Raw genomic sequence first — 115,343 nt, 5'->3', positions numbered from 1 at the left:
GGAAAGTGAGCGACTAATGAAGACACTGCGGAAATTTACTCTAGTCTTAGCATTATACGTTGCTTTGGCTATCAGTGGTAGCTTATCTTTTTACCTGCATCAGTTTTTTTCAATTGGTAATGCTGCGAATTTATTAGTACCTGTTAGTATGATGCTAATTGCATTATTTGATGATACCAATAACAAAGAAGTTTGGCTGGCTTTAGGTGCAGGTATAGTTAGTGATATTTATTTTTTTGGCATTATAGGCATCTATGCAATTAGCCTGCCGACAATTTCTTGGTTATTGCAAAAATCTGCACGGTTTTTACCAGAAGTATTTTGGGCCAAAGTTTTGGCAGTTTTAATTGCTTCTGTTCTAATTGAGGTCTACACATGGCTAATTTTAAATATGACAGGCTTATCAAGTATAGGAATCTTGAAGCTAGTGCAAAGTATTTTGCCAACTTTGTGCTGGGTGTTTATCTTTGTTTGTGCTACCTATAAATTATGGTGGAACTTGGTTCTTAACTACCCTTTTATGGTTAACCTAGACAATTATCGCTAATAAATAAAAAACGTGAGATTTGTATCTCACGTTTTTTACTCAAAAAAGCCAAAGCTTGATAATGCACCAACAACCTGCATCACAATTGCCACTAAAGTAATAATTGCCATTAGCCAAGCCATGGCAATTGTTAATTTTTGAAATTTAGATCTCTTTTTCTTATGTCTACGCGTCATTGATTGACCTCCTACTTGAACAATATTTTATGCTACTTAATAGTTTTTTTCAATCGCAGAGTAAGATAAAATAGATATTAAATGATAGAGGGATGTAAGTAATGTTTTTAATTATATTGATACCTGTTCTAGGTCTTGCTTTAGCATATATTATTAATAAAATGTTTCCTAAGGCTCAATTTAGGGGATATGATTTATTACCCTTCTTTTTTATATATGCTTGCCATTTAATTACCGTTCACCAAAAAAGGCCTGAGTTTCTGCCTTATGGCTTTTTTGTCTTTTTCTTCCTGGTTATAGTTATAGCAATTTCTGACGCGGTTAAAAATAAAAATATCTCTTTAAGTAAGACTCTGCGAAAAATCTGGGATTACTTAACTGTAAATACTATTTTTTGGTATCTGGGTCTCTTGTTTCTAATGATATAATCAATTTTTGTAATAAAAAAATTTAAAAAAATGGTCGCAAATCTGAATTGGTTTGCGATTTTTTCTTTTTTGTGTCATTAAAAAATAAATATTTAACTTTTTTGACTAAAAAGTGGTAGGAAGTGGTGAATTGTGGTAAATTATTTAGTGGAAGGGGGCTAAGCCATGTTCATGGGTGAATATCATCACAATCTCGACAGCAAAGGGCGGTTAATTATACCTGCCCGTTTGCGTGGTCAGATAGGTGACAAAATGATATTTACTCGCGGAATGGAAGGCTGCATTTTTGGCTATACTACAGAGGCATGGCAAAAAATTGAAGCTAAACTAGCACAACTTCCATTAACTAAGAGAAATGCGCGCAGTTTTACGCGTTTGTTTTACTCTGGTGCGATGGAATGCGAATTTGACAAACAAGGTCGTGTGAATCTGACCACAACGTTGAAGAAACACGCTTCCCTTGTCAAAGAATGTGTCATTGTAGGAGTTTCTGATCGAATTGAAATTTGGTCAAAGGAGCGTTGGGAAAGCTTTAGTGATGAAGCCAATGAAAACTATGATGATATTGCAGAAAATTTGGATGATATTGAACTATAATTATGGAATTCAAACACACCAGTGTACTCTTACACCAAACAATCGATAATTTAAAACTAAAAAATGGTGGTCTTTATGTAGACGCGACTTTTGGCGGTGGCGGTCATGCAAAATATTTATTGAGCAAACTTGCTAGTGGTACTTTAATTGGTTTTGATCAAGATGAATATGCAATAAATTCGGCTAAGTTAAACTTTGCTGATTTACTTGTTCAAAATGCTGATCCTAAATTACAATTGGTACACGATAATTTTAGCCATTTAAAAGCGAATCTGGTTGAGCTGGGTTATCAAAATGGTATAGATGGAATTTACTATGATTTGGGAGTTTCCTCGCCACAATTTGATCAAGCACAAAGGGGTTTTTCTTACCGCTTTGATGCAAGGTTAGACATGAGAATGGATCAAGAGCAAAGTCTTGATGCCTATCAACTAGTAAATAACTCAAGCCAAAAAGAATTGGCAAATATTTTATACAAATTTGGTGGTGAAAAATATTCGCGCCAGATTGCCCATAAAATTGTCCTTAAAAGACAAAAAAAGCCGATTGAAACAACATTTGAACTGGTTGATATAATCAAGGAAGCAATTCCTGCGTTTGCAAGAAGGACTGGTGGGCACCCAGCAAAAAAGACCTTTCAGGCTTTGCGTGTAGCTGTAAATAACGAACTTGATGTTTTAAGTGAGTCACTTGAAGAAGCGATTCATTTGCTAAAACCTGGTGGTCGAATTAGCGTAATTACCTTTCAGTCTGATGAAGACAAAATTGTAAAAAACATTTTTAAAAAATACTCTGAAGTTGATGTTCCCAGGGGAATGCCTGTTATTCCTGACAACTTGAAGCCAATGCTTCGTTTAGTTAACCGCAAACCCATTGTTGCCTCAGCTGAAGAGCTTAAGAATAATAATCGCTCACACAGTGCAAAGTTGCGAGTCGCAGAAAAATTGTAAAGAGGAAAAAGCAATGGCTGATAATTTAGCAAGAAAAGTAGAGTTTAATCCTAATGAGCAAAGAGATCCAAAGAAGAGACAACGTCAAGTTCTCAATCATCACAACGTTGCTTGGACCGGCTTTGAAAAGTCCTTGCTTGTATTGGGAACGATGATAACCATTGGCTTAATGACAATGCTAGTTTCTTCCAGTATTTCTGCTACATCAGCTCAACATGAACTTACCAATGTGCAACGCGCAGTTGCAAAAGGGCAAAGTCAAGTTGGAGATTTGCATCAAGAATTAGGTGAGTTAACCTCAAGCTCTCGCATGAATAAAATTGCACGTAGCAAGGGGTTAGCCTTGAATGAGAAAAATATTAGGACTATACGCTGATGAAAAAGCATATTAGTAAGATAAGTAACTCTAATTCCAAAGCTCACGGATACCGTTTTACAGTCGGGAGATTTCTCGAGGTAGCTGTTGCTTTGGTTTTTCTCGTATTTATAGGAAGATTTTTATACATTGGCATTTCCAAAACCATTAATGGCCAAAATTTAACTGCTAAAACTGAGCAATTATACATGCGTAATCAGGTATTAAAAGCTAGTCGCGGTACAATTTATGATCGCAATGGTTTGGCGGTTGCTCAGGATTCTCATTTATATACTATTTATGCTATTTTAGATAAGTCTTCAATCAACTATAAAAATCAACCTGAATACGTTGTTAATAAAAATAAAACTGCTAATAAACTAGCCCAAGTCTTACCTCTTAAAGCGGGGGAAATTTTAAAATATCTTAATCCTGCTCGTCCTGTTTTTCAGGTACAATTTGGTACTGCAGGTTCTAATTTGTCTAAACAGCAAAAAGATAAAATTGAAAAGATGAATTTGCCTGGGATTAAATTCTTTGAAACTCAGTCTCGGCTTTATCCTAATGGTAATTTTGCCTCACATGTGATAGGAATGGCGTCACCAGTATATGACAAAAAAACCAAGCAGCAGAATCTCGAGGGCACCATGGGACTTGAAGCTTGGTATGATGACGTGCTTATTGGGAAAAATGGTTATCAGCTTTCAGCAGTAGATGCTTCTAACTTTCAGACACCAAATAGTACGCATACCTATAAGGCACCAGTCGATGGTAACAATATTTATCTCACCATTGATTCACAGCTGCAGGATTATCTTGAAAGCAGGCTCTCCTATGTCCAAAATGCGTTTAATCCTGTTTCCATGACAGCTGTCGTTGAAGATATCAAATCGGGAAAAGTTTTAGCTGCCTCTCAAAGGCCAACTTTTAATCCACAAACTAAAAAGGGTCTAAAAAACTCATATCGCGACATTTTGGTACAAGATACTTATGAACCGGGTTCTGTTTTTAAGGTTCTAACGCTTTCCTCATCTGTAAATAGTGGAAATTACCATCCTAACCAATACTATAATTCAGGATCTGTTTCTGTTAATGGATCCGTGATTCACGATTGGCAGCCTCACGGTTGGGGGAGTATACCGTTTTCACAGGCTTTTCCTCGTTCAAGCAATACTGGCTTTGTTCATATTGAGCAGCAAATGGGTGCCAAGACGTGGAAAAAGTATCTCAAAAAATTTCATATTGGAGAAAAAACGGGAGTAACCTTACCCGGTGAACAACCAGGAACGATTGCATTTAATTCTCCTATTGATCAAGCAGTTACCAGTTTTGGTCAAGGTGTTGATGTCAATGTGATGCAAATGATGCAGGCATTTAGCAGTCTAGCCAATAATGGTCAAATGGTAAAACCGCAATTTGTCGAAAAAATTACGGATGCCAATAATCATACTATCACTGGTTATCAAATTAAAAATGTCGGTCAACCCGTTTATACCAAAGAAACTGCAGCTACTGTGCTTGAAAATATGCGTCGAGTTTTAAATAAACGCATTGGCACAGGTGCGGCATACCAAATGAAAGGTCAAAGCATTGCAGTTAAAACAGGGACAGCTCAGATTGCTAATCTTAAAGGTGGAGGTTATCTTAAGGGTAACAATAATTATATCTTTTCAGTGGTTGGAGTCACTCCTGCTAAGCATCCACGGTACTGCATTTATATCACTGTCAAACAGCCTCGTAAAATGAGTAAACCGGCTGAAGTAATACTCTCATCAATTTTCAAACCAATGATGAATAGAGTAATTCTCATGTCTAAAAATGGTCTAAGCAGTTCGACGGTTGTTAAAACGCCCAACCTAAAAGGATTAAATTACAAAGAGGCTGAAAAGATGGCACAGCGCGTTGGGGTACGACTTGCTAAGATTGGTACGGGTGATAAAATAACTGAGCAGTCATATTCAGCAGGTCAAAAACAACGATCAGGTAATTTGATGCTCGTTCGTACTAGCGGAAGTATTAAATGTCCTGATATGAAAGGCTGGTCTATTGATGAGTTACATCAGTTTGCTGATTTAACAGGAGTTAAATTACGGATCAAAGGAACAGGAGTAGTTTTTAAGCAAAGTCTGGCTACAGGAAAATCCCTTAAATCAGGGACAAAAATAAAAATACAATTAAAGGAGTAGCATTTGTATGCTGATTATTAGCATTATTGCATTAGTAAGTTCATTAGCATTGACTGGGATTATTCTGCCCTGGATGATTATTTTCATGAGGTCACATCACGAAGGACAAGAAATTCGTGATGAAGGTCCTAAATGGCATGAAAAGAAATCTGGAACGCCCACTATGGGTGGAGTAGTCTTTGTTCTAGCAGCTACGGTATCAACAATTTGGGTAAGTATCTGGCAACATGAAAGCTCTAAATTAATTTGGATTTTACTAATTAGTTTGCTTGGCTACGGAATAATCGGCTTTTTAGATGACGGTATAAAATTGTTCTATAAGCGCAACCTAGGCCTGCATGCTTGGCAAAAATTTTCCTTACAAATACTAGTTGCTATTTTAATCATCATTATTGCTGCTACGGATAATTTTCAGTTTAAACTTTTTATACCATTTTTTGGTATTGTGAACAGTGCTATTATATTTACCGTTTTTGTAGTTTTTTGGTTAGTTGGTTTTTCGAACGCTGTCAATTTGTCAGATGGATTAGATGGATTAGCAACAGGACTTTCAATTATTGCTTATGCTACTTATTCTTATATTGCACTTAAACAAAAGAACTTCGCTGTTTTAATCTTTTGTATGAGTGTTATAGGTGGTCTGATTTCATTTTTTATTTTTAATCATAAACCTGCTAAAATTTTTATGGGTGATGCCGGATCTTTGGCATTAGGCGGTGGATTGGCTGCTGTCAGTATCTTTTTAAACAGACCTTGGTCTCTTTTATTAATTGGAATTGTGTTTGTTTGTGAAACTGCAAGTGTAATTCTGCAAGTAATCTCTTTTCAGACCACAGGCAAAAGAATTTTCAAAATGACCCCAATTCATCATCATTTTGAAATGCTGGGGTATTCTGAATGGAAAGTTGATATTATTTTTTGGATAGTTGGATTGATTGGTAGTTTTTTATATTTAATAATATGGGGATAAAATTAGGCAAATGAGGCAGATTAAGACTTATCAGAACAAAAATATTTTAGTTTTAGGTCTAGGCAAGAGCGGTTTTGCAGTTAGTAAATTGCTGCTTAAACTTGGTGCAAAGCTGACTTTAAATGATCAGGCTGATTTAAGTAAAAATCGAAATGCACAGGAATTGAAAAAACTGGGCGTGCGAGTGATTGACGGCAGGCGTCCAATTGAATTATTAAGTCAAGAAAGTTTTGATTATTTAGTAAAGAATCCCGGCATCCCTTATGAAAATCCGATGGTACAAGAGGCTCAAAAACTAAACCTGCCTATTATTACTGAACCAGAAATTGCATTGACTGTTAGTGAAGCCCCTTATATTTGCGTTACAGGGTCGAATGGAAAAACCACTACGGTAATGTTGACTCAGAAAATTCTTGATCATCATTTAGCTAAAAGTGGACATCATGCATACGCTGTGGGAAACATCGGTGTGCCTATATCTGAAGTGGTTGAAAAAGCGACTAAGGATGATATTTTAGTCTGCGAAACTTCCAGCTTTCAATTGCTCGGTGTCACAGATATTAATCCTAAGGTGGCAGCAATCATCGATATTTACCACAATGTTCACTTGGATTATCACAAAACTTTTGCTAATTATGTTAATGCTAAACTGAATGTTACTAGAACGCAGAGCCCAGAACAGTATTTTTTAGCTAATTTCGATCAAAAAGATATTTTGACAAAGGAAAGGAAAGTTACAAGAGCAAAAATCGTAACTTTTTCTGAAAATGATCAAGCTGCTGATTATTTTATTGCTGATGGTTATTTGCAAAATCAGCATGGAAAAATAATGAAGACTTCTGACATGAAATTACCTGGAATCCATAACCAGCAGAACGCTTTGGTCGCCAGTGCAATAGCACAAATAATGGGTGCAGATACCAATGATATTAAAGCTGTTTTAACAACTTTTGCTGGTGCAAAGCACCGCTTGCAATACGTGATGACACTTGAAGGTCGCAAAATATATAACGATTCTAAATCTACAAATATTGAAGCAGCTTCTGTTGCAATTCCTGCTTTTGCAGATCCCGAGGTCTGGATCGCTGGCGGTTTAGATCGAGGATTTACTTTTGATTCTTTAATTCCTCTTTTAAAAAAGCACGTTAAAGCAGTCGTATTGTACGGGCAAACACGCTATCTCCTGGCTGATGCAGCACGCAAAGCTGGAATTAAACATATTTTAATTGAAAATACGTTGCAAGAGGCGGTGCCGAAAGCTTATGAATTAACCAAACCTGGTGATGTAATGTTGTTTTCGCCAGCTTGTGCGTCATGGGATCAATTTAGGACCTTTGAAGAACGTGGGGACTATTTTGTTAACTTTATAAAGGAATTGAAGACGAAATAAAATGAGAATAATATTTACTGGTGGAGGAACCGGTGGTCATATTTACCCTATTATGGCTATCATTGAACGGTTAAAAGAGCGCAATTTAGCTACAACTGATGAAATTCTGTTTGTCGGTACTAAAAATGGCCTGGAGGCAAAAATTGTTCCGGCGGCTGGAGTGAATTTCAAAACAATCGAAATGCGTGGGTTTTCTCGTAAACATATAATGAGTAATTTTGCTACAATTAAATTGTTTCTTAAAGCTACTAAAAAGGCACAAAAAATTATTAGTGATTTTAAGCCAGATATTGTCATGGGCACTGGAGGCTACGTGAGTGGTGCCGTAGTTTATGAAGCAGCTAAAATGAAAATACCAACTTTGATTCATGAATCGAATTCAGTAGTTGGGGTTGCTAATAAGTTTTTGGGCCACTATGTAAATAAGATTTGTTATACGTTTGATGATGCCGCTAAACAGTTTTCTGAGAAGAAAAAATTAATAAAAACCGGAAACCCACGTTCTCAGCAGGTATTGAATTTATCATCAGCAAAAGTTGACATGCAAAGTAAATGGGATTTAAATCCAACTATACCTACAGTATTAGTTTTCGGGGGATCTCGTGGAGCTTTAGCCATTAACCGAATTATGCTTAAGTCGTTGACACGTTTGCAAAAAAAACCGTATCAGATAATTTGGGTAACTGGAACATATTATTTTAAAGAAATTCACGAAAAACTGGCTAATATAGATTACGGTAAGACTATTAAGATTTTGCCATATGTTAAGGATATGCCTGCACTTCTGCCTAAAATGATCTGTGTGGTTTCGCGATCCGGAGCAACCAGTATTGCGGAATTTACGGCTTTAGGTGTTCCCGCCATATTAATTCCCAGTCCTAATGTTACTCATAATCATCAAATGAAAAATGCTCTTGACTTGGAAAAAGCAGGCGCTGCAACGGTAATTGCAGAAAGCGACCTTAATATCAATAATTTTATTTCCTCGATTGATCATATCGTTTTAGACCGTAAATATTATACAGAAATGAGCAAAGCTTCAAAGAAATTAGGCGTTCCTGATGCTTCTGATGAAGTAATTAAAGTAATGCAAGATTTATCTAAGTAAGAAGAAGGTGAGGCAGTTGACTAAGAAGCGAGTAACAAAAATTGATCCCAAAGAAAAGCTATCGCCTTATTTAGACCACGAAACTAATCAGAAGAAAAAGTCTAAAGCTAAAGCAAAAGTCTCTGCCTCGTTATCAAAATTACATAGTGAGCGTAAGTCTGCGCTCTTTAAACGTCTAGGACTTGTTGTTGGCATCTCCGTTTTAGCTATCTTGGGACTAGGATATTATATTTCTCCTTTGGCAAATGTGAAAAGCATTCAAATAAAAGGAGAAAATGACTTGCCAATAAGGGAAGTAGTGAAAACAGCTGATATTAAAGCAAGTGATAAAGTAATTGACCATCTGTTCAATAAGAACAGCATAGACCATAAATTGTCTTCAAGATACTCTGAGATAAAAAACATAAATGTCCATGTTAAGAATTTTAACAATTTAGTTCTTAATATTGACGAATACCATACAATTGGTTACGTTAAAAATGCCAAGGGATACCGGAAGATACTTTCACAAGGCAAACTAGGCACGCAAGTAATTCCGTGGTCAAAAGTAAGCCCTGATAAGCCGGTTTTTGTGGGATACAACCATGAATTGTCGTTGCAAGAAACTCTTCACTTGTTTAATAGTTTGCCCGCAAATTTTCAAAGCCAGATAAAATTATTAAGTGGCAACACAAGGAGAAAGTCTCAAGTTATTTTTCTAATGAAAAACGGAAATGTAGTTATTGGCAACGTTTCTACCCTCAAAAGTAAATTAAAGTACTATAATAAAATAAAAACTAAAGTGGGGAAAAATACTTTAATTGATTTGGAAGTAGGTGCGTTTAGCAGACCGCTTACACCAAGTGAAAAAAGAGCTTATGGCTTAACTTAGGCTGAATTTAAGCTACTTTTATGGTAAAATTTTTGTAAAGAGCACCGACAGGGGGTAAATTTTGGACAATACAAATTTATTAGTGGGCTTAGATATTGGTACCACAAGCGTGAAAGCGGTTGTAGCAGATTCTGGTAAGGTTATTGGAGCTGTAGCAGTTCCCAATAGAGGAATGCGCCATGGCAATATAGTTGATATCGATGAAACAGCAGCTGCTATTAGTAGAGCCTTAAAGGAAATAGCCAAAAAAACAAACGCAAAGATTTATCGGGTTGTAACAGGCATACCGGTAGGTATGCTTCAACTGGAAACTGCAAGCGATTTGGTTAATGTAAGCGATAATGGTCAGGAAGTTGGCAACCATGATGTCAGACGCGTAGTGAGCGCTGCAATCAGGTCTGCAGTAAAAAACGAACGTGAACCTATTGCTTTTTTGCCAAGCCGCTTTTTAATTGATGGTGAAACTGAGGTTGATGATCCCCGTAAAATGATTGCCCATTCCCTGTCGGTACAAGGCATCATGCTAACAGCTCCGGCCAGTCCTTTGCATAATATTAAAAAAGCAATAGAGCGTGCCGGTTATTCTAATAACTTTTTTGTTCCCACACCACTTGCCATTGCCAGCGTAGCTTTAAATGAAAGTGAGCGGCAATTTGGCTCAATTATTCTTGATTTAGGCGGTGGTGTGACTACTGCTACTGTTATTCACAATAATCAGATTAAATATGCTAATATTGATTTTGAAGGTGGCAGTGACATTAGCAATGACATTTCTGTTGTTCTTAGTACGTCCAAAAAAGATGCAGAACAAATTAAACTTGACTATGGCTATGCGGATCCGAATTTAGCTTCTGCTAAAAATAAATTTGCTGTTAATAGTGTGGGTTCAAATGGTCAACAGATGGTTGACGAGAGCTATTTAAGTGAAATTATTAACGCTAGAGTTATGCAGACTATTGATAGAATTGAAAAGGGACTAGATAAGCATGATGCTTTAAAGCTGCCTGGCGGCGTCATTATTACTGGTGGAAGCAGTCTTTTGCAAGGTTTTGATAGCATAATAGCCAATACTTTAAATGTCAAAGCCAGAATTTATCAACCTGATCAGATTGGAATGCGCAATCCAATTTACTCAGCTGCATATGGTGTCGTTAACTATGCATATAAAATGTCTGATATTGATTTTTTAGTAATTAGCGCCATATATGGCAAGGATTCATTTGGTCAAGAAGAAAGAACCGTTCAAGAAAAAACAAAAACTTCGAAAAGAACAGCTGCTGTTAATGAAACTAAAAGAAAAGAAGAATATAATAGACATGAGTTACTAAAGCGGGAAAGATCTACGCATAGTAAACCAAAAAATAATACGCAAAATAAAGATAAAGGCTTTAAGAACTTCTTCAAAAAGTTCTTTGATTAAAGGTGGTTAATTAGATGGATTTTACATTCGATTCTGACGACAATAAAAATGCTGTCATCAAAGTTATTGGTGTCGGCGGTGCTGGTGGTAATGCTGTTAATCGAATGATCGATGATGGCGTGCAGGGAGTCTCCTTTGTAGCTGCTAACACGGATGTACAGGCATTAAATAGTAATAAAGCTGAAAATAAAATTCAGTTAGGGCCAAAATTGACGAGAGGACTTGGAGCTGGTTCTCATCCCGAAGTAGGACAAAAAGCGGCTGAAGAAAGTGAGCAAACCATTGAAGATGCGCTAAAGGGTGCAGATATGATTTTCATTACTGCCGGTATGGGTGGCGGTACTGGAACTGGTGCCGCACCAATTGTAGCCAAAATTGCCCGCGAAACCGGTGCTTTGACTGTTGGCGTTGTTACTCGTCCTTTTACCTTCGAAGGTCCAAAAAGGTCCAAAAATGCTGCCGAAGGCATTGCCCAACTAAAGCAGTATGTTGATACGCTTGTTATCATTGCCAATAATCGTTTACTAGAAATGGTTGATAAAAAGACACCTATGATGGATGCCTTTAAAGAAGCTGATAATGTTTTGAAACAAGGTGTTCAAGGCATTTCTGACTTAATCACTTCAACTGACTATGTTAACCTTGATTTTGCTGATGTTAAAACTGTTATGGCAAATCAGGGTGCAGCCTTAATGGGTATCGGTCGTGCAAGTGGAGAAAACCGGACTGTTGAAGCAACTAAGCTGGCCATTTCTTCACCATTGCTTGAAGTTTCAATTGATGGTGCCAAGCAGGTTCTCCTGAACATCACTGGTGGACCAGATTTGACTTTATTTGAAGCGCAGGATGCTTCTGAAATTGTTTCAAAAGCTGCAGGCGATGACGTTAACATTATTTTTGGTACATCCATCAATCCTAATTTAGGGGATGAGGTTGTTGTAACTGTTATTGCTACAGGAATCAATTCACAAGCAGAAGAGGAAGCCTCAAAGCAGCTCCCTGGTCATAGTCACCAGATAAAGTCACAACCTAGTCAAACTAATTCATCTATGCAGAGAACAAATTCAGCTGAAAGACCAGTTGAACCCAAGCCTGCAGTTGATGATGGTGCCCAAACTGTTCAAACCGCTCCAAAGCATAGGCCTATGGTTGATCCCACAAGTGTTTGGGGGTTGGATAATGATAACGAAGGGAATCGTCGCTCGACTCCTTCTGTTTCAAATCAAGAGCAAAGATCAAGTTCATTTGATGACGACGATCAAAGTAGTATTTCACAAATTGAAACCAACGCTTTTGATGACGATGATACTGATGATATACCATTTTTCAGGCATCGTAGTGAAAACTAATGGGAGGCAAGAGAGATGGCTTTTAGTAAAATAGGTAAGTTTTTCGGTGTTGCAAACGATGACGATGAAATGCTGGATGACGAATATGCAGAAGAGCAACAATTAAATAATGAGGACAATTATTCTGCTGGTGCTGTTGATCGTGACAATGTAGTTTCAATAAAATCCGGCATGAATGCGGCTAAAAGCAAAATTGTTCTTTATGAGCCACGTGTTTATTCTGATGCTAAAGATGTAGCACAAAACTTGTTGAATAACAAAGCAGTGATTATTAATTTTAGCAGGATGGAAGATGCTTCTGCTCGAAGAGTTGTTGATTTTATTACAGGTACAGTTTATGCCCTAAATGGTGAAATACAGCGTATTGGCGATAAAATATTTTTAGCAACACCTCCTAAATTCGTTACTAATGGCAAAATTAGTGACCTAGTTGATAAGAAAGATACTTTAAGTTAATGGCAGCAAATATCATATACTACGGCTTTTATATTCTAGATTATATAATATGGATTTATAGCATCATTATGGTAATCGATGCAATTTTAAGTTGGGTTCCTTCTTTACGCGATTCGACTGTTGGTCGTATTATTGACTTATTAGTTGATCCATATTTAAACCTTTTTCGTAAAGGACCGATTGCAAGACTATCTAATGCTACTGGATTAGATATTTCATTTTTAATTGGCTTATTGTTTCTCTATTTTGTGCAATATTATGTTTTAAAATGGGTCGCAAACATTTTATTTAGGTTGTTTGTTTGATTTAATTTTTATAAAGAGCTGATAAATTTCCTTAGATCGCTAAATTGATTTATCAGCTCTTTATTTATTGTTAAATAATACAAATTGCTTGTCATTTTAAGATGAATGACTTTTAGACTTAATGCTATAATGATGTAAGAAAAGACCAATCTGTCTTTCACCTTCAATAGCAGGGGGAATTGTGTGAAGACAAAAAATATAGCAAAGCGAAGTTTTTACGCCAAGAATGTTTTATTTAAAGATGATTTGTCTGACCAAAAAACAGTGGATAAGATGAATGGACTTATAAACAATGTTCTGGGCAAACATGAAGAAGTTTTAACAGATTTTTTGGATCCCGGTGAAAGAGATATTCTTAAAAAGATAGCTGGTACTGAAGTTTGTTTGCAGAGCTTTGGTGGATACTTAAATGCTGAAAAAAAGAGAGTATATATAACTGAAGATTGGGACACCATTGCACCTTCTTCTTATCAGGTTACTGTTTTTAATGTTGAATATCCTCAAAAATTCGCCTGTTTATCACATAGTGCTATTTTAGGAAGTCTAGCTAATGCAGGTATAGAAACTTCAACCTTTGGCGATATTATCACAGATGGCAATGGCAAGTGGCAATTTTTTGCAAAAAGTGAGCTGAAAGATTTCTTTCAAAATGAAATAAACCATATTGGCAAAACAAAAGTTAGGATAAGACCAAGTTTAAATCAAAAAGTAATATTGGCTGATGATGAAAGTGAAATGTTAACTGCTATCGTTTCCTCACTGAGACTGGATGCAGTCTTAGCCTCAATCACACATGAAAGCAGACAGCAAATAAAAACATATATATCAAATAATTTAGTTAAATTAAATTGGCATAGTGTCAAAGATTTTAATATAATGGTTGATGAAGATGATATCCTTAGTTTAAGACATTTTGGTAGATGTAAAATTACGGATATTTCAACTACAAGAAAAGGCAAACATAAGGTGGTGTATAAGATATGGCAGACGAAAAGAAGGAATCACAGAAATTGACTCCGCTTGAAATTCATAACAAAGAGTTCAAAAAGAGAGGACTAAGTGGCTATGACAGGCATGAAGTAGACAGCTTTCTAGATCAAATAATCAACGATTATGGGGATGCACTAGATCAAACAGTTGATTTAAAAAATGAAATTGTGCATTTACAAGAACAAGTTTCAGACTTACAAAAGCAAGTTAAACAATTCCAGCAGAATGAAAATGCTACAAAAGAAGCTGTGGGTAACGCTAAAATTAAGGCTGAAAGAATTATCAATGATGCTACAGTCCAAGCTAATAATGTTACTGAACAAGCAAAAATCGATACTGATTATCAACGCCAACAGCTTGAAACTATTAAGTCTGATTATGAACGTGTAAAAAAAGAAACTTCTGGTTATCGCTCTTATATTCAAGATCTTTTACAAAAAGCAATTGAAAATCTCAATGATGAAAACTGGCAAAAGGCACTTGATCAATACTTTGATACTGAGCGATTTTATCCTCCAGATGGGGCTGAACCAATAATGCTAACTGATGAAGATGAAGATGTTGATGATGATATCGATGAAGACGAAGATGTTGACGATGAACTTGACAATGACATTGATGATGAAGTAAACTTTGAGGAAGACATTGATGAAAATAATGATAGTCCTCAACCGATGTCGGGTGACAGTCCGCATACTGAAACTGTTAACACAGAAAATGTTAACGATTCTAACAACGGTTCCGGACCTACTGTTATTTTCCCCAGTGACTATAAAAATCATAAATAACAAACTGACAGTAAAACTTGCGAGCAATTCAGCGAATTAGCGATGGTGTAAGGCTAATATAAGAGCTCAAAGGTTGATCGGCTGTTTAAGATGGTTTGTTACGTTAGTTGCACGATACGTAACTCATTAAGTGGAGTTTAAAACTCAATTTAGGTGGTACCACGATATTAACCTCGCCCTAATCTTAGGACGAGGATTTTTTTATAGGGAGGATTAAAAAATGAGAGTGAAAAATACACTTAATATGGGTAAAACCAAATTTAAGATGCGGGGTAATTTGCCAGTACGCGAAGCGCAGTGGCAAAAAGAGTGGGAAGAAAACAAATTATATGAACAAAGATTAAAACTGAATAAAGGAAAGCCAAGATTTGATTTACATGATGGTCCTCCTTTTGCCAACGGTAATATTCACATTGGCCATGCTATGAATAAGGTTTCAAAAGACATAATTGTTCGTTTTAAAAATATGAACGGCTATTATGCTCCCTATGTTCCAGGTTGGGATACTCATGGTTTACCCATTGAACAACAATTGACCAAACAGGGAGTTGACCGTAAGAAAATGAATCTTGCGGATTACCGTCAGCTTTGTCAAGATTTTGCCAGCCAAGAAATTAAAAAGCAGATGACTGACTTTAAGCGTTTGGGGGTAATGGGAGACTGGGATCACCCATATATTACTTATCAACCTGAATACGAAGCAGAAGAAATTCGTGTCTTTGGTAAAATGTATGAAAAAGGTTATATCTATAAAGGCAAAAAACCTGTTTATTGGTCCCCTTCAAGTGAGTCAACGTTAGCTGAAGCTGAAGTTGAATATCATGATATTAAATCACCTTCAATTTATGTTTCATTTCCTGTAAAAGATGGTAAAGGCATTCTAGATCCAGAAAATACATATTTCTTAATTTGGACAACTACACCGTGGACTATTCCTACTAACCAGGGTATCACAGTTAATCCGGGTTTTGATTATTCAGTAGCTCAAGTGGGTCCAAAGCGTTATGTTGTTGGCACTGACCGCCTAGAAGCAGTTGCTCAAGAATTAGGTTGGGAAGATTATCAAGTCGTTCAACATCTTAAGGGTACTGAAATGGATCATATGGTTGCCAAGCATCCTTTATATGACCGTGACTCTCTGCTTATGAATGCCATGCATGTTACTGCTAGTGATGGTACCGGCTTAGTTCATACTGCTTCCGGCTTTGGTGAAGATGACTATAATGTCGCTCAAAAATATGGTCTACCAGTATACAGTCCCATGGACGATAAAGGTTGCTTTACTGCGGATATTAACGATCCCGATTTAGTAGGATTGTTTTATGATGATGCCAATAAAGTTGTCAGTGAAAAATTGAAGAAATCCGGCAATTTGCTTAAGCTTAGCTTCTTCACGCACTCTTATCCTCATGACTGGCGTACAAAGAAACCTGTAATTTATCGGGCTACTACACAATGGTTTGCTTCAGTTGAAAAGTTCCGCCAACAGATTCTTGATCAAATTGATCAGGTTAAATTCACGCCATCTTGGGGTCAATTACGCCTGCACAATATGATTAAGGATCGTGGTGACTGGGTAATTTCTAGACAGCGGGCTTGGGGTGTTCCACTGCCAATCTTTTACGCAGAAGATGGTACTGCGATTGTCACACCAGAAACTATTGAGCATATTGCTCAGATTTTTGCCAAAGAAGGATCAAATGCTTGGTATAGAAGAACTGCTAAGGAATTGTTACCAGAAGGCTTTACCTCTGAGCATTCACCAAATGGCAAATTTACTAAAGAAAACGATATTTTAGACGTTTGGTTCGACTCCGGGTCTTCTCATCAAGCTGTCATGGCCAAAAGACCAGACTTGAATTTCCCATGTGATCTCTACCTTGAAGGTAGTGACCAGTACCGTGGCTGGTTCAATTCAAGTCTGATTACAGCAGTAGCTGCTACGGGTAAGGCACCTTATCGCGGTATTTTGTCACAAGGCTTTGTTTTGGATGAAAAAGGACATAAAATGTCTAAATCATTAGGTAACGTAATTTCACCAAATGATGTCATCAAACAAATGGGAGCAGAAATAATTCGTTTATGGGTCGCTTCTGTAGACACTACTTCTGATGTTGCTGTTTCGCAAAATATTTTGCGCCAAACCTCAGAAAGTTACCGCAAAATAAGAAATACTTTCCGTTATATGCTAGCTAATACTTCTGATTTTGACCCGCAAACAAATAGAGTCGCTTATGAAGATCTAAACTCCATTGACCAATATTTGGAAGTTAAACTCAACGATTTGGTTAAAATTTGTCTTGACAGTTATGAGCGTTACGATTTTAATAATGTTTATAAAAAGTTATTTGCCTTCATTTCTAATGATCTATCAGCGTTTTATCTTGACTTTGCCAAAGATGTTCTTTACATTGAGAGCAAAAATAGTCATGCCAGAAGATCAATGCAAACAGTGATTTATGATGCAACAGTTAAGTTAGCTAAAGTTTTGACACCAATCTTGCCACATACTATGGAAGAAGTTTGGTCTTTCTTAAAGGAAAAGGAAGATTATGTCCAACTTGCTGAAATGCCTGAAATTGAGCATTATGCAAATCATGATGAACTCCTTGACAACTGGAAGAAATTTATGAATTTCCGCGATGATGTTTTGAAAGTCTTGGAAGAAGCGCGCGATCAAAAGTTAATCGGTAAATCTTTTGAAGCAGCAGTTACAGTTTACCCAACTGATGAGATGAGAGCAGTTTTAACCAACCTTGATGCAAACTTTAGACAAATTTTAATAGTTTCTAAATTAACTATTGCTGACGGTAAAGCACCGGCAAATGCTGAAAAATTACCAAATGGTGCATTTGTGGTTGAACATGCGGAAGGTGAAGTTTGTCCTCGGTGCCGTATGATCAGAACTGATATTGGAGCTGACAGCGAAGTTCCAATGCTTTGCGGTAGATGTGCTAAAATTGTTAAAGAAGATTATCCAGAAGCAGTACAAGAAGGTTTAGAAGAATAATGCGTTACGGTAAGGTAAAGCAGTTTGATCAAAACAGTAGTTTTGGTTTTATCACAGACGATGAGAATCAAAAATCTTACTTTGTCTTTTATACAGCTATCAAAGAAGAAGGTTATCGTCGCTTACGTGTCGGACAAAAAGTCAAATATCAGCTCGCTCAAGGTAAGAATGGCTTACAATGTGTCAACGTATATTTAGCTGATTAACAGGAAAGTGAATAATGGATTTAACAGAAACTGAAATCTCTTCAAAACAAATTTTTACGGGTCGTATTGTTGATCTTTCAGTGAGAACGATCAAATTGCCTAATGGTGAAACTGCCTTGCGGGAAATAGTTAAGCATCAGCCTGCTTCAGCTGCCATTGCAGTAAATGATAAACAGGAAATGTTGCTAGTCGAACAATGGCGTGAACCGATCAAAGAATTAACTTTAGAAATTCCAGCAGGTTTAATTGATGATACTGACGCTAGTCCACTGGATGCGATGAAAAGAGAGTTAAATGAAGAGGGCGGCTATCGTGCTGAATACTGGGAAAAAATAACTGAGTTTTATTCATCTCCCGGTTTTACTAATGAAAAACTCTACTTATTCTATTGCGATACTTTAACTAAACTGACTGATAAAAGGGAGCTTGATCCCGATGAATTTTTAACAAGTCATTGGTATAGTTTGGAAGAGTTGAAAAGACTTTCGGCACAAGGTAAAATCGTTGATGCCAAGACATTATATGCAATGAGTGTCTGGGAGAACATGCTAATTACGGGTGCTGACGCAAAGGATTAAAATGACTGAAAAACGATCTGATTACCGAAAAAAATTAAAACATAAAAAAAGTAAAAACTTTTTAAATACAATTAAATCTGCTTTTGACGATAGTGATGAAGAGGTTGATGTTAACCCTGATTTTACCCGTGATGATGATGAAGTTGTACAAGCAAATGATTTTAAAAACGCAAGGGTAAAAAAACGGGAACAGGTTTCGAGAAGAGAAGAGGAAAAATCTCAATCTCAATTAACCACCAGTCAAGAAAAAGCATTAAAGCTGAAAGGTAAACTTAATCGTGCCATTATCATTGTTTCGATTTTAATTATTTTGGTATTATTGGCGTTATTTCACTTATAAAATAAAAACGAGGGTAAAAATGAAGATAGCAATTATTGTCCCAATGGAAATTGAGGCTAAATATTATCATAAGTATTTTCACTCTGGTCGCAAAGAAATGTTCGGATCTACTACATTCGAGCATTTTTGCGTTAACCACAATGATTTATATATTGGTTTAAGCGGAATTGGCAAAGTACAGGCTGCTATGAACTTAGCTAGTCTATTAAGCAATGTCGATGTTGATTTAGTTTTCATGACAGGTACAGCGGGATCTTTGCAAGAAGAAGTTCATAAGGAAGATTTGATTTTAGCTGATTCATTTGCATATCATGATGCTCACAATACGTTAGCAGGTGACTACGTTGAAGGGCAAATACCTGGCGAACCAGCTAAATTTGATTTAGATTCTACTGCAAGAAAGCAATTTGCACATTTTTTGCAAGAAAACAACATTAAATTTAAAGAGGGCTTAATTGTTACCGGTGATTCCTTTATTGGCTCTCAGAAGCAAAAAGATGAAATTAAACAAAACTTTGCTCACGCATTGGGTGTCGAAATGGAGGGAGCCGCTTTTGCTCAGGTAGCTTATCATTTTAAAAAACCTTTGATAGCTTTACGGGCTATTTCTGACAATGGTAATCAAGACGCAAACGAGGATTTTGATCATTTTGCTCAAAAAGTGGGAGCTAAGGCTGCTAAAATTATTTGTACTTACATAGAGAAGATGAATTAACAAATGACAGAAATTTATCTGGACAATGCCGCTACGACACCAATGTCACCCAATGTAATCGACGTGATAACTGAGCAAATGAAAAACAATTTTGGTAATGCCTCAAGTACCTATGAACTGGGACGCAAAGCCCGCCATGTGATTGATCAAGCAAGGCAAAAAGCCGCCAAGGCAATTAACGCCAAAGAAAATGAAATAATTTTTACCTCTGGTGGTTCAGAAAGTAATAATACTGCTATTTTCGGGACTGCTCATAGTCGGCAAAATATCGGCAAACGTATTATCACAACTAAGATTGAACATCCATCTGTTTTAAAGCCAATGCAACGCTTAGAAAATGAGGGTTATGAAGTCATATACCTTAATGTTGATGATAATGGTCGTATTTCACTAGCAGATTTAAAAGATGCACTAACTCCGCAAACTACTTTGGTTTCCATTATGGCTGTTAATAATGAATTGGGCACAATTAATCCACTTATTGAAATTGGTAATATAGTAAAGAAAAGTAATGCATATTTTCATGTTGATGCTGTACAAGGATTAGGCAACATCGATCTTGATGTTGTTAAAATGAATATCGACTTATTATCCACCTCCGCTCATAAAATCAATGGACCCAAATTCCTTGGATTTTTATATGAAAAAAACTCACTCAATCTGCCACCTCTTGTTTATGGTGGAGAACAGGAAACTAAGCGTAGAGCGGGAACAGAAAATGTACCAGGAATTGCTGGTTTTGGAGAAGCTATCAGTGAAATCACAGCAATAGACAAAGAAAATTTGCAAACTAAATATCTGGAATTGCAAAATATTATTTTGAATGAACTTAACCAAACTAAAGTTAACTATCAGGTTAACGGAGGAACTGCAAAATTTGATTCTCATCACGTGTTGAACTTGCATTTTAATGGCGTTTCAACGACTGTTTTGCAGACAAATTTGGATTTAGCTGGTTTTGCAGTTTCTGGGGGTTCTGCTTGTACTGCAGGTTCAATTGAACCATCCCATGTTTTAGTGGCTTGTTTTGGTAAAAACTCTCCGAGAATCAATGAGTCAATACGCATTTCATTTGGCCGTTACACTACTGAAGAGGAAGTGCAAGCCTTCGCAAAGGAACTTGCCAAAATAGTGAGTAAAATTCAAAATAAATAAAATAATTGCTTTTTTAGTTAAATATGCTTATTATTAGTAAGTGAGGTAGAATTATGGCAAATACAGTTATTATTAATGGTGATAAACGCAAGTTTACCCTTAGTCCAGACCTTAAGTTATATGCATTAATTGATGCTGGTTTTGTTAAAACCGTTAAGGGTAATTTTAATTATGAGCATCCACTTTATAATGATTCGCCGTATAATGCTCCAACTAAATTGAAGATGACTATAAATAAAGAGATGACCCATCTGACCATGGTGGTCACAGACAAAAATGGTTTGCAAAAGGTCAATATTTTTAAGAATGAGAAATTAGCTCCCACAGTTGAACTTTTAGATTATATATTAAAGGATTTAGAGGAGCGTAATATTATTGTTGCTGTGAAGGATTGATTAATTTGGTAAAGAAAAAAACCAGAGTTGTTGTTGGTATGAGTGGTGGAGTAGACTCTTCCGTTTCAGCACTTCTTTTAAAAGAGCAAGGATACGATGTAATTGGTGTCTTTATGAAAAATTGGGATGACACTGATGATTCCGGGGTCTGCACCGCTACTGATGATTACGAAGATGTAAAAAGAGTCGCTGATCAAATCGGAATTCCTTATTATTCAATCAATTTTGAAAAGGAATATTGGCATCGCGTTTTTGAATATTTTTTAAACGAATATAAAAAAGGTCGCACGCCCAACCCAGATGTAATGTGCAACAGTCAGATAAAGTTCAAGTCATTTTTAGAGTTCGCTCTTAATCTTGATGCAGATTATATTGCGATGGGCCATTATGCAAAAACCATAACTGATAAAAATGGTATCACTCATATGATGCGCCCTAAAGATGGCAATAAGGATCAAACATATTTCTTAAGTCAGCTAAATCAAAATCAGATAAGTCGCGTTATTTTTCCGTTGGCCAACTTAACCAAGCCACAAGTGCGTGAAATTGCGCTAAAAAATGACCTGGCTACTGCCAAAAAGAAGGATTCTACCGGTATTTGTTTTATTGGGGAAAGAAATTTTCGTAAATTTTTGAGTGAATTTTTGCCTGCCCAGTCTGGAGACATGGTCACACCGACTGGAAAAGTAGTCGGTCATCATGCAGGTTTAATGTACTATACAATTGGTCAAAGATCGGGATTAGGACTGGGTTCAACAAAAGAATCAACCGCTCCTTGGTTTGTAGTCGGTAAGGATTTGCAAAAAAATCAGCTGATCGTCGAGCAAGGATATGATAGTAAATTGCTTTACGCAACTGAATTGGAAGCAAGTGATATGTCATTCTTTACCGGACAGCCTGATCACGATTTCAAAATTCATTGCAGCGCCAAGTTTCGTTATCGTCAGCCTGATGTTGGCGTGACAGTGTTCTATGATGCAGAAAAAAACAAGGCAAAAGTATATTTTGATGAACCTGCTCGTGCTGTCACTCCTGGACAAGCTCTTGTTCTTTATCAGGGTGAGGAATGTTTAGGTGGCGGCAACATTGATTGTGCCTACCAAAATGATCGTCAGCTTCAACTAGTTTAATAGAAATTTGAAAGGAAAATGTTTAGGTGCATTTTCTTTTTTTATTTGTCTTCGTTTTTTCTTTTAAACTATTAAATGATAAACTAGAAAATAACAGTTACAGAAAAGAGTAATTAATGAATGCAGATTTATTTCGTCAGACATGGTAAAACAGAATGGAACTTACAGAAGCGCTTTCAAGGAGCTCACGGTGATTCGCCACTTTTAAAGCAAAGCTTAACTGATATTCAAAAATTAAGCAGTTTTTTAGGTGAAATTAAATTTGCTGGCATTTATTCAAGTCCACTAAAAAGGGCTAGGACGACGGCAGAAAGACTTGCTAAAGAAATGGGTTATCCATTTTCCATCGAGATAGACGAACGTTTGCGAGAATTTGATTTGGGAAAAATGGAAGGTCTTACTTTTACCGAAGCCAAAGCCAGGTATCCTGAGCAAGTAAGTGACATTTGGGATAAACCTGATAAATATGATGGCCACAGCATCGGAGGAGAAAATTACCCTGAGGTAATTGCACGTGGCAAAAGCTTTGGTAAAGATGTTGGGTTACAATTTAAGATAGACGATAAAGTATTAGCGGTGAGCCATGGGGCAGCTCTGGGAGCGATTATGGGTGGATTATTGGGGTATTCGCTGCCAGATATCCGCCACAATGGTGGTTTAAGCAATACCAGCCTTACTATTTTGGAAACAAAAGATAGGGGCAAAACTTTTAAAGCTCTGGTATGGAATGAGACAAAGTTTTTGGACAGAAAAATGGAAGACTCGGATTCATTATGACACAAAAAAGAGAAAAGGCTGCTAACGCCAGCGCAGTAAGCAAAAAGGTACACGAATTAATAACAAAAATTGATGAACAACCAAATAATAGTGAAAACTATTTAAAATTAGCGACTTATTTAATAGAACAGGGAAGTAGTGAACAAGCTACTGAACTATTAGAAAAAGCAAAAAAGTTAGTTGCTCATCCTCAAGATTTAGATTATGATTTGGCAGTTTGTTATTATTTACAGGGTAAATTTGATACAGCATTAAATATACTTAATCAAATTCCTAATGATGACTTAGTTTTATACCAAAAAGCACTTGTTTTTTACAAAGTTGGTCAAAGTCAAAAAGCATTGGCGTACGCTTTAACAATTAAAAAAGTTGATGCAAAAGTCTTGGAATTAATAGGTGACATTTGGCTAAGCCTTGGCAAAATTAAGGAAGCAGAGTCAACTTATAAAGAAATAGCTACTGAAAAAAGGTCAGCCAAAATCAATTTCATGCTGGGTATCACAATTTTAACTAGAGATCGCCAAGAAGCTGAAAAATATCTGGCAAAGTCAAAAAAACAAGATCCTAAAATTTTTGCACAAGAACAAAAAAAATATTCTTCGTTACTAAAATTAGTGAATGATGCGAGAAAGAAAAATGACTGAATTTACTGGGAAAATCAACCGAATAGTTTTTGAAAACGATCAAGACCTTTATAAAATACTTGATGTTGCTATAATTGGAAAATTAGAAAAATATGATCGTGAAGATATTAAAGTGACCGGCAGTTTTGGTGACGTTCAAGTTGGTGCAACTTATACTTTTTCTGGAAGGTTGATTGTACATAATAAATTTGGCCTGCAGTTTCGTTGTGATAATTATAAATTGGCCTTGCCTCATGAAAAGGGGAGTTTAATTAATTTTTTAAGTTCCACTAAGTTTCCCGGGATTGGCAAAAAAGCAGCTGATACCATAATTTCAGATTTGGGAATGGATGCGCTAACAATATTAAAGCAAAACCCTGAAAAAGTTGGAACTTTGTCTATTTCGAAAAAGCAAAAACAAAGTTTGTTAAACGGTGTCAGCTCAATGGATTCGTATTCTGAAACTGTCTTAAAGCTGGCTCAATTTGGCTTGAATAAAAAAGTAGCGAGTAGACTGTATCAACTTTATCATGGCGAAACTTTAGCTAAACTTGAAGAGGATCCTTATGCCTCAATTGCTGAAGTTACAGGCTATGCTTTTAAGAGTGCCGATCGAATCGGCAGTAAATTAGGAATGGCTCTCGATGACTCCAAAAGAGTTAACGGCGCTATTTTTCAAATTTTACTTGATGAAGTAGCTAAAGAAGGCAATACCTTCGTCAAACTTGAGCAACTACTTGAAGAAACAGGCAAGTTACTGCAAATTAATGAGTATGATACGATAGCAACTTGCGTTAATAATCTCCAGCATCAAGGTAAAGTCGTGGTAATGGGTGAAAACGCAGCGCTACAGGAAATTTATGAAACTGAAACTGATATTGCCAACGCAATGAAAAATCTAGTGGAAAAAAAGCAAAAGAGTTCAAATTACAATGAAAAAGAACTAAACCTTGCTATTACTCACGCTGAAACCAAGTTGAAAATTCACTATGATAATACTCAGAAAGCAGCGATAAAAAACGCACTGACTAATCCAATTTCAATTTTAACTGGTGGTCCCGGAACTGGGAAAACCACTATCATAAACGGTATTTTATTAGCATTGAAAGAGCTGGCAGAAATACCATCATCTTCTCTTTATAGTACAGACCCGCCATTTTTACTTGCTGCACCTACTGGTCGTGCAGCCAAGAGAATGGAAGAGATTACTGGGATTACAGCTAAAACTATCCATCGTTTGCTGGGATTAGGAATTGGTGAAAATGATGCAACTGACCTAAACGAATTAAATGGTGAAATTTTAATTATTGATGAAATGTCAATGGTAGATATGTTTTTGTTTAGGCAACTGGTATCTAGCATCAATGAAACTAAGCACATAGTTTTTGTAGGTGATAAAGACCAACTGCCTTCAGTTGGTGCAGGAAACGTATTTGCTGATTTAATCAAATCACAGGCCTTTCCTACTACCGTTCTTAAGCAAATTCACCGTCAAGGAGACGATTCCAGCATTATTACGTTGGCGCATGACATTAATGAAGGAAAAAATCCCCAGGAATTATTTAAAAAGACCAAAAACTACTCATTTATTTCATGTCCACCGCATGAAGTCTCGCATGTTGTCAGTCAAATTGTCCAGCGAGCTTTAGCAAAGGGCTTTAATCCGGATGATATTCAGGTACTAGGAGCAATGTACCAGGGCGATGGTGGCGTCACCAATTTGAATAATGTTATTCAAGAAATTATTAATCCGCCTAAGGAAAATAGCAAAACACTGGAAGTACATGATGAGACTTTTCGTATTGGGGACCGCATTTTGCAATTGCAAAATAATCCTGAAAAAGATATCTATAATGGTCAAATTGGTAAAATCCTAGCAATTGATAATGATAATTCCCAAAAATGCATGGTAGCTGATTTTGATGACAGAGAAATAACCTTCAGTAAAAAAGATCTGTTTGATTTAACCAGAGCATACGCAATTACCATTCACAAAGCTCAAGGTTCTGAATTTCCGTTAGTTATTTTGAGCCTGACTATGCAAAACTATGTCATGCTTAAACGTAACTTATTGTACACTGCCGTTACTCGCGCAGAGAAAAATTTGGTTTTAATTGGCGATCCCCGCGCTTATGAATTGGCTTTTAATACTTCTGGTAATGACCGTCAGACAGGATTAACTATTAAACTGCAAAAAATATTAAATGTGCAAGATAAATCTGTTCAAGAAAAAGATTCAGGTAAAAATAAAAATGAACAAGGAGAAGCAAATTCTGATGTGTTTGAAAATCCAACTCAGGATTTTATATTAACACCGCAGTTGATTTATTCGGGTCGAATTGATCCTATGATTGGGATGAAAGACATTAAATTAGAAACACGAACAAGATAAGGGACTTTTTAAGAAAATGGCAAAGATAAAAAAAGAAGGTTTTATAAACTTACGAAAAGAACTTGCGGAATGGGTTGCCACTAACACTCATATTTTAAATTTTGGTCCGGATACTCTTGAAATTGAAACTATTTTTAAGGATTCATTTGGCGAAACAGTGTATTGTTTTGTCGAAAAAACTGGGGTTGATAAATATAACGTTACTGATGATGGTCGGGCACTTTTTAAATTAGATCCCAGCGCAAGTGACGAAGATTTGATTGCTGCATGCGCGGATTTAATCACAGCCAGTGGCTTTTCTTTTAATGTTGAAAATGGAGTGATCAGCTGTGAATGTAATGAACAAACTTTGGCTGAAAACATTATGCAATTAGGACAATTAGAAGTAAACGTTTCATATCTTAATTAAAAAGCTATCACTAAATACTATTTTTTATTGCTAATTTTAAAAAATAATGATTAAATTATTGGTATCATTTTAAGCAAAAGGAAGAAAAACCTATGGCAATTATTTTTGATAAGGTAAAGAAAAACTACGGTAAGAAGCCTGTATTTTATTACCTAAATTTTAAAATTCCTTTAGAACCAACAGTAATTGGTTTGGTCGGACCTAACGGTGTGGGCAAATCAACCATGTTAAGACTCCTTGCGGGGGTATTGGAACCAACCGAAGGATTGATCAAAAATGACCAGGCTAACGAACCATATGTTAAGTGGTCCAGTTTGCATACCACTTTTGTCGCTTCAGGTGAAAGGGGTCTCATGTACAGGTTAAATACCCTTGAAAATGGGATGTATTTTTCTTCACTTAAAGGAATTAGTATTAAAAAAACAGAAAACAATATTCGAAAAATGGCGCGGGATTTCAATTTTTCAAATGAACTTAACACTTATTTTCAAAATTTGTCTACTGGTTTGAAGAAAAAGGCTGCTATCCTTGTGGGAGCAGCAATGGAAACAGAAGTTTTACTTTTGGACGAGCCTTCAAATGGACTTGACATAGCGGCCCAAGAAGATTTAGCATCCTTTATTCTGGATTTAAAAAATAAATACGGGAATACTATTTTTATTTCATCGCATGACACTCAAATGCTTTCTGGAGTTGTTGATCATTATCTTTTTTTAAGGGATGGCCAAATAGAGAAAAATGTTGAACATAAAATGGCTGAAAATGACCTAATTTCTGAATACCATGAAATTTATAAGTAAAGGTAGGAAGCAAAATGAAAAAAGTTAAAAAATTATTTAATATTTTTTGGGTACAATTATATTTACAGCTAAAACTGCAAGCTCGCTATGTTAATTCAACTGTTAGTTCACTAGTTTTATATGCTGGAGCTTTCTTGATTGTTGTCTTTTTCACTGATCCTGCACAACTGGGTCAGGCATATGGTACAAAACATGGGGTCTTATTTACTATTATCGGTTTCTTGCTTTGGAGTATTGGTATCTCTTCATTAGGTGAATGTAGTAATGGGGTAGAGACTGATGAGCAAACTGGTCTGCTTGAAAGTGAAACTCAGTCCATCTTTCCCTTATGGGTTCTATACTTTATTCAAACGTTGGCAGAAAATTTGTTTGTCTGGATCTATCTTTTAATCATAGGCTTTGTAGCCTCATTTTTTTCAATATTCACAGTAGTTGAACTATTAAAGGCTTTATTGTTAACCTTTGTCTTTTCCTTAATTTCCAATCTAGGAATGTTTGGTATCGGAATGATTTTTGCTTCTGGTTCTATTAGATTTAAAAGAATGGGCCAGTGGGCTACTATATTGCAGGCTTTATTGCTCATGTTGTCTAATGTTTATTTACCAGTATATAATGCTTTTCAGGAGGTCATTCCCTATGTCGGTGGCATCGAAATAGTGCGGCAAATATTTCTTGGCCATGGAGTTTCATTGTCAAAGCTGATAATATTGATAGTAGTAAATGTAGTGTGGTTCTTAGTTGGTATTTTGATATTCGATTATTGTATAAAGAAAGAGCGCAAAGACGGCTCATTTGATGCTTTTTAAGTTAAAGAAAGGTGATATTTATTTTAACGTTCAAAAATGTTAAATGGGGGACAAAAAATTATTTTAAAGTAAGAAAATTATATTTAGGTGCATTTCCTAAAAATGAACGATTTCCATTTGTCGGGTTGCTGGCGATGGCTTTGCAAAAAAGAGTTAATTTGCAAGCAGTCTATGAAAATGATAATTTTATAGGCTTAATTTTTTGGACATATGCCGAAAAGATTATTTATATTGGTTATTTAGCAGTTGACCCAGTTTGGCGTGGCAAGGGCTATGGCAGTCAGACTTTAAACCTGATGAAACAGCACCATCCAAATCAGGAAATTGTTTTAGACATTGAACCAGTTATTAAAACAGCAAAAAACTACTCTCAAAGGATTAATAGATTATTATTTTATAAACATAATGGCTTCAAATTAACTCAAGACAATTTAGTCGATGAAGGCGGCCACTATTCGATTTTAAGCTCTGATAAACACTTTAAAAAGCGTAATTTAAGTCAACTACTTAAGCGAATGAGTTTTAATTGCTATAAATTTAAAATTGTTTCCAGATAATTAAATTAACAAAATACTTTGACAAGCAAATGATGCTTTAAAGTTTACTTTCTATAGCAGCTAGTTCATAAAAAAGGATAATAAATAACTTCACCCTGAAGTTATTTATTATCCTTTTTATAATTATTTAACGAATCCTACTTTGTACCAGAGAACATGTCCATTGTTGTTTTCAGATGGTTTAAGAGAATAACCTGAAATACGGTTATTGATTGCTCTGATCTTATAAGAGTTGACTGTTGGAATCATGTAAGCTTGATCAAAGATATACTTTTGCCAATCATGAAAGACCTTCACACGGTATTTATGATCAAAAGCTTTTTGCGAATCCATTTCTTTAACTAATTTAGTATTTTCCGGTGTCACGAAACGATCATAATTTGCTGCGGTGCTATCACCATACATTCCATCTTGTGATGGTTCTGTGGACATATACCATCCTGTTTCAAACATATCGACTTGCGGATCATCCTTGTTAAGCTTGTCGTAGAATGAATTTGTTTCGGTCAATCGACCATTCAATAAATTAACATTTAGTCCTATCTTATGCCACTGTTGAATATAGTTCTGTATAATTGGCCCTTGTGTTGAATCACCAGCTTTAGCCATAAATGTGATCTTTAAAGGCTTGCCGTTGGGTTGAACACGCCATTTACCGTTCTTTTTATATCCGGCTTTATCAAGAATATCGTTAGCCTTTTTTAAATTATAGTCATAACCCTTAATATTTTTATTGAAGTAGTCGCCAAATTGAGGTGGAATTAATGTGGTTATATGAAAAGTTAGCCCGTGAGTATAATGTTTAGTGACCTCAGCAACATTCATCGCATAACCAATTGCTTTACGTAAAGCTGTATTGTTCATTTTGCTATTATGATTCATAATACTTTTATTATGTTTGGCATCCCATTTACCTAATTTAAAACCGATGAACCAATATGAAAGAGGAATTTCTGCAATAAACTTAACTTTTTTGGTATGTTTTACTTCATCCCATTGAGAGTTAACTACATTAATAATATCGAACTTATTGCTTTTGATTGCTTGTGATGAAGAGTTGGGCGAAACCACTTGATAAATAATTTTATCCAGCTTTGGCTTACCACGCCAATAATATTTATTTGGTACCCAAATAGCTGATTGACCACGAACTAGTTTTTCTAACTTATAGGCGCCAAAATACAATGGCTTTTTCCTGATTTTATCAGATGATTGTAATTTGCTAAAAGGGACGTCTTTTAGGTAATGATAAGGAGCGGTATATTCTGAAAAATAGCCATTTCCACTATTGTACATCCCTGGTTTTAATTGCTTAAAATGTAAAATAACTCTTCTGCCATTTGCGCCATCAGGCATTTCAATTCCTGAAATAGACTTAGCTTTTCCTTCATGATATTCTTTTAAGCCTTTAATAAGTTCAAACTGGCTGGAATACCTTTGTGAATCAGTACCTTTATTGGATAATATTTCATACGGGTATTCCACATCCTTGGCCGTGACCTGTCGACCATCTGACCATCTAACTCCTTTTTTAACTACAATTGTAATTGTCTTATTTTTATTATTAATCTTTAGGGTTGCAGGTCCCTTATTGGTGAAACGATAGTTGTCATCTGTATCAAATAAGGATTCAGATCCAGGGGAGGAAAGATCAGCATCAGTTGCAGTTACTTGTAATTGATCAGAAAAGATACCTGTAAAAGGTGTATCGGTCTGCAGTGCTACTCTAACCGTCCCACCCTGTCGGGTTGGCTTATCAGGCATTTTTGCAGGGAATTTGCTTGCTTCTTTTGCATTATTTTCCTGATTACTGTTACTTTTACCACATGCCGTAAGAGTTAGGGCTGTAGCCACTAAAATACCAATAGAGCTTAAAACATTGCTTTTTTTCATGATTCTTCATCCCTTATGAGTACTAATTTATAATGATGTAACAATTCCCATAATATCACGTTAAGGTTATATTTTAAATGTAATAAATTAAAATTAACTTTTTGCTAATTATTTTAATATAATTTATCTGCTTTAACTAACAAAAGTAAATTAATTATGTGATTCAGATATGAAAAAAACCAAGCCATCTTCTGCTTGGTTGGTTAAATTATTATAATAAAATTTTAAATATTTTTATTAGCGTAAAAGCTTAAAGCTTGAGACAGAAAACTCAATATTAAAAAGGTTTGGTTTAATTTCTTCTCCGTCTACTTGGGCGTATTCTTTTTTCATGGTAGTAACCCTAATTTTGTCAGCTTCAAAATAGTGAAATTGTGGATCATTAACGTGTGAGCCATCTTTTAGTAGGTTAATAAATAACTTTACTAGTTTACCCAAACTAAATTTTTCTACTATAACAGTGTCAATTTTGTGACTATCAATTTTGGCACTGGGCAAGAGGGGAAGTCCACCACCTAAAAACGGATGATTAGTTGTAGTAACCATAAAAGCATCATCAAAGTATATTTTTTGACCATTTCGTTCAATTTCGACTCCGAAAGTATTCTGTCTAGTCACACTGGCAACAACGTTAAGGCCGTAAATAAATTTTCCCTCGCTAAGATGATTTAATAGCTTTTTAAGCTTTGAAATATTGCTATTATGATTAACAAAAGCATCAAAACCAATCCCAAAACTATTAGCAAAATAATATTTTTGTTCTGCTGTTATTTTGGGAAGGGTAAATGAGCCACAGTCGATCTCGTCTGGTTCAAAATTTTTCTTAAAGTGATCTAGTAACACTTTAGGATCAGCGGTCAGATCAGCGGCACGGGCAAAATCATTGCCAGTTCCTGCTGGCAAGTATGCAATAGGAGTACTAGGATTATCTGAACGTTTAATCCCATTTAAAACTTCATTTAGTGAGCCATCGCCACCAATCACTAATAAAATTTCGTTTGGCAAATGGTGTTGATTGCCATAATGTTGGGCGAGACGAATAGCTTCACCAGCGTAATTACTTATTTGCAGGTCAAAGTTAACGTTTTGGTTGATTAACAAAGAAGTTGTCTGCTCAAGCACTTTTTTAGCACGACCGTTACCAGCTACTTCATTGACTAAAAGATGTATTTTTAATTTATTATCCATATAATTTCATTCATTACATAAAAAACCCTTCTAAACGGGTTTTTGCTATTTTTTCTCAACTAACATTGGTAAGATCATTGGCCGTCTTTTGGTTTTTGAATATAAAAAGTCTGAAAGATTATCAACTATTGCATGACGGATTACACTATCTTTAGGATGCTCTACCTTGTCCATCTCAGATTTGATAACGTGATAAATGTGTTTTTGGGCCTGATTAATTAATTCGGTTGATTCCCGCATATAGACAAATCCGCGACTTAAAACATCTGGGCCAGCCAAAACTCGTTTGTGTTTGTAATCAACCGTTGCCACTACAACAACTAAACCATCTTCAGACAAGACTTGACGGTCATGAACTACTACGTTACCAACATCAGCAGTACCTGAAGTGTCAACATAGACATCACCAGCTGGAATGTGACCAGCTATTCTTGAACCTTCAGGACCAAAACAAACTACTTCACCATTTTCAAGGACAAAAGTATTTTCAGCAGGAACACCGGCTGCTTGTGCTAATTCAGTATGAATTACTTGCATCCGGTATTCGCCGTGAACAGGGATCATGTACTTGGGTTTGGTCAAACGAACCATCATTTTAAGTTCTTCCTGACCACCATGTCCAGATGTATGGACGTTATTTATTCTGCCATGAACGACATTGGCGCCGCCTTCCATTAACTTGTTGATTAAGTGGTTAACGCTTAAAGTATTTCCAGGAATTGGGTTCGAGGAAAAGATTACTGTATCGCCTGGCTGTAAACTAATTTGTCGGTGCGTTCCGTTGGCAATGCGAGAAAGGGCGGCTAAAGGTTCACCTTGAGAACCGGTACATAAAATCATTACTTGTTCTGCTGGCGTATGATTAATTTCGTTAGCATCCACAATCAAACCATCAGGAACATTGAGATAACCTAAATCAATCCCGTTTTGCACACCATTTTCCATACTACGACCAAAAATGGCAACTTTTCTTCCAGTGTCAATAGCTGCTTCAATAGCAGTTGAAACACGGTATAAGTTAGATGCAAAAGTAGCAAAAATTATTCTTCCGTGTATTCCAGTAATAATGTCGTGTAAAGATTTAGCAACGAACCGTTCAGACTTAGTAAACTGGCTGACTTCAGCATTGGTTGAATCAGATAGTAAAGCTAAAACACCATCGTTGCCCAATTTTGCTATTCTCTGGAAATTAGGGGCTGGTTGATTCATAACTGGAGTTAAATCAAATTTAAAATCACCAGTGAACACGACTGCACCTAGTGGTGTATGAACAGCAATACCTAATGTATCAGGAATAGAGTGAGTAGTTCTGAAAAAGGTTACCGTCAATTTCTTGAATTTTAGTACAGTATCTTCATGTTCTTCATGAAGCTCAGTAGTTCTTAAAATACCATGTTCTTCAAGCTTACCCTTAATTAAAGCTAAAGCAAATGGGGTGGCGTAAACTGGAATTTCCGGGATCTTTTCTAGTAAGAAGGGGATCCCGCCAATGTGGTCTTCGTGCCCGTGACTAACAACTAGAGCTTTAATTTTTTTGCGATTTTTTATCAAATAAGAATAATCAGAAATCACATAATTAATACCAAGAAGATCATCTTCCGGAAACTTAATGCCACAATCCATAATGATGATTTCATCTTGGTATTGTACACAGTACATATTTTTGCCAATTTCGTGCAACCCCCCGATTGCAACTACAGCAACTTCATTATTTTTAATACGCACAGAGACTACTTCTTACTCTCAAAAGTGGCTAATTTAAAATCGGCATGCTCTTTTTCGTAAGTTAACGAATTGCCAGCCAATTCTTGGATGAGTTCAATATTATAGGGGGTATTTTCCTCAACCATTGTTCTTGCGGCCACCATGTTGTCGGCCTCAAGATAAAGAGTTTGGGTTGTTTCCCGTCTAGGATTGACAACCTTGTCTTTTTGATACAAAACTTTGTAGATCATATTTGTATTCTCCTTATTCAGTTAATAAACGTTCTAATTTTGGATAACATAAAGCATCCAATAGCTAGTAAAATTCTACCATACATGCAAAAACAAGTATAGAATCAAGTTTTGCCAGCTATATTTAAAAAAACCGTCAACACAATAAATGACGGCTAAAAATCTTTTTAATTAAATTAATAAATGACTATAGTATCTTCATCTAATTTAAATGGGTTCTGCTTATTAATACGATCATAGAAAAGATGTCCTCGTAAATGTTCAATTTCATGGGATGCAACAATAGCGGGGTAGTCTTTTAAACGAATGGTCTTTTCTTCACCAGAGACAGTATAGTAATGAATTTTTAATTTGTCAGGTCGTGGCACGTAGCCATCAATTACTTTATCAACGCTCAAGCATCCTTCGCCTTCACTGAGGCAAGCTTGTTTGACTGATTCAGATAAAATTTCAGGATTAACAAAAGTTTCCTTAAAGACAATGTCGCCTTTGTCATTTGGAACCAGTAATGAGGCCATTTGAACGCTTTCGCCAACCTGTGGTGCAGCTAACCCCACACCGGCCCGCAATTGGTGCTTTTCTGCAATTTTAGGATCTTGCGAGTTAACTAGATATTCCATCATTTCTTTAGCCAAATTTTGATAATGTTCGCTTAAAGGAAAAGTTAATGGTTTAGCTACTTTGCGCAATACTGGGTTACCGTCACGGGTAATATCTTTCATTAAAATCAATTACATTCACTCTTTCATAAAAGTTTATATTTATATTTGTAACATAAAATAAACTAATTTGTCTGCTTTTTATTCTATACTAAATTTTTAATTTGAAAAAGAGGGATAAACGTTGACCCTTAAACTGTTAGGTGGTAAAATCAATGAGCGTAAATATACAGATATGAAACACTTCGATCAGCATGTTTTTGACGTGCCGCCGAAACTGTGACCACGTCACAGTTTTTTTATTGAGGAGTGGAGGAGGAATACTTTTGTCAGAAAAAAGAAGAGACGATATTAGGAATATAGCTATCATAGCGCACGTTGACCATGGTAAAACTACTCTGGTTAACCAATTGTTGAAACAATCCGACACTCTCCCTGAACATATGGCTTTGGAAGATCGTGCGATGGATTCAAATGATATTGAGCGTGAACGTGGTATAACTATTTTATCTAAAAACACTGCGGTTAAATATGGTGATACAACCATTAATATTTTGGATACTCCGGGACACGCCGATTTCGGTGGCGAAGTCGAAAGAATCATGCATATGGTCGACGGTGCTTTATTATTGGTTGATGCTTATGAAGGCACTATGCCGCAAACTCGTTTCGTACTTAAAAAGGCATTAGAAGCAGGAGTTAAGCCAATTGTCGTTATCAACAAGATTGACCGTCCTGGTGCTCGTCCTAAAGAAGTTCTTGACGAAGTGCTGGAATTATTTATTGAATTAGGAGCAAACGATGAGCAGCTTGACTTCCCAGTAGTTTATGCATCTGCTTTAAATGGTACCTCCTCTTATGATCCTGATCCGTCAAAACAAGAAGAAACTATGAATCCTATTTTTGACACGATTATTAAATCAATTCCTGCACCAATTGATAATACAGATGAACCTTTGCAATTCCAAATTACAATGCTTGACTGGGATGATTACGTTGGTCGTATAGGTGTTGGCCGTATTTATCGCGGGCGAGTTAAAGTTGGCGATAATATTACTGTGATGAAGCGTGACGGTTCTACCCAAAACTTTAGAGTTACCAAACTTTTCGGTTTCTTTGGCTTAAAGCGTAACGAGATTACTGAAGCTAAAGCAGGTGATATTATTGCCATTAGTGGTATTAACGATATTTTTGTTGGTGAAACTATTGCTTCAGCCGAAAATCCTGAAGCTTTGCCTCTTCTAAAGATTGATCCACCCACACTGCAAATGGATTTTGTAGCTAATGACTCACCTTTTGCTGGTCGCGAAGGTGACAAAGTTACTCCAAAAAAGTTGGAAGATCGTTTAATTAAGCAAACCAGAACCGATGTTTCTTTGAAAGTAGATCCAACCGACCAATTAAACGCGTGGACTGTTTCAGGTCGTGGTGAATTGCACCTTTCAATTTTGGTTGAAGAAATGCGTCGTGAAGGTTTTGAATTGCAATTATCAAGACCAAAGGTTATCTACCGTGAAATTGATGGTAAAATGTGTGAGCCATTTGAAGCTGTTCAAGTGGATACCCCTGACGAATACGTTGGTTCAGTCATTGACTCACTTTCTCAGAGAAAAGGAGAAATGAAGAATATGGCATCCACAGGTAACAATCAAACTCGGCTTGACTTCCTAGTTCCTTCTCGGGGATTAATTGGCTATAATAATGAATTTATGTCTCAAACTGGTGGCTACGGCATTATGAACCATAGTTTTGATTCATATAAACCTGTTGTTAAGAACTGGGAACCTGGTCGTCAAAATGGTGCTTTAGTTTCCATTAGCCAGGGTAAATCAACCACATATTCTTTGCAAACTGTTGAGCAACGTGGCGAATTGTTTATTGGAGCCGGAGTTGAAGTTTATGAAGGAATGATTGTCGGTCAATCCTCTCGTGATCGTGATATCGCAGTTAATGTTATCAAAGGTAAAAACTTGACTAACACTCGTGCTGCGGGGAAGGATCATGCTGCAGCTATTAGAACTCCTAAAACTTTAACGCTTGAAGAAGCCATTGAGTTCTTAAATGATGATGAATATTGTGAGGTAACACCAGATTCAATCAGGTTAAGAAAGAAAATTCTGAACACTTCTGAGAGACAAAAAGCCGATAAGAGACGTAATAAGAAGTAAATAATTTTTTTAAGAAGGGCACTCACTGATGAAGTGGTGCTCTTTTTGTTTTATAATGCTTATAATAAAGGTTAATTTATTACAGAAGGAGAGGTCGGCTTGTGCGGCAAAAACTTCACCATTTAAATTACAATATTTTCTTGCCCTATATCTTGTTAGTGGTCTTTGGAATAGTGATGGTCTATTCCGCTAGCTCGGATATTTTGCTTGTGAATGGGTTTAATCCGGCATTTTACGGTATACGCCAAGCCATGTATGCTTTTTTTGCGGTTTTTGTTTTTTGTGCTCTCTGCTTTTTTTTAAAACTTAATATTTTCAAGAGTCGGAAGTTTGTCATTTGGTTTCTCGGAATCAGCATTTTATTACTTTTTTATTTGATTTGCTTGAAAATTTTTAAAGGGTCTGCTGCTGCAGTCAATGGTTCTGTCGGTTGGATTGATTTAAAAATAATTAAGATTCAACCTCTGGAAATTGCCAAATTATCCTTGATAATTTATTTAGCTTATTTTTTAGATCGTCATGATGGTTCTTTTAACAAAGGGCAAATTATTCAAAACTTATCAAGACCTGCAATTTTAGCTGCTTTTATGATGTTTTTGGTTATCCTTGAGCCTGATTTTGGCGGTACCGCTATTTTGGCAATGATTGTCATCGTCATGTTCTCAGTTTCTGGTGTTCCCGCTAAGAATGCAGTTTTATGTCTTATTGGCATTGCGGTCGGAGTTTACCTGCTTGTTTTCCTGATTATCAAATGGAATCCTGAATTTCTACAAAATAAGTACCAGTATCGTCGTTTTCTTTCTTTTCTGCACCCGTTTGAACTGGAGCAAAAAGGAGGAGCACAACTGGTTAATTCATACTATGCTATCCATAATGGTGGTTTATTTGGTGTAGGTCTGGGTAATAGCATGCAAAAAAGAGGCTATCTGCCCGAGCCTTATACAGACTTCATTTTAGCAGTGATTGCAGAAGAAATTGGTGTCATCGGTGCACTCTTAGTAATTGGACTAATTTTTTATTTAATTTGGAGTATTATGGAAGTTGGTATTCATGCGAGTTCACAATTCAATGCTTTAGTATGCTTTGGAGTAACAACAATTATTTTTACCCAGACTGTTTTTAATGTGGGTGCTGTACTCGGTTTATTACCCATTACTGGGGTCACGTTGCCGTTCATTTCTTATGGAGGATCGTCTTTAATAATTTTGTCAGCTGCTATCGGAATTGTGTTAAATATTTCAGCAAACGAGCGAATTAAAAATGAGGAAAGGTTTGCAAATGGGCGTTGAAGAAGATTTAGCTAATAAAAATATTATTCAAAGACAAAGTCTTATTGTTTATTTGAATTCAATTAGTGATCAATATAAATTGAGACGATATGGTGATATTGTTTATTTTTCTAAAAAATTTGCTTATTGTATTTTGTATGTCAATAAAAAAGAGATTGAACAAGTTTGCCGTGACCTGAATTCACTTGATTTTGTTGAAAAAGTAGAAAAATCAAATTGGAATCAAATTGATCTCTCAAGCGATCATATTGAAAAGCAAATTGCAGAATTAGCAAAAGAAGCCGAAAAAACTTTACAAGAACGTCAGGAAGATACAGAACAACTATTATGAGAATTATTTCCGGAAAGTATGCCAAACGCAATTTATTTACGTTGAAAAGCCAGAAAACAAGACCAACTAGTGATAAGGTTAAAGAATCTCTGTTTAATTCATTAGGTCAATTTTTTAATGGTGGAGCAGTTTTGGATTTATACGGGGGGAGTGGCGCTTTGGCAATTGAGGCTGTTTCTCGGGGATGTTCTCATGCAGTTATAGTTGACATTAATTATCAGGCCGTTAACGTTATTCGTAAAAACGTTGCTTTAACAAAGGAGCCTGAACGTTTTTCAGTATATAAAATGTCTAGTAACGCGGCTTTGGCTAAATTTGCCAAAGACAAGCAGAAATTTGATCTTGTCTTCTTAGATCCACCTTATGCTAAACAAAAAATTACGGCAGATATGGCAAAAATGGTTGACCTAGAACTGTTAAACAGTGGTGCAGTGGTGGTGGCTGAAACCAATGATCAAACAAATTTAAAAACAAGTAGTAGCTTTCAGCTAATTAAAGAAAAGCATCTGGGTAAAACCATCGTTCGTTTTTATCGAAAGGAACACTAATGAGTGTAGCAATATTTCCAGGGAGTTTTGATCCCATCACTAACGGTCACGTTGATATAATTAATCAGGCTGCTGCGATATTTGATAAAGTATACGTAGTGGTAATGGTCAATACTGCTAAAAAATATCTTTTTACAAATAAAGAAAGAAAAGATTTAATTAATGATGCCGTTAAAGGTCTGAAAAATGTTCAAGTGCTGCTAAAGCCTGACCAGCTTACTGTTAATGTTGCACGCGATTTAGGAGCAAATACAATTATACGTGGCGTAAGAAATACCACAGACTTTTTATTTGAACAGCAGATTGCGGAAATGAATAAAAAAATGGCAAGTGACATAAGTACCGTTTTGCTTTTTACTGAGCCGGAAAATAGCTTTGTTGCGTCCAGTATTATAAAAGAAATTGCGCAGTTTAATGGTGATTTTGCTAGCTTCTTGCCGACTAAAGCGGCACAGGCATTGAAAGAAAAAATTGGTTATAGCAAACATGAATAAAGAAAAGAAAGTGAACAAGAAGTTTTCAAAAACCCGAAAATGGTTACTTATAATTCTGACTTTTTTTCTCGTTTTTATTGGCTTAAACTGGCCAACAAATTATTATATTGAAATGCCTGGCAGTGCTGTTTCAGTTGGCCAATTTGTAAAAAGTAAGGCTAAGCCGCCAAGTAATTTTTATTTAGTGACTGTTAGTGAAACAAGTCAACCGGCAACAGTATGGGAATATCTTTTTAGTTTTACCCAAAAACATGCTAGTCGTATACCAAAAACTGAGTTATTAGGTGATTCAAGCAGTAGTCAATACCAAGAATTACAAAATTGGTATATGCAAACTAGTCAACAAAATGCAATTTATTATGCGGCCAAAAAGGCTGGACTAAAACCAAAACTCCACTATCAAGGTGTTTACGTTATGCAGGTGCAAAAAGGCTCAAGTTTTAAAGGCAAATTGCAAGTCGGAGATACTGTCTTAGGTGCTGATGGCCATCAATTTCACTCGACAGAAGAAATGATCCGTTATTTTCAAAAGAAAAAGATAGGCTCTAAAACGGAAATTAATGTCTTGCGGGAACAGAAAAAAATCAATTTTAAAGGAAAAATTGTTAAGGTCGAAGGAACAGGTAAACCTGGAATAGGAATACAGTTAGTAGAACATATACAGGTTGAGACTAAGCCAAAAGTTACAATTAATGCCGGTGCAATAGGGGGACCATCAGCCGGATTAATGTTCACTTTGACCAGTTATGAAGTATTTTCAGGCAAGCACTTAGCAAAAGGCCATAAGATTGCTGGAACTGGGACAATTAGTCCATCAGGAAAAGTGGGTATGATTGGTGGCGTTGATAAAAAAGTTGTGGCTGCTGATCGTGCTGGAGCTGAAGTCTTTTTTGCACCTGTTGATACAGCGGGGATGAAAAAAAGTTCAAGTAATTATTTGCTTGCTAAAAAGACAGCCAAGCAAATTGGAACCAAGATGAAAATTGTTCCTGTGCGTACCTTTGAAGATGCACTTCGTTATTTACAAGAAAATTATTGATAAATATCAAAAAAGTCCAAATGTTTTTTGGGCTTTTTTGCGTACTTAAAAATAGGAGTTGAAAAAATGGATTGGGAAAGAATAAAAACTTTTATTGATGAGCATAAAACGTATTTTTTTATTGGATTAGCATGTTTAATGGTTGTTTTTTGGTTTGAAGTCAAAAAATCGGATTCTAATGAAAATATTAATGATTTTAACGATGAAAATACTGAGCTTTTGCAGAGTAAAAAAGACAATACTGACAATTTGCCAGACAAAACGAATTCAGGGGAAACAAAAACAGAAAGAATTGCTGCAGCTAAGCCTAAAAGTGTCACCTGTGATATATCAGGTGCCGTTAATCATCAAGGAGTATACACACTTAAAAATGGCGCAAGATTAAATGAGCTGATTGCTGCAGCAGGAGGTATTAAAAGCAATGCTCAATTGAAAAGGGTTAATCGAGCTTTGATATTAAAAGACCAGGATAAAATTCATATTCCTTATAAAGGCGAAAAAATTAAAGCAGAACAAGTGGTGGAATCAGTTTCATCTAATACCACTGGCACGGTTTCCGCTGAAATTAGTGATAACAAAGGTGACCAAACGACTGCCAGCAATAAAGTAAATATTAATACTGCAAATGTAGCACAATTACAGCAGCTTAATGGTATTGGAGAGAAAAAAGCACAGCAAATTATTGCTTATCGTCAAAAAAACGGTCAATTTAAATCCATAGAAGAACTAAAACAAGTATCTGGAATTGGAGAAAAAACTTTTGTCGCCCTTAAAGACCAATTGGAAGTTTGATGTCCTAAGACCCGGTTTTTTTCTTGTATTAGCTTTATTACTGGTTGATTTAAGCTTCTTGTATTATCAGTGCAATACCTTAATTGAAAAGCTAGTCTGTTTATTAATAGCTTTTTATCTTTCATATTTACTTTTTTACAAGTTTAATTCTTTAAAATGGTTTTCTTTGGTTGTTTTTTTCATAACTCTTTTTGTGACTTACATTGATAAAAAGCAAACTAACTTTACAATCAGTCCCAGATCAATAATAGCTTTTTATCCTGATCAAGTTGAAATTTTTGACGATTGGTTCACAGTTGATGGCCAAGCAGCAGACGGCAAAATAAAAGTTTCTGGAAAAATAAATTCTAGCCAGATAAAACAATTGAAATTAGGGTACAAAGTTGTACTTTATAATTTAGCTGGTGATGTAAATCTAATTGAACCAGCTTCTAACTATGGACAATTTGATTTGCAAAGGTTCTACCTCTCTAAAAATATTACTCAAGAAGTCAAATTAACCAGTTATAAAGTTAAAATTGAAAAGCGAGGCATCTGGAATTATTTACATCATTTGCGGTTCAAATTAAAAGTTTTTTTGCAAAAAATGCCACCAATCTTATCTTTTTTTAGTAACGAACTGATATTAGGTGAGAATCCCAGTCAAAGATTTCAATCAATACTAAATAATTATCGCGATCTTGGTGTAATTCATATTCTGAGTATTTCTGGTCTACATGTTGGTATCTATACTCTGCTAATCAGTACATGTTGCTATTTTTTAAAATTAACGCAAGAAGAGACATTTCTTTTTTGCCTAATTATTTTACTTATAGGAATTTTTCTCAGTAATGGTCAAGTGGGCTTTATCCGAGCAAGTTTGACCTATATTTTGGGTCAGCTACTTAGTATAAACAAATTACAAATTAACAAGAGTGATTTACTTGGACTTACTGCTGTTTTGCACTTAATTTTTGATCCTCGTTTGATGATGAACACTGGTGCAATTTTAAGCTATATTTTAGCCTTGGGCTTGGAAATGACTAACCATATGACTAAATTTAAGCAGTCATTTTCTTTAAATAGCCTTTTATTGCCCTTGCTTCTATTTTATTTTTTTCAATTTAATCTATTAACCGTTTTCTTTAATATATTAATTGTGCCATATTTCAATTGGGTCGTGATGCCTTTAACTTTTTTTAATTTGTTATTCTTCGGTATTAATCCAAAATGCAGTCTTTTATTTGAAAGAATACTTGAACAAGGAGAAAAAATAATTGCACAAATTTCTAACAGCAAAATTGGTCTTTTGACATTTGGCAAAATAAACTGGTGGCAATGCCTGCTCTTATTAATGTTGACATCTGTCATATTGATTTTGATAAATGAAAAGCCAGACTATCAAAAAACAAAAAAGAATATCATAGGCTGCCTTTTATTTACATACGGACTAATTTTTTTAACAATTCATTTTCCACTTCAAGGTCAGGTGACTTTTATTGATGTTGGTCAGGGTGACAGTATTTTTATTTCTACTCCATTTTTTAGAAAGGTTTATTTAATAGACGTCGGCGGAAAACTTAATTTTAACGGCAAAAAAATAAACCCCCAAGTTAATAAAATTACACTGCCATTTTTGAAGGCTCAAGGTATAAGCAAAATTAATGGGATATTTATTACGCATCAAGATGCAGACCATGTAGGTGATTTGAGACCACTTTTGAGTCAAATCAAAGTAAAAAAATTATATATAGCCCAAGGATTGATTCAAAATCCTTCTTTTCAAAAAAGGATCATTGGCAAAATCAAGAAAAGCCAAATTAGACAATTGTTAGCCGGGAATAAAGTTAATGACTCTCAAATATCTTTTCAGACTGTTTATCCTTTTAAGCCAGGCATAGGTAAAAATGAAGATTCTCTTTCTCTAACATTTAAACTGGCAGGTAAACGGTGGCTTTTTACTGGAGATTTAGGTCAAGAAGGAGAGTTGGAAATTATAAATCAATATCATTTGCATGCAGATTACTTTAAACTAGGTCATCACGGTAGTCGTACTGCTTCAAATAAAGAATTCTTAAAAGCTCTACATCCAGAGAGAGTTTTTGTTTCTGCTGGTCGCAAGAATCGTTTTGGTCATCCTCACATAGAGACAATTGAAACTTTGCAGGCTCAACATATTCCGTGGGCATCAACTCAAGACTGTGGTATGATTACTTGGACTTATGGTGCTTTTACGAGGCCCAAATTTAAGAGATTTTTACCGGTGACAAAAAAATGACATTACTTTCTTTATTTAAAGGTTCTAATACGAAAATTGCTCATACCCTGATTAATGGCAACGACGCTTTCCTAAATGAATATCTTGCTGATTCATATATTCATGAAACAAAATTCTCAGAATATGAAAAAGTCACTGTTGATTGCGATTCAGAAGGATTAGATGAATTAATTGCTGATCTCACTGAGTCGAGCCTTTTTAGTCAAAAAAAAATAATAACGATCAAAAATCCCTTTTTTTTAACTGCCAAAGTACCTAAAAAATTCCAAAAGCAAATTGCAAAATTGCAGAATGTTTTGGCAAATATTGCGGAGCTAGATGATGTTTTAGTAATCGTTGCTTCATATGAAAAAATTGATCGACGAAAGAAAATAACTAAGCTTATTACCAAAAATTTTAATGTGGTGGAAACTAAAATTAGACCATTTGAATTGAGTAAAACTGTCAGAAATATGATTTCTATGGAAGGGTATCAAATTACAAGTTCTGCTTTAAAGCTTTTATTAGAACGTAGCGATCAAGTACTAGATACTGTTTTAAGTAATTACAATAAACTGAAAATGGTAGTAAGCAATAGAAAAATTACGACTGAATTAGTTGAAAAAAATGTTGATTTATCTTTGGCGCAAAATATTTTTGCTATTCTGGATTCGGCGTTAAGTAACAATTATCAGGAAGCTCTGATAAGATTAAGTAATCAGTTGCATAATGGCAACAATCCAATACAGATTCTTGCAGTATTTGAAAATCAGCTGGAAATGATTTTGATTGTTAAGGTGCTTAATGAGAGAGGCCGCAGTGAAGCTGAAATCGTGCAAACTTTGGGGGTTCATCCTTATCGCGTTAAGTTAGCTCTTAAAAATAGATTATCACTAGACAAGGTAGCAAAATTATTAAAACAAGCAATTAAGTTGGATTTTAATTATAAGAGCGGACAATACCATGAAAACAATTTTTTAAAGCTGTTTATTCTCAGTGTATAAATTTTGGTAAATAAAAAGACAGAAATGAGTTCATTTCTGTCTTTTTGATTATTAATTAAGCAAGATCATTATTTTGCAAGTTTTGCTAAACGGCTCTTATCACGGTTAGCTTTATTCTTATGAATAAGACCTTTAGAAGCAGCTTTATCTAATGCACGAGCAGCAGCTACGTGTAATTCGGAGGCGTTTTCAGCACCAGCAGCTTGAGCAGTCTTGAACTTTTTAACTGCAGTTCTCAACTGATTCATTTGAGCAGCATTGCGCTTTCTTGTAGCATCTTGAGTCTTAACACGCTTAATAGCTGATTTGATTTGTGGCATAAATTTCACCTCCATTGATCGTAATTCTACTTTATAGATTATACTGAAAGATAATTGTAGATGCAAGATAAATAATACTTGCTTTTTAAAAAAATTGTCTGTATTATACTATTGTTGTGAACCGTTAACGCTGTTTGCGCGCTCACACCTGACGGTTAACGTTGTTAGCGGCAATTATTCTAGTGAAAGGTGAAAATAATATGGCAATTTCAAAAGCAGAAAAAGATGAAATAATTCAAAAATTTGCGACTCACGAAGGTGATACAGGTTCAACTGAGGTTCAAGTAGCCATCTTGACTACAGATATTAATAACCTGACTGAACATATGAGGAATCATTCACATGATCATCATTCTTATGTTGGTTTATTGAAGAAAATAGGTCACCGTCGTAACTTACTTCGTTATTTACAAAATAAGGATATTAATCGTTACCGTGAATTAATCAAGAAGCTAGGTTTGCGTCGTTAATTAATTGAAATGTCAAAAAAGCTGGTTCAAATTAGGAATCGGCTTTTTTATTTTTGTCAAAATACCTTTTTATGCTAGAATAAAAAAAGATACTTTTTACGTTGTGATCACATGATCCATAAATAACAACTGAATAGCAAATTAAAGAAAAGGAAATATAATGACTGATCAAGTTAAAATTATGATTTTGAGCGGCGTTCGTGAACAAGGAAAAGACATGTTCGCTGTTAAAGTTAATGATGAAATTTTTGTTCTTGATGCTGGTCTTAAATATCCTGACAGCACATTGTTTGGAATTGATCTGGTTATTCCGGATCTAGACTTTTTTGAGCAATATGGTGATCAGGTGGTCGGCATTTTTTTGACACACGGACATGCAGATTCGATAGGAGCTTTGCCGTATATTTTAAGAAAGTATGACATACCAGTTTTTGGGTCACAGCTCACAATCGAACTGGCAAAAATAACAGTTAAACGGGAAAATAAGCGCTGTAAAAACACTCTTTTTCATGTGATTGATGCAGAAACAGAGATTGATTTTAAAAATGCTAATATATCATTTTTCCCGACTACTCATTCTATTCCAGATTCGCTGGGAATAGATGTGCATACTCCTGCAGGAGAAGTTGTTTATACTGGAGATTTTAAGTTTGATCCTTCTGCAGCCCCTAAGTACCGTACGGATTTAGACCGTTTAGCAGAAATTGGACAAAAGAAAGTTTTAGCACTTTTAAGTGACTCTTCAAATGCTGAGGCATCTTTGCCCAATGTTGCCGAGCAGGAGATTGGGGACTATGTAACAAATGTTTTTCGGAATGCCAAGGGAAGAGTAATCGTCGCTGCCAAAGCATCTAATCTGATTAGAATTCAGGAAGTCTTAAATGCCGCTCATAAAACTGGCAGACGCGTTTTGCTGACGGGCAGAGATTTGGCTAAAATAGTCCGCACCGCCATGAATCTTGGTTATTTGAATGTTCCTAAAGGCTTGTTGATGCGCGTTAAAGATTTAAAAGAAACTCCTGATGAAAAAACGGTTATTCTTGAAACCGGTCAAATGGGTGAGCCTTTAAATTCTTTACAAAAGATGGCCAAAAAACGTCACAGTATGATTACGATTCACAAGGGAGACCTAGTTTTTATTGCGACGACGCCTTCTCATTCTGTGGAAACGGTTGTGGCTCAAACTAGCGATATGGTTTATCGTGCTGGTGGTACTGTAATTCAACTAGGTAAAGCAAAACATACCAGTGGACATGCAACGGGCCGTGATTTACAACTGCTTATTGACATTATAAAGCCACAATTTTTAATTCCAGTTATAGGTGAATATCGATTACTGGAAATTCACAAAGATTTGGCAATCAGGGCAGGACTCAAAAAAGAAGATATTTTTATTACTAAAAATGGTGATTGCTTAAGCTATGACTTTAATCAAAAACGACTCTATTTGACAGATCCTGTTCCCGGAGAGGACACAATGATTGATGGCTCTGGCATCGGGGATGTTGGTAATATTGTTTTACGCGATCGCGAGGTCCTATCTGATGATGGCATCTTTATTGCAGTAGTGACAATTGATCGCCGTAAGAAAAAAATTATTGCTCAACCACAGGTTACAAGTAGAGGATTTGTATACATTAAGGCAAATCAGCAGTTAATGCGTGACAGCATTGAGCTGATTAAAAAGACAATTAATAATAATTTTGAGCACAAAAAATTTGACTGGACAGAGATTAAGCAAGATGTGCGCAATGATTTGGAAAAGTTTCTTTATCGCAAAACAAATAGGCGGCCAGTAGTTTTGCCAGTAGTAATGGAGGTAAACCAAAACCGACATCGAGCAATGCAAAAAAGAAATAGCAAAAATGATATGCCAAAAAAGGAAACTCATCACCCAGTTGATGTTAATAAGACTGGTCAAAGAATTATCAAGAAAGATCAATGATGACATCACTGAGTCAAAAAAATTTAATTAATCTGGCAAAAAGAAATGAAGCAAGTGGCGATATGGTCCAGGCTATTCAAAATCTTGAAGAAGCTTTAAGGGATGGTCACAGCGACGAGGTTGTTCTTAATTTATGTGAGCTATATATTAAGAACAAGCAGAGTTATTCTGCTTATGAATTAATTAAAGAAGAAAAGGATCTTTTCACTAATTCTAAAATTTTTGCTGAATATAGCAAAATTCTTAGAAAAAATAATTTTTTTATTGAAGCTTTAGAAGTTAAAAATATTACTGACTATGAATTGCCATGTTCGGTAGAACCAGTTAATTCAACAGCTCAACAGAAAATAATGGTTACTTTTAAACAAAAAGCTAAACCAACAAAATCTGATTACGAACAATTATTTAAGTTAAATTTACCAAATTTTAAAAATTTTGCTCAGAGTTTGTTGCTGGATCCCAGTTTAAACTTTGCAATTCGGCTGGTTTTAATTGAAGATTTGTTTCGACTGGGACTTCAGGAAACATTTAGGGTTCTGGTATTAGGGCAGGAAGAGCAATTTATTCCTCAAAAAATAAATTTACTTGAAAAGGACCCCGTGTATCGAGAAGTTGTATCAGGTATTGGTTCACGTTACTACCACAAGCCTAATCAACTTCCGGCTGTTTTAGGCGAAGTTAATTTGATTTTAGGGAATCTTTATCCTAAACTAAATAAGTATGTTGATGATCCTGACAGTTTTGCCAGTGACATTGCTTCTTATATTGATAACCATGATGGTAGAAGTAATCAGAAGCTGTTTGAGAAAATCGATAATAATATATCCGAATAAAATTGGATAAAATGCCTTTACTTTTTCAAAGTATTTAGTATAATAGCAAAGGACGTTTTCATTAGGCATGGCTCTATGCATTAAAATACTAGGCATTTGCCAATGAAAGTAGTACAATATTCAACAGAGAACTATCCGTTACTTACTCAACGGACTTCTTGCAAATTTACAGGAGGGTCATTTTAATGGCAGAAAAAGAACATTACGTTAGAACAAAGCCACACGTAAACATTGGTACTATCGGTCACGTTGACCATGGTAAGACCACTTTAACAGCGGCTATTACTAAAGTTTTATCAGAAAAGGGCTTGGCTAAAGCAGAAGATTATTCAGAAATCGATGCAGCCCCAGAGGAAAAGGAACGTGGTATTACTATCAATACCGCTCACGTAGAGTACGAAACTGAAAATCGTCACTACGCCCACATGGATGCCCCAGGTCACGCCGACTACATTAAGAACATGATTACCGGTGCTGCCCAAATGGATGGAGCTATCTTAGTTGTTGCCGCAACTGATGGTCCTATGCCACAAACTCGTGAACACATTTTACTTGCTCGTCAAGTTGGTGTTAACTACATCGTTGTTTTCTTGAACAAAACTGATTTAGTTGACGACCCAGAACTGATTGACTTAGTTGAAATGGAAGTTCGTGACTTGTTGACTGAATACGATTATCCTGGTGATGACATTCCAGTTATCCGTGGTTCAGCATTGAAAGCTTTACAAGGTGACAAGGAACAAGAAGAAGTTATCATGAAGTTGATGGACACAGTTGATGAATATATTCCAACTCCTGAACGTCAAACTGATAAGCCATTCTTGATGCCAGTTGAAGATGTCTTCACTATTACTGGTCGTGGTACTGTTGCTTCAGGTCGTATCGACCGTGGTACAGTTAAGATCGGTGATGAAGTTGAGATTGTCGGCTTGGTAGATAAAGTTCTTAAATCAGTTGTAACTGGTTTGGAAATGTTCCACAAGACTTTGGACTTAGGTGAAGCCGGAGACAACGTTGGTGTATTGCTTCGTGGTATTGACCGTGACCAAGTTGTTCGTGGACAAGTTTTGGCTGCGCCTGGCTCAATTCAAACTCACCACGAGTTTAAAGGCCAAGTTTACGTTTTGAAGAAAGAGGAAGGCGGACGTCACACCCCATTCTTCTCAGATTACCGTCCACAATTCTATTTCCACACTACAGATATTACTGGAGAAATTGAATTACCAGAAGGTACTGAAATGGTTATGCCTGGCGATAACACAGAATTTACTGTTAAATTGATTAAACCAGCAGCCATTGAAAAGGGTACTAAGTTCACTATCCGTGAAGGTGGTCGTACTGTTGGTGCTGGTCAAGTTACTGAAATTCTTGACTAGTTCGTTAAAAACAGTTTAAAAAGATGTACTTCTTCATAGAAGTACATCTTTTTTTGCCTAAGTTTGTTTTTTGCGAGTGTTTAATGTAAGATAATTTAGTATGTAACGATGCAATTTAACTTGACATTGGAGGTATTTAATTAATGTCTGTAAAATGGAATAAAACCGATAATACTACCGGTGAACTTACTTTTGATATTCCCCAAGCTGATGTAAAGCGTGGGCTAGATCAAGCATTTAGGAGAGTAAAGAACAGTTTGCGTGTTCCTGGCTTTAGAAAGGGACATGTTTCGCGCGTGATTTTTGATCAATATTATGGTGAAGAATCATTGTATGAAAATGCATTGAATATTGTATTACCTGATGCCTATGAGTCAGCACTTAAAGAAGCTGATATTGCGGCTGTAGGTCAACCACAAATTTTACCTGTTTCAATGGAAAAAGGTAAAGATTGGCAAATGAAAGCCACTGTTACTGTTGAACCTGAGGTAAAACTGGGCGAATACAAAGGAATCGAAGTGCCTAAACAAAATACCCGAGTATATGCTAAAGATATTGATGCTAAACTAAAAGACGAGCGTGAAAAGAATGCAGAGTTAGTATTGAAGAAGAGTGCAGCAGCTAAGGGTGATACAGTTACCATTGACTATAAAGGAACAGTTGCTGGTAAAGCTTTTGATGGCGGTTCTGCAGAGGACTACTCTCTTGAATTAGGATCTAATACATTTATTCCAGGTTTTGAAGATCAATTAATTGGTCATAAAGCTGGTGATGATGTAGATGTAGTTGTAACATTTCCAGAAGATTATGGTGCAAAAGATTTAGCTGGTAAGGAAGCTCATTTTGCTACCAAGGTTCACGAAGTTAAATCAAAACAGTTGCCAAAATTAGATGATGAATTTGCTAAAGATGTAGATGACTCAGTTGAAACTCTTGATGATTTAAAAGAAAAGATCAAGAAGGACTTAAAGGCACAAAAGGAAGAAGCGGCACAAGACGAAATTGAACAAGCGGCAATTGAAGGTGCTGTTGCCAATGCTACTATTGATAAAATTCCAGATGCTATGATTCAAGAAGATATCAATACGCAAATGAATCAATATTTAGGAAATATGCAGCGCCAAGGTATTAGCCCTGAGACATATTACAAGATAACTAATACTACAGAAGATCAATTACGTTCACAATTCGGTAAAGATGCTGAAGAAAGAGTTAAAACTAACCTGGTACTTGAGGCAATTGTCAAAAAAGAGGACATTAAAGCCACTAAGGAAGAAATTGACAAGGAAATAAAAAACCTAGCTAGTGAATATAACATGGATGAAAAAACTGTCCGTAGCACTCTGACTGATGATATGCTTTCACATGACATTAATGTACGTAAGGCTATTAATATTGTCGCTGACAACGCAAAACAAGTTTCTAAATCTAAGACTAAAAAAGACGAAAACAAGTCTGATAAAAAGTAGAGTCTTAAAATTTGAGTAAAAAGGTGGTGTCGTACTGCCTTTTTATTTTATAAGCATATAATTCATATACAACCCGTATTTTATGCTAACCTTAGACTTGTAGATACAAGGAGGAATAGAATGGCATCACAATTTACTGATCAAGAGGTTATTAAATGTTCCTTTTGTGACAAAACACAAGATCAAGTTAAAAAAATGATTGCTGGCAACGGGGTTTATATTTGTAATGAATGTGTAGACTTATCAAAAAGAATTATTGACGATGAACTGAAATCTGATTCTTTAAAAAAAGCACAGGATTTACCTAAACCAATGGAAATTAAAAAGCAGCTTGACCAGTACGTTATTGGCCAAGAGCGTGCAAAAAAGATTTTATCAGTTGCAGTTTATAATCATTATAAGCGCGTTACACAAATGGATGTTGATTCTTCGACAGAATTGCAAAAATCAAATATTGCTTTGATTGGACCAACTGGTTCGGGTAAAACATACTTGGCTCAAACTTTAGCCCGTATTTTAGATGTGCCTTTTGCAATAGCTGATGCAACTACCTTAACTGAAGCAGGCTATGTTGGTGAAGATGTTGAAAACATTTTACTTAAATTATTGCAAAATGCAGATTACGACATAGAACGTGCAGAACGGGGAATCATTTATATTGATGAGATTGATAAAATTTCTAAAAAATCTGAAAATGTTTCAATTACTAGAGATGTTTCAGGTGAAGGCGTTCAGCAGTCATTATTAAAAATTTTGGAAGGTACTATTGCTTCAGTTCCACCACAAGGAGGCCGTAAACACCCTCAGCAAGAATTAATACAGATAAATACCACCAACATTTTATTTATAGTTGGTGGAGCATTCGATGGTATCGAACAAATTGTCAAAAGTCGTTTAGGTAAAAAAGTAATCGGTTTTAGTGCTGAAAATGAGCTTAATAAAGTGCAAGATGATTCTTGGACTAAACATTTAACGACAGGAGATTTGGTTAAGTTTGGGCTGATTCCAGAATTTATTGGTCGTATTCCAATTATTGCTACCTTAGATAAGTTAGATAGAAATGATTTAGTTAGAATTTTAACTGAGCCTAAGAATGCACTGGTAAAGCAATATAAAAAATTGATGTCGCTTGATCAGGTTAACTTAGAATTTACACCAGATGCTTTAAAAGCTATAGCAGATTTGGCCATTGACCGTAATATGGGAGCACGTGGCTTGCGGACTATAATTGAAAATGCAATGATGGGTATCATGTATAAAACTCCAAGTGAGCCTGATATTGAGAACGTAAAAGTTACTAAAGATGTCATTGAAAAAAATGCCGAACCAAACGTAACAAGACGTAAAGAGGATGATCAGGAAAATAATGAAGAAATAAAGGCAGCTAATGATCATTAAAGAGAGTTCATATGCAATCAGTGCTGTGCGTGAGGATCAATATCCAGCTGATAATTTGCCTGAAATTGCACTTTCTGGTCGTTCTAATGTGGGAAAATCAAGTTTAATAAATACATTATTGAATCGTAAAAATTTAGCGCGAACTTCGGCACAACCCGGAAAAACGCAAACACTTAATTTTTATTTAGTAAATCATGACTTTTATTTGGTTGATGTGCCAGGGTATGGCTACGCCAAAGTTTCGCAAAAAAAGCGCGAACAGTTTGGTACAATGATTCAAGATTACCTTGAAACCAGGGCGAACTTACAAGGATTAATTATTCTAGTGGATGCCAGGCATGAGCCTACTAAAAATGATGTAGCTATGTATAATTATGCATTATATCTTAATATACCGATTTTAGTAGTTTGTACTAAAATTGATAAGGTTAAGAAGAGTCAGCAAAATCAAGTGCTTACTATGTTAAAGCGAAAATTTGATTTAAATCATGATAATGTTGATGTTCTTACTTTTAGTTCGGTCCAAAAATTACATGTTCAAGAAGTTTGGCAATGGATTGAACAAAACCTGTAAAATTTGCAAGAAAAAATGGTTCTCAGTTGAGAACCATTTTTAGTTGTCTTTATCTTTGACTACTTTATCCTTGTTTTTTGCTAATTTTTTCTTTTTGTCTTCAGGCACAGTGGCAAATTTGTCAAATAATTTTTCTAATTCGTCTTGTTTTTTAAAAGTTAAACCCATGATAATATTTCCTTTCTGATCTTAATTATAATAAAAAACAAAAGCACAAGCCAGAAAATACAATAATTTGTTAGTTTTAAATAAAATTAATTATGTAAAGCTATATTTTGAAATTATAATTTTATAATAATCAAAATGCAACCAAGCAAAAGCAAATTTCAAACCATAAATTGTATGTTAAAATATGATAGCGAATTTGGGGGAGTGATTTTTTGGCAACTCAGCTGATTGAAAATAAATTAAAACTTTTACCAGCTAAGCCTGGCTGTTACTTAATGAAAGATGTAAATGGCAAGGTTATTTATGTTGGCAAGTCGAAAAATCTTAGGAGTAGAGTACGCTCCTATTTCAAAAGTACTCAAATTGGCAGGAGAGCTGAATTGGTTGAAGATATTCGTGATTATGATATTATCACAGTTTCAACTGATAAAGAGGCATTTTTACTTGAGGTCACGCTCATCAAGAAATACCAGCCATATTACAATGTGCAATTAAAACAAGGAACCGGGTATCCATATATTGAGATTACTAATGAACGTGATCCACAAACTAAGTTAACCAGCATCATTAGAAAAGATGGAGGCTATTATTTTGGACCGTATCCTAATGTTTATGCTGCACAAGCGACCCTTAAGTTTATTCAAAAAGTTTTTCCTCTAAGACGTTGCCATGGCAAGCAGGGCAGACCCTGTTTGTATTATCATATGGGACAGTGTTTGGGAGCATGTTTTAAAACAGTACCAAAGTCAGTCTATGAAGCACAAGTAAAAAAGATTAAGAGCTTTTTAAACGGTGACATAGCCTGGGTAAAGAAAGATCTTAACGGAAAAATGACAGCTGCCTCTCAAAACCTTGAATTTGAGCGAGCAGCTGAAATTCGTGATCAGCTTAATTACATTGAAGAAACTGTCGAGAAGCAAAAAATTATTTCGAATGACAATACTCAACGTGACATATTTAATTTTTATGTTGATAAATCATGGATAGCCATTCAAATTTTCTTTTTAAGACAAGCTAAGCTGCTCAGAAGCGAAACTAGGATGTATCCACTGACAGATACTAATGATCCAGAGGATACTTTTGCATCCTTTATTGTTCAATTTTACGGGCAAAAGAATAGAATACTGCCAAAAGAAGTTCTTGTACCTGCCAAAATCGATAATGAGGCGCTAAGTGAAGTTTTACATGTACCGGTGAGAACGCCAAAAAGAGGGCAAAAGCGATCTTTATTAAATATGGCAAAAGACAATGCCAAAATCAAGCTGGACGAAAAATTTCGTCTGCTGGAATTAGGCAATAGAAAAACTAAGGGAGCACAGAAAGAAATTTTTGATTCCTTGGGGTTGCCTTATGGTCACGTCATTGAAAGTTTCGACCATTCACATATTCAAGGGGCTGATCCGGTTTCGGCATTAGTTGTTTTTAAAGATGGTGAACCAGATAAAAATTCATATCGTAAGTATAAATTAAAGGGTGAAGTTGAGCACCAAAATGGTGGCGATGAAGTCCGTAATACTCGTGAAGTTGTTCGCAGGAGATATAGCAGACTGCTTAAGGAACACAAACCAATGCCAGATCTAATTTTGATGGATGGTGGTCAAATTCAAGTAGATGCTTGTGAAGATATTCTACGCAATGAGCTGAACCTTAATATTCCAGTTGCTGGTATGGTCAAAGATAACAAGCACAGAACCAACCATCTTTTGTATGGAGATCCGATTAATGGTGTGCCCTTAAAATTAATACCCTTGGATCCAAAATCTCAGGGCTTCTATTTAATGACTAGAATTCAGGATGAAGTACACCGCTTTGCAATTACCTTCCACAGGAGGACTCATGCTAAAAATGCTTTATCGAGCAAACTTGATTCCATTAAGGGAATCGGTCCAAAAAGTAGAAATAAGCTTTTACGAAAATTTGGCTCTTTGAAAAAAATTAAAGAGGCCTCAATTGATGAATTACGTTCTGCCGGATTAACATTGCCCCAGGCTCAGACAGTTAAATTGACCTTGTAATATTGATTTTTACCGCAATTGACCAAACTTTTTGTGGTATAGTAATATGGTTAAGAAAGACGGAAGGAGAATCTAGATGCCTACATTTGTCGATCAAACTAAGATTGAAGTCCAAGCTGGTAAAGGCGGAGACGGCATGGTTGCTTTCCGCCATGAAAAATATGTTCCTAATGGTGGACCTGCCGGTGGCGATGGTGGTCGCGGCGGCAGTATTATTTTTGTTGCTGATAGTGGTTTGAGAACGTTAATGGACTTTCGCTATCGCCGTAAGTTCAAGGCAGAAAATGGTGAAGATGGTCGGATAAAGTCTCAATATGGTCGAGGAGCTAAGGATTTATACCTTAAAGTTCCCATTGGAACGACTGTTTATGACTTTGAAACCAATGAAGAAATTGGTGATCTAACTGAAAATAAACAAGAACTGGTTGTAGCACATGGTGGTAAAGGTGGACGAGGCAATATTCACTTTGCAACTAGTGTTAACACAGCTCCTGAAATTGCTGAAAATGGTGAACCTGGTGAAGACCGAGTATTGCGCTTAGAACTAAAGGTTTTAGCAGATGTTGGTCTAGTAGGCTTTCCTTCTGTTGGCAAGTCAACTTTGTTATCAGTTGTAACCAAAGCTAAACCCAAGATAGCTGCTTATTCTTTTACGACTTTAACGCCAAATTTGGGTATGGTTATTTTACCTGACGGTCGTGATTTTTCGATGGCTGATTTACCTGGCTTAATTGAAGGAGCTAGTCATGGTGTTGGTCTTGGCATACAATTTTTACGTCACATTGAAAGAACAAAGGTGATTTTGCACTTGGTTGCGATGGATCCTGCTAATGGTAGGGACGCGCTCCGAGATTACCAGACAATTCGTCAGGAACTATTGACTTATGACAAAGATCTAAAGAATAGACGAGAAATAATTGTCGCAACTCAAATGGATATTCCCGGTGCCAATGAAAAATTAGAGCAATTTAAAAAAGATTTGAAAACTAAGAAAATTCAAACTCCTGTTTATGCTATTTCAAGTGTGACGCATAAAGGAATTGAGCAGTTAATGCAGGATACTGCAGCTGTAGTAGAGCAGGTTGAAAAAGAACGAGCAATGCAGAAACCAAAGCCTGTTCAAGAAGTAAAAGAATATAAATATCAGGCAAGACAAAAGAATGATTTTACTATCACAAAACTGGAAGATCATGTTTTTGAGATTAAAGGTGAAAACCTGGAAAGATTAGTGGAACGGACAAATCTTGACTATCAGGATGGTGTTATGAGATTGGCTCGGAAACTTAAAAATCTGGGAGTAGATGATGCTCTGCGTGAAAAAGGAGCCGTTGACGGCGATGATGTAATAATTGGCTCATTCAACTTTGAATTTGTCCAATAATAAATAGAAAAGTTTTGAAAAAATGGCAAAAAATCGATACATTACAGGATATTCTGGACTTAGAGCTTTGGCAGTAATCGGCGTGATTCTATATCACTTCGATCCTAATACTTTTGTGGGCGGATATCTTGGCGTACCGATTTTTTTTGTTTTATCAGGTTACCTGGTAACTTGCCAAATACTAAAGTCATATGAAGAAAAGGGCTTTTATAATAATAAAAAGTTTTATTTGAGTAGAATTAAAAAAATATATCCACCATTGATTGCAGTACTATGGCTTTCTGCAGCATATATTGTTTTATTTCAACGTAATTTACTTGTCAAACTAGGTCAAATAGTTATGGCCAATTTGTTCAACGTTTATAATTTTTGGCAGATTTTAAATGGTCAAAGTTACTTTGAGCGCTTTGCCGCCAACGAATCTCCGTTTGTCCATTTGTGGACAATGTCAATTAACGGTCAGTTTTATATACTATGGCCAATAGTTATTTTTTTGTTAGTGAAATATGGCAAAAAAAGAAAAAACATTTTTAGTATTTTACTAATTTTATCTGCACTTTCAGCAGTTGAAATGGCAATAATGTTTAGCGCCAAGGTTGATGTTAATCGCATTTATTACGGTACAGACACTAGATTCTTTTCTTTGGGCCTAGGGGCAGCTCTTGCTGTGATTTGGCCACTAAATAAGTTGAAGAGCAATATCAAGCGCAATGATTCTATTACGTTAGATATTATTGGTCTGATTTCTTTTTGTGAAATGATATTTTTGTTTCTTTCTCCCGTAATGAATGCGGAGAATGCATTTACATACTTGGGCGGAATGTTTTTGTTCACGTTGTTTACAACAATATTGGTGGGTGTGATTGCTCATCCAGGAAGCCACTGGAATAAATGGTTAACTAATCCTATTTTTAATTGGATTGGTTCGAGAAGTTATGAAATTTATCTTTATCAGTTTCCAGTAATGATCTTTTTTGAGGATAAAGTTTCCAATATGGCAGATCATGTTTTGCTTTATCGTTTTATTGAGCTAGTTTTAATAGTTATTTTAAGTGAGCTTGCATATAGATTGGTAGAACGACCATGTGGCAAAATTTCCTGGCCAAAAATTAAAAAATATTTGCAACAGATTTTTGATAAAAAAGCAAAAAATTATTTTCAAAAAGCGAAAGCGGTTTTCACAGGCTTGATTTTTTTAACTGGTAGCATTGCAATTTTAATTTCTCCTGCTGCAAAGGCTCAGAATTTCAGTCAAAGCCAGCTGGCACGCAGAATCAGAGCAAATCGTAAACAACAAAGAAAAGATAATAATGAGTTAATTAAGGAATACCAAAAAATTAGTCCGAGAGAGCAAAAAAAAGCTAAACTAATAAAGGAAGCTAAACAAGCAGCAAAGAAACATCCAATAAAAAAATCTTTTGAGAAATATGGTATTTCACAAATTGAAATTCAATTAGCACGTAAAATTGATTTAACTGCTATTGGCGATTCAGTTATGGCGGGCTCTAGTAATGATTTGAAAGATTTGTTGCCTAAGGCTGTGATTGATGCGGCTATTTCACGTCAACTGAATGTTTCATTCGCTTTACTAAAGCATTATCAGAATGAAAAGGCTTTAGGAAAGAATGTCTTAATAGGTTTAGGTACTAATGGTCCTTTTAAAATGTCTGATATAGATGATTTAATGAAGCAGTTAGGACATAAAAGACAGGTATTTTGGATAAATACTTATGTACCGGCTAAACCCTGGCAAAATGAGGTAAATAACTTATTGAATGAAGCTGCAAAAAAATACCATAATTTTAAAGTGATTAATTGGCATTCATATGCAGAAAAGCATCCAAGTTGGTTTTACGAAGATAAAACGCACCCAACACCAATAGGGTCAAAGCATTACAGTGCTTTAATTGTTAAAAAAGTAGTAGAAAATGCTAAGTATTAGATAGGTAGAGTATGGAGTTACAATTTTTAGGAACTGGAGCAGGACAACCTTCGAAGAAACGTAATGTATCAAGTATTGCTCTAAAAATGCTTGATGAGATCAATGAAATTTGGTTATTTGATGTGGGAGAAGCAACACAACATCAAATTTTACGAACAAATATTAGATTGCGTAAAGTCACTAAAATATTTATTTCCCATAATCATGGGGATCATATTTTTGGCTTGCCAGGATTGTTAGCAACAAGATCATTTCAAGGGGATGTTGGGCCGATTACAATATACGGTCCGGCAGGCTTAGAGCAATTTGTACGAACAGCTTTGAAAATTTCACGAACAAAAATTAGCTATCCTATTAAGTTTGTTGTATTAGAAGAAGGTGGTTTGATTTTTCATGGAAATGGCTTTAAAGTTTATACAGAAAAATTGGCCCATCGTGTACCTAGTTTTGGCTTTCGGGTAGTTGAAGATGATCATCCGGGAGAACTTTTAATGGCTAAACTAGCGCAATATAATGTACCTAATGGCCCATTACTTGGTAAACTTAAAAATGGTGAAAAAATTGTTCTGGATAATGGTACTATATTAGATGGAAATGATTTTTTGGGTCCTAACAAAAAAGGTAGAATTGTTACTATTATTTATGACACACGGGCAACTCCTGCAATTGCACAATTAGCACAGAATGCGGATGTTTTGGTACATGAATCTACTTTTGCCGGTAATGAGGCAGATTTAGCTCATTCATATTATCATTCTACGGCAGTAGAAGCAGCAAAAATTGCGCGTGATAATAATGTAAAACGTTTATATTTAAATCATATTTCCGCTAGATATTTAGGTGTTAAAGCCAAAAAATTGGAAAATCAGGCACAAAAAATATTTGCAAATACTAGATTAGCTAATGATTTCGACCGAATTGTAATTCCGATGAAAGGAGAAAAAGATGAGTGATTCTCTTAGAAATAAAGTGGTTGTAATAACAGGTGCTTCAAGTGGAATAGGCCATTCTATTGCACTGGAAAGTGCTGGCAGGGGAGCAACTGTTATTTTAATTGCCCGAAATAAAGCAAAACTGGAAAAGGTAGCTTCTGAAGCACACGAACTGTCAGGGGCCGATTCCTACACAATAGTGACTGATATGAGTCAAAGCGACCAGATAGATGCTGCTTTTACTAAAATTATCAAATTAACCAAACATGTTGACTATTTAGTCAATTGCGCGGGTTTTGGCAAATTTGAAAACTTTGTAGAATCAAACCGCCGCGAAGTTACAGCCATGTTTCAAGTTAATGTTTTAGGATTAATGTATTTTAGTCGTTTAGTTGGTCGACTAATGATGGAACAAAAGTCCGGACAGATTATTAATATTGGTTCAATTGCAGGAAAGGTTCCGACTGTAAAATCAGCAGCATACAGTGCATCAAAAGCAGCTGTAATTCAGTTTTCAAATGTTTTGCGTTTGGAGTTAAAGCCATTTGGAGTTAAGGTTATGACGGTTAATCCAGGACCCGTTTACACTAATTTCTTTAATATTGCTGATAAAAGCGGGCATTATGCTGAAAGCGTACAAAAATTTGTGCTGGATCCGGATGATGTTGCTTGGCAAGTAGTTCATTTCTTTGGCAGTAATAAGCGCGAGCTTAATTTACCAGTGAGTTTGGCAATTTTAGCTAAATTGTATAACCTATTCCCAACGATAGGTGATGAATTGTCGCTGAAGTTTGCTTCCAGAAAGTAGTGCAGAGTATGAAAAGTAAAACAAAGCAGATTAAGCTCATTTTTACATTGATTTTAACCTTATTGGCAGTAATTTTTGTTGTTTTAAATACGAATAATGTTGCCATTAACTTTGGCTTATTTCAATTTAAATTACCTTTGATCATAATTTTAGTATTGATGATCATTATCGGAGTCCTAATTGGTTATTTTTGGGGTTCTTATGGTCATAATCAAGACAAGAATAACTAATATAGCTTGATTTATTTGGGATACAATAGTATCATTAACAAACGTGAAGTATTTTGGGTACTTTTAAGTAACCTAAAATCGTAATTTTACAAAAAAGGAGATCAGTTAAATGGCAGTTCCTAAAAGACATACTTCTAAGCAAAAGAAACGTTCACGTCGTGGTCATATTAAGTTAACTGTACCAGCAATGCACTATGATGCAACCACTGGTGAATATCGCTTAAGCCACCGCGTTTCACCTAAAGGATATTACAAGGGTCGTCAAGTTGTTAGTCAAACTAACTCAAACGACAATCAATAATTAAAAGACACCAAAAGCGGGTGTCTTTTTTATTCTAAAAAATTTGGCAATTCTTTATCTAGGAAGAGGAAAAGGTGAAATGAAACTCGTCTTCTTACATTCAAGTGATATTCATGGCTATATTATGTCTACTGACTATCAAGAGCAAAATGCTTATTCTGCTCCTTTGGGACTAGCCAGACTGAGCAGCATAATAAAGCAGCAGCGAAATAAATATGGTGCTGAAAATGTGATTGTGACCGATTCTGGTGATTGTCTTCAAGGTTCACCTTTAGCAGCTTATGTACATGAGTCCAATAATGATGCCAATTTAAAAGCATTTGCAGACTGCTATAACCTGATTAATTATGATGCAAGATGTTTAGGCAATCACGATTTTAATTTTGGATTAAGCTATTTGAAAAAATATTTAGCTTATAGTAAAGCCCCTTTTTTAAATAGTAATGTATTGGCTAAGAAAAATAATCTGCCAGCTTTTGGACAAGACTATATCATTATCAATAAAAACGGCATAAAGGTGGGAATTATTGGTATTACTACACAACGAGTGCCTTTATGGGAACCGGCAGATCATGTTGCAGGATTAAAGTTTAAGTCTGCTTTTGAGCGGGTTAAGCAGATAACAACTTTTTTAAGGCCTAAAGTCGATGTCTTAGCCGTGCTTTATCATGGCGGTTTTGAAGCTGATATTCATAATGGAGTACGTAAAGAGCCACAAACAGGAGAAAATGAAGGATATCGTATTTTACAGGAAATTCCTGATATTGATGTAATGCTGACAGGGCATCAGCACCGCAGGCTAAATATCGTAGACCATAAAACTGCCATTGTACAACCAGGTTATCGCGGAGAAGCGATTGGTAAGATAGTGTTGGATATTGATAAGCAAAGCAAGAAAATAAAGTCAATGTCTACTGAATTGATCGATGCTCAAGACTATGAACCCGATCGCAAAATTAATGTTTCCAGTTTATCGTTGGAGCAGCAGGCACAAAAATGGCTTGACCAGCCAATTGCTTATTTAGATGAACCTGCTCTTATTTTAAATGCTGATGAAGCTAGGATTAAGGGTTCACCGTTTATTAATTTATTGCAAGACATGCAATTGTATTTTACAAAAGCTGATATCTCAGCAACAGCATTGATGAGTGAAACAGCTCAAGGGTTTAATAAAAAAGTTTCAATGCGTGATATTTTGCTGAATTATCCTTTTGCAAATCAGTTATGTATAGTTAAAGTAACTGGTAAGGAATTACGCGATATCGTCGAATATTCACTGAAATTTTTAATTAAAGATAACAGGGGCAAAATTACGTTTGCCCCTCAGTATCGCAATCAGCTTTTTAACTTTGATGTTTTTTACCCGCTTAATTATGAAGCCAGTATTGCAAGACCTATTGGCAATCGTTTAATTAAGCTTGAATTAAACGGACAGCCAATTTCAGAGCAAAATAATTATCACTTAGCCGTTAATAATTATCGTGCTATGGGCGGTGGCTTTTACCCAGTTTACAACATTAATAAGATTGAAAAAATTCTGGATAAAGACTATGTGGAAATGTTCAAAGAATTTCTGACTAAGGGTCATCCAAAGGTTAATTTATCACACAATTATCGTTTTAAATAAATAAAAGTGTCTGGGAAAAAAGCGCTCTTTGAAGTTAAATCAAAAAATTTTACAATATAAAAAGACCGGCAAATCAACGTTTTATTGACGTGATTTGTCAGCCTTTTTAGTTAGGTTAGAGTTTTTTTCCAGACTCTTAGTTATTTAAGTTTAGAATACTTACTTTTGTCTTTATGAGAATGTGCTGTAATTGTGGGAATAATGGCTGCAAATAACAAGCCAAAAATCAAACCGACAATAGCAGCTTCACTTAGATTAAAAACATGTTGGGTTAAAGGAGCAGCAATAAAACCTACAATTAACATGTAAACTACGCTCCAGCAAATAGTTACGATATAACGACCCATAGCGTTTCCTTCTTTCATACCCTAGAATTTTAACAAATAATATGCAGGTTTTCAATCCAAAAGATAGCTTTTTGGTATACTAATTTATATGGAAGGTGACTCGAATATGAAATACGCTGCATTGCAAAACCTTAGCTCGTTTACTCTTTTAGACAGTCCAGTAAAAATTAAAGATTTACTGACTACTGCAAAGGAATTGGGTTATGGAGCTGTAGGTTTAACTGATATTAACGTAACCTATGGCTTAGTTAATTTTTTTGAAGTTGCTCAAAAAGTTGGTATTAAACCACTTTTAGGGATGCAATTAAGGCTAAGTGGATTAATTGACAGTGCTCACCAATATGATCTTATCGCTTTAGCAAAGACTGATGAGGGTTATCGAAATATCTTGCGTTTATCAAGTAGAATTAACCTTTTGACAGACAACGGCAATAAACAAAAAATTTTAACTATTGCAGATTTGACCAAAGATTTAAATGATTTGATATTTATCATACCGGCAAATTTGCATAGTGAATTATTAAACTTGCAAATGCAAAATGAATCTTTAGGAACAGATTTTTTGCGTCAGTTAGTTAGCTTAATTCCTAAATCTAGTTCCTTATACATCGGAGTCTATGGCAGTGAAAAGCAGGAAAATTATATTCAATATGTCAGAGCGCTATCAAAACAGTTTGATTTACCACTAGTTAGCGTTGAGGACACCTGTTATTTAAAACCTCGTGATCAATTTTTACGTAAAACTTTACAAGCTATTAAAAAAGGCGAAGTTTTACAAGATATTACAGATTTGGCTAAACAATCTGGCTCACATTATTTGCCTGCTATTGAGGAATTGAGCGAACGCTATCATAAATTAGGTTTAGATGAAGCTTTAGAAAACACAGAAAAAATCGCCTCTGTCTGCAATGCTAAAATTATATTTCAAACCCCAGTTTTGCCTAAATTTAAGCAGGACCAATATTCAACTTCCAAGGATTTTCTGCAATTTTTGGCTCAAAAAGGTTTACAAAGTCGCTTTGGTCAACGAAAAGTTCCTGCTAATTATCAAAAACAGCTAAATTATGAATTACAAGTAATAGATCAAATGGGCTTTAACGATTACTTTTTGATTGTTTGGGATGTTGTAAATTACTGTCATCGAGTAGGGATTACGATGGGTCCAGGCAGAGGATCAGCTTGTGGCTCGTTAGTTTCGTATTCTTTAAATATTACAGAGGTTGATCCAATTAAATATAACTTGCTTTTTGAGCGTTTTTTAAATCCTGCCAGACATGAAATGCCAGATATTGATTTGGATATACCAGATAATCGTCGTGATGATGTCATAAAATATATGTTTAATAAATACGGCATGGATCATGCTGCTCAGATTCTCACGTTTGGGACTTTGGCAGCTAAGCAGGTTTTGCGAGATACTGGCAGAGTATTTGGTCTTCAAGAAATGCAATTAAGTGAGTGGTCTAAAAGCGTACCTTTCGCAAAAGGCAAAATAAGTCTGGCTCAGGCTTATAAAGACTCCAAAAAAATGCAAATGCTGGTGAACGCAAATGACATCAACAAGTTGCTTTATGCAACAGCAAGTGGCTTGGAAGGCTTGCCACGCCACTATTCAATTCATGCTGCCGGTTTAGTCCTTAGCGATAATTCTATTGCCGCCATTGCCGGCTTGCAGTCTGGGCAATTGGGAATACCGATAACTCAGCAAACCAAAAAATATGTCGAATCATTGGGATTGTTAAAGATAGATTTTTTAGGTTTAAGAAATTTAACTATTCTTGGCGATACGGAGAAAATGATCCGCGAGCAAGGAAAAAAGATCGATGTTAATCAGATCCCTCTAGATGATCCAGCTACTTTAAGTATTTTTCAAAAGGGTGAAACAGAACTCGTCTTTCAATTTGAATCAGGCGGAATACGCAATGTTCTGCGAGAATTGCATCCAGACAATTTTGAAGATTTAGTAGCGGTTAACGCGCTTTATCGTCCGGGTCCAATGCAGAATATCAAGAATTTTATTGCGCGTAAAAAAGGCACTCAGAAAGTCACATACCCTGATCCCAGCTTAAAACCGATTTTGGCTTCGACATACGGTATTTTGGTTTATCAGGAACAAGTGATGCAGACTGCTCGTGTTATGGCTGGCTTTTCTTTAGGAGAAGCCGATATTTTACGCAGAGCAATGTCAAAAAAAGATCAAAAGGTTATTGAACAGGAAAAATCTAAGTTTATTACTGGAGCAGTAAAAAACGGGCGGACTGTTCAGGTTGCAACCCGTGTGTACGACTACATTGAACAATTTGCTAATTATGGTTTCAACCGTTCACATGCTGTTGCTTATACAATGATCGCATTTTGGCTAGCATACTTACAGGTTCATTATCCTGCTGAATTTTATGCTTCTATGCTTAACTCGAATATTGGCAATCAAAATAAAGCTAATGAATATATAATGCGCGCACAAGAAGATGGCGTTAAAATTTTGCCACCTGATATTAACAAAAGTGATTTAGCTTATCAGGTAATTGATGGACATATTTTAGTGGGTTTGCGTGCAATTAAAGGAATTAGAATGGATTTTCTTAAAGAAATAGTTGCCAAGCGACAAGCCCAACACTTTGATTCTCTTAGCAATTTTTTACGTCAGATTGATCCCAAATTTATTAAAGCCAACAGCATTACGAATGTAGTCGAATCTTTGATCAAATCGGGTTGCTTTGACCGACTTAACAAAAATCGTAACGAGCTATTACAAAATTGCTCTGAAATAATTGAAAACGTTAAATTAACTGGAGAAAATCTTGCTTTATCAGAAGGGTTAGGTGGCGTTCCCATTAAGCCCGCTGAAGAACCTAGCAAACAAGAAATGGCTCTAATGGAGGAGAAAACTTTAGGTTTCTCTACTTTAACGTCCCCATTAATTACTGTACAAAAATATGCCCAAAAGTTTAATGCCAAGCCGCTAAATGAATTTGAAATACATGATGGGGGAATAGCTGTTGGCAAACTAATGTCATTAAAACTAGTGAGGACCAAAAAGGGTCAAACAATGGCTTTTGGCAGTTTTGCTGACACAAACAGTAAGCAGGATATTGTAATTTTCCCTAATGTTTATGATAAAATTCAATCGAATTTAAAGGAGGGTAATATTTATTTATTAGGCATTAAAGTTCAAAATGATCGTTTCGACTCTAGTAAAAAACAATATATTCTAACTAATTTAAAAGTTGTAAATTTAAAAGAGTAATTTTTTGAGTAAGCGTAAACAAATAGTTGATGTTAACGCTAACATTGAAAAAGACCGTCAAATCAAGAATTTTAATCATTTTTTGTGAGATTTTTTCATGAAAGAATGTTAAAATTTAGTGGATGTGAGAAATTACACAATAAATCTTGATGAGGTGAATTCATGAAGCGAATTGGAATTTTAACGAGCGGTGGCGATGCTCCTGGCATGAATGCAGCTGTTAGGGCTGTTACCAAAACTGCTATTCATCACGGACTTGGTGTTGTTGGTATTCGTTATGGTTATGCTGGCCTGGTAGCGGGTGACTTTGTTACCTTGACTGCCGAAAACGTTGATCATATGATCAATGTGGGCGGTACTTTTCTATATAGTGCTCGCTACCCTGAGTTTGCACAAAAAGAAGTGCAAGAAAAAGGGGTGGAACAGTTAAAAAAGCATGACATTGATACTGTAATTGTTATCGGTGGTGATGGTTCTTATCATGGTGCACTGGCATTAACTCGTTTGGGGATTAACTCAATTGGTTTGCCAGGAACCATCGATAATGATATTCCCTACACTGAGTATACTATTGGACTTGATACTGCCTGCAATACAGCTATGCAAGCTATCGATAGAATTCGTGATACTGCCAGCAGTCATCATCGTGTTTTTGTCGTTAATGTGATGGGACGCAATTGTGGTGACATAGCTATGCGTGTAGGTTTGGCAAGTGGTGCAGATGCGATTGTTGTTCCAGAAAGAAGTTATGACATTAAAGCAATTGCTGAAAGATTAAAGCGCGGTTTTAAGGATGGCAAAGATAATGGCATTATCATATTAGCCGAAGGTGTCATGGATGCTGCTGATTTTAGAGCTGAACTTTTAAAATACGGTGAATTCGATTGCAGGGCAAATGTTATTGGTCATATGCAGCGTGGTGGTGCGCCAACGGTTACCGATAGGATTAATGCTACAAAGATGGGAAATTATGCGGTCAAGTTACTTCTTGATGGTAAAGGCGGTTTAGCTGTCGGCATGGAGAATGGAAAATTGGAAACCCATGATATTCTTGATCTTTTTGATGAAAAACATGCCAGTGAAGAATCGTTAATTGATATAAATGAAGAAATGACTAAATAATTAGTCGATTTTGAGGAGAATTTTACATAATGAAGAAAACTAAAATTGTTAGTACCTTAGGGCCAGCTTCAAATGATATTGAAACTATTACAGCTTTGGCTAAGTCAGGCGTAAATGTATTTCGTTTCAACTTTTCACATGGTGACCACGCTGAACATCTATCACGGATGAAAATGGTTCGCCAAGTTGAAAAAGAAACTGGTTTAGTACTTGGTATAGCATTGGATACCAAAGGTGCTGAGATTAGAACCACTGATCAAGAAGGTGGCAAGTTTACCATTAATACAGGAGATCAAATTCGAGTATCGATGGATGATTCTAAGCCTGGTAACAAGGACATGATTCATGTTACTTATGAAGGTCTTTATGGTGATACTCACGTTGGTGGTCACGTTTTAATTGATGATGGTTTAGTTGACTTATTAATTAAAGAAAAAGACGAAGAAAAGAAAGAATTAGTTTGTGAAGCTCAAAATACGGGTGTTATCGGTTCTAAGAAGGGTGTTAATGCACCTGGCGTCGAAATTCGCCTCCCAGGAATTACTGAAAAAGATACTGATGACATCAAATTTGGTTTAGCCCATGGTATTAACTTTATCTTTGCCTCGTTTGCGCGTAAGGCACAAGATATTCTTGATATCCGTAAGCTTTGTGAAGATGCTGGCTGTGATTATGTTAAAATTTATCCTAAGATTGAATCACAAGAAGGTATTGATAATGCAGATGAAATTTTACAGGTTTCAGATGGCTTGATGGTTGCTCGTGGTGACATGGGTGTTGAAATTCCATTTATTGATGTGCCATTTGTTCAAAAAGATTTAATCAAGAGGGCAAACGCACTTGGTAAGCCAGTAATTACTGCTACTCAAATGCTTGACTCAATGCAAGAAAATCCTCGTCCAACTCGTGCTGAAGTTTCTGATGTTGCCAATGCAGTTCTTGATGGTACTGATGCCACTATGCTTTCTGGTGAATCCGCAAACGGTTTGTACCCAGTTAAAGCTGTTTCTGCTATGGCTGAAATTGATGAAAGAACTGAACAAGAACTTCTTAAGCGTAATACTCTAGCTCTGCAAAGATTTGAAGAATACAAAGGTTCAAACGTTACTGAAGCTATTGGTGAATCTGTTGTGCGGACAGCACAAGAATTAGGCGTTAAGACTATTATTACGGCTACTAATTCTGGCTATACTGCGAGAATGATTTCCAAGTACCGTCCGAACGCAAATATTTTGGCTTTAACTTTTGATGAAAAGATCCAGCACTCACTTGGTATTTCTTGGGGTGTTCAGCCTTTACTGACTGATAAACCAAATTCTACTGATGATATGTTTGATCTAGCAGCTAAAGTTGCCAAAGAACAAGGCTACGTTAAAGATGGCGATCTTGTCATTATCGTTGCTGGTGTACCCGTTGGCGACTCAGGCACAACCAATTTGATGAAACTACAGATTATCGGCAGCAAGCTAGCTCAGGGACTTGGCGTTGGTAATGGTTCTGTTGTTGGTAAAACAGTTGTTGTTAACAGTGCTGAAGAAGCTATTAGCAAGGTTAAAGAAGGAGATATCATGGTCGCCAAAACTACTGATCCTGATTACATGCCTGCAATTAAGAAGGCTTCAGGTTTAGTTGTTGAAGCATCTGGTTTGACTTCACACGCAGCTGTTGTTGGTTTATCATTAGGAATTCCGGTTGTAGTTGGAGTTACTGATGCAACAGAAAAGATTGGCAGTGGTATTACTATTACTGTTGATGCTCGTCGTGGTGCTATTTATCAAGGAGAAGTTTCAAATCTTTAATTAAAATTACGAGTTAAAATAGCCAGTGCTTGTTACTGGCTATTTTTGTATGATTTAAATTTTAGGAAAAATCAGTAGCAAATTTAGATTGACTAATGTCAATTTATTCCTTTAAAATGATATACTTGTTATCAGATCCCATTCTAGATGTAGGAGAAAAATCATGCTTGGCACAATTGCAACTGGAAAAATAATAGACCAAAACGAAGATTCTTTTTTTGTTCAAATTGACGGAATTACATATGAACTGAAAAGAAAAGAAATTACACAGGAAGAAAAGCCACAGCTTGGAGATCAAATCAAGGGATTTTTATACGATGATAAGCAGCACAATCGTGAAATGACGCAATTCTTACCTTTTGCTCAACAAGATCAATATGGCTGGAGTAAAGTCACTGAGGTAAAATATAACTTGGGTGTTTTCGTAGATATTGGCTTGCCAGATAAAGATGTCGTAATTTCAATGGACGATTTACCCTACGACAAAGAACGCTGGCCTCAACCAGAAGATCAGCTTTTGGTTCACCTTGAAACAGATGAGAAAAATCGTATTTGGGCAAAACTGGCAGATGAAAATATTTTTGAACAGTTAGCAGCTCATTTTCCTGACGATATGAAAAATAAAGATATTTTTGGAACCGTATATGCGTCTCGTGAAGTAGGTGCATTTATAATCACCAAAGAGTATTATTTAGGTTTTGTTCATCCATCACAAATGGCACGTCCCTTGCGTTTGGGTGAGCAGTTCAAAGGTAGGGTGGTTGGTATTAGCCAATATGGTCGCTTAAATCTGAGTACTCTGCCACGAGCTTTTGAGGAAATTGATGATGATGCACAAATGATTTTAATGAGTTTGCGCAGGAAAAAAGATAAGACCTTACCTTTTTACGATAAATCTGACGCGCAGGAGATTAAAAATTATTTTGGTATTTCCAAGTCGGCCTTTAAGAGAGCTTTAGGACATTTACTTAAAGCTAAATACATAATGGAGGATAAAGATGCTGGTTCCATCTCATTATTAAAAGATCCAGAAGATGCCCAAAATGACTAATTTATCAGAACAAGTTGAAGATTATTTAAGATATAGTCAGGTTGAACGCGGCCTGAGTAATAATACGATAACAGCGTACAGGCAGGATTTAACATCTTTCATTCGTTTTCTCCAAAAGGAAAATTTGACTTCTTGGCCAACTAAAGTCCTTGACATTGATGCTTTTTTGGCTGAACAGCGCGATCAAAAAAAGGCCACAAGTTCTATTAGCCGCTTAATTACCAGTTTGCGTAAGTTCTACCAGTGGCTGGTAAGACAAAATATTCAAAAGCTCAATCCAATGCTCGAAATAGATTCTCCTAAAAAGCGTCGTACTCTGCCAGTGGCTTTGACAGTTAATGAAGTTAATAAATTACTCCAGCAGCCTGATACTAAAAAGAAGTTGGGCTTACGTGATAGAGCTTTACTTGAAACTCTGTATGCAACTGGGATTAGAGTGAGCGAATTAATCAATCTTAAATTTACCGATTTGCATGAAGAGTTGAGACTGGTCAAAGTTTTTGGCAAGGGTTCAAAGGAACGATTGATTCCAATTAGTGAAGTAGCTTTATCCTGGATTGACAGTTATAAGGAAAAGGTTCGTGATCCTTTAATATTAAAAATTGGCAAAAATACTGATTTTATTTTTCTTAATAGTAGAGGAAGCTCTTTAACAAGACAAGCCGTTTGGCAAATTATTAAGCATTATTGTAAAATGGCGGGTATTCAAAAAAATGTCACTCCACATACTTTAAGACATACATTTGCAACACATTTACTGGAAAATGGGGCAGATTTACGTGTTGTCCAAGAAATTTTAGGGCATTCAGATATCAGTACGACACAAATTTATACCAATTTGTCGCAGAAACATATTTTACAAGTTTACGAAAAAACGCATCCGCGGACATAAGGTGATTAAATGCTAATTGAATGCAAAAATGATAAAGAAAAGGTAGCCATGGGATTGTTATCTTATTTGCCTGATTTTAAAAATCTGGCTAATCTCAAGGATGAAATTCAATTAAACAAAAGTAGTACCGAGTTTTGCTTATACCTCTATCGTTCCAAGGCTCCTAATTTTATAGGAGTGATAGGTACACAATCAAGTAAACATTTTGTAATCATTCGTTATATTTCTTTTGCTCCTGATTATCGAAAAGCTAAGTACGAAGCCAGAGCAGTTCAAGAGTTAGCACAAAATAATCCCAGCAAAGTAATTACTGCTGTTCCTGAATATATTTATTTAATTAAGTATTTAAAAAAGGCACAGAAAAATGAGTGATAGTCTTACCCTTGAACTGCCTAACTTTGAAGGTCCTTTAGACCTGCTATTACATTTAATAAAAGTGCAAAAAATTGATATTTATGATATTCCCATAGCACAAATTACCAGCCAATATCTAGCTTATTTGCATCAAATGCAAAAACTTAATTTAAAAATTGCCGGAGAATATTTTGTTATGTCAGCGATGCTTTTGCGGATCAAATCTCAATCTCTTCTTCCGCAAAATGATTTTACTGAAGAAAATGATGAACAGGAAGATCCCCGGGATGAGTTAGTGCAGCAGCTTATTACTTATTCAGTTTTTAAAAAAGTATCAGCATACTTTAAAAAGCGCAATGAAGAAGTACCGATCACTGCTGCAAAAGAAGAAAGCGCACCAGAAAGTAAAAAAATTCAGCCGTTGCCAAAAGGACAGATTACTTCAACAGAGTTAGCCAATACTTTTGTAATTGTGTTACAAAGGATGAAAATTAGACAGCCTGATATTGTTTCAGTTGAAGTTAAAGAAACTTCTGTCAAAGAAATGAGTGTTTTTTTGCAAAAAGAATTGCTGAGGCGGAAGCAAATAAGCTTTTTTGCCTGTTGTCAAAAAATGAAAAATTTATCTGACGTTATTGGTCTGTTTTTGGCACTGCTTGAACTTTGTAAAAAACAGGAAATTCGGGTAAAACAAAAGAGGATGTTTGGTGACCTGGACTTGGAAAGAGTTGGTAGTAATGATAAGTAAAATGGCGCAGTTAGAAGCGCTATTATATGTTGCCGGCGATAATGGTATTGAAAGTAGCAACTTATGCGAACTTTTGCAGGTCGGTAAACCTGCATTGCGAGAAATAAGCAAAAATTTACGAGAAAAATTACAAAAAAATCCTGATTCAGGGTTACAAATCCAGCATCTCAATGATGTTTACAAATTGACCACTAGGCCAGAGGCAAGTAAAACAATCGAAAATTTTTTTCAAAAAGATTTATCAAAGAGCTTAAGTCAATCGGCATTGGAAATACTATCTATTATTGCTTATCGGCAACCAATTACACGTGTAGAAATAGATGACATCAGAGGCGTAAATTCGTCCGGGGCTCTGCAAACATTAATGTGGCGTGGATTAGTAAAGATTAATGGTAAAAAGGATGCACCAGGTCATCCTAATTTATACGTCACAAGCGAGTACTTTTTGCAGTACTTCGGGTATCACAGTCTGGCTGATTTACCCTTAATAGAAGATTTCGAAGATGATAGCATCAATAGTGAAGGTGAAATAGATTTATTTGCAGCTAAAGGTCAAGCTGATAAAAATATTGCAAAAACTCAAAAAGGAGCAAAATAATGGTTTTAGAACGGTTGCAAAAAGTAATTGCTGAGGCGGGCATTGCGTCACGACGTAAGGCAGAAAAAATGATTTCTGATGGCCGAGTCACTGTTGATGGCAATGTAGTCACTAAACTTGGTACTAAAGTGGATACTTTTAGTAATATCACGGTTGATGGTGAGCCCATTGAAAGAGAAAGTTTACATACCTACCTATTTTATAAGCCTCGAGGGGTGGTCTCAACTGCAAATGATGATAAAGGCAGAAAAACGGTAGTTGATTATTTTAAAGATTTACCTTATCGTCTTTATCCTATCGGCAGACTAGACTATGATACTTCTGGCTTGCTTTTAATGACCAATGATGGTGAACTGGCTAATTTATTGATGCATCCGCGTAACAATGTAGCCAAGGTTTATGTGGCTAAGATTTCTGGCATTTTGACGCCTGATGAAATCAGTCAGCTAAAGCATGGGGTCAAAATTGATCGTCATCGATGTGCTCCTGCAAAAGTTAAGGTTATTAGGACTGATCGTAAAAAGGACAATCAGATAGTGCAGTTGACAATTCATGAAGGTCAATATCATCAAGTAAAAAGAATGTTCAAGGCAGTTCACCACCAGGTGAAAAAATTAGCACGCGAGAAATACGCTTTTCTTACACTTGATTCTCTCATTTCAGGAACGTACCGAGAATTGTCTCATGAAGAAGTTGACAGATTAAAAAACGTAGATTAGTATAGTATGTGAAATTTGATAAATAAGTTTGTTGTCTTCATGGCAGGGTGAAAGTCCCGACCGGTGGTGTAAGTCCACGACCCACGCAAGTGGTGGAATCTATTGAGATACCGATAGTTAGAGTCTAGATGAAAGAAGACAGACTAAACTAAAAGCCAAGATCTTAAGCTTACTTTTACTCGGTCTGTTGCTAGAAGCAACAGACCGAGTTTTTTGGAGGTAAGAATTTTGCAAAAAAAAAGCAGAAATAATTTAGTTAATATTTTGGCTTATACTTTAATTGGTACAATTGCCTATGTATTAATGCTTTTGGAGATACCATTGCCAATAACTAGTTTTCTAAAATTTGACTTCTCGGATGTCGTAATTACAATTGGGACGTTTTTATTCGGGCCCGGACCTGGTATCTTTATCGCTTTTGTCAGAATGCTGATCAATTTAATATACAAAGGCTTTGCTTTGCCAAGTTTAGTTGGTCAGTCTGCGGCTTTTCTGGCATCAATATCTTTTGCTTTGCCATTTTATTATTTAACAAAAAATATTAGCAAAGATGAAAAGAATTTTTCTAAAAAATATTTAAAACCAATTTTAGGTATTGTTCTCGGTATTCTAGCAATGGCTTTCGTACTATCTGTACTAAATGCATTAGTTTTGACACCATTTTATGCAGTAACTACTGTACCAAACCTGCCGGCAATACATGGATATTCTGGTTTGCTTTCTTTTACTGAAAAAGTATACTTGGGTAAACTGCTACATATTCCTTCAATGAGCGCGTATATTTTTGGCATCATAGTTCCGTTTAATTTGTTAAAAGGAACTATTAACGGTATTGTAGTTTATTTACTATTTGAAACTGTTTTAAGAACTTTTAAACCTTTTGTCAGAAAAAATTTCAATCTTAAAAACTAAATTTTAAAATATTGTAAATCGGTCTAGTAAATGACCGATTTTTTTGTCCACTTAAATGTTAAATATGCTAAAATTAAACAGGTTAGGTAAGGAGGTTTTTTAGATGAATAATAACTCAAAAGGACCATATCAGCACTATAAGCGTCCACAAAAGCCAAGAGTAGAAACTTATTCTTCTGTATCAAAAGGCTGGATTGCTTTGATAATACTGATTATAGTTGTTCTTATTAGTCTTGTGCCTGTGGTTCATCACTTGGCAGCAAACAATAACTCACATGAAAAAGTAGTTGAAGTACGTAAGACCACCAAAAAAGCACATACTAAGACAAAAGCTAAGGTTGCGCCTGTAAAAAGCAAAGAAACTAAAACTAAGGCAAATACAAAGAAAAAAACAGAATCATCTAAAAAAACTCCAAGTAAGCCTAAAAAGAAACGTGTTGTGATTAAACAATACGTCGTACAAGAAGGGGACTCGTTGACTAGTATTGCCCAGCACTTTAACATTTCAGTTAGCCGTTTGGCAGAGTTGAATCAACTTGATCCCAACAGTCAGGTGGACACAGGACAAACCTTAAGAATCAGATAATTTAGAAAGGATGGGGACTTAGGTCCCTTTTTTATTGGAATGCAAATAGCAATTGATGGTCCAGCTTCAGCTGGAAAAAGTACTGTAGCAAAAATTATTGCCCATAAGCTTAATTTTACATATATTGATACCGGCGCAATGTACCGCGCGTCGACTTGGATTGCACGAGAAAATAACGTTAATTATGGTGATGAAAAGGGCATTTTAGCTGCAATTGACCACGAACAGATTGAATTTAAGCTTGAAAATGGTCAGCAGAAAATATATGCCGGTAATAAAGATATAACTCAAGCAATACGTACTCCTGAAATTTCAGCTAATGTGTCTCAAGTTTCAGCATTAGCCGGCATCAGGGAAAAAATGGTTAGTCTCCAAAGGCAAATGGCTGGTGAAATGAATGTGGTGATGGATGGACGTGATATTGGCACTACTGTTTTACCTCACGCTGCAGTTAAAATCTTTTTGGTTGCTTCAGTTCATTCTCGCGCTGAGAGAAGAATGCTCGATTTTAAGGAAAGAGGGATTGAAACCAGTCAAACTCTTGCAGAAATTGAGCACGACATTTCAGAAAGAGATTACAAGGATTCACACCGTCAAATTTCACCTTTAAAAAAAGCGGAGGATGCAATCGAAATAGATACTACTTCTATGACTATTGACCAGGTCGTCGAGGCAATTTTATTTGAAATTAAAAAAAGTCAAAAAAAACTACAAAAAAGAATATAAAACAGTAGAAAAATATCAAACTTTCATTTAGAATTAGAGTATGATATTGGGAGGTAAATAATGTCAGAAAACAGTAATCAATTTTTAGATGCATTAAAGCAAATGCAAGGAGTTGAGGTCGGAGATATTGTAGATGTTGAAGTATTAGACGTTGAAGAAGGTCAAATCGATGTTGGTGTTGAAAATGCCGGTATTGAAGGTGTGATTCCGCGTCGTGAATACACTTCGGATCGCAACGTTGACCTACGTGAAGCAGTTAAGCCGGGCGATAAACTTAAAGCTTTAGTCTTAAGAAAAGCTGGCGGTGACAAGGAAAATGGTGAATTTTTCTTCTCAGTTACTCGCTTAAAGGAAAGAGAAGCATACGACGAGTTACAAAAAGACTTTGAAGAAGGCAAAACAATCGAAGGTACGGTTACCTCTTCTGTTCGTGGGGGTTTATTAGTTGATGTAGGTACAAGAGGATTTTTGCCTGCTTCACTAATTTCAAATCGTTACGTTTCAGACCTTAAGCCATTCATTGGTAAAACAATGAAACTTAAGATTACAGAGATTGATCCAAGTAAGAATCGTTTAATCCTTTCTCATAAAGACTTGATTGAAGAAGAACGTGAAGAAGCCTTTGATAAGGTTGCATCACAACTAGTTGTGGGTGATGTTGTTGAAGGTAAAGTTTCTCGTTTAACTAACTTTGGTGCTTTTGTTGATGTAGGCGGCGTGGACGGCTTAGTTCATATATCCGAGATTTCATATAAGCATGTTGACAAGCCAAGCGATGTTTTAAAGGCTGGCCAAGATGTAAAAGTTAAAGTAATAGGTATTGATGATGATAGACATCGCATCTCCCTTTCAATTAAGCAAACTGAACCTTCTCCATTCGAACAAGCCACAGCTGACTTACACGAAGGTGATGTGTTTGAAGGCGAAGTTAAGTCTTTAACTAACTTTGGTGCTTTTGTTGAAGTTGCTGATGGTATTCAAGGTTTAGTTCATGTTTCAGAAATATCATATAAACACGTAGACAAGCCAAGTGATGTTTTAAAAGTTGGTCAAAAAGTTAAAGTTAAAGTTTTAAATATTGACCCTAATGAGCATCGCATTTCACTTTCTATGAAAGCTGCTGAACCTAAGAATTCTGAAAGTGAAGGAAATCGTTCACGTAATTCTTATAATCACAATTCTGTTAACAAGAAGTATATGAATAATGATGACAGTGGCTTTGCTTTAGGTGACATCATTGGTGACCAATTAAAGGATCGTCGTTAAATTTAATTAAAAAAGCCGACTTTTGAGTCGGTTTTTTTATTTGTAAAAGGAGGCTGAAAAATGGTTTTACCTGTAGTTGCGATTGTAGGACAGCCTAATGTTGGTAAATCAACGCTTTTCAACCGTATTATTAATCAACGTTTAGCAATAGTAGAAGATAAACCTGGTGTAACTAGAGACCGAAATTATGCTCCAGCTGAGTGGCTGGGACATAAATTTGATCTAATAGATACTGGGGGAATTACATGGGCAAATAGTAATATTGAAGAAGAAATCAGGGCGCAAGCGGAAATAGCAATTGAAGAAGCTGACGTCATTGTGTTTTTAACTAATGTTACTAATCATGTTACTAATCTTGATGAACGGATAGCCCAAATGCTTTATCAAACTAAAAAGCCAGTGATTTTAGCAGTTAACAAAGCAGATAATCCTGAACAACGCATGGACATTTATGACTTTTACAGTTTAGGTTTTGGTGATCCAATCCCAATCTCCAGTGTACATGGAACAGGTATTGGAGATTTACTTGATCAAATAGTCGCAAGCTTGCCTAAAGATATAAGCTTGAACGATAATGAGCAAATATCATTTAGTGTTATTGGTAGGCCCAATGTAGGTAAATCTTCAATTGTTAATCGCCTAGTAGGCGAAAAACGGGTGATCGTTAATAACGAAGAAGGAACTACCCGAGATGCTGTCGACACACCCTTTAAAACTAAGGACGGCACCAAATTCAGAATTGTTGATACGGCAGGTATCAGAAGGCGAGGAAAAGTCTACGAAAAAACTGAAAAATATTCAGTAATGAGAGCGATGGGGGCAATTGAACATTCTGACGTTGTCTGCTTGGTTCTTGATGCCAGTACAGGCATTAGGGAACAGGATAAACATGTTGCCGGCTATGCTCATGATGCTGGACGTGGCCTTATAATTTTAGTTAATAAATGGGACTTGCCAAAGAAAACCAGTAATAGTGGCAAGGACTTTGAACAAACTATTCGAACTGAATTTCAATATCTCGATTATGCTCCAATCTTATTTGTCTCGGCTAAAACTGGTCAAAATATAGAAAAGATTCCCAAACTAGTACAAACAGTTTATCGCAACCAACAACAAAGAATTAAGTCCAGTGTATTAAATGATCTATTATTAGAAGCAAGCAAATTGGTGCCTACACCAATGATTAAAGGCAAGAGATTGCGGGTTTATTACATGACCCAGGTATCTGTTAATCCGCCAACATTTGTAGTTTTTGTAAATGATCCTGAATTGATGCATTTTTCTTATCAACGCTTTTTGATTAATCAGTTACGTGAAAATTTTGATTTTTCGGGAACCCCAATTAAGATAATTGCACGAAAAAGAAAATAGTTTGTATCTACCAAATGCATAAAAATCACATTTTTAGTTTAAATTGCTTGTTGTATCAAGGGTTTTGTGCTATTTTGAAATCAAGGAAATAGTGGTTTGAATAATCATTTATTCCTTGTTCCATATTTGAGGAACTAATCAGGAATCTTAAAGCAAGGTTCAAGTTTCAGGAGGTGAATTCCCAATGGCAAATAAAGCAGAATTAGTCACTGAAGTTGCATCAAAAACTAAGTTAACCAAAAAAGATGCAGCTGCAGCTGTTGATGCAATTTTTAGTTCTATCCAAGATGACCTTTCTAAAGGCAAGAAAGTACAATTAATTGGCTTTGGAACTTTTGAAGTGCGTAAGCGTGCAGCCCGTAAAGGACGTAATCCACAAACTGGTAAAGAAATTCAAATTCCAGCAAGTGTTGTGCCAGCATTTAGGCCTGGTAAAGCTCTTAAAGAAGCTGTTAAATAGCTTAATAGTTTTATCTAAAAAGATGGTGGCTAATTCGCCATCATCTTTTTTGTGTTATCATTTAATAATGATTAATTGCCCATGATAATTGGCCATATTTAGATCGTAAAAAATGGAGGAATGAGAATGAGCTACTCTGAAAAGCTTCTAGATGCAATTGAGCAGCAGGACTTTTCTCAAGAAAAAATATTATTAAAAAAGGCTTTGGAAAATGATAAACCTGAAATTCTAGCATCTTTAGCTGAAAATTTAGTGGGATTGGGTTTTTCAGATTTAGCTAAAGAAATATATCGCAGCCTAATTGCACGCTTTCCCCAGGAGGATATATTTAAAATTTATTTAGCTGAGATTTTATTAAATGATGGTAGAGATGAAGATGGTCTAACTCTGCTCTATAATATTGCTCCTGATTCTACCTCTTATCTTGACAGCCTATTAGTTCAAGCTGATTATTATCAAAGCAATGGATTGGTTGAAACGGCCTATAAAAAGCTGTTAGAGGCAGAAAAAATTGCCCCAGATGAAGATGTCGTAAAGTTCGGATTGGCTGAACTGGATTATCTTAGTGGAAACTACGACCAGGCTCTTAACAGGTATCAAGATTTGATAAAACGACATAAAACTTTTAGTGAAGTGAATTTAAATGATCGACTTTTTCAAACTCTTGCAAAATTAGGACGCTATGAAGAAGCCGGTGAAGTTATTGCTAAAAATGGCAATGATATCCTTGATATTGATAGCAAATATCAGGCTGCATTAGTTATGTTAACTTTGCATAAAGATGACCAGGCAATTAAATACTTAAATGAGGTAATTGATCAGAGTCCCGATTATGTAAATGCATACCGCTTGCTTACTACAGCTTACGAGCACAAAAACAATAATGAACAGGAATTGCGTTCTGCTCAGGCCGGTCTTGCCTACAATGAATTAGATCCAGTTTTATACAAGAAAGGTGCACAAGCAGCAATTAAACTGAATGAATTAGATACAGCTGAAAACTTGCTAAAAAAGGGGATTAAAAAGATTCCTGAAAGTTTTGACTTACGCATCCAGTTGTCTAATCTTTATGTCACAGAAAATAAGAATGAAGAAAATATTGCTCTTTTTGCTAAGGTTGACGAAGAAGATTTAGAGCCGCAAGTTCATTGGAATTTAGCTCTTTCTTACCAAAATTTAGATCAGAGCGCAAAAGCCAAAAGTGAATTTTTACTGGCTTATCCTGAATTTAAAAACAATAGTGCCTTTTTAAAGCAAATGATACGCTTTTTTAATACTGAACCGAATGCTAAAGATATTGTCAGTGAGTTACTTAAGTCGTATTTGAAACTTGAACCCGAAGATACTGAAATGCAGGATTTATATGATGAATTACGGACATAATGGGAAAATACAAGCAGCCAGATGATAAAAAATATCTCTTATTTTTGTCCCAATCTCACTATTTATAAATTTAACAGGCTAATAAATCATTATAGGTTTATTAGCCTGTTGTTTTTTGCCAACCTTCACGGAATTAGCTTGATGTTATGAGTTATTTTCTTATCAAAAAATGATTGCTTTTTTGCTTATATGTAAAACCCTCTCCTAAGACTTCATGTACCTCAATGACGCTTACAAAAGCCTGGGGGTCTTCTGTAGCTATTAACTCTTTTACTAAAGGAATTTCTCGTGGTGAAACTACCAGATAGATTACAGGCCGCTTAGTTTTTTTAAAGCCACCGCGAGCTTCAAAATAAGTAAAGCCGCGATCTAATTTCAGGTCTATCATTTTGGCTATTTGCTGATAATTATCCGAAATAATAATTAAGCCACGTGCAGAATAGGCTCCTTGCTGAACTGCATCCATCACCCTGGAAAGAATGAATGCAGCCACTAAGGTATACATAATATGTTTAAGGTCTAAATATGATAACGATGACAATAAAATAATCGTGTCACAGACCAATAAAACTTTGCCAGAAGACATGCCATATTTCATTTGCATAATGCGGGCAATAATATCTGTCCCTCCAGAAGTACCGTTATATCGAAAAACCAGGCCCAGACCAATACCAGAAAGGGTTCCAGCAAGTATGGCGGACAAGAAGAGGTCGTGTTCTAAGTTCAATTGATATATAATAGGGATTAAGCGCCAGAACCATAAGAAAAATGACAGCCATAAAGTGCCCCAGATAGTATAGGCTAAAAGTCTTTTTCCCATGGAACGATAGCCTAAAATAATTAAAGGGATATTTAATAACAGAGATGATAGACCCATATTAATGCCCCAGAAATGTCTCAAAAGCAGAGTTATGCCACTAATCCCACCATCTGTGAGCTGGTTTGGCACTGAGATCATGTCAAGACTGAGGCCATAAATGCCACAGCCAATCATAATCATTATAAGTTCAAAAATAATTTTTTTGTTAATCTTTTTCATGATAATAAAACTTTCTCTATATAAATTAATACTTTAAAACTACCATAAATTAAAAATAAAAACACAGATAAATGAGTTGAGATAATAATGATAAAAATAAATAATTTACCACCGATTTTTACAGCCTCGTTTCCCGTGCTTAAGCAGTTAGAACAAGCTGGCTATGAAGCATATTTTGTTGGGGGAGCGGTTCGCGATTTAATTTTAAAAAGGCCGATTCACGACATAGATATTGCTACCAGCGCATACCCAGAAGAAGTTAAACAAATTTTTCCCAAAACTATTGATACGGGAATTAAACATGGTACAGTTACTGTTTTAAATGATGGCGCTAGTTACGAAATTACCACGTTTAGAACAGAATCAGGCTACCAAGACTTTCGCAGACCGGATCATGTCACTTTTGTGCAAAATCTGGCTGAAGATTTGAAAAGACGTGATTTTACCATCAATGCATTGGCAATGAATAGAACCGGTGAAGTAATTGATCTTTTTAACGGATTAGGGGATTTGCAAAAGCACCTTATCAAAGCAGTAGGAGATCCCATGAAAAGGTTTCATGAAGATGCTCTACGTATGATGAGAGCAGTCCGCTTCATGAGTCAGCTTAATTTTGAGCTTGAATCTCAAACTAAAGAGGCAGTGAGTGACTTACATCAATTATTGTCCAAAATTTCAGTTGAAAGAATTCGTGATGAATTTGTCAAAATGGGTACTGGAATAAATTCGCGGGATGCCTTCAAAATTTTTTTACAAACTGAGTTAAGTGAAAGTGTACCGGATTTTGCCGGCAAAAGTGATTTATTGGCAATTTATCCTAAATTAAAATTTAATCCCAGTATGGAAACTAGTCTTTGGTCTATAATTATTATTTTGTTAAAAATTTCCGATAACCAAATAGCACGCTTCATGCGTGATTGGAAAAATTCAAACGCTATGACAGAAAAAGTTAGAAAAATTGTGGCTCTGTTTGATTTGATTTCTGAAAAGTCGCCTTCTGATCTTGAGTTGTTTAATGCCGGTAAAGACATTTTGTTAAACACAATAGATGTAGCACATATTTTGGGACAGCCGGTCAATTCCGAAGCATTGGTCGATCGCTATACTGCTTTGCCAATCAAATCAATGTCAGAATTGGCTATTGACGGGCAATTCTTAATTGCAAACGGCATAAAGCCTGGTCCGAAATTGGGACAAATACTCAATGAAATTAAGCAAAAAGTTATTTCAGGCGAGTTAGGCAATTCTAAGGATGATATTCAAGATTATTTGCAGCAAATGAATTAACCTAGACATAGAATAGCACAGAGAAAAACATTAAAGCCGAGCCTAAAATGACGAACAGGTGCCAGATTACGTGAATAAAAGGAATTCTTTTCATTGTGTACAATAGGGCACCAACAGTATAAGCTACACCACCGCTAACTAAAAGCCAAAAACCAACAGGGCTGAGTCGCACATACAAATGGTTACCAGCTAAAATCACCAACCAGCCCATGGCCACATATAAAATAGTATCTAGTATGACATGTTTACCACGATTAAAAATGTAGTAAATGATACCAAATATTGCAATTATCCAGACCAGAGCAAATAAAAGTATGCCCCATTTGCCACCTATTGCTACTAAGGAAAAAGGAGTATACGATCCTGCAATTAACAAAAAAATTGATGAATGATCAAAAATTTGAAAAACATTGCGAGCCCGAGTGAAAATGAGACTATGGAAAAGTGTAGAGAAAAGATAAAGCAGAAGCAAACAGGAGCCATAAATAGTAAATGTAACAATTCTCAATGGACTATGTGTTGAAACAGCTTTGATAATTAAAAGTACTAATCCGGCAACTGCCAGGCAAAAACCAATTCCATGCGTGACAGCACTGAGAATATTATCTACTAGGTAATAAGTTTTGGATCTTTGTGCAGGTTCTTGCCAAATTTTTTGCAATTTCATCATGAAACAGTTTGTTCGCTTTCTTTTTTTTGCTAGTTTTTTTGCTATAATAATTTATAATTAACACAGTTCACATTCTATCATAAATGAGAACATCAAATCAGAATTGAGGGCGAGTACGTTGTCAGAAATTAAAATTTTGACTGATTCTTCTGCGCAGTTAACACCGGAAGAAATTAAAAAATATCATATTACCGTTGTGCCTTTATCGGTCACAATCGATGGTAATAATTATCTTGATGGGGTGGAAATAACCCGGCAGCAATTTGTCCAAAAAATGAGTGAATCTAAAAAGTTGCCAACTACGAGCCAACCGCCTATAGGAACCATGGTTGATGCGATTAATGAGTTAACTAAAGATGGTAGCGAAGTCATTGGTATATTTTTGGCGAAGGTATTAAGCGGTACAATTGATGCAGCTCGTCAGGCAGTCAAGCTAACTGGTAAATCAGATTTGGTACATATAGTTGACTCTGAATTAACTGACCGCTCAGAAGGCTTTCAGGTATTAGCCGCTGCACGGGATATTGCCGCTGGCAAAAGTATTCCTGAAATTTTGGCTCATATTGAAAAAATTAAAAAAACGCAGCGTTTGCATTTACTTATTGTCAATTTAGAAAATGTGGTTAAAGGTGGACGCCTAGGTCCTTTAGCTGGTAAAATTGTCAACATGCTTAATATACACATTGAATTGCAAATGCCGAATGGTCATTTGAAAATTGCAAAAAAAGGAAGAGGCAAGAAGTTTTCTTTAGCTTTTGATAAACGCATTTTAGATGAAATTGAGGCCAACAAAGAAAAAATCAAGGAAGTCGGTATCTCATACGTTGCAACGGGCAGCACACCGCAAAAGCTGCTTGATTTTGCCCAAAAAATTAAAGATATTAATTCCAAAATTGATGTTTTAGTGCGAGAAACCAGTCCTATTATTGCAACGCACGCAGGGATGGGTGCTTATGCAGTTTTATATTATACGGAGTAAAAATTGGCATATAGAGAGAGCTTTTATCGCTATTTAATGACTCAGCGGAATGCTGATTCAAATGATGAAGTTGCACAGTTTGCAAATAATGCGCAAAATGACCAGACTTTTCCTAAACAAGAGCAGAATTATGAAAAATTATCTGATTATCTTGAGCTTAATGGTGGTTATTTACCAAGCATGAGCATTTTTGACAAAGCATATCAAATGTATCGTGAAAAGATGACGTATTAAACTAGGGCTCCCAAGTGATAAGGGGCCCTTTTCGCGTAAGAAAGGCAAAAAATGGTTAATATTCAGTGGTATCCCGGGCATATGAATAAAGCTCGCAATCAACTTGAAGATAAAATGAATTTAATTGATGTCATTATAGAAGTTTTAGATGCACGTATTCCTCAATCGTCACGCAATCCGATGATCGAAAAACTTGTTGGTGACAAACCACATTTAATTATTTTGAATAAAGCTGATTTGGCAGATCCAGTGATGACTAAAAGATGGCAAAAAAAATTTACCACTAAGGGTAAGTTTGTGATGGCCTTGGATTCTCTTCATAATACTAACATGCAAGTGTTAGTGAAGATGATCAAAAAAGCTGCTGCAGCGAAAATTAAAAAATTACAACAAAAAGGTGCAACTAGTCCTGTTATCAGAGTTGCAATAGCTGGAATTCCCAATTGTGGCAAGTCCACAATTATTAACCGTCTTGTTGGTCGCAATGTGACCCAGGTTGGTAATAAGCCAGGCGTAACCAAAGGACAAAATTGGCTCAAAACAGCCGATAATATTCAAATTTTAGATACACCTGGTATTCTGTGGCCTAAATTCGAAGATCAAACAGTCGGACTAAAGCTTGCAGCACTGGGAGCAATTAAGGATACTGTTTTTAGCGCTGATGATGTTGCCTTATTTTTGTTAGCAAAGTTACGTAAACACTATTTAAATGATTTAAGCAAGTTTGCTAGAACTTCCAAAGAAGAAATTCAAAATATCAATGATACTGATCTGCTACTGGCACTGACGGAGGAATATGGTATGCGTGACGATTATGATCGTTTCTCTATGTATTTATTGCAAAGATTGCGTAAAGGAAAAGTAGGAAGGATTACTTTGGATCGGTTATGACAATTGGTGAAATAAAAAAATTACTGGCACAGGGCTCAGTCAATCCAAAAGATTTAAAAATTTTAGAAAACGATACACGTGTCGGTGTTCAAAAGCTCTTACTTAGTTACCATAATCGCCAGCAAAAATTGGCCAAGAAAAAAGCTGCTTTCACAAAAAGGTTTGCCTATGAGAAAACTTTTTGGGCCAAAAAAGAGCTTGTTGCAGGGGTAGATGAAGTCGGCAGAGGACCATTAGCTGGTCCTGTTGTGACAGCTGCTGTAATTATTGATGACAATTTTGATTTGACTGATGTCAATGACTCTAAAAAATTAAGCGCCAGTCGCCGCCAAGAATTATATCCTTTAATTTTAAAGGAAGCAGTTAGTGTGGCAATCGGCCTAAAAAGCCCGCAAGTGATTGATGAAATAAATATTTATGAAGCAGATCGTTTGGCAATGGCTGAAGCTGTAAAGAATTTAGACGTTAAACCTGATGCTCTGCTTGTTGATGCTATGCAAGTACCAGTTAAATTGCCACAGATTCGGTTAATAAAGGGTGACGCCAAATCAAATTCAATTGCTGCTGCTTCAATTGTTGCCAAAGTATTCAGGGATAACTTGATGGCGGACTATGCCAAAATTTATCCTGAATATCATTTCGATAAAAATGCTGGCTATGGCACTAAAGCTCATCTTCAAGCGCTGACAAAATATGGACCAACACCAATTCACCGCAAAACTTTTGCACCAGTGAATGCTTTTCAAAAATAAAAAAATATATCTCCTTTTTACGTATTTGTATTTAGGAGGTTTTTTATGAAGATTACCAATTTTCTCTTGCGCTTAAAATTACAAAAAGGTATTGGATATGTTAAGATGTTACAAGTTGCCAGTCAGTTGCAACTTGCTGATATTGATATTCAGACTATTAAAAACTTAAATTTGACAAGTAATTTGATAAAAGTTTGTCTGAATGCTTATAATGACAGATATGCAGATAAAATGATCAGAAGAATAGAAAAGCAATGTCGGGTTATTAGCTTTTTTGACGCAGAATATCCCGAAAAACTACGTCAAATATATCAGCCACCTTTAATTTTATTTTTACAGGGAAATTTGGAATTACTTCAGAAAAGAATCATAACAATTGTAGGTTCCCGTCAAGCCACTAATTATAGCAGCCTGGTTTTGAATAAACTTGTGCCTAATCTAATAAAGGATGATTTTATTATTGCCAGTGGACTGGCTAAGGGTGTGGACGTTATGGCGCATAAGGCGGCACTGAAATTTAATGGTCAAACAATTGCAGTGGTTGGAAATGGTTTAAACCATTTTTATCCGCAAATAAACCAACATGTGCAAAAAGAAATTGCTCAAAAAGGCCTATTAATGAGTGAATATTTGCCTGATACTCCACCCAGGCCTTATAGATTTCCCCAGCGAAACAGAATTTTGGCTGGAATAGCTGACAGTGTAATTGTTACTGAGGCAAAGCAGAAGTCAGGTTCTCTAATTACAGCAAACCTGGCTCTACAAGAAAATCGGGACATTTATGCTTTACCAGGTCCTATTACCAGTGAACTATCTCAAGGACCCAATAAACTAATTCAAGCGGGTGCTTATCCAATCACTGATTTTGACTTGCAACTTGAAAGATTTGACAATTAGTAGTTAAATATTCTATTCTCAAATGAGTATTTAAAAAAGAATTTAAATGAGGAGGCTTTTGATGCCTACTAAATCAAAGCCAAAGAAACGTAAGAAGACGCTAGTAATAGTTGAGTCTCCTGCTAAAGCTAAAACAATTGAAAAATATTTAGGACGTAATTATCGTGTAATTGCTTCTAAAGGTCATATTCGTGACTTGCCTAAGTCGCAAATGGGAATTGATTTTGATAATAATTATAAGCCAAAATATATTTCTATTAGGGGTAAAGGTGATACCATTAAGGAACTTAAGTCGGAAGCTAAAAAAGCCAAAGATGTTTATTTGGCATCTGACCCAGACCGTGAAGGTGAAGCAATTGCTTGGCATGTTGCTCATGTGCTCAATTTAGATCAAAAAGATAAAAATAGGGTGACATTCAACGAAGTCACTAAAGATGCTGTCAAAAACAGTTTTAAGAACCCGAGAACAATCGACATGGATACTGTCAATGCTCAACAAGCTCGCCGTATTTTAGATAGAATTGTTGGTTATTCGCTCTCGCCAATTTTGTGGGAAAAGGTCAAAAAAGGTTTGAGTGCCGGACGTGTTCAGTCAGTTGCATTAAAATTGGTAATTGATCGCGAAAAAGAGATCAAAAATTTTAAGCCACAGGAATATTGGACAATTGAGGCAGAATTTAAGAAATTAAAAAAGACTTTCACAGGTCAGTTTTGGGGTATTAATGGCAAAAAGACTGATTTACCCCATAATGATTCTGTCAAAAAAGTTTTGGCTAAAATTGATAAAAAGAAGAACTTTCAAGTCGAAAATGTTGTTAAACGTGAGCGTCGACGTCAGCCTGCCGCTCCCTTTACAACTTCGACAATGCAGCAGGAAGCAAACAAACGTCTAAATTATCGTACGAGGAGAACGATGAGCATTGCCCAGCAGCTTTATGAAGGCATTAGCCTGGGTAAACAGGGTACAGTCGGTTTGATTACCTATATGAGAACTGATTCTAAACGGACATCCCCAATTGCACAGGCGGAAGCCTCTAAATTTTTAAATGAAAATTATGGTAAAGAGTATGCTGCTAAAGGAGCGCGCCATTTCAAAAATCAAGAGGATGCTCAAGATGCCCATGAAGCAATCAGGCCAACCAGTGTTTATCGCACCCCAGAGTCCCTCAAAGCAGTTTTAACTACTGAACAATATCGCTTGTATAAATTAATTTGGTCAAGATTTTTGGCCAGTGAGATGACTCCAGCTGTTTACGACACAGTAAGAGCAGATATTACGCAAAACGGAGTGATATTCAGGACTACCGGCTCAAAAATGAAATTTGCCGGCTTCACAAAAGTTTATGATAATCAACAGGAAAAAAATGTTGAATTACCTGAATTAAACGACGGAGATAAAGTTAAACTAGCTAAATCTGATAATAAACAACATTTCACCATGCCCCCTGCAAGATACACTGAGGCCAGTTTAGTCCATTCGCTAGAAGAAAATGGTGTTGGTCGTCCTTCCACTTATGCACCAACTATTGATACCATTCAACGTCGTTATTATGTTAAATTAGACGGTAAAGCAATTGTCCCGACTGAACTGGGAGAAATTGTAGATAATTTAATTGAGAAATTTTTCCCTGACATTGTTAACATTGATTTTACTGCGCAATTGGAAAATGATCTTGACGGAATTGAAGAAGGCAAGAAAAATTGGGTTAAAGTAATTGATGATTATTATCATCCCTTTAAAAAGGAGCTAGATAAAGCTGACGCTGATATCAAAAAGGTGCAAATAAAAGATGAGCCTGCCGGTTTCAATTGTGATATCTGTGGTGCGCCGATGGTTATTAAAATGGGACGCTATGGTAAATTTTACGCCTGCTCACGTTTCCCAGATTGTCGCAATACAAAGGCAATTGTAAAAAAGGTTGGCGTTATTTGTCCGAAATGCGGCAAAGGTGACGTGATTGAAAAAAAATCAAAGCGTAACCGCAAGTTTTATGGCTGTTCACGTTACCCTGATTGTGACTTTGTTTCTTGGGACAAGCCTATTAACCGAAATTGTCCTAACTGTGGCCATTTTCTAGTTGAAAAAAGAAATAAAAAAGGACCTGTTGTTCTTTGTCCAAATGGCGATTATAAAGAAGAAACAAGTGCTGAAAAAGATACTGTAGAAAGTTAAATTTATGTTAATATCATCAGATCAGTCATGATTTGATGATATTCTTGTATATAAAGTAAAATAATTTTAGTAAAGGAATATGATCATATGCCAGAAAAAGTTACTGTAATTGGAGGCGGTCTGGCCGGAAGTGAGGCAGCCTGGCAACTAGCAAAGCGTGGAATTGCTGTTGATTTTTACGAAATGCGTCCTAAAAAAATGACCCCGGCGCATAAAACAGACAAGCTGGCTGAATTGGTGTGCACAAACTCAATGCGTTCAAATCAGTTATCTAATGCTGTAGGTTTATTAAAAGAAGAAATGCGGCAGCTTGATTCGCTTATTATGGCAGCTGCTGATCATTCCCAGGTACCTGCTGGTGGAGCATTAGCAGTTGACAGAGAGCAGTTCAGTGATTATGTGACCAGTAAGCTTAATGCAATGTCAAATATTAATTTTCATACCGAAGAGATTACCCAGATTCCGCAAGATTGTATTGCAATTATTGCTACCGGTCCCTTGACTAGTGATAAACTGGCCGAAGAGATACAAAAGTTTTCAGGTAATGAAAGCCTGCATTTTTTTGATGCAGCGGCACCTATAATTGCGGCTGATTCGATTGATATGGATATCGTCTATAAGAAATCTCGCTATGACAAAGGTGAAGCTGCATATCTAAATTGTCCTATGACAAAGCAAGAATATGAAAGATTTGCTCGGGAATTGGTTAGTGCGGAGACTGCAGAAGTTCACAGCTTTGAAAACAGTGATGTTTTTGAGGGCTGTATGCCGATTGAAGTTATGGCTGAAAGAGGTATGAAAACTATGCTTTTTGGTCCACTTAAACCTGTAGGATTGGAAAATCCAGCTACGGGAAAAACTCCCTATGCAGTTGTTCAGCTTAGACAAGATAATGCCGTAGCCTCAATGTATAACATCGTTGGCTTTCAGACTCATCTGAAATATGGTGAACAAAAACGAGTTTTTTCCATGATTCCTGGTCTGGCTCATGCTCGTTTTATCAGATACGGCAAAATGCATCGCAATACCTATATGGCTTCACCAGCCGTATTATCTGCTACATATGAGGCTAAAAAGCAACCTGGATTGTTTTTTGCGGGACAAGTGACTGGAGTTGAAGGCTATGTTGAAAGTGCTGGCAGTGGCCTGGTTTCTGGCATTAACGCTGCTAGAAGAGCCAGTGGTCAAGAACCGGTTGCTTTTCCTAAACTAACAGCTTTAGGATCAATGGCTAATTACGTAACTACTGCTGACATCAAGCATTTTCAACCTATGAATGCCAGTTTTGCATTAATTCCGGGACTTGAAGGTTCTAAAGTGCGCAACAAGAAAGAGCGCCACTTAAAAATCAGCCAACGCGGTCTAGAATGTCTTAAGGAATTTCAACAGGAAGTGCTGCATTAAGATGGACGCTAAAAAAGATGAGCAGGTAGAGCTGTTTACTTCATATTTGCGTATTGAACGTCAATATAGTCCCAAAACAATAATGTCTTATCAAACGGATTTACTGGAAGCAAAAAAATTTTGGCAGGAAAATGGCGGCTTTAATGGTTGGTCAAAAATAAATAGACGTGATGTTGAAATTTTTTTACAAAACTTAACAGAACGTAAATTAGCGCGTTCGACGCAAGCCCGTAAAATGTCCAGCCTCAGGTCGTTTTATCACTTTTTAACTAGACGAAAAATTGTTAAAATAGATCCAACGCAAACAATTGTTTTGCGCACTAAAGAACGCAAATTGCCCCAGTTTTTTTATGCAACAGAAATGAAACAGGTATTTGACTCTTTAAGTGGAAATGACCCCTTGACTTTGCGTAATTTGGCATTAATTGAATTATTTTATACTACTGGGATGAGGGTTAGCGAGGTAAGCAGTTTAAGAAGAAAACAAGTAGATTTAGATTTAAAGATAATTTTGGTACACGGTAAAGGTAATAAAGACAGGTACGTTGCGTTTGATGATAAAACTAAAGCTGCCTTTGTTAATTATTGGGAAAATGGTAGAAATCAACTTGTAAACGGTGCTGATGATTCAAATTATGTTTTTCTAAATAACAAAGGCAAACCATTAACGGATCGTGGCATCGAATATATTATGCAAAAGATTTTTAATGAGGCTGGCATTAACGGTAAGGTACATCCGCATGAATTGCGCCATTCCTTTGCTACGGCAATGTTGAATAACGGCGCAGATTTACGCAGTGTACAGGAACTTTTGGGTCATGATAATTTATCTACCACTCAAATATATACTCACGTGACTATGAGCCACTTACAGGCAAATTATGAAAAGTACTTTACTCGCAACGATAAGAAAGACGAGGCAAAAAAATGACAACAATATGTTCAGTAAAATTTAATGGGAAAACCGCAATTGCGGGAGATGGACAGGTAACCTTGGGTGAAAAAGTAATTGCCAAATCTACCGCTAAAAAGATTAGACGAATTTATCACGATCAGGTTGTAATTGGCTTTGCTGGAGGCGTAGCCGATGCAGTCAGTTTGCAGGACATGCTTGAAGGGAAATTAGAAGCTTTTGGGGGCGATTTGCGCAGAGCTGCTGTGGAAATGGCTCAAGCCTGGCGTAAAGATGCTACTTTACAAAAACTGGAGGCCATGCTTATTGCTTTTAATGAAAAAGATCTTTTATTAATTTCTGGCAATGGTGAAGTGCTTGAACCTGACGAAAATGTGGTTGCTATTGGTTCTGGTGGTAACTTCGCTCAGGCTGCAGCCATTGCAATGACCAGACATTCGTCCAATATGAGTGCCAGCGAAATTGCTCATGAAGCTGTTGAAATAGCTTCTGGAATTGATATTTTTACTGATAATCAGATTATCACTGACGAATTGTAAAAAACGAGGCAGAAAAATAATATGGAAACAAAAACACCAAAGCAAATTGTTAATTTACTTAATGAATACATTATAGGTCAAGATGAAGCTAAAAAAGCAGTTGCTGTGGCTCTTTATAATCGTTATCGCAGAATGCAGCTGCCAAAAAAAATGCAGGAAGATATCACACCTAAAAACCTGTTAATGGCAGGCCCCACAGGAGTTGGGAAGACAGAAATTGCCAGAAGATTAGCAGCGATTGTTAATGCACCATTTGTCAAAGTGGAAGCTACCAAATTTACTGAAGTTGGTTATGTCGGTCGTGATGTTGAATCAATGGTGCGCGATTTAGTAAATGAAGCAGTGCGCATGGAAGAAAAAGATCAATTTGACCGGGTTCGCACTCAAGCAACTAAAGAGGCTAACAAAATTTTAGTACGTTTGCTTGTTCCCGGAATCAAGCAGGACAAAAGAAAAAATCAGATGCAGGAATGGCAAGATATGATGTCAATGCTCATGTCAGGAGGTCAGAATAATAATCAGTCTTCTGACGCAGACCAGGAAGAAATAACCGATGATGTTCGTAATCAGCGTCTTACTGTGTCTGAGCAGCTAAACAAGGGTTTACTTGAAAATAGAGAGGTCACTATCGAGGTTGAACAAGCTCCTAAAGTAAATCCCATGGGTGACATGATGGGACAAATGGGAATTGATATGAGTTCAATGCTTAACGATTTGGTTCCTAAAAAGAAAATTAAACGTACTTTAGCAGTTAAAGATGCCCGTGAAGTATTAATTCAGCAAGAATCCCACAAGATGATCGATTATGACTCTCTTTATCAAAAAGCTATTGAGCGTACAGCAAATAACGGCATTATTTTTATTGATGAAATTGATAAAATTACTGCCGGCAATAAGAAAACTTCCGGTGAAGTATCTCGTGAGGGTGTACAAAGAGATATTTTGCCAATTGTAGAGGGCTCTACTATTCAAACTAAATATGGTCCTGTGGCCACTGATCATATTCTTTTTATTGCTGCTGGTGCATTTTCTGAATCTAAGCCAAGTGATTTAATTCCTGAATTGCAAGGACGTTTTCCAATTAGGGTTGAACTCAATGCTTTAACAAAAGACGATTTTGTTAAGATTCTCAAGGATCCTGAAGATTCACTTTTAGAACAATATGTAGCCTTGATGAAAGCTGACGGAATCAAATTAGTCTTTACGCAAGAAGCAGTTGATCGAATTGCTCAAATTGCATATGACGTAAACCAGGGAACTGATAACATTGGTGCCAGAAGATTGTCAACAATTCTTGAGAAGCTGCTGGAGGATGTTTTGTATGAAGGTCCAGATATGTCTATGGGCGAAATTACGGTGACTGAAGCATACGTTAATGAAAAACTTAGTGATATAATAACAAATAAAGATTTAACTAAGTTCATTCTTTAACAAAGGTGATGATTAAGCATGAATTACACTATCAAAAATAGCATCTTACAGGTTGAAATTGCCAGTAAGGGTGCTGAAGTGCAAAGTGTAAAAAGTTTACATAGCGGATATGAATATATTTGGCAGGCTAACCCTGAAGTTTGGAAAAGGCATGCTCCCATACTTTTTCCCATTGTGGGAAAACTTAAAAATGATGAATATACTTATCAGGGCAAAACATACCACCTAACTCAACATGGTTTTGCGCGAGATTTAGAGTTTAAAGTTGAGCGACATACAGATGAAAGCATCACTTTTTTGCTGACAGATTCTGCAAAGACCAGGGAAGTTTATCCATTTAAATTTGAGTTGCGCGTGAACTATAACCTGCTTAATAATCTACTAGAAGAAAATTTTTCAGTCGTTAATAAGTCAGATAGCGAAATGATTTTTGGCATTGGGGGACATCCCGGCTTTAACATTCCAACAAGCAAGACATTGTCTAAGGAAGATTTTTACTTTAGTACTAAGCCTTCTCGTGCCCGAGTTCGTATTCCTCTTAAAGGAGCATTCTTAGATTGGCCTAATCGATCGCTGGCTTCAACCAATAGTTTGATTACCCTGAGTGATCATCTGTTTAAAGATGATGCCTTGATTTTTCAAATGCGGGGTCATGACAATCGGATATCTTTAAGAACGGATGCCAATAACTTTCATGTAAATGTTTGGTTAAGGGATGCTCCCTTTGTCGGCGTGTGGTCCCAATATCCTAAAACTGCTGATTATGTCTGCATTGAACCATGGTGGGGTATAGCTGATCGCACTGATACTAATCAAAAATTAGAAGAAAAATATGGCATGAATCACCTTGAAGTTGGTGGCACTTATACAGCTGGCTTTAGTATGGCTTTTCATGATCAAGATGAATGAGTGTTAAAAAAGAAATTATTAGGTTCAAAAGGAAGCCCAAGGGCTTCCTTTTTACAGTTCTTATTGATTTAAACAAAAACAGTTCTTGCGAACTAATGTTCTTATGTTTATAATAAAATAGCTAGCTGAAATAGTTAGCCATATTTATCTGATATGCAATTATAATTTATGGTGTTTTTTCTTATACCAGTACCATAAACCAAAAGGAATAATATTCTCCTGGTGGTGCAATAATCGTTTAATATTGCTTCTGTGGCGGATAAATAAGATAATCATGATGCAGCCCACAATTATCTCCAGAAAAACATCATGAAAAAAGAAGGTTACAATGAATATTAAGACGACTGCAATTAAACTGGATAAACTGACATAAGACGTGATAAAAACTAGTGGCAAGAAAATGAGGGCGCAGACACCAAAAAATTTCAGGTTGTAGCCCAAAAAAAGTCCAGCACTGGTTGCTACGGCCTTGCCACCTTTAAATTTGAGAAAAATGGAAAACGTGTGCCCCAGAATTGCTAAACCACCTGATATTAACAAAAAATATTTAGGAGCATTAATATGGAAAATTCTGGGTAAATTTGTGGCTAACGTTCCTTTGAGAACATCAACAATTAATACTAGACTACCTGCAAGTGGTCCAAAAACGCGAAAAGAGTTAGTGGTTCCGATATTGCCAGAGCCATAGTTTCTAATATCTTCTGCAAAAAATATCTTGCCGACAATCACGCCTGTGGGAAACGAACCTATTAAATATGCTAGAATAAATATCAGAATTAAATTTAAGTTTATCATTGATAATCCTGCTCTCTTAAAGTCTAATGCTATTTTATCAGAGTTTACAGAATAAGAGGATGAAAATAATAAATGATTTTTAACTGGAGGAGTCTATTTGGCTAAAACAAGTAAAAAAACAAATTCTTATGATGACTCATCAATTCAAATTCTTCATGGCCTGGAAGCTGTACGGAAAAGGCCAGGTATGTATATTGGATCAACTGATGTTCATGGTCTTAATCAGCTTATCTATGAAATCGTAGATAATTCAGTAGATGAGGCAATGGCTGGATTTGGTAAAGAAATTGACGTGACAATTCATCAGGATAACAGTGTGACGGTACGTGATTTTGGTCGAGGGATGCCCACAGGTATGCATAAGTCAGGCAAGCCCACAATTGAAGTCATCCTGACCGTCTTGCATGCTGGTGGTAAATTTACCGAGCAAAATTATAAGACTTCTGGAGGACTTCATGGAGTAGGTTCCTCTGTCGTTAATGCTCTTTCCAGTTATATGGATGTTAAAGTTATACGGGATGGAATTGCATACGAAGAAGAGTTTAAAGATGGTGGTCATCCCGTTGGTACATTAAAGCGCTTAGGTAAAACTAAGGAACCTACTGGTACCACCATTACTTTTAAACCAGATGAAAAAATTTTTTCGACTATTAAATATAAATATGAAACTATTCAGGAACGCATACGTGAGTCGGCTTTTTTGCTTAAGGGTGTGCGCTTTGTCTTAGTAGATGAGCGTGAGCCCCAACATCATGATGATTTTAAATATGATGATGGTATTAAAGCTTTTGTATCCTATCTGAATGAGGGTAAAGATACTTTAAGCGATATTTTTTATTTTTCCGGTAAACAGGACGAAATTGAGGTTGAGTTTAGCGGACAATATAGCGACAGTTATTCTGAAAATTTGGTTTCTTTTGTTAATAATGTGCGTACAGCGGATGGTGGTAGTCATGAGGTAGGTGCACGAACTGGTTTTACTCGTGCTTTTAATGACTATGCTAAAAAACAAGGACTATTAGGTAAAAAAGACAAAAATATTGATGGCTCTGATTACCGTGAAGGTCTAAGTGCCGTATTATCAGTTAAAATTCCAGAAGAGTTACTGGAATTTGAAGGGCAGACAAAGGGTAAACTGGGCACTCCTCAAGCCAGATCAGTTGTTGATGCCATCGTTTATGAAAAAATGTCTTATTACCTGATGGAAAAAGGTGAACTGGCTCAAGAGCTGGTGAAAAAGGCACAAAGAGCAAGGGGTGCGCGTGAAGCCGCCAAAAAAGCTCGTAACGAAAGTAGAAACGGTAAAAAAAGGCGCAAAAAAGAGGTTCTTTCCGGCAAATTAACACCAGCGCAATCACGCAATCCTAAGAAAAATGAATTATTCTTAGTTGAGGGGGACTCGGCCGGAGGTTCCGCAAAGCAGGGTCGAGACCGTAAGTTCCAGGCAATATTGCCTTTACGGGGAAAAGTTTTAAACACCCAAAAAGCAAAACTCCAGGACATATTTAAGAATGAAGAAATCAACACCATGATTTACACTATTGGTGCCGGCGTAGGTGCTGAATTTAAAGTTGAAGACTCAAATTACGATAAAGTAATTATCATGACGGACGCCGATGATGATGGCGCCCACATTCAGATTCTATTATTAACCTTTTTCTACCGGTATATGAGACCAATGATTGAGCATGGCAAAGTCTATATTGCTTTACCTCCTCTTTATCGTTTGCAAAAAGGGCGCGGCAAAAAGGCTCAGGTAAAATATTCCTGGACTGATGAAGAACTGGCTGCCGATGAAAAGAGAATGGGTCGTGGGTATGCTTTACAACGCTTTAAAGGTCTTGGTGAAATGAATGCTGAACAGTTGTGGCAAACAACTATGGACCCAGAAACCAGGTTGCTTATTCGGGTAAAAATTGATGATGCTGCCTTGGCTGAACGTCGTGTGACCACACTAATGGGTGACAAAGCAGGTGCCAGGCGAAAGTGGATTGAAGAAAACGTTAAGTTCAGACTTGGGGATAACACTTCAATTTTGGAAGAAGAAAATGAATAAAGAGGTTTTAAATTAATGGCTATAAAAGAACGAATTCGTGAAATGCCCCTTGAGCAGGTCATGGGTGAGCGATTTGGCAGATATTCCAAATATATTATTCAGGAACGTGCCTTACCGGATATTCGTGACGGTTTAAAACCGGTGCAAAGAAGAATCCTTTACGCTATGTTCCAGGATAATAATACCTACGACAAGCCATTTAAAAAGGCTGCCAAAGCTGTAGGAAATATCATGGGTAATTTCCATCCCCATGGTGACAGTTCTATTTATGGTGCCCTAGTTCACCTTTCTCAGGACTGGAAAATGCGGGAACCTTTAATCGAAATGCATGGCAACAACGGTTCAATGGATGGCGATGGCCCCGCTGCAATGCGTTATACCGAATCACGTTTAAGCAAGATTTCCAACATGTTACTGCAAGATATTGATAAAGATACAGTCAACATGGTTTTGAACTTCGATGATACTGAATATGAGCCAACGGTTTTACCTGTTCGATTCCCTAATTTATTAGTTAATGGCTCGACGGGTATTTCGGCTGGTTACGCAACTGAAATTCCACCGCACAACTTAACTGAGGTAATTGATGCTACTATTTATTTGCTAAAGAATCCTGATGCCAGGCTTGATGATCTAATGCATTTTGTCAAAGGCCCAGATTTTCCTACAGGTGCGATTGTTTTAGGGCAAAAGGGATTACGTGAAGCCTATGAAACAGGACGAGGACGCATTCAGGTAAGAGCAAAAAGTTCAATTCAGGAAATAAGAGGGCATCGCGAAGAAATTGTCATCACGGAGATACCTTTTACTGTTAATAAAGCCCTGTTAGTTAAGAAAATGGATGAAATCCGTCTTAATAGAGAAATTGACGGCATAGCAGAAGTGCGTGATGAAACTGACCGTCATGGTTTATCTATTGTAGTGGAGTTAAAAAAGGGGGCTGATGCACAAAATATTCTGAATTATTTATTCAAGAATACTGAATTGCAAGTTTCCTATAATTTTAATATGGTTGCCATTGATCATATGACTCCCAAGCAAGTTGGTTTAAAACATATACTGTCTTCTTACTTAGAACATGAAAAAGACGTAGTAATCAAGAGGACGAAGTTTGATTTAAATAAAGCTGAAGAGCGTCTGGAAATTATTCAAGGTTTGATCCATGCCATGGATATCCTGGACAAAGTAATTAAGATTATCCGAGCTTCTAAAAATAAGGCGGAAGCAAAGAAAAATCTATCAGACAAGTTTAAGTTTACTGCTCGGCAGGCTGAGGCAATTGTGTCTTTACAATTGTACAGGTTAACCAATACTGACGTTAATGCTTTAGTTAAAGAGCAAAGCGAGCTGAATGAAAAAATAGCTCGTTTTAAAGAACTTTTGTCTAATAAAAAGATTTTAGAAAAGGAAATAATTAAGGAATTAACGACAGTTAAGAAGGAATTTGGCAATCCACGGCGCACTGAAATTTCATCTGAAACCGCTAAGATTCAAATTGATGAAAAAGCATTAGTGGCAGATGAGCAAGTACGCGTTTTAATCAGTCGTGACGGTTACTTGAAGAGATCGTCTCTTCGTTCCTGGCAGTCAAGCGATGATGAGGATAATGGTTTGCCGAGTGGGGATGACGTTGTTTTTGAAAAGACATTGTCCACGTTAACAAATCTATATCTGTTCACTGACCGTGGTAATGTCATTTATAGACCAGTAAATGAGTTAGTCGAAACTAAGTGGAAAGAAACAGGCCAACACTTATCTCAAGAAATTGGCTTAAGCGAGGATGAAAATATTATTCGCGTCTTTGACTTTGACCAATTAAATCAAAAATTAAACTTTTTAATGGCAACTAATGATGGTTATATAAAACAGTTGGAACTAAGTAATCTTCAGCCTACTAGAACTTATCGTTCACGTGCCATTACTGCAATGAAAATGAAAAAAGTAGACAGTAGGATTATTCGTGTTGATTTAGTAAAACCTGATAGCAATAATGAAATTATTTTATTTACGCATAAAGCCTATGCAGTTCGTTATGATTTAACTGAAATTCCAGCATCAGGTGCAAAATCATTTGGAGTAAAATCTGTGAATTTAAAGGATGATGACTATGTAGTTTCATATGTAGTAATAAATCCTGATTATCTTGACTTAATTCGCGTCGGTATAATTACTCAAAGGGGAGCATTCAAACAATTTAAAGCTGAATTAGTCAATAAAGTATCTCGTGCCAAACGAGGGGTATTAGTTTTAAGAGAACTTAAAACTAAACCTCACCGTATTGCAGCAATTATTTCATATGGCCAAGAACATAATCTGCTGATTACAACAACAAGTAAACGGCACATAAAACTTTCAACTAAAGATTATCCGCTCGGTGATAGGTATTCTAACGGCTCTTTTGTCTTGGATACGACAAGTGATGGCCAGCCAGTTAATATAAAGTTGGGTCGGCCTTTAGGTGCTAAATAATTTTTTATTTATTTAATGATATCAATAATTTATGGAAGTGCTTTAACAGCTTTAAATAATACTTTGACACAAAGGGGTTTTTGATTGATAATAGCATATAAATAGAGCAACATTATTGTTAAGATAGAAGGAATAATCTTATGCCTAAAACAGATACAATACTCTCAACCAAATCCTTACATTATTTTTTGCAATTAATTGATACCATGAACTACACCCAAGCTGCTCAGATACTTGGTATAACCCAACCGGCTTTAACTCAGCAAATAAAGAAAATTGAACACGCAATTGGAACCCCGTTGTTTGGTCAGATGGGTAAAAAACTTTACTTGACGGAAGCAGGGAAACAGTTGCAGACTGGAGCAATCAAGTTGCTTGGAACTATTAACTCTGTTGTTAGTGATATACAGGAGTTTACGCAAGCTGATAAAGGCAATATTGCAATTGGCGTTTTAGAAAGTATTAATTATGAACTTCTTAGGAAATTTTTGGTTGAGTTCAATAAAAATTATCCCAATATAACTATCAACGTATCATATTTTAATCGTAAAGATCTTTGGTATAATCTTGACAATAATTTGATTGATTTAGCAATGCTTTATCTCCCTGAAACCACTAAAAAGAGTCAGTCAAATATACAAAGCCAGTATGAATTAATGAAAGTTACTCAAGACAGGCTAACCATCTTAACTCACGATAAAAATCTTGAAGCAGGTAGTTCATATCCAGTTTCTAAGTTTTTAGGGAAAAAGTGGGTTCTTTATCCTGATAATTTTTATTTAACTCAGATACTTAAAGGCAAACTTGGCAATAAGATGAATGCGAGAAACGGTTTGACTGTTCCATTAACTTTCACTTCCACCAAAGAGATGGTTGATACAGCACAAGACACAGGGTATGACACAATTGTAAGTAACTCTTACTATAGCTTAAATCAAAGTCAAATTAATTTAGTACCTGTGTTTTTAAAAGGTATCAAGAAACTTAACATTTCGCTTATCTATCGCAAAGGGAAAAGAGAAGTTCCACGTATACAGAACTTTTTGAAAGAATTTAAGAAATTTTTAGAAGCCTGACGTTGTTAAATAATCTTGTAAAAATTTTGCTGTCAGACGAAAAATTTATGATTTATTCTGTCAAGAATAGCCTTTATTAGGTAAACTATAATAAAGTAAAATTTTAAAAAGAAAAAGAGGAAATCTAATGGAAAAAGAATTGGTCTTTGGTCATCAAAATCCTGACACAGATGCAATTGGTACAGCAATTGCTTATTCATATTTGCAGAATAAGCTTGGTTACAACACAGAAGCGGTTGCTTTAGGCGAACCTAATGATGAAACAAACTTTGCTCTAAAAAAGTTTGGTTTTAAAGCACCAAGAGTAATCAAAACAGCAGCAAATGAAGTTAAAGAAGTAATGCTCGTTGATCATAATGAACCACAACAAAGTGTATCAGACATTGATCAGGTTACTGTAACACATGTTGTTGATCACCACAGAATTATGAATTTTAACACCAGTATGCCTTTATTTTATCTTGCTGAACCTGTAGGCTGCACTAGTACAATTATGTTTGGTCTTTATAAGCATTTTAAAGTTGAAATTCCTAAGAATATCGCTGGCATCATGCTTTCAGCCATCATTTCTGACACATTATTGCTAAAATCTCCTACAACTACCGATAGGGATAAAAAAGCTGTTAAAGAACTTGCAGAAATTGCTGGTGTAGATTACGAAAAATATGGCTTGGAGGAACTAAAAGCAGGGACTAACATAGCAAGTAAATCGGAAGAAGAACTGATCGATTTAGATGCAAAATCATTTGAATTAAATGGTAAGAATGTCCGCGTAGCTCAAATTAATGTAGTTGATTTACCAGAAGCACTTGAACGCAAAGAAGCCTTCTTAAAGACAATGAAAGATTCAGCAAATTCAGAGGGCTATGATTTGTTTATGTTGCTTATAACTAATGTACTCGATTCAGACTCAACCGCATTAGTTATAGGTTCAAATGAAGCCGTAGCATCATTTGAAAAAGCATTTGGTGAAGTTAAAGATTCGGAAATCAATTTACCTGGAGTTGTTTCAAGGAAAAAACAAGTTGTTCCACCATTAACTGAAGCATTTAAGTAATTTAAAAAGCACGAAATAGATTTTAACTATTTCGTGCTTTTTTTAGTCTTTGTTAATTTCCTTAGCCAAAATAATGAATGATTTGCATACTCTCTCGGCTTTGTCAGGTGACATTTTTCTAAGTTCATTAAGAACCTTCTTAATAAATACAGGAGTATTATCTTGATGATTTTCCACCTTAACTTCCTTAAAGCGGTAAGCATTCATGATAATATCTGGCGTAGTTGTATTTAAAGCTCGGGCAATGGAGTCTAGCTTTTGAATACTAATATTTTGATTTTTTGTACGTTCTAAGCGAGAAATAAAGTTAACCGATAAATCACTTAATTCAGCGAGATCTTCCTGGGTCAACTTTTGTTCACGCCGCCTGCGACATATTTCTTTTCCTAAATTTATACTCATGGAATAAATTCAACCCTTTCAAAAAAATAATTCCATATTCTATAATAACAGATTAATTATAGAAATAAACAGTAAAACAAAAATAATAATGAATAAAACACTTGCTATTGGCAAAATTATACTCAAACTAAATGTTTTAAACTATACCCCACATAGTATTGTAAGCTATTTTTTGGAAAAATAAAATAAAAAGGCTCCAAATAATTAAACTTAAAGTGAAAAAGGAAAGAGTGGCAAATATTATATCAAAGCGTGCATTCGCTTGCTGGAGTGGAAGGGAGAAAAGCGTTTAAGTAAAAAAATTAAAATCTAGATTTTTTATATATTTATCTATGATAGAAAGCGCTTTTATTTATATTTTTACACTTGTAACGTAGAAACTTTAAATAAATCAACTAATATGGATAAGAAAAGGACCGGGTAATCATATTAATTTTTAAAGTTATAAGTAATCAGTATTATTTTGTATAAAAATGAAATTATAGATTTTCGCAGAATGTCAACTTTTGTTTGTCATGATAAACTTTTTAAGAAATTTGAAATGGGATAATTGTGCGTATGAACTACTGATCCAGCTATATAAACAGAGCTGATAAACTAAGAAATAGTGATAAAAGGTGGTTGTAACTTAGCATCATCCAACTTCGTATAATATATATTATGTAAAGTAAAATAAAAATTTGAAAGATAGTCCATCAGAATGAGTCAGGATTCAATTACACAAAACAATTTTGCTTTTAGCTTTTAGATTGCCTCTGGTCACTTGAGAGCTCATTAAAATTAAAATTAATGTATAATTGATCATTTAGCTGCCTGTGAGCTTCCCAAGAATTATTAATCAATTTAATTTTTAATTCGTATTTTTATTAATAAGTAGTTTGAGGTCAATCGATTTTAGTACTTTTAAAAGTAATATCGTTGGTTGATTTTATCTTAAAAGTAGATATAAAAAGCTTGGAACAATATTGCTCAAAATTAAGTATAAAAAGTCTGCTCATATAATTTTTTTCAACTTCTAAACATGCTAACTGTTAAATAATTTTATAGTTGCTTTCATTAAAACTATAATTTTAATGAACGATAATTAAATGATAATCGAGCTCAAAAATTTTGCATTCATTGATATTGATTTTTAGCAAAACTAAATTTGATCTCTTAGATAAGTTTTTATCATTAAAGCAGAAATTTCTACTTAAAACTATTTTGAAACTTTATTTTAAAAATACCCAATTGGCATTTTATTTCATTAGATCTAGTTAACACCTTTCTCCCTCCTCTATCCCATAATAAATATATACGACACAAACATACATTCTAGTTTTGTTTTATAATAAAGCATGTAATTTATTAAATTAAGCTAGGAGAAATTTATTACGTGGAAACAAAGAAATATTTAGATCTAATTGATGAAGAATTAAAAAAAATGCCGGATTTTGTTAAAGAATACAATTTTGGCACAAGTCACTCTTTAGCTACATCCTATCAGTATCTAACAGAAATCAGAAGATTTTTTGACTGGCTGCGGCATGAAGGCATTTCAAAAGCTAAAAATAACAAAAATATTGAAACACAAACTTTAGCTCAACTACAACGCAATGACATCATGCTTTACATTAATTATTTAGGTCACACCAAGAATAAGCAAGGCAACTTGAATTCACCTACTACAATAAATCGGTCTATTAATGCCTTGAGGTCTCTTTTTAAGTTTTTAACCATTACTGCAGATAATATTAATGGCAAGCCATACTTTGAACGCAATGTCATGCTCAAAATTGATTCTCTGAATAACACAAAAACTTTAAACTATCGGGCTCATGTTCTTGAATCACACATGTACACAGGAAAATTAAAATACCAGTTTTTGGATTTTATTGCAAATAATTATGAATTTAAATGCAATAAGCATGCGTTACCAGGATTTAAAGCAAATAAAGAGCGCGACATGGCAATTATTGCTTTAATTTTAGGAACTGGAATCAGAGTTTCTGAGTGCGCAGGAATTGATTTGCCAGACATTAATTTTAAAAAGGCTACATTGGACGTAACCCGCAAAGGTGGCCAGCGAGACAGCGTACCAATTGCTGAATGGACGTTGGTTTATATTAGAGAGTATAAGAAAATAAGAAAACAACGCTATTTGGCTGTCAAAAACGATTCAGCATTTTTCTTGACTCGCTGGCATAATAAAACACGTCGGATTACCACAAGTGCTATCGAGAAAATGGTCAATAAATATTCAGCTGCTTTTGGTCACCCGCTCACTCCCCATAAATTACGTCACACAGTGGCCTCTGAACTATATGGTGTAACCAAAGACCAAGTGCTAGTAGCTCAGCAACTGGGCCAAAAAGGAACCTCAGCAACCGATTTATATACTCATGTTGATCAAAAAAAGCAACGTGCTGCATTAAATGAGATTTCAGAGGCAGATAAAAAGAATAGTGATCACAAACAGGCTTGATACAGAGCCTGTTTTTTATTCAAATTTTGTTTGCCAATTAGGACTTTGATTCGCTTCAAAACACATTTTTATCTCTGCTAAAGAATTTCGTGGCAATGATAAAGGTGGTAAATTATCAAGTTCGAAAAAGGAACACTTATCAGTCTCAGTATTTTTTGAAAATTTTCCACCTAGATCTTTACATAAAAAAATGATATTGCAGACATTAATAGCTCGTTTAATTCGCTCTTTATCATAAATATTAGTTGAATGGTTGTTTACTGCAATAATATGATCAACTTCAATTTTATGACCAGATTCCTCTTCTGCTTCCTTTATACAATTTTCTTTAACTGTTATATTAGGTTCACACCAACCTCCAGGCATTGACCATAAATTATCTGTAGTTTCTTTAACCAGTAAGATTTTTTGTTTATTGAAAATTGCAGCTCTGGTAGAAACTTTAGGCGTCTGGTATCCATCATCATTACTAAATAAGCCTTTAACAATATTTATTGGCTGACCAGTTTTAGCTGCCATCATTTCAGTGGCAATCTTTCTTACTTGTTCGTAACGCTCCCTGTCAAAACGATCGTGACCATATTCTAGGCCGTCTTGAGCAATGCTCTGCAATTCTACAGCCCATTTGGTTATCTGATCCATTTGCTTTATCATATATATCCTCCCACTTCTGTAACAAAAAAGCAGCCTTGCGAAAGGTTGCTCTTATTTAGTCAAATCTATTTTATCTATGTCAATCATCCAACCAATTGCAAAAGACTTTTCTCCTAGATGCGTGGCAATAACAGGACTAAATTTTGTGATAGAAATATTTTGTTCCGGAAATTGTTCAGTTAAAAATGCTTTAGCTTCATCTACTTGACTGCTGTCATTGGAATCAATAATAAAAAGTTTTATTTTATCTTTATAAGGTAATTGTTCAATTTTCTTTACTGTTAATTTCTTAATTTTGATAAAAGCTCGTTTCATAGAACGAATTTTGTCAAAAGCTACTATATTGCCGTCTTTGAAAGTAAGCAGCGGCTTGATATTTAGCATAGATCCGATAAAAGCACTGGCATTGCTTAAGCGGCCTCCTCGACTTAAATTGTTTAAATCATTAACTACGAATATTTCATCAATAGTTGAACGAATTTTTTCAAGTCGAGCTAAAATTGTATCCAGATCAAGACCATTTTTTATCATTTTAGCTGCTGCCAAAACCAAATTACCTTGTAAGCGAACAGTCATTCTTGTGTCAATAGCATGTAAATTATATTTCGGATGATTTTCTGCAATATTACATAATGTTTGATAAAAACCAGAAATCCCGCTGGAAAGTGTAATAGCAATAATAGCGTCATAGCCTTCATTATTTAGGCGATCAAAAAGGCGTATCAAATCGCCTGTGCTTGGCTGAGAAGTTTTGGGAAAATCTGCTCCCTCTCTCTGCATTTTGAAAAGTTGATCAGAAGTAATATCAACATTTTCTAAATACTCTTTTTTACCTATAATAATTGGAATTGAAACAACAATAATGTTATTTTTTTCTGCCTCTTGTTTTGTAATGGCGCTAGTACTATCAGTAACTAAAGCAATCTTCATCTAACTTACCTTTCGCTTTTGTCTGTACAACATACAAGAATTATAGCATAAAAAAATAAGTGTTTCGACTATCAACTATAGAGAACTTGTTCTCTCAGCTTTCTGTACCAGTTTAGTAAAAGTTTGATCAAATGCTTCTACTTCTTGCTTGGTTAAACCATGTAAAAGTGATGCTTCTATTTCTTTTAAAACGTTTCTCAATTCAGAAATTTTTTCCAACCCCTGTTCATTCAGCAGAACTGTTTTGCTAGAATCACTTTCTGATCTTTTAATTGTTACAAAACTCATGGTTTTCTTTTGCTGCAACTGCCTGCTTAATGTCGAAAGTGATATTTTTAATTTTTCAGCTAAATCTCCCATTTTTAAAGCAGTATTACCATTATGGTAAAAGTAAAGCAAGATTCTAGTTTGCGAAAGGTTCAACCCGCACCTTTTGTTTATTTCGTTTTTAATATTTCCAGCAATTGTGCTAAAAGATAAAACGTCCATTTAACTACCTTTTCTGATAAAACATAAACATAAAAATATTTTATAAACTAAAATTTAAGCAATATTGAAAGCTTGAAAAGCATAAAATTTAAGCAAAAATGTGAAACATTAATACTTAATTGAATAGTAATATTTGCAACTATTATCTTTAGCTTATAAATATTTATATCAATAACTTTAAATCTATATTACCAGTATATCAGTTTTTTGCAATGATTTCTTTAACTATTTTGAAAATGATTACTATATAATTAGTGGTACTCTTTTTTAAGATTTTTAATAACTTATATTTTAAATAAGCACTTATAGCCGAATACTTGGTATAATAGAGAGCGTGTTTTGAGGTGATAATATGGCTTTTGATGGTTTGTTCATACATAGCCTGCTAAATGATGTTAAACCAAAAATAGAAAGTGGCAGGCTTTCCAAGATTTATCAACCATTTGAACAGGATTTAGTATTAACTTTTAGAAAAGACAGAAAGAATATTCAATTGTTATTATCTGCCAATGCGCAGTATCCACGATTTTATATTACCGGCCAAACTATTGCTAATCCTGATAAAGCACCAACCTTTGTCATGGTGCTACGTAAATATTTAGAAGGTTCAATTTTACAATCAATTGATCAATTAGGTGTTGATCGCATTGTTAATTTTAATTTTAGCAACCGTAACGAACTTGGCGACCAAGTTCAACTAGTCTTATCATTAGAGTTAATGGGCAGACATAGCAATGTTATTCTCTATGACCAAAAAAGTGGACGAATAATTGATTTGCTCAAAAGAATTAATCCTGATGAAAATAGAGTGCGGTTGCTCTTACCCAAAGCTAAATATGAGTTACCTCCCCTTATATCTGGTATTGATGGTTTCAAGATGACGGAAACAGAGTTTAATAAATGGGCTTTGAATTCTGATCCTGAAAAATTCGCCGGTCAGATTGGAGGGCTTGATCGAGACGATCGTCAAGAACTTGCAGGTTATTTAGAAGACGATTTTTCTTATTCATCTTTTAAAACTTTTATGGCTCAGTTTAATAAAAAAGGTGCTTTTATTCTGAAAACACCAAATAATAAGCGGAAGATTTTTCCTTATTTGCCTTACCATCTTAACTTAACTAAAGAAAGTTCTGATCCAGATATTAATCATGCATTAGATAGTTTTTACCAATATCAGGCCAATCAGGATTGGGTGAGACAAAAGTCAAGTCAAATTGAACGCCTGGTAAAAAACGAGCATAAAAAATTAACTAAAAAAATAGTTAAACTGAAAAAGCAATTGGACCAAGCTGAAAATTCTGAAGGATATAGAATTCGGGGAGAAATTCTTAATGCCAACTTGTCCCAAGTTAAACCGGGAATGACAGAAATCGAACTGCCTAATTATTATGATAATGATCAACCTTTAAAAATTAAGCTTGATGCTGCACTCTCTCCTGCCCGCAATGGTCAAAAATATTTTACCAAGTATAAAAAGCTACGTGATTCGATTAAACATGTTAAAGAACAAATAAAGATAGCTCAAAACAATTTAACTTATTTTGACACTATCCAAACTGCAATCGATAATGCTGAACCACAAGATATCGATCAAATTAACGAAGAATTGATGAATCAAGGCTATATTAAAAAGCCCCAGAAACCTAAACGGAAAAAGAAAATTACTGAGAAAAATCTCAATAAATTTCGCATTTCATCTGGTAAAACTGTTTTAGTTGGTAAAAATAACCTGCAAAATGATTGGCTCACTCTAAAAAAAGCTAATAAAACTGATATTTGGTTTCATGTTAAAAATATTCCTGGTTCACACGTTATTTTGCAATCTGATCAGGCAACAGAAAAAGATATTGCGGAAACCGCTGAAATTGCAGCCTATTTTTCTAAGGCTAAAAATTCAGCTCATGTACAGGTTGATTACGTGAAAGATAAAAGAGTAAAAAAACCTAATGGTGCAAAGCCTGGTTTTGTAATTTATACTGGGCAAAATTCAATTGAAGTGACCCCTGAAAAAGAACGAGTGTTAAGCAAAAGAATAAATTAAAAAACGAGGATGAAATTGTTCACCCTCGTTTCATTTTTCTTATGGTATCAAATTGGTTGTGTAGTTAATGCTAGTGATTCTAGAACGCTTAAAATAAGTTCTGTTGTTTCAATACTGGAAAATACAGGTATGTTTTGGTTTAGAGCTTCATCACGTATTCTGATTGCATCGTCACTAGCAGAGTCGGACAAGTTTGTAATGTTAATAACCATATCAATTTTATGTTGTCGAATTTTATCCAGTAGACTGCGAGAGCCATGACTAATTTTGGAAACAATTCCTGTGGTTATTCCAGCCTCTGCTAAACCATTAGCTGTACCTTCAGTGGCAATTATTTTAAAACCTAGACGATAAAAACGTTGAGCTAGTTCTGTCACTTTCTTCTTATCCTCGTCACGAACAGATATAAATATAGTACCAAAGTTAGGTATTCTTAATCCACTGGCTTCATAGCCCTTGTATAAAGCTTTCGCAAGCTCAGTATCTCGGCCCATGACAGAGCCAGATGATTTCATTTTTGAATCAAAAGAGTTTTCACTTTGATAATCAATGTATGAAAAAACTGGCATTTTAACAAAAATGAAATTATTTGAATGCCACAAACCGTTTTTATAATCTAAGTCGGGTAAGTTTTTTCCAATAAGCACTTCTGTTGCGCATTGGGTAATATCCTTTCCAAGTGCCTTAGATAAAAAAGCAATATTATGTCCAGCGTAAGGTTTAATTTGTAGTAAAAAAATTTTCTTGTCAACAATTAAAAAATGTAATGTAAAAATTCCACGCATATTTATACGTTTAATTAATTCAGTAGCATATTCAATAAGTAATTTTTTGCCTATTTTAGTTAAATTCTGTGGCTTAAAAACAGCAATTGAATCTGACGCATGAGAGCCGGTTTGTTCCAGGTGTTCTATAATTCCGGGAAGTGTAACATTCTTACCGTCTGAAATGGCTGTGATTTCATATTTATTTCCTTCAATAAACTGAGATAAACTAACTTTGGATAATTGATTTTCTTTCAAATATTTTTTTAGAGCCGGCAAATCGTAAACAACAGCAGATTTTTGCTTTACACCCATATTGTTAAATCCGCCAATGAGAATTGGAAAACCGTGTTCGTTGATAAAAGATTTCGCTTCGGTTTTATCAACTGTTGTTAAAAGCTTATTTTGTCCTAAATTTTTTAATGGTTTATTTAAAACCTGTTCTACACGATCCTTTGGATTAATATTTTTATTGCCTAAAATATTTAAGCCATTTTTTATTAGTTTTTTACATAAAGCATTCATTTCTTTGCCGGAGAATTGTACTAAAACATCTTTTATATCTTCTTTTTCAGCAATATGTAAGATACTTTCAAGAGTTATAGGTTCAAAATAAACCTTATCTGCCCTTTTATAGCTAATTGCCACAGATTCATCGTTATTGGATAATAAAACAGTGGCATAATTATTATTATGTAAAGTATCAATTGCATGACTAATCATGTAGTCAAATTCGCTTGTAACTGAAACTTGTGAAGGTAGCATACCAATCACCAAGACTTTTTTATTTGCAGTTAGAGCTTGACTTTCATCTTGAACTCCATATGAACTATAATATGCTTTAACTAGAGGTTTAATTGTTCCCGCAGACCCATCTATTTGTTGATAAGCCGGCTTTAAATGCATCTTTATCAGCTTCTTTTTAATTGCATTAACATCAGTATTAGAAAGTTCAGAAATTAACGCATTACGAAATCCTCTCTTTTTAGCTTCAATCAATAGTTCATCTGTTAAATTACCAGTTGCTAATTTAAGACCTATTTGCACGATATGAGCTAGTTTTTGAAAATAAACGGGATGGATATGAATAATGTTTTGCAGATCATGATAATCAAAACCATTAGATATTGCGGCTAAAAGCTTAATTAGATGTGACTCATCGGGATGTTCTAAATCACTTGCAATTTCGCTTTTTTCTTTTGCTTTTTCAGTTTTAAAAACATTAAGTGCCATTTTTAAATTGACTGTTGATGCAAGGCCCTTTAAAAAAGCAGATTCGAAATTTGTTCCTAATCCAATGGCCTCCCCACTGGCTTGCATTTTGGTGCCAAGTAAATAGTGGTTACTACCAGATTGTGTTAATGACCAGAAAGGCATTCTAACTGCGACTTTATCTAAGGTTGGCTCAACAGCAGCATTAAGACCTGATAATGGATCTGTTATTTCATCTAAACGATAACCAATGGCTATTTTACAAACAATGTAGCCTAAACTATATAACCCTACTCTTTTTGACCAAATCGCACTGCGTGTTAACCTAGGCTTGATTGATAAAATTTTTACAGAAAATCTGGTTCCCTCATGTTTGACAGCAAAGTGAATATTTAATATTCCGACTATTTTTAATTTGTTGGCAATTGTTTTAGCAATGGCACGAATTTTTTGTACTTGATCATTATTAAGCGTTAAAGCTGGCATTACAGTTGCAGAATCTCCGGCATTAATAGCTACAGATTCAATAGTATCAGCTAAGTTGGTAAAAAGCACATTTCCGGAACTGTCACGAATTATGTTAGCAATGACTTCTCCCCAGGAAGAAAGATCTTCAGACAAATGGTAATTGCTAAAAGAAAAGTTCTCAGATTGTCTTTCTTTTGTTAGGTACTCATTTAAGTCAGAAACGTTGTCAAAAATAATTTGTGTATTTTTGGTTGCAGTATTTTCTTTAATGAGCATTACGGGAAATTGAACTTTTTCAGATAACTGTTTCTGAATATTTCCAGCACTAAAATCAGTTAAATTCCAATATTTATTAGCCTCAATTTGATTTTCAGCCAAAAAAGCATTCATTTTTTGATGATTATCCATTGTGAGAGTTTGCTTATTCAAGGTCAGCAATCTAACACCCATTTTTTGCAATATACCATCCTGAACCAATTCTCTGGTAACTTTTAAGCCTGTAGTTGAGCCGTAAGCAGAAATAATAGCATTTGGTTCTTCCATACGAATTATTCTTTTTAGAAATTCCAGCGTCATTGGTTCAAGATAAACAGTTAACCCAGATTTTTTGTCAGTAGAAATTGTTGCAGGATTGGGATTAACCAAAACAACTTGAATATCTTCTTCAAAAAGTGCTTGAAGTGCATCTTCAACTAATAAATCAGTTTCAGACACTTTACCAACCAGGGTTGGGCCTGATCCAATGATTAAAACTTTATCTAAGTCATTTTCTAAAGGCATTTTTACACCATCATCTCTACAAAATTATTAAAAATAGGAAGAGCATCAAGGCTTCCAGGTGCACCTTCAGCATTAAAAGCCGTACCAATCACTTTATTAGCTTTATTGCTGTAGCCGGCTAATAATTCACTGTGAAGATCGTATAGTTCTTTTTCCATTGCAAATTGAACGCTGTTTGGCAATACTAATTGATCAATGTTCATCGCTACTTGCCAAATCTCATTCGTATTTTGGTCAATAATTGGATAATTGATACCATTATAGGCCTGAGGCAAAGCTACTAATTCAAAATTGAGAAATTCACTTAAGGCTAAAAAGCCCAAACCAATTCCCCAAAGAGGAATTTTCTTGTAAAATGCTGTCAGAATAGGATTAAGGTTCTCTTTGAGTTCATCCACTTTTCCTGGACCACCAGAAATAATAATTCCTTGGGGGCGCAAATTTTTAATATCAGGTACTGACACGTTATATGGTAAGACAGTAGCATTTACTTTTCGTAAAGACAATTCTCTAAGCATAGAGTGCTTTAAGCCAAGATCGATGATGGCCACAGTCTTACCCACATTAGGTACCGCATAGGGATTTTTAGTTGAAACAGTGGCAGACTTGTTTTTTGGCAGGACTAAAGCTTTGATTTGATCAAAAGCATGTTCATCATTTGTGTCCATGATTGAGGCTTTAATTGTTTTCTCTTTGTTTAAAAGATGAACTAAAGCCCTGGTATCAACGTTAAAAATTGCTGGTATATTTTTTTCTTTTAAAAAGGAAGCTAAATCTTGAAAATTATCACTATCTGAAATATTTTGCGCTACATCATTAGCAATAATTCCTTTTACAGTTGGATTAATACTTTCATAATCAATTGCATTAATGCCATTGCCACCGATCATCGGTGCAGTAAAAACTAAAATTTTACCAGTGTTTGTGGGATCAGTTAAAGCTTCTTGATAACCAAAATTACCAGTCTGAATAGCTAATTCGCCAGTAGAAATTATTGAAGCTCCTAATCCCTCTCCCGGAAATGATTGACCATTTTCCAGAATTAAGTATCGTTTCATTTAATCACTTTTTTCTCTTAAGTCAGCCAATTGTTGTAAGAAAATTTGTGGCGGTTGAACTTCAAATTCTAACCATTTGCCTGAATGCGGTTGTTCAAATCCTAAAACCTGAGCATGCAAAAACTGACCATTACCCTTTAAGGTATGATGTGGTCCATACAATGGATCCCCTGCAACCGGATGCCCAATATAAGCAAGGTGCACCCTAATCTGATGTGTACGACCTGTTTCAAGCTGACATTTTATTAAACTATATTTTGGGAACTGTTCTAGAACAGTAAAATGAGTGACTGCATCTTTACCGTTTTCAACTACAGCCATTTTTTTACGATTATAATGATCTCGTCCGATCGGAGCTTCTATCGTGCCAAATTTTTCAGAAAAATTACCGTGGACTATTGCTAAATAAAGTCTTTTATTTGTTTTTTGTGCTAATTGTTTCTCTAAGCTTTCACGCGCAAAGGAGTTTTTGGCCACCATCAATAAACCAGATGTATCTTTATCAATTCGATGCACGATTCCCGGCCGAAAGCCTTCTGAGCTTTCAGCTAAATTTTTTGTATGAAACAATAATGCATTGACAAGAGTGTGGTCTGGATGTCCAGCAGCTGGATGAACTACCATACCTTGAGGCTTGTTAACAACTATTACATCTTGATCTTCGTAAATAATATCTAATGGTATGTCCTCCGGAATTACAGCCAAAGGCTTTAGCTTAGGTACTAAAACTGAAATTAAGTCATTTTTTTGAACTTTATAAGAAGTTTTAACCGTTTTACCATTAACTAATATATTTTTATCTTGCACTAGTTCTTGGATCCTTGAGCGTGATAAAGATGGAATTTTAGTCGCAAGCACTTTATCGATTCTACCTTTTTCCTCCTGAATTACGAATTGATATTTATCAGGCATTATTTTTTTCGCTTTCATCAAAAAACAGAAGATAAATAAAAACGAGTATTATCCCTACTGTTATTGCAGAATCGGCAATGTTAAAAATATTGAACTGAATAAAATCGACTTGGATCATATCAATGACGTACTTTAGATGAATCCTGTCAATTAAATTACCTATTATTCCCCCAAGAACTAATGCGACTCCTGTACTGAAAAGCTTGCTATGAAATTTTTTACCAAACAGATAATATAAACAGACTATGATAGCAATAATGCTTATTAGATAGAAAAGTCCCATCTGACCAGGAAGAATATTCCAAGCTGCACCTTCATTTTGCACGTAGGTAAACGAAAAAATATGGGAAAGAACTTGGTGTGATTCACCCAGCCTATAATTACCGGCAATAAAAGATTTTAAAGATTGATCGGAGATCACTACTAATAATGAAATAATTAAATATAAAAATTGCATTGTTATTTTTAAAAAAGGCCACTTATTTTGCCGTTGTTGTCAACATCAATATCTAATGCAGCGGGATGCTTAGGTAACCCAGGCATGTCTAAAACATGTCCGGTAGTTATGACAATGAAGCCAGCCCCATTTTTCAAACTAGCGCCTTTAACGTGTAAAGTAAAATCAGTCGGAGCACCTAATAATTTTTGATTATCAGTGAATGAATATTGTGTCTTGGCGATAATTACTGGCAACTTATCCTTGCCCATTTTTTCCAGTTCACGAATATCTTTTTCCGCTTTTTCGCTGTATTCTACTTGAGCGGCATGATATATTTTTTGTGCAACTTTTGCAATTTTAGTTTTAACGTCATCATCTTTTTGGTAAGTAGGAATAAGGTTACCACTTTGAGAATTTGCCAAATCAAGAACTGCGTTTGCGGCTTCTATGCCACCTTTTGATCCCTGTTCATGATAATCTACCACAACAGAGTCGATTCCTTGTTCCTTGATCAATTTCTGTAAAAGATTAAGTTCATTTTCAGTGTCTGTTGCAAAATGATTAATCAAAACAATAACAGGAATACCATAATTGCGCATATTATTCATATGTCTCTTAAGATTTTCAAAACCGTCGCGTAAAGCAGACAGATTTTCTTTGCTTAAGTTATCAGTAGTCCCTTCAGATTGGTATTTCAGGGCACGAACGGTAGCAACAACAACACTGGCATCTGGCTTTTTATCAAGATGTTCAGAAACAAAGTCCATGAATTTTTGACCACCAAGGTCACTACCAAATCCGGCTTCAGTCAACACGTAATCGCTGAGGTGCAAAGCCAAATTTGTTGCCATTACTGTATTGGCACCGTGAGCAATATTTGCAAATGGACCACCATGAACTAATGCTGGCGTATGTTCAATTGTTTGAACAAGGTTAGGCTTTAAGGCATTGGAAAGAAGAGCAGCAATTGCACCTTCAAACCCGAGATCCTTAACGAAAACAGGCTGTTCATCAATAGTATAGCCAACGAGCATTAATCCAATTCTCTTTTTTAAGTCATCGATATCAGTCGACAAGCAGAGAATTGCCATTAATTCATTAGCAACAGTGATTGCAAAACTGGATTTATGCTCAACACCATTAAACTTTGAACCTTGTCCGACAGTAATTTTTCTTAAACTGCGATCGTTAACATCAATTCCGCGCTTTAAAAGGATTCTTTCCGGATCTAATTTAAGTTCATTTCCCTGATAGACATAATTGTCTACTAATGCTGCCAAAGTATCAATAGCAGCGGTTAAGGCATGCATATCTCCTGTAAAATGGAGATTAATATCCTCCATCGGGATAACCTGTGCCTGACCTCCTCCAGTCGCTCCGCCCTTTAAGCCAAAAACTGGCCCCATTGACGGTT

111 protein-coding genes and 1 riboswitch (2 of these 112 cut by a window edge) are annotated in these 115,343 nt (G+C 35.7%); of the genes, 90 read left to right on the top strand and 21 right to left on the bottom strand.

The features are described 5' to 3' along the window. Both mreC and mreD read left to right on the top strand, forming a co-directional pair. Nucleotides 1-17 carry the end of a rod shape-determining protein MreC gene (gene mreC, locus LDM92_RS02205; protein ID WP_046332007.1) on the top strand. It extends 835 nt beyond the left edge of the window, so only the last 17 of its 852 coding nucleotides appear in the window; its start codon lies beyond the left edge, outside the window; its stop codon occupies nt 15-17. Continuing rightward, nucleotides 17-547 (top strand): rod shape-determining protein MreD, encoded by a 531-nt coding sequence (mreD, locus tag LDM92_RS02200; protein WP_046332008.1) that lies wholly within the window; start codon nt 17-19, stop codon nt 545-547. The genes mreC and mreD overlap by 1 nt, the downstream gene beginning before the upstream one ends. 35 nt (nt 548-582) lie before the next feature. Here the strand turns inward: mreD and LDM92_RS02195 are convergent, their stop codons facing one another. Continuing rightward, entirely contained in the window at nt 583-723 is a 141-nt protein-coding gene (locus LDM92_RS02195; RefSeq protein ID WP_084605719.1) for a DUF4044 domain-containing protein, read from the bottom strand. Between the two features lie 101 nt (nt 724-824). On the opposite strand from LDM92_RS02195, the gene LDM92_RS02190 reads away from it, so the two are divergent. The 30 genes from LDM92_RS02190 (at nt 825) to LDM92_RS02045 (ending at nt 28,779) form a co-directional block, all read left to right on the top strand. Next, nucleotides 825-1,151 (top strand): DUF3397 domain-containing protein, encoded by a 327-nt coding sequence (locus LDM92_RS02190; RefSeq protein ID WP_223901852.1) that lies wholly within the window; start codon nt 825-827, stop codon nt 1,149-1,151. Nucleotides 1,152-1,316: 165 nt separating this feature from the next. Then, nucleotides 1,317-1,748, top strand: coding sequence for a division/cell wall cluster transcriptional repressor MraZ (gene mraZ, locus LDM92_RS02185; protein WP_223901851.1), 432 nt, complete (start codon nt 1,317-1,319; stop codon nt 1,746-1,748). 2 nt (nt 1,749-1,750) lie between these two features. Continuing rightward, nucleotides 1,751-2,698 (top strand): 16S rRNA (cytosine(1402)-N(4))-methyltransferase RsmH, encoded by a 948-nt coding sequence (rsmH, locus tag LDM92_RS02180; RefSeq protein WP_223901850.1) that lies wholly within the window; start codon nt 1,751-1,753, stop codon nt 2,696-2,698. Between the two features lie 13 nt (nt 2,699-2,711). After that, on the top strand, nt 2,712-3,074 hold the full coding sequence (gene ftsL / locus LDM92_RS02175) for a cell division protein FtsL (RefSeq protein WP_223901849.1): 363 nt from the start codon (nt 2,712-2,714) through the stop codon (nt 3,072-3,074). Beyond that, nucleotides 3,074-5,239, top strand: coding sequence for a PASTA domain-containing penicillin-binding protein (locus LDM92_RS02170; protein WP_223901848.1), 2,166 nt, complete (start codon nt 3,074-3,076; stop codon nt 5,237-5,239). Before ftsL ends, LDM92_RS02170 begins: the two co-directional genes overlap by 1 nt. A 7-nt stretch (nt 5,240-5,246) precedes the next feature. Next, a complete protein-coding gene (mraY, locus tag LDM92_RS02165; RefSeq protein WP_373868636.1) occupies nt 5,247-6,209 on the top strand; it encodes a phospho-N-acetylmuramoyl-pentapeptide-transferase in 963 nt (320 codons plus the stop codon). 10 nt (nt 6,210-6,219) lie between these two features. Beyond that, nucleotides 6,220-7,599 (top strand): UDP-N-acetylmuramoyl-L-alanine--D-glutamate ligase, encoded by a 1,380-nt coding sequence (gene murD / locus LDM92_RS02160; protein ID WP_223901847.1) that lies wholly within the window; start codon nt 6,220-6,222, stop codon nt 7,597-7,599. 1 nt (nt 7,600) lies between these two features. Beyond that, nucleotides 7,601-8,707: an undecaprenyldiphospho-muramoylpentapeptide beta-N-acetylglucosaminyltransferase gene (gene murG / locus LDM92_RS02155; protein WP_223901846.1), complete on the top strand. Its 1,107-nt coding sequence runs from the start codon at nt 7,601-7,603 to the stop codon at nt 8,705-8,707. 16 nt (nt 8,708-8,723) lie between these two features. Then, nucleotides 8,724-9,578, top strand: a complete 855-nt coding sequence (locus LDM92_RS02150) for a cell division protein FtsQ/DivIB (RefSeq protein WP_223901845.1) — start codon at nt 8,724-8,726, stop codon at nt 9,576-9,578. A gap of 61 nt (nt 9,579-9,639) precedes the next feature. Then, entirely contained in the window at nt 9,640-10,998 is a 1,359-nt protein-coding gene (ftsA, locus tag LDM92_RS02145) for a cell division protein FtsA (RefSeq protein ID WP_223901844.1), read from the top strand. 14 nt (nt 10,999-11,012) lie between these two features. Further along, nucleotides 11,013-12,347 carry a cell division protein FtsZ gene (ftsZ, locus tag LDM92_RS02140; RefSeq protein ID WP_223901843.1) on the top strand — a complete coding sequence of 445 codons (1,335 nt, stop codon included), beginning with the start codon at nt 11,013-11,015 and terminating at the stop codon, nt 12,345-12,347. Between the two features lie 15 nt (nt 12,348-12,362). Next, on the top strand, nt 12,363-12,803 hold the full coding sequence (locus LDM92_RS02135; protein ID WP_223901842.1) for a cell division protein SepF: 441 nt from the start codon (nt 12,363-12,365) through the stop codon (nt 12,801-12,803). Further along, nucleotides 12,803-13,108, top strand: coding sequence for a YggT family protein (locus LDM92_RS02130; protein WP_223901841.1), 306 nt, complete (start codon nt 12,803-12,805; stop codon nt 13,106-13,108). The genes LDM92_RS02135 and LDM92_RS02130 overlap by 1 nt, the downstream gene beginning before the upstream one ends. Before the next feature lie 246 nt (nt 13,109-13,354). Beyond that, nucleotides 13,355-14,122, top strand: coding sequence for a YlmH family RNA-binding protein (locus LDM92_RS02125; RefSeq protein ID WP_373868640.1), 768 nt, complete (start codon nt 13,355-13,357; stop codon nt 14,120-14,122). Then, nucleotides 14,089-14,886: a DivIVA domain-containing protein gene (locus tag LDM92_RS02120; RefSeq protein WP_223901839.1), complete on the top strand. Its 798-nt coding sequence runs from the start codon at nt 14,089-14,091 to the stop codon at nt 14,884-14,886. The genes LDM92_RS02125 and LDM92_RS02120 overlap by 34 nt, the downstream gene beginning before the upstream one ends. A 220-nt stretch (nt 14,887-15,106) precedes the next feature. Further along, a complete protein-coding gene (ileS, locus tag LDM92_RS02115) occupies nt 15,107-17,896 on the top strand; it encodes an isoleucine--tRNA ligase (protein WP_223901838.1) in 2,790 nt (929 codons plus the stop codon). Next, a complete protein-coding gene (locus tag LDM92_RS02110; RefSeq protein ID WP_223901837.1) occupies nt 17,896-18,102 on the top strand; it encodes a cold-shock protein in 207 nt (68 codons plus the stop codon). The genes ileS and LDM92_RS02110 overlap by 1 nt, the downstream gene beginning before the upstream one ends. Before the next feature lie 14 nt (nt 18,103-18,116). Continuing rightward, entirely contained in the window at nt 18,117-18,680 is a 564-nt protein-coding gene (locus LDM92_RS02105; RefSeq protein WP_223901836.1) for an NUDIX hydrolase, read from the top strand. 1 nt (nt 18,681) lies between these two features. Then, nucleotides 18,682-19,020, top strand: a complete 339-nt coding sequence (locus LDM92_RS02100) for a hypothetical protein (protein ID WP_223901835.1) — start codon at nt 18,682-18,684, stop codon at nt 19,018-19,020. A gap of 19 nt (nt 19,021-19,039) precedes the next feature. Beyond that, complete coding sequence (locus LDM92_RS02095) at nt 19,040-19,735, top strand: 5'-methylthioadenosine/adenosylhomocysteine nucleosidase (RefSeq protein ID WP_223901834.1); 696 nt, start codon at nt 19,040-19,042, stop codon at nt 19,733-19,735. A gap of 3 nt (nt 19,736-19,738) precedes the next feature. Further along, a complete protein-coding gene (locus LDM92_RS02090) occupies nt 19,739-20,890 on the top strand; it encodes a cysteine desulfurase family protein (RefSeq protein ID WP_223901833.1) in 1,152 nt (383 codons plus the stop codon). A 53-nt stretch (nt 20,891-20,943) separates the two neighbouring features. Then, the gene (locus LDM92_RS02085; protein ID WP_223901832.1) at nt 20,944-21,285 is read left to right on the top strand and encodes a DUF1831 domain-containing protein; all 342 of its coding nucleotides are present in this window, start codon (nt 20,944-20,946) and stop codon (nt 21,283-21,285) included. A gap of 5 nt (nt 21,286-21,290) precedes the next feature. Next, nucleotides 21,291-22,415 (top strand): tRNA 2-thiouridine(34) synthase MnmA, encoded by a 1,125-nt coding sequence (gene mnmA / locus LDM92_RS02080; RefSeq protein WP_274383947.1) that lies wholly within the window; start codon nt 21,291-21,293, stop codon nt 22,413-22,415. A 120-nt stretch (nt 22,416-22,535) separates the two neighbouring features. Beyond that, nucleotides 22,536-23,192, top strand: a complete 657-nt coding sequence (locus tag LDM92_RS02075; RefSeq protein WP_223901831.1) for a histidine phosphatase family protein — start codon at nt 22,536-22,538, stop codon at nt 23,190-23,192. Continuing rightward, on the top strand, nt 23,189-23,836 hold the full coding sequence (locus tag LDM92_RS02070; protein ID WP_223901830.1) for a tetratricopeptide repeat protein: 648 nt from the start codon (nt 23,189-23,191) through the stop codon (nt 23,834-23,836). The genes LDM92_RS02075 and LDM92_RS02070 overlap by 4 nt, the downstream gene beginning before the upstream one ends. After that, the gene (recD2, locus tag LDM92_RS02065) at nt 23,829-26,207 is read left to right on the top strand and encodes an SF1B family DNA helicase RecD2 (RefSeq protein ID WP_223901829.1); all 2,379 of its coding nucleotides are present in this window, start codon (nt 23,829-23,831) and stop codon (nt 26,205-26,207) included. Before LDM92_RS02070 ends, recD2 begins: the two co-directional genes overlap by 8 nt. A gap of 16 nt (nt 26,208-26,223) precedes the next feature. After that, the gene (locus tag LDM92_RS02060) at nt 26,224-26,616 is read left to right on the top strand and encodes a DUF1828 domain-containing protein (RefSeq protein WP_223901828.1); all 393 of its coding nucleotides are present in this window, start codon (nt 26,224-26,226) and stop codon (nt 26,614-26,616) included. A gap of 92 nt (nt 26,617-26,708) precedes the next feature. Then, nucleotides 26,709-27,416 (top strand): ATP-binding cassette domain-containing protein, encoded by a 708-nt coding sequence (locus LDM92_RS02055; protein WP_223901827.1) that lies wholly within the window; start codon nt 26,709-26,711, stop codon nt 27,414-27,416. 14 nt (nt 27,417-27,430) lie between these two features. Next, nucleotides 27,431-28,222: a hypothetical protein gene (locus tag LDM92_RS02050; protein ID WP_223901826.1), complete on the top strand. Its 792-nt coding sequence runs from the start codon at nt 27,431-27,433 to the stop codon at nt 28,220-28,222. 11 nt (nt 28,223-28,233) lie between these two features. Next, nucleotides 28,234-28,779 (top strand): GNAT family N-acetyltransferase, encoded by a 546-nt coding sequence (locus tag LDM92_RS02045; protein WP_223901825.1) that lies wholly within the window; start codon nt 28,234-28,236, stop codon nt 28,777-28,779. Between the two features lie 123 nt (nt 28,780-28,902). On the opposite strand, the gene LDM92_RS02040 is transcribed toward LDM92_RS02045, so the two are convergent. From LDM92_RS02040 to def, 5 genes are all read right to left on the bottom strand, one after another. Further along, complete coding sequence (locus tag LDM92_RS02040; RefSeq protein WP_223901824.1) at nt 28,903-30,672, bottom strand: oligopeptide ABC transporter substrate-binding protein; 1,770 nt, start codon at nt 30,670-30,672, stop codon at nt 28,903-28,905. 237 nt (nt 30,673-30,909) lie between these two features. Next, the gene (locus tag LDM92_RS02035; protein WP_223901823.1) at nt 30,910-31,860 is read right to left on the bottom strand and encodes a diacylglycerol/lipid kinase family protein; all 951 of its coding nucleotides are present in this window, start codon (nt 31,858-31,860) and stop codon (nt 30,910-30,912) included. A 45-nt stretch (nt 31,861-31,905) separates the two neighbouring features. Continuing rightward, complete coding sequence (gene rnjA, locus LDM92_RS02030; protein WP_223901822.1) at nt 31,906-33,585, bottom strand: ribonuclease J1; 1,680 nt, start codon at nt 33,583-33,585, stop codon at nt 31,906-31,908. A gap of 5 nt (nt 33,586-33,590) precedes the next feature. After that, nucleotides 33,591-33,815, bottom strand: coding sequence for a DNA-dependent RNA polymerase subunit epsilon (locus LDM92_RS02025; RefSeq protein ID WP_223901821.1), 225 nt, complete (start codon nt 33,813-33,815; stop codon nt 33,591-33,593). Between the two features lie 176 nt (nt 33,816-33,991). Beyond that, nucleotides 33,992-34,546, bottom strand: a complete 555-nt coding sequence (def, locus tag LDM92_RS02020) for a peptide deformylase (RefSeq protein WP_223901820.1) — start codon at nt 34,544-34,546, stop codon at nt 33,992-33,994. A 254-nt stretch (nt 34,547-34,800) separates the two neighbouring features. Between def and typA the strand changes: the two genes are divergently transcribed. The 9 genes from typA to holA all read left to right on the top strand — a co-directional run bounded on the left by typA (nt 34,801) and on the right by holA (nt 44,375). After that, nucleotides 34,801-36,642 carry a translational GTPase TypA gene (typA, locus tag LDM92_RS02015; RefSeq protein WP_223901819.1) on the top strand — a complete coding sequence of 614 codons (1,842 nt, stop codon included), beginning with the start codon at nt 34,801-34,803 and terminating at the stop codon, nt 36,640-36,642. A 101-nt stretch (nt 36,643-36,743) separates the two neighbouring features. Then, entirely contained in the window at nt 36,744-37,931 is a 1,188-nt protein-coding gene (locus tag LDM92_RS02010) for an FtsW/RodA/SpoVE family cell cycle protein (RefSeq protein ID WP_223901818.1), read from the top strand. Beyond that, nucleotides 37,921-38,262 carry a DUF2129 domain-containing protein gene (locus tag LDM92_RS02005; protein WP_223901817.1) on the top strand — a complete coding sequence of 114 codons (342 nt, stop codon included), beginning with the start codon at nt 37,921-37,923 and terminating at the stop codon, nt 38,260-38,262. The genes LDM92_RS02010 and LDM92_RS02005 overlap by 11 nt, the downstream gene beginning before the upstream one ends. Next, nucleotides 38,259-38,810 (top strand): 16S rRNA (guanine(966)-N(2))-methyltransferase RsmD, encoded by a 552-nt coding sequence (gene rsmD, locus LDM92_RS02000; protein ID WP_223901816.1) that lies wholly within the window; start codon nt 38,259-38,261, stop codon nt 38,808-38,810. Before LDM92_RS02005 ends, rsmD begins: the two co-directional genes overlap by 4 nt. Beyond that, a complete protein-coding gene (gene coaD / locus LDM92_RS01995) occupies nt 38,810-39,304 on the top strand; it encodes a pantetheine-phosphate adenylyltransferase (RefSeq protein ID WP_223901815.1) in 495 nt (164 codons plus the stop codon). The genes rsmD and coaD overlap by 1 nt, the downstream gene beginning before the upstream one ends. Continuing rightward, nucleotides 39,297-40,343 carry a SepM family pheromone-processing serine protease gene (locus tag LDM92_RS01990; RefSeq protein ID WP_223901814.1) on the top strand — a complete coding sequence of 349 codons (1,047 nt, stop codon included), beginning with the start codon at nt 39,297-39,299 and terminating at the stop codon, nt 40,341-40,343. Before coaD ends, LDM92_RS01990 begins: the two co-directional genes overlap by 8 nt. 66 nt (nt 40,344-40,409) lie before the next feature. Then, nucleotides 40,410-41,135: a ComEA family DNA-binding protein gene (locus LDM92_RS01985; protein WP_223901813.1), complete on the top strand. Its 726-nt coding sequence runs from the start codon at nt 40,410-40,412 to the stop codon at nt 41,133-41,135. Then, nucleotides 41,104-43,392, top strand: coding sequence for a DNA internalization-related competence protein ComEC/Rec2 (locus LDM92_RS01980; protein ID WP_223901812.1), 2,289 nt, complete (start codon nt 41,104-41,106; stop codon nt 43,390-43,392). Before LDM92_RS01985 ends, LDM92_RS01980 begins: the two co-directional genes overlap by 32 nt. After that, nucleotides 43,389-44,375, top strand: coding sequence for a DNA polymerase III subunit delta (gene holA / locus LDM92_RS01975; RefSeq protein ID WP_223901811.1), 987 nt, complete (start codon nt 43,389-43,391; stop codon nt 44,373-44,375). Before LDM92_RS01980 ends, holA begins: the two co-directional genes overlap by 4 nt. Nucleotides 44,376-44,443: 68 nt before the next feature. Here holA and rpsT read toward each other — a convergent pair whose 3' ends face one another. Then, a complete protein-coding gene (gene rpsT, locus LDM92_RS01970; protein ID WP_034979307.1) occupies nt 44,444-44,695 on the bottom strand; it encodes a 30S ribosomal protein S20 in 252 nt (83 codons plus the stop codon). 200 nt (nt 44,696-44,895) lie between these two features. Between rpsT and rpsO the strand changes: the two genes are divergently transcribed. From rpsO to yihA, 7 genes are all read left to right on the top strand, one after another. Continuing rightward, nucleotides 44,896-45,165, top strand: a complete 270-nt coding sequence (rpsO, locus tag LDM92_RS01965; protein WP_034979304.1) for a 30S ribosomal protein S15 — start codon at nt 44,896-44,898, stop codon at nt 45,163-45,165. Nucleotides 45,166-45,325: 160 nt separating this feature from the next. Next, nucleotides 45,326-47,110 (top strand): ribonuclease J, encoded by a 1,785-nt coding sequence (locus LDM92_RS01960; protein WP_223901810.1) that lies wholly within the window; start codon nt 45,326-45,328, stop codon nt 47,108-47,110. Further along, nucleotides 47,110-47,943 carry a tetratricopeptide repeat protein gene (locus LDM92_RS01955; protein ID WP_223901877.1) on the top strand — a complete coding sequence of 278 codons (834 nt, stop codon included), beginning with the start codon at nt 47,110-47,112 and terminating at the stop codon, nt 47,941-47,943. The genes LDM92_RS01960 and LDM92_RS01955 overlap by 1 nt, the downstream gene beginning before the upstream one ends. Before the next feature lie 185 nt (nt 47,944-48,128). After that, on the top strand, nt 48,129-49,319 hold the full coding sequence (tuf, locus tag LDM92_RS01950; protein ID WP_045928030.1) for an elongation factor Tu: 1,191 nt from the start codon (nt 48,129-48,131) through the stop codon (nt 49,317-49,319). A gap of 143 nt (nt 49,320-49,462) precedes the next feature. Continuing rightward, nucleotides 49,463-50,788, top strand: coding sequence for a trigger factor (gene tig, locus LDM92_RS01945; protein ID WP_223901809.1), 1,326 nt, complete (start codon nt 49,463-49,465; stop codon nt 50,786-50,788). Nucleotides 50,789-50,908: 120 nt separating this feature from the next. Beyond that, nucleotides 50,909-52,186, top strand: coding sequence for an ATP-dependent Clp protease ATP-binding subunit ClpX (gene clpX / locus LDM92_RS01940; protein WP_223901808.1), 1,278 nt, complete (start codon nt 50,909-50,911; stop codon nt 52,184-52,186). After that, entirely contained in the window at nt 52,176-52,760 is a 585-nt protein-coding gene (gene yihA, locus LDM92_RS01935) for a ribosome biogenesis GTP-binding protein YihA/YsxC (protein ID WP_223901807.1), read from the top strand. Before clpX ends, yihA begins: the two co-directional genes overlap by 11 nt. 39 nt (nt 52,761-52,799) lie before the next feature. On the opposite strand, the gene LDM92_RS09835 is transcribed toward yihA, so the two are convergent. Then, the gene (locus LDM92_RS09835) at nt 52,800-52,928 is read right to left on the bottom strand and encodes an SPJ_0845 family protein (protein ID WP_274383945.1); all 129 of its coding nucleotides are present in this window, start codon (nt 52,926-52,928) and stop codon (nt 52,800-52,802) included. Nucleotides 52,929-53,140: 212 nt separating this feature from the next. Here LDM92_RS09835 and uvrC point away from each other — a divergent pair, with 212 nt between their 5' ends. The 8 genes from uvrC (at nt 53,141) to LDM92_RS01895 (ending at nt 62,164) form a co-directional block, all read left to right on the top strand. Further along, nucleotides 53,141-54,943, top strand: a complete 1,803-nt coding sequence (uvrC, locus tag LDM92_RS01930) for an excinuclease ABC subunit UvrC (protein ID WP_223901806.1) — start codon at nt 53,141-53,143, stop codon at nt 54,941-54,943. Nucleotides 54,944-55,019: 76 nt separating this feature from the next. Then, the gene (obgE, locus tag LDM92_RS01925; protein WP_223901805.1) at nt 55,020-56,324 is read left to right on the top strand and encodes a GTPase ObgE; all 1,305 of its coding nucleotides are present in this window, start codon (nt 55,020-55,022) and stop codon (nt 56,322-56,324) included. A gap of 22 nt (nt 56,325-56,346) precedes the next feature. Continuing rightward, the gene (locus LDM92_RS01920) at nt 56,347-58,266 is read left to right on the top strand and encodes an acyltransferase family protein (RefSeq protein WP_223901804.1); all 1,920 of its coding nucleotides are present in this window, start codon (nt 56,347-56,349) and stop codon (nt 58,264-58,266) included. Between the two features lie 11 nt (nt 58,267-58,277). Then, nucleotides 58,278-59,219: a ribonuclease Z gene (gene rnz / locus LDM92_RS01915; protein WP_223901803.1), complete on the top strand. Its 942-nt coding sequence runs from the start codon at nt 58,278-58,280 to the stop codon at nt 59,217-59,219. After that, entirely contained in the window at nt 59,212-60,006 is a 795-nt protein-coding gene (locus LDM92_RS01910) for an SDR family NAD(P)-dependent oxidoreductase (protein WP_223901802.1), read from the top strand. The genes rnz and LDM92_RS01910 overlap by 8 nt, the downstream gene beginning before the upstream one ends. Nucleotides 60,007-60,014: 8 nt before the next feature. Continuing rightward, entirely contained in the window at nt 60,015-60,236 is a 222-nt protein-coding gene (locus LDM92_RS01905; protein WP_034979276.1) for a lipopolysaccharide assembly protein LapA domain-containing protein, read from the top strand. 109 nt (nt 60,237-60,345) lie between these two features. Continuing rightward, complete coding sequence (rpmF, locus tag LDM92_RS01900) at nt 60,346-60,537, top strand: 50S ribosomal protein L32 (protein ID WP_034979275.1); 192 nt, start codon at nt 60,346-60,348, stop codon at nt 60,535-60,537. 79 nt (nt 60,538-60,616) lie between these two features. Next, nucleotides 60,617-62,164, top strand: a complete 1,548-nt coding sequence (locus LDM92_RS01895; RefSeq protein ID WP_223901801.1) for a bifunctional metallophosphatase/5'-nucleotidase — start codon at nt 60,617-60,619, stop codon at nt 62,162-62,164. A gap of 140 nt (nt 62,165-62,304) precedes the next feature. Here LDM92_RS01895 and LDM92_RS01890 read toward each other — a convergent pair whose 3' ends face one another. Continuing rightward, nucleotides 62,305-62,511, bottom strand: a complete 207-nt coding sequence (locus LDM92_RS01890; protein WP_034979269.1) for a YjzD family protein — start codon at nt 62,509-62,511, stop codon at nt 62,305-62,307. Between the two features lie 106 nt (nt 62,512-62,617). Between LDM92_RS01890 and LDM92_RS01885 the strand changes: the two genes are divergently transcribed. The 16 genes from LDM92_RS01885 to LDM92_RS01810 all read left to right on the top strand — a co-directional run bounded on the left by LDM92_RS01885 (nt 62,618) and on the right by LDM92_RS01810 (nt 79,745). Beyond that, nucleotides 62,618-65,758, top strand: a complete 3,141-nt coding sequence (locus LDM92_RS01885; protein ID WP_223901800.1) for a DNA polymerase III subunit alpha — start codon at nt 62,618-62,620, stop codon at nt 65,756-65,758. 162 nt (nt 65,759-65,920) lie between these two features. Then, complete coding sequence (gene pfkA, locus LDM92_RS01880; protein WP_223901799.1) at nt 65,921-66,880, top strand: 6-phosphofructokinase; 960 nt, start codon at nt 65,921-65,923, stop codon at nt 66,878-66,880. Between the two features lie 29 nt (nt 66,881-66,909). Next, complete coding sequence (gene pyk / locus LDM92_RS01875) at nt 66,910-68,679, top strand: pyruvate kinase (protein WP_223901798.1); 1,770 nt, start codon at nt 66,910-66,912, stop codon at nt 68,677-68,679. Nucleotides 68,680-68,842: 163 nt separating this feature from the next. Next, nucleotides 68,843-69,730, top strand: coding sequence for a CvfB family protein (locus LDM92_RS01870; protein WP_223901797.1), 888 nt, complete (start codon nt 68,843-68,845; stop codon nt 69,728-69,730). Then, nucleotides 69,723-70,622 carry a site-specific tyrosine recombinase XerD gene (gene xerD / locus LDM92_RS01865; RefSeq protein WP_373868635.1) on the top strand — a complete coding sequence of 300 codons (900 nt, stop codon included), beginning with the start codon at nt 69,723-69,725 and terminating at the stop codon, nt 70,620-70,622. Before LDM92_RS01870 ends, xerD begins: the two co-directional genes overlap by 8 nt. Before the next feature lie 9 nt (nt 70,623-70,631). Beyond that, on the top strand, nt 70,632-70,994 hold the full coding sequence (locus LDM92_RS01860) for a reductase (RefSeq protein WP_223901795.1): 363 nt from the start codon (nt 70,632-70,634) through the stop codon (nt 70,992-70,994). After that, nucleotides 70,987-71,724, top strand: a complete 738-nt coding sequence (locus LDM92_RS01855; RefSeq protein WP_223901794.1) for a segregation and condensation protein A — start codon at nt 70,987-70,989, stop codon at nt 71,722-71,724. Before LDM92_RS01860 ends, LDM92_RS01855 begins: the two co-directional genes overlap by 8 nt. Continuing rightward, the gene (gene scpB / locus LDM92_RS01850; protein ID WP_223901876.1) at nt 71,714-72,322 is read left to right on the top strand and encodes an SMC-Scp complex subunit ScpB; all 609 of its coding nucleotides are present in this window, start codon (nt 71,714-71,716) and stop codon (nt 72,320-72,322) included. Before LDM92_RS01855 ends, scpB begins: the two co-directional genes overlap by 11 nt. Further along, nucleotides 72,322-73,041, top strand: coding sequence for a pseudouridine synthase (locus LDM92_RS01845; RefSeq protein WP_223901793.1), 720 nt, complete (start codon nt 72,322-72,324; stop codon nt 73,039-73,041). Before scpB ends, LDM92_RS01845 begins: the two co-directional genes overlap by 1 nt. Nucleotides 73,042-73,070: 29 nt before the next feature. Next, nucleotides 73,071-73,185: riboswitch (FMN riboswitch) on the top strand. An 81-nt stretch (nt 73,186-73,266) separates the two neighbouring features. Then, a complete protein-coding gene (locus LDM92_RS01840; protein WP_223901875.1) occupies nt 73,267-73,953 on the top strand; it encodes an ECF transporter S component in 687 nt (228 codons plus the stop codon). A gap of 103 nt (nt 73,954-74,056) precedes the next feature. Beyond that, nucleotides 74,057-74,539, top strand: a complete 483-nt coding sequence (locus LDM92_RS01835) for a LysM peptidoglycan-binding domain-containing protein (protein ID WP_223901792.1) — start codon at nt 74,057-74,059, stop codon at nt 74,537-74,539. A 39-nt stretch (nt 74,540-74,578) separates the two neighbouring features. Then, the gene (gene cmk, locus LDM92_RS01830) at nt 74,579-75,265 is read left to right on the top strand and encodes a (d)CMP kinase (protein ID WP_223901791.1); all 687 of its coding nucleotides are present in this window, start codon (nt 74,579-74,581) and stop codon (nt 75,263-75,265) included. Nucleotides 75,266-75,325: 60 nt separating this feature from the next. Beyond that, a complete protein-coding gene (rpsA, locus tag LDM92_RS01825; protein ID WP_223901790.1) occupies nt 75,326-76,531 on the top strand; it encodes a 30S ribosomal protein S1 in 1,206 nt (401 codons plus the stop codon). A gap of 60 nt (nt 76,532-76,591) precedes the next feature. Beyond that, nucleotides 76,592-77,902 (top strand): ribosome biogenesis GTPase Der, encoded by a 1,311-nt coding sequence (gene der / locus LDM92_RS01820; RefSeq protein ID WP_223901789.1) that lies wholly within the window; start codon nt 76,592-76,594, stop codon nt 77,900-77,902. Between the two features lie 184 nt (nt 77,903-78,086). Next, on the top strand, nt 78,087-78,362 hold the full coding sequence (gene hbs, locus LDM92_RS01815; protein ID WP_034979230.1) for a non-specific DNA-binding protein Hbs: 276 nt from the start codon (nt 78,087-78,089) through the stop codon (nt 78,360-78,362). Nucleotides 78,363-78,488: 126 nt separating this feature from the next. Next, the gene (locus LDM92_RS01810; protein WP_223901788.1) at nt 78,489-79,745 is read left to right on the top strand and encodes a tetratricopeptide repeat protein; all 1,257 of its coding nucleotides are present in this window, start codon (nt 78,489-78,491) and stop codon (nt 79,743-79,745) included. Nucleotides 79,746-79,896: 151 nt separating this feature from the next. Here LDM92_RS01810 and LDM92_RS01805 read toward each other — a convergent pair whose 3' ends face one another. After that, a complete protein-coding gene (locus LDM92_RS01805) occupies nt 79,897-80,784 on the bottom strand; it encodes a YitT family protein (protein ID WP_223901787.1) in 888 nt (295 codons plus the stop codon). 87 nt (nt 80,785-80,871) lie between these two features. On the opposite strand from LDM92_RS01805, the gene LDM92_RS01800 reads away from it, so the two are divergent. After that, complete coding sequence (locus LDM92_RS01800) at nt 80,872-82,071, top strand: CCA tRNA nucleotidyltransferase (protein WP_223901786.1); 1,200 nt, start codon at nt 80,872-80,874, stop codon at nt 82,069-82,071. A gap of 1 nt (nt 82,072) precedes the next feature. On the opposite strand, the gene trhA is transcribed toward LDM92_RS01800, so the two are convergent. Further along, complete coding sequence (gene trhA, locus LDM92_RS01795; protein ID WP_223901874.1) at nt 82,073-82,738, bottom strand: PAQR family membrane homeostasis protein TrhA; 666 nt, start codon at nt 82,736-82,738, stop codon at nt 82,073-82,075. A gap of 121 nt (nt 82,739-82,859) precedes the next feature. Here trhA and fakB (LDM92_RS01790) point away from each other — a divergent pair, with 121 nt between their 5' ends. The 11 genes from fakB (LDM92_RS01790) to LDM92_RS01740 all read left to right on the top strand — a co-directional run bounded on the left by fakB (LDM92_RS01790) (nt 82,860) and on the right by LDM92_RS01740 (nt 93,863). Continuing rightward, nucleotides 82,860-83,720, top strand: a complete 861-nt coding sequence (gene fakB / locus LDM92_RS01790; RefSeq protein WP_223901785.1) for a DegV family protein — start codon at nt 82,860-82,862, stop codon at nt 83,718-83,720. Between the two features lie 3 nt (nt 83,721-83,723). Beyond that, complete coding sequence (locus LDM92_RS01785; RefSeq protein WP_034979215.1) at nt 83,724-83,954, top strand: YozE family protein; 231 nt, start codon at nt 83,724-83,726, stop codon at nt 83,952-83,954. A 51-nt stretch (nt 83,955-84,005) separates the two neighbouring features. Further along, nucleotides 84,006-84,845: a ribosome biogenesis GTPase YlqF gene (gene ylqF / locus LDM92_RS01780; RefSeq protein ID WP_223901784.1), complete on the top strand. Its 840-nt coding sequence runs from the start codon at nt 84,006-84,008 to the stop codon at nt 84,843-84,845. After that, on the top strand, nt 84,842-85,597 hold the full coding sequence (rnhB, locus tag LDM92_RS01775) for a ribonuclease HII (protein ID WP_223901783.1): 756 nt from the start codon (nt 84,842-84,844) through the stop codon (nt 85,595-85,597). The genes ylqF and rnhB overlap by 4 nt, the downstream gene beginning before the upstream one ends. A gap of 45 nt (nt 85,598-85,642) precedes the next feature. Then, nucleotides 85,643-86,494, top strand: coding sequence for a DNA-processing protein DprA (dprA, locus tag LDM92_RS01770; RefSeq protein WP_223901782.1), 852 nt, complete (start codon nt 85,643-85,645; stop codon nt 86,492-86,494). Nucleotides 86,495-86,555: 61 nt separating this feature from the next. Continuing rightward, entirely contained in the window at nt 86,556-88,667 is a 2,112-nt protein-coding gene (gene topA, locus LDM92_RS01765; RefSeq protein WP_223901781.1) for a type I DNA topoisomerase, read from the top strand. Nucleotides 88,668-88,754: 87 nt separating this feature from the next. Beyond that, on the top strand, nt 88,755-90,071 hold the full coding sequence (gene trmFO / locus LDM92_RS01760) for a methylenetetrahydrofolate--tRNA-(uracil(54)-C(5))-methyltransferase (FADH(2)-oxidizing) TrmFO (protein WP_223901780.1): 1,317 nt from the start codon (nt 88,755-88,757) through the stop codon (nt 90,069-90,071). A gap of 1 nt (nt 90,072) precedes the next feature. Next, the gene (gene xerA, locus LDM92_RS01755) at nt 90,073-91,002 is read left to right on the top strand and encodes a site-specific tyrosine recombinase/integron integrase (protein WP_223901779.1); all 930 of its coding nucleotides are present in this window, start codon (nt 90,073-90,075) and stop codon (nt 91,000-91,002) included. Then, nucleotides 90,999-91,523: an HslVU peptidase proteolytic subunit gene (gene hslV, locus LDM92_RS01750; RefSeq protein WP_045928061.1), complete on the top strand. Its 525-nt coding sequence runs from the start codon at nt 90,999-91,001 to the stop codon at nt 91,521-91,523. The genes xerA and hslV overlap by 4 nt, the downstream gene beginning before the upstream one ends. A gap of 21 nt (nt 91,524-91,544) precedes the next feature. Next, the gene (gene hslU, locus LDM92_RS01745) at nt 91,545-92,954 is read left to right on the top strand and encodes an ATP-dependent protease ATPase subunit HslU (protein WP_223901778.1); all 1,410 of its coding nucleotides are present in this window, start codon (nt 91,545-91,547) and stop codon (nt 92,952-92,954) included. 18 nt (nt 92,955-92,972) lie between these two features. Then, nucleotides 92,973-93,863, top strand: a complete 891-nt coding sequence (locus tag LDM92_RS01740; protein WP_223901777.1) for an aldose 1-epimerase family protein — start codon at nt 92,973-92,975, stop codon at nt 93,861-93,863. 159 nt (nt 93,864-94,022) lie between these two features. On the opposite strand, the gene plsY is transcribed toward LDM92_RS01740, so the two are convergent. Beyond that, nucleotides 94,023-94,658, bottom strand: a complete 636-nt coding sequence (gene plsY / locus LDM92_RS01735; protein ID WP_223901776.1) for a glycerol-3-phosphate 1-O-acyltransferase PlsY — start codon at nt 94,656-94,658, stop codon at nt 94,023-94,025. Nucleotides 94,659-94,755: 97 nt separating this feature from the next. On the opposite strand from plsY, the gene parE reads away from it, so the two are divergent. The 4 genes from parE (at nt 94,756) to LDM92_RS01715 (ending at nt 101,316) form a co-directional block, all read left to right on the top strand. Then, a complete protein-coding gene (gene parE / locus LDM92_RS01730) occupies nt 94,756-96,714 on the top strand; it encodes a DNA topoisomerase IV subunit B (protein WP_223901775.1) in 1,959 nt (652 codons plus the stop codon). A gap of 15 nt (nt 96,715-96,729) precedes the next feature. Then, a complete protein-coding gene (parC, locus tag LDM92_RS01725; RefSeq protein WP_223901774.1) occupies nt 96,730-99,183 on the top strand; it encodes a DNA topoisomerase IV subunit A in 2,454 nt (817 codons plus the stop codon). Nucleotides 99,184-99,323: 140 nt separating this feature from the next. Next, entirely contained in the window at nt 99,324-100,259 is a 936-nt protein-coding gene (locus tag LDM92_RS01720; RefSeq protein WP_223901773.1) for a LysR family transcriptional regulator, read from the top strand. Between the two features lie 127 nt (nt 100,260-100,386). Beyond that, on the top strand, nt 100,387-101,316 hold the full coding sequence (locus LDM92_RS01715) for a manganese-dependent inorganic pyrophosphatase (protein WP_223901772.1): 930 nt from the start codon (nt 100,387-100,389) through the stop codon (nt 101,314-101,316). A 42-nt stretch (nt 101,317-101,358) separates the two neighbouring features. Here the strand turns inward: LDM92_RS01715 and LDM92_RS01710 are convergent, their stop codons facing one another. After that, complete coding sequence (locus LDM92_RS01710; RefSeq protein WP_034979176.1) at nt 101,359-101,718, bottom strand: helix-turn-helix domain-containing protein; 360 nt, start codon at nt 101,716-101,718, stop codon at nt 101,359-101,361. Nucleotides 101,719-103,093: 1,375 nt separating this feature from the next. Between LDM92_RS01710 and xerS the strand changes: the two genes are divergently transcribed. After that, entirely contained in the window at nt 103,094-104,182 is a 1,089-nt protein-coding gene (gene xerS / locus LDM92_RS01705; protein ID WP_223901771.1) for a tyrosine recombinase XerS, read from the top strand. Between the two features lie 15 nt (nt 104,183-104,197). Here xerS and LDM92_RS01700 read toward each other — a convergent pair whose 3' ends face one another. The 3 genes from LDM92_RS01700 to LDM92_RS01690 all read right to left on the bottom strand — a co-directional run bounded on the left by LDM92_RS01700 (nt 104,198) and on the right by LDM92_RS01690 (nt 106,255). Continuing rightward, the gene (locus LDM92_RS01700) at nt 104,198-104,833 is read right to left on the bottom strand and encodes an NUDIX hydrolase (protein WP_223901873.1); all 636 of its coding nucleotides are present in this window, start codon (nt 104,831-104,833) and stop codon (nt 104,198-104,200) included. Between the two features lie 54 nt (nt 104,834-104,887). Further along, a complete protein-coding gene (fakB, locus tag LDM92_RS01695) occupies nt 104,888-105,766 on the bottom strand; it encodes a DegV family protein (RefSeq protein WP_223901770.1) in 879 nt (292 codons plus the stop codon). Between the two features lie 75 nt (nt 105,767-105,841). Continuing rightward, complete coding sequence (locus LDM92_RS01690; RefSeq protein ID WP_223901769.1) at nt 105,842-106,255, bottom strand: MarR family winged helix-turn-helix transcriptional regulator; 414 nt, start codon at nt 106,253-106,255, stop codon at nt 105,842-105,844. Nucleotides 106,256-106,607: 352 nt separating this feature from the next. On the opposite strand from LDM92_RS01690, the gene LDM92_RS01685 reads away from it, so the two are divergent. Then, on the top strand, nt 106,608-108,296 hold the full coding sequence (locus tag LDM92_RS01685) for an Rqc2 family fibronectin-binding protein (RefSeq protein ID WP_223901768.1): 1,689 nt from the start codon (nt 106,608-106,610) through the stop codon (nt 108,294-108,296). Nucleotides 108,297-108,343: 47 nt separating this feature from the next. On the opposite strand, the gene carB is transcribed toward LDM92_RS01685, so the two are convergent. The 5 genes in view from carB to LDM92_RS01660 are tightly spaced (at most 8 nt apart) and all read right to left on the bottom strand, a layout consistent with a single transcriptional unit that may run on beyond the window. After that, nucleotides 108,344-111,520, bottom strand: coding sequence for a carbamoyl-phosphate synthase large subunit (gene carB / locus LDM92_RS01680; protein WP_223901767.1), 3,177 nt, complete (start codon nt 111,518-111,520; stop codon nt 108,344-108,346). A gap of 2 nt (nt 111,521-111,522) precedes the next feature. Further along, on the bottom strand, nt 111,523-112,578 hold the full coding sequence (locus LDM92_RS01675) for a carbamoyl phosphate synthase small subunit (RefSeq protein ID WP_223901766.1): 1,056 nt from the start codon (nt 112,576-112,578) through the stop codon (nt 111,523-111,525). Beyond that, nucleotides 112,579-113,490: an RluA family pseudouridine synthase gene (locus LDM92_RS01670; protein WP_223901765.1), complete on the bottom strand. Its 912-nt coding sequence runs from the start codon at nt 113,488-113,490 to the stop codon at nt 112,579-112,581. Continuing rightward, on the bottom strand, nt 113,483-113,947 hold the full coding sequence (gene lspA / locus LDM92_RS01665; RefSeq protein ID WP_223901764.1) for a signal peptidase II: 465 nt from the start codon (nt 113,945-113,947) through the stop codon (nt 113,483-113,485). Before lspA ends, LDM92_RS01670 begins: the two co-directional genes overlap by 8 nt. Nucleotides 113,948-113,955: 8 nt before the next feature. Beyond that, nucleotides 113,956-115,343, bottom strand: partial view of a formate--tetrahydrofolate ligase gene (locus LDM92_RS01660; protein WP_223901763.1) — the 3' portion only. Its footprint extends 289 nt past the window's final position; 1,388 of the gene's 1,677 nt are visible here — the last part of the coding sequence; its start codon lies off the right edge, out of view — the gene reads right to left on this strand; it ends in the stop codon at nt 113,956-113,958.

Source organism: Lactobacillus laiwuensis (assembly GCF_019972835.1).
GTDB classification, from domain to species: Bacteria; Bacillota; Bacilli; order Lactobacillales; family Lactobacillaceae; genus Lactobacillus; species Lactobacillus laiwuensis.
The sequence above is the reverse complement of the archived record's forward strand: the minus strand, read 5'-3'. Positions and strand labels throughout refer to the sequence as shown.

Bases quoted from the DNA above. Each gene is read 5' to 3' on its own strand.
- mreD (WP_046332008.1), top strand. From the start codon at position 17: ATGAAGACACTGCGGAAATTTACTCTAGTCTTAGCATTATACGTTGCT.
- LDM92_RS02195 (WP_084605719.1), bottom strand. From the start codon at position 723: ATGACGCGTAGACATAAGAAAAAGAGATCTAAATTTCAAAAATTAACA.
- LDM92_RS02190 (WP_223901852.1), top strand. From the start codon at position 825: ATGTTTTTAATTATATTGATACCTGTTCTAGGTCTTGCTTTAGCATAT.
- mraZ (WP_223901851.1), top strand. From the start codon at position 1,317: ATGTTCATGGGTGAATATCATCACAATCTCGACAGCAAAGGGCGGTTA.
- rsmH (WP_223901850.1), top strand. From the start codon at position 1,751: ATGGAATTCAAACACACCAGTGTACTCTTACACCAAACAATCGATAAT.
- ftsL (WP_223901849.1), top strand. From the start codon at position 2,712: ATGGCTGATAATTTAGCAAGAAAAGTAGAGTTTAATCCTAATGAGCAA.
- LDM92_RS02170 (WP_223901848.1), top strand. From the start codon at position 3,074: ATGAAAAAGCATATTAGTAAGATAAGTAACTCTAATTCCAAAGCTCAC.
- mraY (WP_373868636.1), top strand. From the start codon at position 5,247: ATGCTGATTATTAGCATTATTGCATTAGTAAGTTCATTAGCATTGACT.
- murD (WP_223901847.1), top strand. From the start codon at position 6,220: ATGAGGCAGATTAAGACTTATCAGAACAAAAATATTTTAGTTTTAGGT.
- murG (WP_223901846.1), top strand. From the start codon at position 7,601: ATGAGAATAATATTTACTGGTGGAGGAACCGGTGGTCATATTTACCCT.
- ftsZ (WP_223901843.1), top strand. From the start codon at position 11,013: ATGGATTTTACATTCGATTCTGACGACAATAAAAATGCTGTCATCAAA.
- LDM92_RS02135 (WP_223901842.1), top strand. From the start codon at position 12,363: ATGGCTTTTAGTAAAATAGGTAAGTTTTTCGGTGTTGCAAACGATGAC.
- LDM92_RS02130 (WP_223901841.1), top strand. From the start codon at position 12,803: ATGGCAGCAAATATCATATACTACGGCTTTTATATTCTAGATTATATA.
- LDM92_RS02120 (WP_223901839.1), top strand. From the start codon at position 14,089: ATGGCAGACGAAAAGAAGGAATCACAGAAATTGACTCCGCTTGAAATT.
- ileS (WP_223901838.1), top strand. From the start codon at position 15,107: ATGAGAGTGAAAAATACACTTAATATGGGTAAAACCAAATTTAAGATG.
- LDM92_RS02110 (WP_223901837.1), top strand. From the start codon at position 17,896: ATGCGTTACGGTAAGGTAAAGCAGTTTGATCAAAACAGTAGTTTTGGT.
- LDM92_RS02105 (WP_223901836.1), top strand. From the start codon at position 18,117: ATGGATTTAACAGAAACTGAAATCTCTTCAAAACAAATTTTTACGGGT.
- LDM92_RS02100 (WP_223901835.1), top strand. From the start codon at position 18,682: ATGACTGAAAAACGATCTGATTACCGAAAAAAATTAAAACATAAAAAA.
- LDM92_RS02095 (WP_223901834.1), top strand. From the start codon at position 19,040: ATGAAGATAGCAATTATTGTCCCAATGGAAATTGAGGCTAAATATTAT.
- LDM92_RS02090 (WP_223901833.1), top strand. From the start codon at position 19,739: ATGACAGAAATTTATCTGGACAATGCCGCTACGACACCAATGTCACCC.
- LDM92_RS02085 (WP_223901832.1), top strand. From the start codon at position 20,944: ATGGCAAATACAGTTATTATTAATGGTGATAAACGCAAGTTTACCCTT.
- LDM92_RS02075 (WP_223901831.1), top strand. From the start codon at position 22,536: ATGCAGATTTATTTCGTCAGACATGGTAAAACAGAATGGAACTTACAG.
- LDM92_RS02070 (WP_223901830.1), top strand. From the start codon at position 23,189: ATGACACAAAAAAGAGAAAAGGCTGCTAACGCCAGCGCAGTAAGCAAA.
- recD2 (WP_223901829.1), top strand. From the start codon at position 23,829: ATGACTGAATTTACTGGGAAAATCAACCGAATAGTTTTTGAAAACGAT.
- LDM92_RS02060 (WP_223901828.1), top strand. From the start codon at position 26,224: ATGGCAAAGATAAAAAAAGAAGGTTTTATAAACTTACGAAAAGAACTT.
- LDM92_RS02055 (WP_223901827.1), top strand. From the start codon at position 26,709: ATGGCAATTATTTTTGATAAGGTAAAGAAAAACTACGGTAAGAAGCCT.
- LDM92_RS02050 (WP_223901826.1), top strand. From the start codon at position 27,431: ATGAAAAAAGTTAAAAAATTATTTAATATTTTTTGGGTACAATTATAT.
- LDM92_RS02040 (WP_223901824.1), bottom strand. From the start codon at position 30,672: ATGAAAAAAAGCAATGTTTTAAGCTCTATTGGTATTTTAGTGGCTACA.
- LDM92_RS02035 (WP_223901823.1), bottom strand. From the start codon at position 31,860: ATGGATAATAAATTAAAAATACATCTTTTAGTCAATGAAGTAGCTGGT.
- LDM92_RS02025 (WP_223901821.1), bottom strand. From the start codon at position 33,815: ATGATCTACAAAGTTTTGTATCAAAAAGACAAGGTTGTCAATCCTAGA.
- LDM92_RS02005 (WP_223901817.1), top strand. From the start codon at position 37,921: ATGGGCGTTGAAGAAGATTTAGCTAATAAAAATATTATTCAAAGACAA.
- rsmD (WP_223901816.1), top strand. From the start codon at position 38,259: ATGAGAATTATTTCCGGAAAGTATGCCAAACGCAATTTATTTACGTTG.
- coaD (WP_223901815.1), top strand. From the start codon at position 38,810: ATGAGTGTAGCAATATTTCCAGGGAGTTTTGATCCCATCACTAACGGT.
- LDM92_RS01990 (WP_223901814.1), top strand. From the start codon at position 39,297: ATGAATAAAGAAAAGAAAGTGAACAAGAAGTTTTCAAAAACCCGAAAA.
- LDM92_RS01985 (WP_223901813.1), top strand. From the start codon at position 40,410: ATGGATTGGGAAAGAATAAAAACTTTTATTGATGAGCATAAAACGTAT.
- holA (WP_223901811.1), top strand. From the start codon at position 43,389: ATGACATTACTTTCTTTATTTAAAGGTTCTAATACGAAAATTGCTCAT.
- rpsT (WP_034979307.1), bottom strand. From the start codon at position 44,695: ATGCCACAAATCAAATCAGCTATTAAGCGTGTTAAGACTCAAGATGCT.
- rpsO (WP_034979304.1), top strand. From the start codon at position 44,896: ATGGCAATTTCAAAAGCAGAAAAAGATGAAATAATTCAAAAATTTGCG.
- LDM92_RS01960 (WP_223901810.1), top strand. From the start codon at position 45,326: ATGACTGATCAAGTTAAAATTATGATTTTGAGCGGCGTTCGTGAACAA.
- LDM92_RS01955 (WP_223901877.1), top strand. From the start codon at position 47,110: ATGACATCACTGAGTCAAAAAAATTTAATTAATCTGGCAAAAAGAAAT.
- tuf (WP_045928030.1), top strand. From the start codon at position 48,129: ATGGCAGAAAAAGAACATTACGTTAGAACAAAGCCACACGTAAACATT.
- tig (WP_223901809.1), top strand. From the start codon at position 49,463: ATGTCTGTAAAATGGAATAAAACCGATAATACTACCGGTGAACTTACT.
- clpX (WP_223901808.1), top strand. From the start codon at position 50,909: ATGGCATCACAATTTACTGATCAAGAGGTTATTAAATGTTCCTTTTGT.
- yihA (WP_223901807.1), top strand. From the start codon at position 52,176: ATGATCATTAAAGAGAGTTCATATGCAATCAGTGCTGTGCGTGAGGAT.
- LDM92_RS09835 (WP_274383945.1), bottom strand. From the start codon at position 52,928: ATGGGTTTAACTTTTAAAAAACAAGACGAATTAGAAAAATTATTTGAC.
- obgE (WP_223901805.1), top strand. From the start codon at position 55,020: ATGCCTACATTTGTCGATCAAACTAAGATTGAAGTCCAAGCTGGTAAA.
- LDM92_RS01920 (WP_223901804.1), top strand. From the start codon at position 56,347: ATGGCAAAAAATCGATACATTACAGGATATTCTGGACTTAGAGCTTTG.
- rnz (WP_223901803.1), top strand. From the start codon at position 58,278: ATGGAGTTACAATTTTTAGGAACTGGAGCAGGACAACCTTCGAAGAAA.
- LDM92_RS01910 (WP_223901802.1), top strand. From the start codon at position 59,212: ATGAGTGATTCTCTTAGAAATAAAGTGGTTGTAATAACAGGTGCTTCA.
- LDM92_RS01905 (WP_034979276.1), top strand. From the start codon at position 60,015: ATGAAAAGTAAAACAAAGCAGATTAAGCTCATTTTTACATTGATTTTA.
- rpmF (WP_034979275.1), top strand. From the start codon at position 60,346: ATGGCAGTTCCTAAAAGACATACTTCTAAGCAAAAGAAACGTTCACGT.
- LDM92_RS01895 (WP_223901801.1), top strand. From the start codon at position 60,617: ATGAAACTCGTCTTCTTACATTCAAGTGATATTCATGGCTATATTATG.
- LDM92_RS01890 (WP_034979269.1), bottom strand. From the start codon at position 62,511: ATGGGTCGTTATATCGTAACTATTTGCTGGAGCGTAGTTTACATGTTA.
- LDM92_RS01885 (WP_223901800.1), top strand. From the start codon at position 62,618: ATGAAATACGCTGCATTGCAAAACCTTAGCTCGTTTACTCTTTTAGAC.
- pfkA (WP_223901799.1), top strand. From the start codon at position 65,921: ATGAAGCGAATTGGAATTTTAACGAGCGGTGGCGATGCTCCTGGCATG.
- pyk (WP_223901798.1), top strand. From the start codon at position 66,910: ATGAAGAAAACTAAAATTGTTAGTACCTTAGGGCCAGCTTCAAATGAT.
- LDM92_RS01870 (WP_223901797.1), top strand. From the start codon at position 68,843: ATGCTTGGCACAATTGCAACTGGAAAAATAATAGACCAAAACGAAGAT.
- xerD (WP_373868635.1), top strand. From the start codon at position 69,723: ATGACTAATTTATCAGAACAAGTTGAAGATTATTTAAGATATAGTCAG.
- LDM92_RS01860 (WP_223901795.1), top strand. From the start codon at position 70,632: ATGCTAATTGAATGCAAAAATGATAAAGAAAAGGTAGCCATGGGATTG.
- LDM92_RS01855 (WP_223901794.1), top strand. From the start codon at position 70,987: ATGAGTGATAGTCTTACCCTTGAACTGCCTAACTTTGAAGGTCCTTTA.
- scpB (WP_223901876.1), top strand. From the start codon at position 71,714: ATGATAAGTAAAATGGCGCAGTTAGAAGCGCTATTATATGTTGCCGGC.
- LDM92_RS01845 (WP_223901793.1), top strand. From the start codon at position 72,322: ATGGTTTTAGAACGGTTGCAAAAAGTAATTGCTGAGGCGGGCATTGCG.
- LDM92_RS01835 (WP_223901792.1), top strand. From the start codon at position 74,057: ATGAATAATAACTCAAAAGGACCATATCAGCACTATAAGCGTCCACAA.
- cmk (WP_223901791.1), top strand. From the start codon at position 74,579: ATGCAAATAGCAATTGATGGTCCAGCTTCAGCTGGAAAAAGTACTGTA.
- rpsA (WP_223901790.1), top strand. From the start codon at position 75,326: ATGTCAGAAAACAGTAATCAATTTTTAGATGCATTAAAGCAAATGCAA.
- der (WP_223901789.1), top strand. From the start codon at position 76,592: ATGGTTTTACCTGTAGTTGCGATTGTAGGACAGCCTAATGTTGGTAAA.
- hbs (WP_034979230.1), top strand. From the start codon at position 78,087: ATGGCAAATAAAGCAGAATTAGTCACTGAAGTTGCATCAAAAACTAAG.
- LDM92_RS01810 (WP_223901788.1), top strand. From the start codon at position 78,489: ATGAGCTACTCTGAAAAGCTTCTAGATGCAATTGAGCAGCAGGACTTT.
- LDM92_RS01805 (WP_223901787.1), bottom strand. From the start codon at position 80,784: ATGAAAAAGATTAACAAAAAAATTATTTTTGAACTTATAATGATTATG.
- LDM92_RS01800 (WP_223901786.1), top strand. From the start codon at position 80,872: ATGATAAAAATAAATAATTTACCACCGATTTTTACAGCCTCGTTTCCC.
- trhA (WP_223901874.1), bottom strand. From the start codon at position 82,738: ATGAAATTGCAAAAAATTTGGCAAGAACCTGCACAAAGATCCAAAACT.
- ylqF (WP_223901784.1), top strand. From the start codon at position 84,006: ATGGTTAATATTCAGTGGTATCCCGGGCATATGAATAAAGCTCGCAAT.
- rnhB (WP_223901783.1), top strand. From the start codon at position 84,842: ATGACAATTGGTGAAATAAAAAAATTACTGGCACAGGGCTCAGTCAAT.
- dprA (WP_223901782.1), top strand. From the start codon at position 85,643: ATGAAGATTACCAATTTTCTCTTGCGCTTAAAATTACAAAAAGGTATT.
- topA (WP_223901781.1), top strand. From the start codon at position 86,556: ATGCCTACTAAATCAAAGCCAAAGAAACGTAAGAAGACGCTAGTAATA.
- trmFO (WP_223901780.1), top strand. From the start codon at position 88,755: ATGCCAGAAAAAGTTACTGTAATTGGAGGCGGTCTGGCCGGAAGTGAG.
- xerA (WP_223901779.1), top strand. From the start codon at position 90,073: ATGGACGCTAAAAAAGATGAGCAGGTAGAGCTGTTTACTTCATATTTG.
- hslV (WP_045928061.1), top strand. From the start codon at position 90,999: ATGACAACAATATGTTCAGTAAAATTTAATGGGAAAACCGCAATTGCG.
- hslU (WP_223901778.1), top strand. From the start codon at position 91,545: ATGGAAACAAAAACACCAAAGCAAATTGTTAATTTACTTAATGAATAC.
- LDM92_RS01740 (WP_223901777.1), top strand. From the start codon at position 92,973: ATGAATTACACTATCAAAAATAGCATCTTACAGGTTGAAATTGCCAGT.
- plsY (WP_223901776.1), bottom strand. From the start codon at position 94,658: ATGATAAACTTAAATTTAATTCTGATATTTATTCTAGCATATTTAATA.
- parC (WP_223901774.1), top strand. From the start codon at position 96,730: ATGGCTATAAAAGAACGAATTCGTGAAATGCCCCTTGAGCAGGTCATG.
- LDM92_RS01720 (WP_223901773.1), top strand. From the start codon at position 99,324: ATGCCTAAAACAGATACAATACTCTCAACCAAATCCTTACATTATTTT.
- LDM92_RS01715 (WP_223901772.1), top strand. From the start codon at position 100,387: ATGGAAAAAGAATTGGTCTTTGGTCATCAAAATCCTGACACAGATGCA.
- LDM92_RS01710 (WP_034979176.1), bottom strand. From the start codon at position 101,718: ATGAGTATAAATTTAGGAAAAGAAATATGTCGCAGGCGGCGTGAACAA.
- fakB (WP_223901770.1), bottom strand. From the start codon at position 105,766: ATGAAGATTGCTTTAGTTACTGATAGTACTAGCGCCATTACAAAACAA.
- LDM92_RS01690 (WP_223901769.1), bottom strand. From the start codon at position 106,255: ATGGACGTTTTATCTTTTAGCACAATTGCTGGAAATATTAAAAACGAA.
- LDM92_RS01685 (WP_223901768.1), top strand. From the start codon at position 106,608: ATGGCTTTTGATGGTTTGTTCATACATAGCCTGCTAAATGATGTTAAA.
- carB (WP_223901767.1), bottom strand. From the start codon at position 111,520: ATGCCTTTAGAAAATGACTTAGATAAAGTTTTAATCATTGGATCAGGC.
- LDM92_RS01675 (WP_223901766.1), bottom strand. From the start codon at position 112,578: ATGAAACGATACTTAATTCTGGAAAATGGTCAATCATTTCCGGGAGAG.
- LDM92_RS01670 (WP_223901765.1), bottom strand. From the start codon at position 113,490: ATGCCTGATAAATATCAATTCGTAATTCAGGAGGAAAAAGGTAGAATC.
- lspA (WP_223901764.1), bottom strand. From the start codon at position 113,947: ATGCAATTTTTATATTTAATTATTTCATTATTAGTAGTGATCTCCGAT.